A 115,343-nucleotide genomic window follows, 5' to 3' on the forward strand; every position below is an offset into this window, starting at 1 on the left:
CCACTGCTGCCTCCCGTAGGAGTCTGGACCGTGTCTCAGTTCCAGTGTGGCTGATCATCCTCTCAAACCAGCTAGGGATCGTCGCCTTGGTAAGCCGTTACCTTACCAACTAGCTAATCCCACTTGGGCCAATCTAAAGGCGAGAGCCGAAGCCCCCTTTGGTCCGTAGACATTATGCGGTATTAGCCATCGTTTCCAATGGTTGTCCCCCACCTAAAGGCATGTTCCCAAGCATTACTCACCCGTCCGCCGCTCGTCATCTTCTAGCAAGCTAGAAATGTTACCGCTCGACTTGCATGTGTTAGGCCTGCCGCCAGCGTTCAATCTGAGCCATGATCAAACTCTTCAATTAAAAGTTTTTTGAAACCGAAGTTTCGTGCTCAATGAATTCTGTATAAATTGACTATGTTAGTCACTCATAAGAAATTGAGACTCTAAATTTTTGTGCGTCATTCAGTAAAACTGAAATCCGCTGTTAGAACTCAATCTGTACGAGTGCCCACACAGATGATTGCTTCATATTTTTAAAGAACAGTGCGACTTAATGTCGCTGCGCTGTTAGCGCTGAGGGTTGTGCATTCTAATCACTTCCCGTTTTATGTCAACACTTAATTTTGATTTTTCTTTCGAAGCATTCAAAGCTAAGTTTTATTTGACTCCCAACTCGCTTGCTCGTTGCTTTTCAGCGTTGTGCCCCGTGTCGGTGGATGCGCATTATAGGGAAATCGAAACCCAGCGCAACCCCTTTTTTGAAGAAAAGTGAGAAAAACGGTGCGTTCGGACATTAATTGTACTAAATAGGTGTTTTTTACATAAAACACCACTAAATCGAGATCAATAATACGAAAAAGGCCAGTCAGGGGATTTCTGACTGGCCTTTATCAATATGCTTTAGTAGGTCATGTGTATACTTAGAACTTGTATTCTATACCGGCGCCCAAGTAATCTTCCTCTACACCATTGTCTTCATCTACGCTTGAGTAGAAAGCATAAAGCTTTGCAGCTTTGCTCAGCTTGTGGTCAATACCGACAGAGATACCATCTACTTTATCGCCTTTATCAAAGTCGATAACCTGATATTGCAGCTTCAAGGTATTTGCACCAAAACCGTATGCCGCGTTTACCATGTAACCGTCAGCTTCGTCAGACCCGTCAACTTTCTCTTGCATCTGGTACATTGCACCCAGTTTAAAGTCTGCTACCTTACCTTGTACTGAGAAACGCACTGCATCGTAGCCTTTTACTTCACTATCAGTTGCAACCGCAGCATAGAATTTAGTGTTCTTTAATTTTGCATCACCATAAGTCAGTGCTGCTGAGAACCCGTTTTCACCTTCAGTGCTGTCTTCAGCGATAAATGTACCTAATACTTTAAAACCATTAAAGCTGGCTGATTTATAAGAAATTGAATCGCCCAGACGGTTTTCACCTTTAAACAGGTTCTTAATATCCGCTTCAAGGTCGTTGAACAGGTCAAGTTTGCCTTGTGACTGTTTAAATGCAGTGTCATTACGGCCAATAACAACCTCACCGAAATTACCTTTCAGACCGACGTATTGGTTACGTGCCGTAATATTGTCATCTTCGCCTTTTGAATCTGCGTCAGAGACATCGACCTGGAACTCCAGCTTATAGATAACTTCAAGGCCAGAATCCAGCTTTTCAGAGCCTTTGAAACCAAAGCGTGATGCATTGCTTTTCACTTCTGTGAATGAGCCTTCACCTTCATCTGAACTCTGTATAGACAGGTTCGCCTTACCATATACATCAACATCAGCGTAAGCGCTCGCAGACAAAGCACCGAAAAGAGAAACAAATAATGCTGATTTGGATAATTTCATGTGTATTTCCTCAAGTATCGCAACACGTAATTTTTTAGACAGGCGCAGTCTGCCAGCGATAAGTGACAGAAATATTACACTCAAAATAAAAGTGACACTAAACTGTCAGCTAGGCATCATAAATAATTCAATAATCTGTAACCTAATCAGGTAAAGATGCCAGCAGACTGGCAATCATCTCTATTTGCTCTAGCTGTTCATTATCCTTGTGATAGGCAACATAGATCTCTCGGGCATTTTGTTCTACTGATTCAATATGAAATAGCTGCTTTTTCTCTATCGATTCGACTGCCAATGCACGGGGTATAAATGCTGATCCTCCACACTGCATAATAAGATCCAAAGCAATACGGCCGGTACTGGTTCTGAAATATGGCGGTGTGCTGCCAGTAAACTGTTTCGCATGCCACAATGAAAAGGCAGTTCCCCAATCTACGTAAACATATTGCTTATCAAAAAAGTCTTCATCTGTTGTCTGCGCCATTGTGCTTACAGGGATGATGGCCAGATGCTTAATTTGCTTTACCACCAGCTCATCAACTTTCGGTGGATCAAATAACACCGCAATGTCGAGCGTCCGCTCCAGTAATAACCGTGTACTTTCCTGCTGAGCCTTGACCTCAGCCACCAAAGAGACCCCAGGCATAGCAGTCACAATGTGGTTAATACCAAACTGCAAAAAGGCATCCCAAATATTCGGCGTACCTGCTAGCGAAAGCTGCTTGTGCATGTTGTTCGCAAGCGCAACATCGACTTTCGCACGCTGCATGCCGGTCAGGATCATATTGGCATGGGGTAATAAACGCTCCCCCGGTGCCGTCAGTTGAATATTATTGCGCTGACGAATGAATAAATTAACGCCAAGGCTTTGTTCTAACTGGCGGATCCGGAAGCTAACGGCAGACTGAGTAATGTATAAATTCTCCGCTGCGCGACCAAAGTGACGGGTCTTTACGACTTCGACAAATGTTTTTAATAGATCTATGTCCACATAGCCCCCTTACGATAAAAAAATCTCGTTTAATTATTTCCACACTATGGTCCATACTCCTGCCAAACAATGCTGAGGATTTCACCATGAGTCAAAATTTAGCGACCTTGAAAGAAGCTTTTGCTACAACAAAACACTTCTATGATGATATTAACTTTCCCCGGGGGTTTTCTCGAAGCGGACACTTTACCCTGCAAGAGTCTGATATTCTGGAAAACCATGGTGCGTTACTTAAAAGCTTATACACTAAAGCCAGTCATCCGCAAAATGAATTTCAGCAACGCTTTGTGGAGGTTATGGGAGGATTAGGGACTCCAGAAAATGCCATGGAAAAAACCTGGACCAAATACCTCAAACTGACGACCTGTAAGACTAAATTCCATACTTTGTTTGGCCGTTCTAAGGTGAGCGCAAATAAAGAAGAAGTCGAAGCCGTCGCTGTGGAAGCGGACGACGACATCTAATGAGCCTTGGGGGGCATCGACTCAATCGATGCCCCAGACTTTTAGGATGTTGCCAGACGACGCTGTGCTTTGCCCGTTCGGTAGGAGTCAAAGCTAAATAGCGCCAAAGCCGACCAGATAAACGCGAACGTTAAAACCCGCTCCGCACTGAACACTTCACCATAAAAAACCACCGCCAAAATGAACATCAGGCTTGGTCCGATGTACTGAAAGAAACCCAACGTTGAATAAGGGATCCGCTTTGCAGCTGCGGTGAAACACAATAACGGCAAGGTTGTAACCACACCCGCACTGATCAATAAAAGATTAGTGTGCCAGTCATTGAGCATCATGTTGCTGGTCTCACTGGGTGTTAACCACCACCAGTACCCAAGTGCAATGGGCAACAAAATAACGGCTTCGATTAATAATCCCGGTAAAGATTCTACCGCCATGGTCTTGCGTAACAAGCCATATATGGCGAAGGAACCGGCCAGTGAAAACGCAATAACAGGAAACGAGCCAAAACTTACCAGCTGCAACACCACCCCAACGAATGCCAGGCCAACCGCAAACTGCTGACGAGGTCGAAGACGCTCCTGCAGAAACAGCATACCTAATAGTACATTCAGTAAGGGATTAATATAGTAGCCCAGGCTCGCATCCAGCATATGACCATTGTTCACCGACCAGATAAATAAACCCCAGTTAAATCCGAGCAACAAAGCCGTAAGGATCAACATCAGCATCAGCTTAGGCTGGCGTAGCACGGTCATCACCTTTGACCAATTCAGCTTTATAGCGATGATCAGCGCAATAAAGAGTACAGACCAGACCACACGGTGGATCAGGATCTCAAGCGCATCAACCTGATCCAGTGATTTAAAATAGATAGGGGCTAGTCCCCACATTAAAAACGCTAAAACGGCAAAGGTATACCCCTGCTTAGTTTCACTACTCGCTCCCATTCACTTCTCCCAAGCACAATCAAAATTGGTATCTACTCATTCCCATAGATGCCAAGCGCGCAGTATACCGCAATCTGTACCCGCCAGTATGATTTTCCTGTGATCAAAAACAAAAGACATCTGGCGTAAAACCCACTAAAATGCGCTCGATGGAAAATCTTGCAACTCACTCAATCGACACACCGCACGGCGTACTGAAAGAAGTTTTTGGCTACAGTGACTTTCGTGACGGACAACTCGACGTCATTCAGGCGTGCCTGGACGGGCGCGATAGCTTAGTATTGCTGCCCACCGGAGGTGGTAAATCTCTGTGCTATCAGGTACCTGCTTTGTTATTGCCTGGCACCTGCATTGTGGTGTCACCGCTTATCTCTTTAATGCAAGATCAGGTTGCACAACTCAAGGCGCTGGGTATCTCCGCCGAGTTCATCAATAACAGTATTGATCGCGCGCAGCAGCAAGCTATCTATCAACGTCTGCATCACGGCGAAATCAAGCTATTGTATGTTGCGCCAGAGAAAATACTCCAGAGTGAGTTTATTGAACGTCTGAGTCACCTCAAGTTGGGGTTGTTCGCTATTGATGAAGCACACTGTGTATCGCATTGGGGGCACGACTTCAGACCGCACTACTGTCGCCTGCATGAGTTAAAGCAGCGTTTTGCCACTGTCCCTATGATGGCATTGACGGCAACCGCCGATCTGGCAACCCGCAGCGATATTGTCACGCAACTCGGTCTGATCACGCCGTTTATCCACACAGGTAGTTTTGACAGGCCGAATATTCGCTACACTATAGAAGAGAAGTTCAAACCTCTGTCACAATTGATGCGCTATCTGCGCACTCAAAAAGGGCAAAGTGGTATTGTCTACTGCTCAAGTCGTAAACGCGTGGATGACATCGCCGAAAAACTGGTCGAGGCCGGTTTTAACGCTGCGGCATATCACGCGGGTATGACCAATGAGCAACGCCAGTTCGTACAAAATGCATTTTCTCGTGACGATATTCAGATAGTGGTTGCAACCGTGGCATTTGGTATGGGTATCAACAAATCAAATGTGCGCTATGTTTTGCATTATGACATTCCCAAAAGCATTGAAGCTTACTATCAGGAAACGGGTCGAGCAGGACGTGATGGCCTGGCCGCAGAAGCCATTATGTATTTCGACCCGGCGGATATTGGTCGGGTAAAACGCTTTTTTGAAGATATTGAGGACGAGCATCGCCGTAGGGTCGAAGAGCAACGTTTCAATTCTATGGCCAGCTTTGCCTCGGCACAAACCTGTCGACGCCAGATCCTGCTCAATTATTTCAGTGAATATCAACGCGAGCCCTGTGGCAACTGTGATATCTGCCTGAATCCACCCAAGCGATTTGATGGTACTTTGGTTGCTCAGCAAGCTTTATCCTGTATTTACCGGGCTGAGCAACGTTTTGGGCTCGGTTATATTGTGGATGTACTGCGTGGCGCAAATACCGCACGGATCCGAGATAACCAGCACCATACACTGAGTACGTATGGAATTGGCAAAGAACACAGCAATGAATACTGGCTGAGTATCCTGAGACAACTGATACACCATGGGCTAGTTGCACAAGATATCACCCAGGGTGCCGCACTCAGGCTCACCGAAGGCGCGCGTTCGGTTTTGCGTGGTGAATACGCATTGCAACTTGCTCAGCCACGTCTTGAAGCCAAACATGTTTATCAGGATAAACTGGCTCAGTTCAATTACGATAAGAAACTGTTTGCAAAATTACGTAGCCTGCGTAAAGAACTCGCCGATCAGGATGACGTGCCGCCTTATGTTGTCTTTAGTGACAAAACGCTGGCGGAAATGGCGCAGCTCACCCCGACGAATGATAGTGAATTCCTGAAAGTATCCGGTGTGGGCTTTACCAAGTTGAGCAAGTATGGTGCACCTTTTATGCAACTGATCCGAAACTACCTCGATACCGATTAACCTGACTCATTGACCGGAGTAACCGTGACAACCCACATAAGCCACCAGCCAGATCAGGACTGCATTATCGTTAGCCCTGCTTCTTTGCCAGATGCAGATGAATTCGAGCTGTGGGGACAAATTTTCTTGCATCTGGATGGCATTACTTTACTTGAGTTTCATCTTGGCGCAGACCGTCACCAATGGCGTTTTAGTTATGCTGGCCACCCTTATAATCTCAATTTTGAGCACTACAGCGACAGCATCTGGATCATGCCGGAAGGCCTTGGTGCGACTGAACATTTGCCGGATCTGGTTACATTATTTCGGTTAAATTTACAACAATAATATAGACTTAGTTGAGCAGCTATGGCTAACATAGGCCATAATTAAAAGTACGTTCATTCACTACAGGCTGTTCTATGGGTTGGGTTGTTCGCGTTTCTATACTAACAATACTCGCAACGGTGGCGACGCACTCTCCAGAGGCAGCAGCCAGCACGCCGCTTAGTGCACTGGAGAGCTGTAGCAATCTCCGCCCGGACACGCCCGAAGACAACAACCTTCACCGTCAGCTGGACAGTGAAGACTCCCTGCCCGATTTAAAGAATGCCTCGGTTGTTAGCATTGACCTAAAACAACTCAACGTCTTTGATACCTCTTTGCCAGAAGAAGACAATGCTGTGTTTCGCTTTGCGAACCGAGCGCATGCCACCACTAAACCTGAGGTGATCCGTAATTTGCTGCTGTTTACTCAGGGCAGTGAATATGATCCAAAACTATTACGAGAGTCAGAACGGTTACTGCGTCAACAACCCTATATTTACGATGCAAGAATCTTCGCTGAGCAAACCTGTGACGGGGAAGTGGCTGTTACTGTCGTCACACGCGATCTTTGGACATTGTTGCCCGACATCAGTTTCAGCCGCAGTGGTGGTGACAATTCAAGCCGCCTTGGTTTTCGTGAATCTAACTTATTGGGTTATGGCAAACGTTTATCACTGACGCATATCTCCGACCCTGACCGCAGTGGATATTTGTTTGTTTACGACGATCCACAAATTCTCTCTAGCCGCTATCAGGGGCGAGTGGAATATGCGGACAATGATGATGGCAAAGTGCACTATGTTGGCATTGCCTATCCATTCTTTTCGATTTCCACCCCCTTCAGCTATGGTGTCAGTAACTTAAGTAATCGCAGGGTTGAGTCTCTTTACAATCTGGGCGAGGAGATTTCCGAATACGAGCAGCTGAGTGAAATAACCAATCTCTACATTGGTCGCGCTTTTGCACTTGACGACGACTGGACGCGACGACTTCTGTTGGGGTATCAGGATGAAAAGCAAGAGTTTGCCCCGATACGTGCAACCACCTTACCGATAGCTGAAGACCGCACTGTACGTTACCCCTATATTCAGGCACAGTGGTTTGAAGATGCCTATATCAAAGTGCGAAATTTTGATTCTATTTATCGCACCGAAGATTTGAACTTAGGTTGGAATATCAATGCCTTGATTGGCTATTCAGACAGCGGCCTCAGTGATGATGATAGTCGTTGGGTTGGAGCATTCAACGCAAGTAAGGCTCACTTTACATCTGAAGACAGCCTGCTTCGCTTCGCTTTCAATTTAAATGGTTACTGGAATAAACGCGATAATCAGGCCGAGAATTTAATGATCAGTTCACGGCTTCAGTACTACCTCAATACCAGCCTCAGACAATCCTGGTATGCACAACTGGAGGTTCAATATGGCAAACACCTGAGTGCCGATCAACAGATCACCTTAGGGGGAGAAACGGGTCTCAGAGGGTACCCAAGTAATTACCTGCAGGGAAATCGCCGAATTCTACTCAACCTTGAAAAGCGCTATTACTGGGAATACGATTTACTACATCTATTTAAAGTTGGTGGCGCGGCGTATTTTGATATTGGCCGAGTAGACGGCCGGGCTCTGCCACCCTCTTTGCACGATGACCCGGAAATATCACGCATACTGACACCACAGCAGCAGCACGCTTTGACACATCAGATCCAGGGTCAGTTTTTGAAAAATGTGGGCCTGGGGCTTCGACTTGCTCCAAGCCGTGCGAATTCGGGATTGGTTCTGCACCTGGACGTCGCCGCACCACTCGATGGACCTGACAACATTGACTCAGTGCAATGGTTGTTTACGGTCAAAAACCGCTTTTAACCTGTCAAATTTCCCTGATATCATTCAGTTTTATTTGTACATAAATGGGTATACCTCATGCCAGACACCCTTACGACGTTTTTACTCGCTGAGTATAAATTGATCGTCACTCTGCTTTTCATTTTTCTGTTTCCGTTGCTACTCAAGTTAGCAATCAAAGTGCTGCACAAAATCACTCGCGGGAAAATTGATCTGCATCGTCAACAACGAGCCGAACTGCTGTTAAAAGGTTTGGTTGGAGCGGTGTTGCTGTGTCTGTTGCTGGTGTTCTGGGGCATCGAATTGCGGGGGTTGCTGGTATTAGGCTCTTCCTTATTTGCGATGCTCGGTGTCGCGATGTTTGCTGCCTGGTCTTTACTTAGCAACCTCACAGCCTTCCTGATCATGTTTGTTCAAAATGATTACAGGCTTGGCAACTGGGTCCGGGTCATTGACGGTGCGAACTTCATTGAAGGCTGTATTGTCGAGATGGGACTAATGAATGTGGTACTGCGTCATGTTGATGGACACAAGGTCGTTTACCCCAATAACCTGTTTGTCACACGCCCTGTCTGGGTGCTCTCAGAAGCACCGGCTAAACCAAAACACATCGCCGAGCGACGGGTACTTGGTCCTAAAAAGTAATCATTGGCGCCGATTGTCATAGCCTAGTGACATGGCGCATGATATACAATAGCCGTATGCGTATAAACATAATCAATTTGAGGCATTCACGCTGTCGCTAGCGGCGATTAAAGATACCTCATTTAGAACAACTCGGGTTTTCACTGAGGTGTGCTCATCTCATGATGAGCGTTCTTTTGATGCTCATTGGTATAACTTTTAAAGTGAACAAGGAAGGAACGATGAATACACGTAAACTATGTGCAACCATTATTGCCGGTACACTGATACTCTCCGGCTGTAAGAGTTTAGTGCAGAAGGGAAACAAGTTATACGAAGCGGGCATGTATGATCAATCAGCTGAGTTTTATGAACAAGCCCTGGCTGAAGACCCCCAGGATATCGAGGCACGTCAGGGGCTGACCTTAGCACGCAATAAAATCATTGACCGTGGTCTTATAGATGTGCGCATGCTGCGTTTAGCAGGCAATCATACCGGCGCGGCGCTCAAACTTGAGGCGCTGTTGCGCAATCAGATCAGCTGGCATATTGAGCCAGTCGGCCCCATGGCCGATACACAAAGCGAAGAGCTCAGGTACGCAAATGCCTGGCTTAAACAAGAAGCCCAGCAATTGTCAGGTTCTGCCTACCCGGATCAGTTTCGTTACTTTGAAATGCGTTATGCATTTTTAATTGCCAATGCCAGACTGAGCAACAGCTTTGTACACTATCATGACCAGTTACAGGCCAACGCCGTGCGACAATGTGACAAGCTCAAAGCCGCTCAAGGCCAGGGCCGACTTTTTCTGCAGCGCTTTTATCGAAAATATTGTCAGGCCTGGAACTTAACTATCCAGCTCGATGATACTGTCACCGACAAGTCTCTGTATTCTGAGATCCGTATTGACCCGATGCTTTCTGTACAAGTACACGATACCAGCACACAAAGGCAACGCTTGCAAACTGCACTCTCCCAGCTGAATGACACTTTCAGAGACAGTCTGTGGTATCACTCGCAAGGCACAGAAACATTCACACTTAAGGTTCACGCCGCATTTAAACATACCCGCAAAACTGAGCTGGTCAACCGGCAAAAGCACTATACATTAGAGCAAGAACAACCCAATCCGAACGAACCGGGTATGCTCATGGAAGTGGAAGCTGCGAAAGTATATCAGTACCCCGTGACTGAGTTTACTGAGCATTTTAGTCTGGATATGATGTATCTGGGTTACATAGGTGGACAACATATAGAGCACAAGGTCGACGATAGTCAGGTGCATTACACGCAAAGCCACTATGCCGATTTCCCGGATCTCGACTTGTCGCCCCAGAAGGCCCGTTTTCTGGATGTCAGTTCACGCCTGGATAAGCAGCTGTCTGAGTTACGAACCCAGTTTAAGGCAGATTTAGACCAGGCCTGGCAGCAAACCTATTGCGAGAATAAACTGGCTGCCGCCAGTGGTGAAAATGTCCTGCGCTGCGCCAAACTGGCACCCCATAACGACTATGTCAACAACTGGTTTAACAAGCACTTTGGACTCAATTACCAGGCAATGTCGAGTCTCTACTCACTTTAGTCTTTATTCGTAGTCCGTTTACAGAACAAGCAGAGTGGGAACACAGCACTTGGCGAGATACCGACTTCATGCTAACTTCTCGCTCAGTTTAGACTAACAGGAAGCATTTTATGCCTAAAGCCAGTGAAATTAAAAAACACGCCGCGATTGATTATAATGGTCGCGTTATGATCGTCCGAGACATTGAGCGCTCAGTACCACAAGGCCGTGCTGGCGGCAGTTTGTACCGTATGCGTATGTACGATGTCGTCAATGGCGGTAAAGTAGATGAAACGTTTAAAGCGGAAGAAATGCTGCAACTGGCTGATTTAACTCGCCGTCCTGCTATGCTTTCTTATATTGATGGCGAAGAATATGTGTTTATGGATGAAGAGGATTACACCCCTTACCATATCCACAAAGACTCGATTGCTGAGCAGGTTCTGTTCATCAACGAAGAAACCAAAGGTCTGTTGATTGTGGTTGTTGAAGGCACGCCGGTTTCATTGGATCTACCGTCAAGCGTTGAGCTGGTGATCGAAGAAACAGCACCATCAATCAAAGGCGCATCGGCCAGTGCCCGCACTAAGCCAGCTACCCTGACAACAGGTCTGGTTGTGCAGGTACCTGAGCATATTTCCACGGGTGATAAGATTAAGATTAACACGGCAGAATCTAAGTTTATGAGCCGCGCAGACAGTTAATCTCAGTGTGCCCGCAACAGGATCGCGGGCACCTAATTTGGGTAAATAAAGTTCAGTTAATTTATATTATACAATAGCCGTTTGACGCAAAAATCGGTAACATGCTCCACAACAGCAGATTAAATTGGACAGGTTTGTGGTCATACTCGGGTGGCTCTCCACCGCGTTGATAGATGGAATTGGACACGGATGAAAACAAGTAAGCTGAGTATCAGGCTATTATGGTATATCACTCCTTTGGTGATACTGCCACTGCTATTGCTCGGTGGTTTTACGCTTACCAACGTCACCAGTTCTACTCAAAAACAGGCAAAACTCATTGTCAGCCGCTTTGTTGAACAGCAACAACAAAAAATGTTCAACTACATGGAGATCTATCAGTCCACCACCAAGTTGCTATCGACTTCACCGGTACTCAGTGATTTTTTGAGCATGCCTGAGGTAGCCAGTCAGGAAAAAACCCAGCGCTTAGGGGCACTCATGGATGTGTTTGCCAGTTACACCGAAGCCTATCCGGATATTCTCAGTATTAACCTGGTTGATGAACGTGGCCAGAGTCATGCTTTCTATGCCAGTAATCTCAACCGGGCACCTCAGTCTTATCCCTTTTTTGCTCAGGTCAGGCAAAGTAATTTGCGCCAGCAACAGTTTATGCAGGCATCAAATAATGGTGGTACACAACTGTACTTTGTGCAGCAAATCTACGGGGTGGATTTCAACCTCAACCGTCCTCAGCGAGAGGGCTATATTATCGTCCAGGTTGCCCCTTCAATTATTAGCAGCAGTATTCTTGAAGCGCCCTATGACAACACCTTAAACCTACTGGTATCCGCCTCCGGTGAGGTGTTATTTAGCTCCGACAGTCATTTTAATCAAAGCTTTCTGAGCGTTGAAGAGATGGCTCAAATCAATACCCTGGCAGATAAAGGCAAGCTGGACTCGCTGGTATTACCATCCATCGACAACCTTCGCCGTATGACCTATAGCGCACAGCTCAGTGGCGGCTATTACTATATCTCTACCATCCCAAAAACGATTTTATATCAGTCGGGTAAAGCAATCAGCCTGACAACAGCCCTGATCGTGATACTGTCTGTGATCACCCTGCCAATTTTGATCTTTATCGTAGTCAGAAACCTGCTGCTGACTCCTATCGAGCTACTTGGCGAAGCCAGCCATCGCGTTGGGGATGGGGATCTCTCTGTTGCCTTGCCCGCGCACGATGATGACGAAGTCGGGATACTGTTTGATGACTTTAATCACATGATCAAACAGATCCGGGATTTCCAGGGAGAGCTGGAGGATTACAAATTACACCTGGAAGAAAAAGTCGAAAACCGCACCCGGGCACTCGAAGAGATGAACCAACAGCTCGAAGTGGCGATTGCGGAAGCTGAGCAGGCCAGTCAGCTAAAAAGCCGCTTCTTAGCGAATATGAGCCACGAGATCCGCACCCCATTAACCGCTATCATGGGGTTCACCGAGCAGATGCTGCACTCCCCCAATGCCACTAATTCAGCTCTGCATCTGGATACCATTTTACGTAATTCACGGCACCTTCTTGAGCTTATAAATAATATCCTTGATCTGTCTAAGATAGAAGCCGAGAAACTGGCTGTTGAACGAGATCCTATCGAGTTACTTCACTTGCTCAAGGATGTGGAATCCATCATTGCGCCCATGGCAGAACAGAAGCAGCTGGACTTTTCAATGCACTATGCATTGCCACTGCCTCAGCAGCTGTTCAGTGATGAAACCCGACTCAAGCAGATTTTATTGAATATCGCAACGAATGCGGTGAAGTTTACCGAAACAGGCAGCATTGAGATCAGTGCCCGTTATCGCTCAGATACCGCCCTGTTTGAGTTTGAAGTTAAAGACAGTGGCATTGGTATGTCGCAGGGTGAAATGTCGCGGGTATTTAAACCCTTTGAGCAGGCAGACTCCACCACCACTCGCCGTTTTGGTGGTACCGGCCTGGGGCTCTGTATCTCTAAGAACCTGGCCCAGTTACTCGGTGGTGATGTCAGCGTAGAAAGCGCTCAGGGTGTTGGCAGTCGATTTATCATCACCATTGCAGCCAACCACTCGCACAGTGCGTTTGCGTGGATCGAAGACGAAGCGCAGCTGGCACATGACCACGTGGTCTCTACCTTGCAACTTGATCAGACTCAGCTTGAGGCTGACATTCTGCTTGCTGAAGACAACCCGGATAATCAGGAATTACTGACGCTGCTATTAGGGGCCTGGGGACTCAACCCGGATATAGCCAGCAATGGCGCACAAGCCGTGGAGATGGCGCTGGTGAACGATTACGATCTCATTCTGATGGACATGCAAATGCCGGTCATGGGCGGACTGGAAGCCACTGAAATGCTCCGACATGCTGCTTATGATGGTCCAATCATTGCGCTGACCGCGAATGTCATGAAACATGATATAGACACTTATCTGGCGGCAGGTTGCGATGCCACACTCGCCAAACCCATCGATCGTGAAAAGCTCGGAGCCGTGTTGCTTAAGTATTTGCAATTGGAAGAAGACAAAAGCTCGCAGTGGAACTCGTTACTGCAAAGTGAAAAATACCTGCAGATCAGCCGCAACTATGTTGAGAAGCTACCCGACCAGCTGACGCAACTGGAACACTTTTTTGGCGCTCAGGAGTGGGAATCACTCAGAGCACTGGCGCATAGCCTGAAAGGCAGTGCCGGATGTTTTGGTTTTACTAATATTCATAATGCTGCCGGCGACCTGGAAACTTGCCTGCGCGAAGATAACCCTACAAAATGGGAATATGCAATGCTGACGCTCACTCAGGCCATCAAGTACACCCTTGAACAGGAGCACGCCTGACTCTGTGCAGCGTACGGGATAGTGTGATCACCCGTCCGTCAGTTCAGGGTTAAAGAGTACTTTGCCCATCAGCACCGCGTCTTCTTTGCCTTCTGCGCTGGGGTAGTAGTTTTTGCGTACGCCCATCTCAGTGAAACCCGCCTTATGATATAAGCCAATGGCCGCTTCATTACTTACCCGTACTTCCAGAAAGATATTTTCGGCGTTATCTTGCTCGCTCCTTGTCATGAAATGCGCCAGCAACTGCCAGGCCAGACCCTGCCCCTGACAAGCAGGAGTGATACAAATATCCATCAGTGTAAAGTCAGGTCCAGCGCGCTCACCTACATAAAACCCGACTAAGCGCTCATCCAGATACAGGGCAGCATTAAAGTAACGACCGCTCAAACACGACTGCATCGTCTTGATGGTCCAGGGATGGCTATGACAGGCCTGTTCAATGTCCATGAGCTGTTGCAGTGGTACGTTGGCCAGATGATCCGACAGGATAGCAACGCTCATTGTTGTGCGCTCCAGATCTGCTGCCACAAGATGCGTTTTTGCTCACCTGTCAGCTGCGCATCCGGCACAATCAGTTGTGCTTGTTGCCCGTTACAGGCCCAATTTACAGCATCACCTTTCACGACACTTAACTCACCAACATTGGCGGCTTTGCACAGATCATGTTGCAGCTGCTCATTCAGCGAGAGCGGCTCATGTTCGACAGACACAGGGTCTGGTTTGGCTGGCTGTGGATTGGGATCAAACGCCGATTTAAGTTTAAGTGGCATTACACCAAGTAACTGAGCCTGAGCTGCATGCATGTAAAAACACCGAGAAAATTAAATGCTGAGAATTCTAGAATATGCGCGTAATGACTGCAATCTGAATTGTATTAAATATGGGAATTATCGAGAAATCGAGAAGGAAGTGGCAGGGGCGGCAGGACTCGAACCCGCAACCATCGGTTTTGGAGACCGCTGTTCTACCAATTGGAACTACGCCCCTGCAATGTCGACGCATTATAATGAGCAATTTGAAAAGGTAAAGAGAAAATATCACATTTCTGATCGTTTGCTGATTTTATCAGCAAAAAGGGCGAATAGTTACCCTATCCGCCCTTTTATTAACCAATATCAGGTGCCTGGTGAGTGATTATTCCCACTCGATCGTCGCAGGCGGTTTACCTGAGATGTCGTACACCACGCGAGAAATACCGTCGATTTCGTTGATGATGCGGTTTGAAACCTGGCCCAGGAACTCATACGGCAGGTGTGACCAGCGTGCCGTCATAAAGTCGATGGTTTCTACACAGCGTAGTGAGACAACCCAGTCGTACTTACGTGCATCACCCATCACCCCTACTGAGCGTACAGGCAGGAATACAGTGAAAGCCTGAGACACTTTGTGGTACAAATCAGCCTTGTGCAATTCTTCGATGAAGATAGCGTCGGCACGACGTAGCAGGTCGCAGTATTCTTTCTTGATCTCACCCAGTACACGAACACCCAGACCTGGACCCGGGAACGGGTGACGGTATAGCATGTCGTACGGCAGGCCGAGCTCCAGGCCAATCTTACGTACTTCGTCTTTAAACAGCTCACGCAGCGGCTCTACCAGGCCCAACTCCATGTCTTCTGGCAAACCACCTACATTGTGGTGAGACTTGATCACGTGTGCTTTACCTGTGGCTGACGCCGCAGATTCAATCACGTCCGGGTAGATGGTGCCCTGTGCCAGCCATTTGGCGTTAACACGCTTGCCCGCTTCTTCGTCGAATACTTCAATGAAGGTATGGCCAATTGCTTTACGCTTGTCTTCCGGGTCATCAATGCCTTTAAGGGCATTCAGGAAGCGGTCTTCTGCGTCCACTTTAATGATGTTCAGGCCAAACTTATCGCCGAACATGTCCATCACCTGCTGGCCTTCGTTAAGGCGTAGCAGGCCATTGTCAACGAATACACACGTAAGCTTGTCGCCGATAGCGCGGTTGATAAGCATAGCAACCACAGATGAATCAACCCCGCCCGACAGGCCCAGGATCACTTCGTCATCACCTACCTGCTCTTTAATACGTGCAACTGCATCTTCGATGATTTGGCTTGGTGTCCACAGTTTTTCACAGCCACAGATATCCGTCGCAAAGCGCTCTAGCAGACGCAGACCTTGTTGCGTGTGTGTTACTTCCGGGTGGAACTGCACGCCGTAGAAGCGTTTCTCTTCCCAGGACATAGCTGCATGCGGACAGGTTTCTGTTTTTGCAGAAGTGATGAACTGCTCAGGGATCTCGATAACCTTGTCACCGTGACTCATCCACACGTCCAGTTTGCCAATGCCATCTTCGATGTGATCTTCAATCGCTTCAAACAGGGCACAGTTACCCACTTTTTCTACTTTCGCGTAACCAAACTCTTTCTTATCTGAGCTGTGTACTTTACCACCCAGCTGTGACGCCATGGTTTGCATGCCGTAACAAATACCAAGTACAGGCACACCGGCATTGAACACATATTCAGGCGCGCGCGGGCTGCCTTCTAAAGTCGTTGACTCCGGACCACCTGACAGAATGATACCCTGCGGATTAAATTCGCGGATCTGCTCCTCGGTTACATCCCAGGCCCATAGCTCACAGTAAACGCCGATCTCACGGATCCGGCGGGCGATCAATTGAGTGTATTGAGAACCAAAATCTAAGATCAAAATACGGGAATCATGGATGTCTTTGCTCATTGATAATCTCGTTTGTTAGGAAGCGATAAAATTAGTAAAGCATAGTAAAAGTACTTTACCTAAATGACCGGGCAAGTTTGCCTGCCCAACGCATTGTGTTTGTTTGTATCCGCCTTATAAATGCAGACACTAAAATTAAGAAGGGCCGGCAACCGCCAGCCCATTTTTACCCGCCGGGATTAACCCATGCGGTAGTTTGGAGCCTCTTTGGTGATCTGTACGTCATGGACGTGCGACTCACCCATACCAGCAGAGGTCACGCGGACAAACTGCGGCTTTGTATTCAGCTCTAAAATAGTCGCGCATCCTGTCAGGCCCATGGCACTGCGGATCCCGCCCACTTGTTGGTGGATGATGGTCGCGATTGGGCCTTTATAAGCCACGCGGCCTTCAATGCCTTCCGGAACCAGTTTTTCAGCAGAGTTGCTCTTTTGGAAGTAACGATCCGATGAGCCTTCTTTTTGGTTCATCGCGCCCAGTGAGCCCATACCACGGTATGACTTGTAGTAACGACCCTGATACAGCTCAACCTCACCCGGTGCTTCTTCAGTACCAGCCAGCATAGAACCAACCATGACACACGATGCACCAGCAACCAGGGCTTTAACAATGTCACCTGAGAAGCGGATACCGCCGTCAGCAATCACCGGAATGTCACGTCCTTTCAGGCCATCAACGGCATCTGAAATTGCTGTGATTTGAGGCACTCCACACCCAGTTACGATACGTGTGGTACAGATAGAGCCAGGGCCGATACCCACTTTCACCGCATCCACACCCGCGTCAGCCAGTGCAACAGCACCTTCAGCCGTCGCCACGTTACCCGCCACAATTTGCAAGTCCGGGTACGCTTCGCGGGTTGCTTTAACACGATCAATAACGCCCTGAGAGTGACCATGCGAAGTATCGATAAGTAATACGTCAACGCCAGCAGCAACCAGCGCAGCGATTCGCTCGTCAGTACCTGCACCCACACCCACAGCTGCACCTACGCGAAGACGGCCTTGCTCGTCTTTACATGCGTTTGGTTTTTCTTGCGCTTTTTGATAATCCTTGACGGTGATCATGCCTTTCAGTTTGAACGCGTCATCAACCACTAAGATTTTCTCGATGCGGTGCTCATGCATCAAACCCAGGATCTCTTCACGTGATGCGCCTTCTTTCACCGTCACCAGATCCGCTTTTTGTGTCATTACAGATGACACAGGCTTATCCAGTTTAGTTTCGAAGCGCATATCACGGCTGGTGATGATACCTTCCAGTAGGTTGTTCTCGCCAACCACTGGGAAGCCTGAGAAACCATTTTCTTCAGCCAATGCTAACGTATCAGCAATGGTCTTGTCTGCGGTCACGGTAACCGGAAAAGAGACAATCCCCGCTTCGTACGCTTTTACTTTACGTACATTGCGCGCTTGTTCTTCAATGGTCATATTTTTATGGATAAATCCGATGCCACCTTCCTGTGCAAGTGCAATTGCAAGGCGTGCTTCAGTGACTGTATCCATAGAGGCAGAAACTAATGGCAAATTAAGTTCAATACCACGAGTCAGGCGTGTTTTTAAGTTCGCAGTGTGTGGTAGAACAGTTGAATGAGCGGGTACTAAAAGTACGTCGTCAAAGGTAAGGGCTTCTTTTGCAATTCTTAGCATGTGTGCGGCATCTCTCAAGTGAAACTGAGTATAAGGAATTGCGTGCGCATTTTATCAGCGTTCCTTATGCGAGTAAATAAAATTTAGCAAAAATATGCTAGAGTGTTCGTGAATTTTTTATGGAGCTGAGTATGTCGTTGCCACAACAAGAAAAAGTTTATTCGGTGTCGCGCCTGAATCGAGAGATCCGCAGTTTGCTGGAACAGGGGTTCGCTTCTTTACAGCTGACGGGCGAAATCTCCAACTTTGTCGCCCCGGCGTCCGGACATTGGTATTTCTCGCTCAAAGACGACAAAGCCCAGGTAAAGGCAGCCATGTGGCGTGGCAACAACCGCTACTGTCGCTACCGGCCACAAAACGGTGAGCAGGTACTGGTGCAGGCTCGGGTGTCTGTATATGAACCCCGCGGTGATTATCAGTTAATCGTCGAACATATGGCACCGGCAGGTGAAGGCCTGCTAAAACAACAGTTCGATGCACTCAAACTGCGCCTGGCCGGTGAAGGCTTGTTCAGTAGCCAGCATAAGCAACCACTGCCAGCACGAATAAACCGGGTGGGCGTCGTGACGTCTCCAACCGGGGCCGCAGTCAGAGACATTTTGTCGGTTCTGAAACGTCGTGCACCTCAGCTGGAAGTGGTGATCTACCCGACTCAAGTACAAGGCCAGGAAGCACATCATCAGATTGCCGCACAAATTGAGTTGGCGAATATTAGAGGTGAAGTAGATGTACTCATTGTTGGTCGTGGCGGTGGCTCGCTTGAAGATCTGTGGTGCTTTAACGAAGAAACCGTGGCACGGGCCGTCTTCGCCAGTCAGCTGCCAGTGATCAGCGCCGTTGGGCATGAAATCGATACCACCATCAGTGATTATGTCGCCGACTTGCGTGCCCCAACCCCTTCAGCCGCCGCTGAGCTGGTCAGCCCGGATGGGGCAGAAATTCAGGCTCAGTTAGGTCAACAGAAGCAGCGCCTGGGCAGCGCAATGCTGCGCTATCTGGCCCATCATGCTCAGCAGCTGCAAAATTCTCATCAGCGGCTGTTACTCCAACACCCGCAGGCACAGCTAATGCAACAGGCACAAAAAGTAGATGAACTGAGTAGCCGATTGCACAGGGCAATGAACCACCAGCAACACCGTGCTCAAAGTCGCGTTACCCTGGCACAACATCGCTTGGCGCAGTTTCATCCAGAGCAAAAGTTGCGATACGCACATCAACATCTGGACAGCCTGAAAGAAAAGCTCACCCGGACAATACAGGCTTCACAGCAACAACATACGCAGCAACTGGCTTTGCTCGCAGCCAGGCTCGACAGTGTCAGTCCGCTGGCCGTTTTGTCGCGAGGCTACAGTATTACTAAATCTGGCGAGAAAGTGGTGAAATCAACCCGGGATGTAACGGCAGGCGATATACTCACCACAGAATTACACGATGGTCGGTTGCAAACCCAGGTCATTGATGTCACACCGGCTGAGCCAAATAGCGAAAACAATTAATACTCAGTGGCCAGCTCACGCATGCTTTTGGTGCTAAAATGCACCAGCATACCTTGCGCCGTTTGCTGCGCAGAGCTGATCTTAAATTGCTTTATCCAGGAACTATTAAAGAGGCTGTCATTCAGGCGTTGCCACTGCATGGCATCGATATCCTCACTGCGCGGCACAAAGCTGAGCTGACAGACATGGCGCTTGCAGCCATAACTGGCGTAAGTAAAGTATGTACTGAGATCGCTGGTGTACAGAAAGTCCCCAAGCTGCAATTCCAACTCATCGGCCCAGACAGGGTCCCGCGATTCAGCTTGAAATATCTCGGCCAGCTGACGGTTAATATTGCCCGATGAAGGGGGTCGTTGTTGCTGGGCGGACTGCTCCGGCTTCGGTGATGTATGGTTTTGGACCTGTTCCAGCTCTTCTTGTAACTGAAGAATTTGCTGTTGCAGCGCTATCAGTTCGGTGCTGTTGGCCGGGTCAGAGGCACTTTCTGGTTGAGCCTGCTCCAGGAGCAAAGGAGCTGTGTGTTGGGTCGCATCGCCAGCGTTAGCCAAAACCGAAGTGGCAGGCTGTACTGGGTCATCTGATGCAAACCACCAGGTTAGAGGAGCCGCAATGGCTGCCCCCAGCAACATCCACAAACACTTTTGGCTCAGGCTATCCATAAAGCACTGCCAGCTTACTCAGTCACATGCTAGAGCATAGCACTGGTGTGTGATTCGTTACGGGCTATCAGATCTTCATCCAGAAAGTTTTGATCCATAGATTCTGCCGGGCAAGAACAGGGCGGTTTGCCAACCACTTTCGCGGGCACACCCACCACTGTGGTGTGTGGATCTACGGCTTTCAATACCACTGAGCCTGCACCTATCCGCGCGCCTTCGCCCACTTCAATGTTGCCCAGTACTTTGGCACCCGCGCCGATCAATACGCCTGCACGTATTTTGGGGTGACGATCGCCTTGCTCATTACCGGTTCCCCCTAAGGTAACCGATTGCAAAATAGAGACATTGTTCTCTATTACTGCAGTTTCACCTATGACTATACCAGTCGCATGGTCAAACATAATGCCATGGCCGACTTGACAAGCAGGATGGATATCAACACCAAATACTTCGGATGTACGGCTTTGGATAAAACGCGCGAGCTCTTTTCTGTCTTGTCGCCATAAGCAATGGGCGAGTCGGTGTGCTTGTATTGCATGAAAGCCCTTAAGGTTTGAAATAACGTTAAGATAGCTATCGGCAGCCGGGTCACGATCTTTAACCGCTTTTATATCATGTGCCACATGCGTCAGCATACGGTCGCAATCGACAAAGGCCTGGTCGAATAGTTCACGAATGGTGAATGCAGACACCACGGCGTCTGCCAGCTTGTTTGCCACAATAAAACTCAATGCCGCACCCAGACATTCATGATTTAAAATACTTGAATAAACATGGCTGGCGAGCAACGGCTCGCGATCAACTAATTCGGTGGCTTCCTGACGAAGCTTTTGCCAGATCTCGTGTCTCATAAACTGCACTTTTTCAATAATTCCAAGGCCTTTGTCTATCTTACCCTGCAATGCAGTAAATTAGCAGTGATAGTCAAATGCTTCTTGCATCAATTTGTTATTAATTATAACCCGAAATAGCGAGCAGGGGATGGGAAACCAGGCGGATACACGATCCGCCTGACAAACTCAGAGCCCGGCAGAGGGCTCTGATGGGGCGTTACTTGAAGACCGCTTCTGCGTTCATCACCTCGATGTTCGCAGCCGGAATAGCCAGTTTGTAGTTGGCAATTTGCTTATCTTCATCGATAAGTGCTTGCGGTTTTTGCGCATTATAGTGCATCGGCGACTCAGTCTGATTCACCAGACGTGCTTTCATATCAGCCGCGTCTCCTGTCACAAACACATAGTGAATGTTGTCACTTTGCAGGTTTTCGCGGATCACCCGATTCACATCTTCTACGGTCAGCGAAGCAAGTTGCGCGCGTACGTAGTTCACAAACTCATCAGTATTGTAGAACTGGCTGTCCAGCGCATACCCAAGCTGACGATCCTGACTGGCAACCATCTGAGGCACAAAGTTACTCAGGAAGTTACGGGTGGCAGAGAAATCACTCTCAGTCATGCCCTCTTTAATCAGCTTGTCTAACTCAAACTGAGCAACACGAGTGGCAAAGTGCGCGTCGTTATTAGAACGCAGCGGACGTAACCACACCTGGAAAATTTGCTCAGAGCGGCCCAGGTTGGCATCGGGCTTAGTCTGGAACATACCACGCGGGAAGTACTCAATATAAGCATAGTCACCATAGTTCATACCACGCACCTGACGGATCCGCTGGAACAGGTAAGCGTTTGAGTTACGGTGCTCACCAAAGTAAGAGCGCACCAGCCATAAGGCAGTCCAGTCTTTGCTGCTGCGGATGGTATCGATTGGGAAACCAAACGATACTGCAGTCGATTTTGCGCTCTTCTCAACGATAGTAGCATGTCGACCCTCTAATGCTGGCGCATCCGGGATCGTCAGCCGAGACTTCTCCCCTTTGGGCAGCTTAGCCAGATCAGTGAGCATACGTGCTTTAAGCTGCTCATCCAGCGCACCGGTGATCCCCACGTTCAGTTTTGCCTGAGTAAACTGGCTGTGGTAGAACGCTTTCACATCATCCAGAGTCAATGCTTCGAGATCGGACAAATCGCCCAGATTGTAACTCTCGTATGGATGGCCCTGATACAATTTATGATACAGCACCTCTTTGCCCAGCTCTTCATCATTTGATGCTTTAAGGCCCGCTTTGATGTTGTCGATCAGCTCTTTTTTCAGACGTTTAAAGTCATCTTCTCTAAAGCCTGGATTGAGTAACTGTTCACTGATCAAGGCATACCATTGTGCAGCATTGTCCTTGTGCACCCGACCACGCAGTGACAGCATTTCTTTGTCAATCTGATAATCAAAGCTACCTGCAATGGGATACAGGGCTTTTTGGATTTCTTTATAAGACTTGCTCTGCGAGCCACCATTGGCAATCATGGCAGCAGTCAGGGCGGCCACGCCTTTTTTGCCTTTAGGATCCGCGGCAGCCCCAGTGTAAAACAGTAGATTCACATCAACCAAAGGTGAAGCATTGGTTTTATCCAGTACGGTGAATTTCTGTTGTTTTGGTTGGCTTTGTTGCGACACCAGCGCATCCAGTTCAACTTCTTTGTCAAACCCAGCGACTTGGGTCAATGCCGACATCGTCACTGTGGTACGGCCACTGTCAACGAAATAACGGTTGGCGACATCGCGAATGTCTTCAGCCGTGATGGAATCACTGGTCGCATACAAGGTGTTGATCACTTCAGGATCGCGCTCGAAATGCATATATTCCGCCAACATGCTGGCAATCGCCTGCGACGAGTCCAGGCCGTTGGCAAAGCTATATTTGCGGTTCGACTTCAGTGCAGCCAGCTTATCACTGTCAACCAGCTCAGTGCGCGCGTTAGCATAAGTACGATTGATGGCATCGCGTACCACAGCTAAGTCACTTTCTTCATTAACCTTCACAAACACGTGAAGCAGACCCGGATCTTTGGTCTCCGGATTATAAGTGAACATCTGGCTGGCAATTTGCTTATCGACTACCAGCTCCTGATAAAGCTCTGAGTTTTCAGAGAAATAAAGCTGTGAGAGCAGATCCAATGCGGCACGGTCTTTCTTTGCAGGTTCCCATGCAGCCCCTTTATAGGAAACCAATAACCAGTGGCCCGGCAACCCTTCGTAGTGTTCATGCACATACCTGGCTTGTTGCTGCTTCGGCTCCACCGGAATATCGGCAACATAGTTACCACGCTGCCAGCCACCCCAGTGCTTTTTAACCATTGCCATGGTTTCCTGCGGATCGACATCACCCACAATCACGATAGACACGTATTCAGGCTTATAGAAACGCTCAAAAAAGATTTGGCCATATTCCATTTGATCCGGCATGGCTTCAATATCTTCGAAGAAGCCCATGGTGGTATGCTTGTAGGTGTGCTTATCAAATGCTTCTTTACGCACCGCACTTAACAACTTTCGGATCGGGCTGGCGTTGTTCTTCAGGTATTCACCTTTGACCGTCAGCGCTTCGGTACGGAACTGCGACTCACTGTAGCTTAGGTTTTGAAAAATATCCGCTTTGATCTCAAGGACCTTATCCAGGTGCTCTTTTGAGAAATTCAAATGGTAATTAGTATAATCGTTGGTAGTGTATGCGCGGTTGTCCACCCCGGAGTTTTTCAGAATGTCGGCATAGACATCCTGTGGAAACTTCTCAGAACCTTTAAACATCATATGCTCAAAGAAGTGAGCAAACCCGGTTCTGCCCGGCTCGACTTCGTTACGCGAGCCAACAGAGACTGGGATCTGCAGTGACACAACATCTGGGTAGTCGGTTTTCACCACCATCACACGTAAGCCATTATCCAGCTCTTCAAGAACATAGTCTTGTGCAAACACTTTATTGCTGGCCTGCGCCTCTATGCTGGTTGGCCCCTGCTGCGCCGATTGTTGCGTTGCGGTGCAGCCGGCCAGAGCCAGTGACACAGCCAGGCTGGTCGCCAGTAGTTTAAATTTCATATGCTTCCCTTAAATTTGTCGTGATTTTTATTCTTGGTCCCATTGTAATTGGGACGCATAGTTCCCAATTATGCCGCAATCCCACCTTAATTCATCTTTACACGCCCAAATAATGTAAAGAAATATGAACTAAATTTCCCTGAATAAACCGGCGGGCAAACAACAGCTTGCTCCAACATGACGAAAACACCATGAGAGAAATTCATCTGTATTGAATTTGTTTCAAGAAAAAAATCTATCTAGACGTCTAAATGGCTGCTATATTAGATCCCATACACTGAATTTTTGCCGGAATCTGGACCATGGCGTTATCACTACAAGAGAAAATCTTAGACCCGAACCAAGGGGTATATTTGATTGGTACGACTCCGCCCAAATCTGGTACGGAGCAGGATAAGGTAAAACGTATTGCAACTAAGCTTTTGGATCGACTGCATGAAATTGAATATGACGGCGTTATCGTTTACGACATTCAGGATGAAAGCAGCCGCACCGATGTGCCCCGCCCTTTTCCGTTTAAGGAAACCGTCGACCCGTGCGAGTACAGCCGTCTGGTGAAGTCGTTGTCACAACTGGACGTGATCACCTATAAAAGTGTGGCACAACGTGATAGTAGTGAATTTAACCAGTGGCTTAGCAACACCAAACAGGAATTTGGCCTGAACAATCTGGTCCTGGTTGGCTCTCCTTCATCACAGGGTAAAATTAACTTGCCACTGCCAGACGCTTATCAGGCCCTAGCTGCGCACCAGGCAGACTTTTTTCTGGGCGGTGTAACCATTGCAGAGCGTCATGCATCCAAACGCAATGAACATGAACGCCTGATTGAAAAAACCGCTCAGGGCTGTGAATTCTTTATTTCTCAGGCAGTTTATAATGCTCAGGCAACCATAGACCTGATCACCAGCTATGCCCGTACCTGCAAACAACAAGGCATTGAGCCGAAGCGGCTGATCCTGACTTTTACCCCCTGCGGGGGTGAGAAGACGCTGCAATTTATGGAATGGCTTGGGATTTCAGTACCTGAAGCGACCAAGTGGCGCATGCTGGATGCAGACAATACCCTGAGTGAATCGATCCGCATTTGTCGTGAAAATCTGGATTCTATTCTGCGTAGCTGTGCCCAACTGGATGTCCCGCTGGGACTGAACATAGAAAGTCTGACTAACCGCAAAGAAGAAATCGATGCATCGATCAATTTGTACCGTTTGCTCAAAGCCACTATGGAGCTGACGCTGGCAGAAAAACAGATCGCTTGAGCGATTCACAAAGACATAAAAAACCGAGCCTGTGTGCTCGGTTTTTTTATTCTCAGACATCCGTTTATTCCGACTTTTGCTCTCTGCCAAGCAGGGCCATCGCGGCTTCTTTGACGTCTTTTTGTTGATACAGCACCTGATAGATCTGCTCCGTGATCGGCATTTCGATACCTGTGCGCTTTGCCAGCAGGTACACTTCTTTGGTGTTGCGGTACCCTTCCACCACCTGACCAATGCTCTGCATCGCCTCTTCGACGTTTTTTCCCTGGCCCAGTGCCAGACCAAAACGTCGGTTGCGCGATTGGTTATCGGTACAGGTCAGGATCAAATCGCCCAGTCCCGCCATCCCCATAAAGGTTTCAGAACGAGCACCCAGCGATAAGCCCAGCCGGCATAACTCCGCCAACCCACGAGTGATCAAAGCGGTTCTGGCATTGGCACCAAAGCCAAAACCATCAGACATACCTGCGCCAATGGCAATCACATTCTTCACCGCGCCACCAAGCTGAATACCGATAAAGTCATCATTGCTGTACACCCGGAACGAGCGACCACAATGGAGCAACTTAGCCAGTTCACCGCGGAACGCTTCGCAACGCGACGACACTGAAATAGCAGTCGGTAACCCGGCGGCCATTTCTTTTGCAAAAGTCGGTCCAGACAATACAGCCAGCGGAACCTGCTCACCGAGTACATCCAATGCCACATCCTGCAGTAATCGGCCGGTATCCGGCTCCAACCCTTTCGTTGCCCAGGCGACTTTCGCACCCGGCAACAAATGTGGCTTAATCGCTTCCAGCGTTTGCGCAAACGCGTGGCTGGGTACCACTACCAAAACCAATTGACTGGCCTGAACGGCTTGAGTCAGGTCGGCTTCCAGTTGCAGTGACGCGGGAAAGTCAATATCCGGTAAATAACGGGCATTCTGACGCGAGCTGGCTAACTGCGCAATGGCAGTGCTGTCACGTCCCCAAAGAGTAACCTGGTGACCGTTGCGGGCAAAACAAATAGCAAGGGCGGTGCCATACGACCCCGCCCCTAATACGGTCACAGCTGATTGTGCTGTATTCATCATTTATGCGTCAGCAGGTTGCTCTTGCGCGGCACGTTGCTGCATGTACTGAGCAAATAGCGCGTCAAAATTTACTGGCGCCAGGTTTAGTTGTGGGAAGGTACCACGGTTAACCAGGCTTGCAACCGCTTCACGTGCGTAAGGGAACAGAATGTTCGGGCAGAACGCGCCTAACATATGTGCCATTTGCAGCTCTTCCAGCTCACCAATTGAGAAAATACCAGCCTGTTGGATTTCACACAGGAATGCAGTTTCTTCGCCCAATGACGCAGTGACAGTCAGTGCCAGAACAACTTCATATACACCTTCGTCCAGCTTGGCAGAACGCGTGTCCATATCCAGCTTTACTTCAGGTGTCCACTCTTTTTGGAAAATAGCCGGAGAGTTTGGCGTTTCGAACGACACATCTTTGGTGTAGATACGCTGAATGTTAAATTGTGGACCTTGTTGTTCTTCTGCAGCAGCTGCGTTGTTTTGCTCTGTCATTGTTCTTCCTAATTATTCGTCTTTATTTTAAGTGGGGTAGCACCTCGGGCCCGTAACCTGGGTGCAATAAATTTTAACTCAGTAAGGCGTCCAGCTTACCTTGTGATTCAAGCGCCATCATGTCATCGCAACCGCCAATGTGCTGCTCTTTAATGAAGATCTGTGGCACCGTGTGACCACCATTTGCTTTGCTGATCATCTCTTCACGCAGCTCGGGTTGCGCGCCGATATCGTACTCGGTATATGTGACACCTTTGCTGTCCAGCAACGCTTTTGCGCGATGACAGTAAGGACAGTAATCCTTTGTATAAATAACAACTTGGCTCATATTTACTCCTATTTACCCGAGGCTGTTGGCAGGCCAGCAGTTTGCCAGGCACCAAATCCACCCGACAACACGTACACTTGCTCAAAGCCAGCTTTGTACATATTGCTGGCAATGCCAGATGCGGTCATGCCAGTGTTACACACCAGTATAATGGGCTTAGTTTTGAACTTTTCAAGTCCTGCGAAATCATTTTGTTTGGCTTTTTCCACATTCATATGCTCGCTACCAGCGATACGTGAGCCATTGAACTCTTTCGCCGCACGCATATCAAACACCTGGCCATCCTGACGGTTTACCAAAATAGTAAGCTGCTGCGGATTGATCTGACGGATCTTGGAAAACATGCCTTTCAACCAGCTTGAGACCAACATAGCCGCCAAAACCAGCCAGATAATGCTGAGAATGGGGTTTCTACCTAAAAATTCGATGTATTGTTCCATATTGTCTTTACCAACCAGGAAAATGAAATTGCTCGCGAGTATACTTTCTTACGGGCGCTGGTACAAACATCTGTGACATAATGCCTGACTTTGCAAGCAATCGCTGGCTAACCGCTTGCAGCGCTTAGCGACAGGGTTCAACTCGGGTTTGTAACTTATATGAAATTTAAAGTGGTTGAGGATAAATCACGCCCAGAGGGCTGAATATTCATATAAAACAAGGTATCCTATGGCCAGATTTCGTGCACATTTCAGGAGCCCAAATGACTGCAAAGAAAAAACCTCTGGTATTAATGATCCTCGATGGCTGGGGATACCGCGAAGACGCCGAGAGCAATGCAATTCTGGCGGCTAACACCCCCGTTTTGGATGAGCTATGGCAAACGCGTCCACGTACGCTGATCTCGGGTTCAGGTCTGGATGTGGGACTACCGGATGGGCAGATGGGTAACTCTGAAGTCGGCCATGTCAACCTGGGCGCCGGCCGCATTGTTTATCAAGACTTTACGCGCATTACCAAAGCCATCAATGATGGTGAGTTTGAGCACAATCCGGCACTGGTTGAGAACATAGACAAGGCGGTTGCCGCCGGTAAAGCCGTCCACCTGATGGGACTGTTGAGCCCGGGTGGCGTACACAGCCATGAAGACCATATTGTTGCAGCCATCGAACTTGCCGCCAAGCGCGGTGCCAAAGCGGTTTACTTCCACGCCTTCCTGGACGGTCGTGATACGCCACCACGCAGCGCTCAGGCTTCGATTGAACGTATTGAAGCACAGTTTGCAGAACTCAAGTGTGGCCGTCTGGCGTCAATCGTAGGTCGTTATTATGCTATGGACCGTGATAATCGCTGGGAGCGTGTTGAAGCCGCTTACAATCTGATGGTGTGTGGCGAAGCTGAATATCGTAATGCTGATGGGGTCAGTGCCCTGAACGCGGCGTATGAGCGTGACGAAAACGATGAGTTTGTCAAGGCAACCATCATTGCCGCAGAAGGACAAGAAGCAGCGACCATTAACGATGGCGATACGCTGATTTTCCTCAACTTCCGTGCTGACCGTGCCCGTCAGATGACCCGCGCCTTTGTGGATGCGGATTTTGCTGGCTTCAAGAAGAAAAAAATCCCTGCACTGAGCGGCTTTGTGATGATGACGGAATACGCGGCCGATATTAACGCGCCCGTCGCCTTTGCCCCGGAAAAACTCACCAATGTACTGGGCGAATGGCTGGCAAAACACAACAAAACGCAGCTGCGTATTTCCGAGACCGAAAAGTACGCCCACGTCACCTTCTTCTTCAGCGGTGGCCGTGAAGAACTGTTCGACGGCGAAAAACGCGAATTGATCCCCTCGCCTCAGGTAGCCACGTACGACCTGCAACCTGAAATGAACTCCGCCCTACTGACCGATAAGCTAGTCGAAGCCATTCACAGTGGTGAGCACGATGTGATCATCTGTAACTATCCAAATGGTGACATGGTGGGTCACTCAGGTGTTTTTGCAGCCGCCGTGAAAGCCTGTGAAGCCGTTGATGCCTGTATCGGCCGTGTTGTAGCAGCACTGGAAGAAACTGGCGGTGAGGCGCTCATTACGGCTGACCACGGTAACGCAGAGCAAATGGTGAACAGCAAAACCGGTCAGGCCCACACAGCACACACCAGTGAGCCGGTACCATTTATTTACATTGGCCGGGATGCAGAACCACAGGCAGGCAAAACACTGAGCGATGTGGCACCGACCATGTTGCACCTGTTGGGCATGCCTCAGCCTGAGGAAATGACTGGTTCACCTGTCATGCGGCTGAAGTAAACTATGCGCCGTACGCTTGCTGTACTTTCGGTCTGTTTGCTCCTGCCCCTGACCGGACAGGCGAACGAAACCCGCACCAAAGCCGACCTGGCTGCGGTGCAGGCCGAGCTCAAAAAGAGTCAGGTCGCGTATCAGCAACAACAAGCCAGCTTTCGTGCCCTGCAGAGCACCCTGCAGTCTTTTGAACTGGAAATCGCCAAAAGTGCCAAAGCACTGGCATTGACAGAGCAAGGGATCAGCGAAAACAAGCAGCAGCAGTACACACTGAAACGCGAAGCTGAGCAGCTCAAGCAGCAAAAAAAGCGCCTCCAGCGATTGCTGGCTGCACAGCTCAAAAGTGCGTATGTGACAGGCAGTCACGATTATTCCAAAATGCTCCTGAACCAACAGCATGCTGCAGCTCTGGAGCGCACCATTAGTTACTACGACTACTTTAATCAGGCCCGCATTGCTCAGCTCGAAGCGCTTAAGTCAGTTTTTGAGAAACTGGCCCAAAACAGCGCGCAACTGGCGCGCAAAAAGAATCAACTGCACGCTTTACAAGGCCAGCAAAAAGCCCGTCAGGACGAGCTGTTGTTGGCACAAAATGCCCGCAGAACCCATCTGTCGAAACTCAACGACAAGCTCAATCAGGCAAAGGCTGCGATTGCCTACCTTGAAGAGAACGAGCAGACCCTGATCACAACCCTGGAAGCCTTGGCCTCCGAGCAGGCAGCCAGCCCTGAACACTATGTCGCGCAGCTGCAAGGGTTACAGCGCTTAAAAGGCAAACTAGCCTGGCCGCTTGATGGCCGCTTGAAGCATCGCTTTGGCCAGCGCAAACATGTCGGCATGAACTGGAAAGGCGTCGTGATCCGCGGCAGCAATGGCGATCCCGTTAATAGCGTGGCACCGGGTCAGGTGGTCTATGCCGATTGGTTGAACGGTTTCGGCTGGGTCATCGTATTAGATCACGGGGAAGGCTTTATGAGCCTGTATGGCCATGCCCAAACCCTGCTCAAAGACGTTGGCGATCAGGTCATGCCAGGCGAGCCCATTGCCTTGGTAGGGCAAAGCGGCGGACAAACCGATCCTGGTCTATACTTCGAAATACGGCATAAGGGAAGCGCTGTTGATCCAGTAAAATGGTGCAGATCCAGTTAACTGACTAACCGATGCTGCCCCCCAGTGAGGAGCAGCATATGATGACTCCATGTGTTCAACCAAATAAAAACTTCGTATGGCAATGGCTGCTGGCACTTGGCCTGATGCTCAGCTTATTGTGCCTGCCACTTAATGCCAGACAGCTTTCGAGCGAGCAAATTGATGAGATCCTGTATCATATTCATACCTACTATGTTGAAGACTTGCCGCTCAGCCATGTTAAAAAAGACAACTTTGGCGAGCTACTCACCCAGTTAGATGACTATTCAAAGTACCTTGATGAACATGAACTTGAAGCCTTATTCAGCGCAGCCAATGGTCGCTACACCGGACTTGGGATCGAAGTAGAAGAAGTCGAAGACGGCGTTGTGATTGTGGATACTCTGCCCGGCTCACCCGCGGAAGCTGCAGGTATTGAGGGGGGTGATAAACTTCTGGCCATCAACACTCATGACGTGAAAAGAAAATCTATTGCTGAAGTTTCAAAATTACTGCGTGAAGCACAGTTCTCGACGATTCAGCTCACCGTAAAGCGTGCCAATGCAGAAGTTACACTGGCCCTGAGACGACAAGAGATCACGCTTCACAGCGTGTCCAGCCAGCTGTTGTCCGGCGGCATTGGCTATATCCTGCTAAGTAGCTTTAACAATCACAGTTATCATGATTTTGCCCGGCACATCAGTATGCTTAATAGCCACCTGGGCGAGCCGCTCAAAGGACTCATTGTCGACTTAAGAGACAACCCAGGCGGTACACTGAACAGCGCCGTCGCCATTTCAGATCTGTTTTTACAAAGCGGCACTATTGTCAGTACCCGGGGTCGTTTTTACGATGCAAACCAACGCTTTTTTGCAGCCCAGGGCGATATACTCAACGGCGCGCCCATGTTGGTGCTTATCAATGAGCAGTCGGCATCGGCGGCCGAGATACTCGCCGGTGCACTGCAAGACAACAGTCGGGCACTCATACTGGGTAACCGCTCTTATGGCAAAGGCTCTGTACAGTCGCTCATTCCCATCGGTAACGGCACCACAGCACTGAAACTGACGACAGCACGTTATTTTACTCCCTCGGGCCAATCTATCGAAGGCACCGGGATCCAACCCGATGTGGTTTTTAGCAAACAAGTACTTTTAGAACTCGACAAAGACGCTATAATGGCTGGTGAAAAAAAGGTCAGACAGACCTTTATTGCCAACCTTGATAAACATTGGCAAGAAGCGGAACAACTATTACAAAACCATAATTTACAACAATAATTCAGGATAGTGCGCTTACTTATATTAGGCTTTGTGGTGCTTTTTCTCTGTGCGGCACCAAGCTATGGCAACCAGGTTGCCATCGTCATTGATGACATTGGATACCACGAACGTGATTTAGAACTGCTGGATTTGCCCGGCCAACTGAGTTACGCCATTTTACCGCATACCCCATTTTCACAACGCTTTGCTTATCAGGCCAGCCACAAGCGCCGTGAACTGTTGCTTCACATTCCTATGCAGGCTTTGGAAGACAAAGCCCTTGGGCCGGGCGCCCTGACACTGGATATGCGCAAATGGCAACTGCAAACCACGCTGGGGCATGCCCTGGCTACCCTGCCTCAGGTCAAAGGGGTGAACAATCATATGGGCTCGGCATTAACTCAGTACGTTGAGCCGATGAAATGGACCATGGAATTGCTGAAAAAACGTGGCCTGTATTTTCTGGATAGCCGCACTACAGAGCTCAGTCAGGCCCAGCATGTGGCAAACCTGTATGGCGTGGCCAATGTCGCCCGCCATGTGTTTTTAGACAATCAAACTCATCCGGATGCATTGCGCAGGCAGTTTGATCAGCTCAAGGCATTAGCCCACCAGCAAGGCTATGCCATCGGCATTGCCCACCCTTACCCGCAAACCCGGGCATTTCTTGCCACGGCACTGGGCGAGCTGGCAACCGAAGGCATTGAACTGGTTCCGCTGTCACGACTGGTTGAACACAAGTACATTCAACTGGCTGCCGTCAAACACTCAGCCCAAGCCTCAGAATAAACTTCAGAGTAAAAACCAGACAAAATTGATCTGGCACCATTCACTGACACCCAGTGTCGGCTAGACTTAAGCAAGATATTATGTTCGCTTAAGGAAGTGCTTATGTTAACCACAGTAGCCGATTTAATGACGCCCGATCCACTGGCCGTCAGTAAAACCAATACACTCAACGATGCGCACAACCTGATGCGCGAGAAGAACATTCGCCATATCCCTGTGATAGACGACGATGGCATGCTGGTTGGTATGCTGACACAGAAGATCATGATCGCAAAAGTCATGGGGATCATTGCCACCTATGGCACTAACGCACTGGAGCGCAAAGAAAAGCAACAGCAGGTTGCAGAAGTCATGGCCACCGACTTTGCCAGTGTACAGCCACAACAGAGCCTGCAAGAAGTGGTACGGTTTTTTGTTGATAATCGTCATGGCTGCATGCCGGTGACCGACGACAAGGGCAAACTACTGGGTATTTTAACCTCGTCAGACTTTGTCCGCCTGGCCGCCGCCTTGCTGTCATAAAAAAAGCCCCGTCACGGGGCTTTTTTATTGCTTACTCTGATTATCAGGCTTTCGCTTGCAGGGTACGTGCAACCGTGCGCATGCCCAATGTCGTAGCGCCTGATGCCCACTGTGAGCCGGCATTATTCTGGAATGACGCCGCCAGGTCGATGTGCACCCAGCCCTGCCCTTCGTTTGGCACAAAGCGAGACAGGAAGCCTGCCGCATTAGAGGCGCCACCAAAACCACCGCCTTTTTGCGCTCGGCTATTGGCCGTGTCTGCATATGCCGATGGACAGTTATTCTGATGCCACTTTTCTAATGGTAACGGCCAGGCCGCCTCGAACTCTTCCTGAGCAAATTGCTGTACGTCATTGACCAGCTCTTTGTCCAGGCCAAATAATGCATTGTACTCCTGCCCGACCGCAACCAGCGCCGCGCCTGTCAGTGTTGCTGCATCGATGATCAAAGGTGCACCTGTTTCGCCAGCAGCCATCAGGCCATCAGCCAGAACCAAACGTCCCTCTGCATCAGTGTTGACGATTTCAACAGTGGTGCCATTTTTATAAGTCAGAATATCACCCAGCTTGTACGCATGGCCTGAAATCAAGTTTTCAGCACAACACAGGAACAATTTGATGCGCTTGTCGATCCCACGCTGAATAGCAATGGCCAGACCCGCGGTCACTGTCGCCGCACCACCCATGTCGCATTTCATGGTCAGCATGCCCTCGCTGGGCTTAATTGAGTAACCGCCTGAGTCAAAGGTGATCCCTTTACCTACCAGAGCTGCGGAAACCGGTGCGTCTTCGTCACCCGTCGGGTTGAAATCCAGTTCCAGTAACACAGGAGGGCGTTCACTACCGCGGCCCACTTCATGGATCCCAATCCATTGATGCTCAAGCAGCGCGTTGCCCTTAATGATTTGGTAGCTCACATGCTCTGGCGCCAGAGACTGAATGAATTCAGCCGCTTTACCCGCCAGGCTTTCAGGATAGATGTCTTCAGCTGTGCCATTGATCATCTGACGGGTCCAGATAGCAGCGGTTTTCAGCGCCTGCAACTCAGCCAGGTCCGACTGTGCGTTGTCACAGAAGGTCACACCATCAAGTTGTTTCGGGCTTACAAAGCCCTGATAAAATGCCCACTGAGACTCAGTGCACCAGGCATCCCCCTGTAATTCAACAGCCAGGATCCCTTGCTGAGCCACACTGCGGCCCGCTTTTTGAATAGTCTTCAGTGTGTCGTGTTCGCTCAGATGCACCAGGGCACCATCCTGATCGTACGATAAAGTCGCATTGCCACCCCAATGTGCAGCCGGGGCCTGATCCGTCAGTCGAACAATAAATTTGTCAGCCATATATGATTTCACTCTTGCGCTTATTAGTAACTTGCAGTGTACACTAGCGGGCAAAATGCCCCAAACGAATGCGATTAATCTATGAAGTTTCACGCCCCACTGGCCAAAGCCACCTTGCTTAAACGCTACAAACGCTTTTTGGTTGACTTGCAAGACGACACACAGCGGGAGTTCACCGTACATTGTGCAAACACAGGTAAAATGACCGGCTGCGCCGATCCCGGCTTCAGCGCATATTACTCAACCAGTGACAACCCGAAACGTAAATATCCTCACTCGCTGGAACTGACGGCCAACCAGAACGGTGCACTGATCTGTGTCAATACGGCAATGGCCAATAAGGTGGCCATTGAAGCCATCGAACGTGACGGTGTTTCGGAGTTAACGGGGTATCAGACACTGCGCAGCGAAGTAAAGTACGGCACAGAAAACAGCCGCATCGACATCTTACTCCAAGATGACAACAAGCCTGACTGCTATATTGAAGTAAAATCAGTCACTTTGCTGGACAATGAACAAGGTTATTTTCCGGATGCCCAGACAGCCCGGGGACAAAAGCATCTGCGCGAGCTGATCCAGATGCGACAACAAGGCATGCGCGCAGTCTTACTATTTGTCGTCATGCACAATGGCATCCACAGTGTAAAACCGGCTGCACACATAGATAACAAGTACGCCTTACTGATTGAAGAGGCGTTGCAACAAGGGGTAGAGATTTACGCCTACCGGGCGGAGGTATCAACGCAGGAGGTCAACCTGACTCAGGCCCTCCCCTTCTGCACGGATTGAAATGAACGCCACAGTTACAGTGATCTTGGGGCATAAATAGTGCAGTATAATGAGTATTAAGCTTGAAAGTGAAAAATTTGCCTCCATATAGCTGCAAATGTCAGTGTGACCCCCGTCAATCGAGACTTTGTGATGCCGATCATACCTTCTAACCGGGAGTGGTCTTACAAGTAAAAAGTGTTTGCCAAGGGGTAAAGATTTTGCTATCTATAGCCGCCGGCGTTAGCTGGGGTTGTTTATTAAGGATTTAGGAGAATGCTATGCCAGACCAGAAAAAACTAGGGTTGTTGGCTCAAGCCGGTTTAGAACCTTATCAGGAAAAGCCGGGTGAAGAATATATGAATGACGCACAGCGTGCGCATTTCAAAAAATTACTGGAAGCGTGGCGTAGCGATCTTCGTAACGAAGTTGACCGCACCAAAAACCACATGCAAGATGAAGCGGCAAACTTCCCTGATCCAGTAGACCGTGCGGCACAGGAAGAAGAGTTCTCTTTGGAACTACGTACCCGAGACCGTGAACGTAAGCTGATCAAGAAAATTGAAAAAACACTACAACTGATCGAAGACGATGATTTCGGTTATTGTGATTCTTGTGGCATTGAAATTGGCATTCGCCGCCTGGAAGCCCGCCCAACTGCGGACTTATGTGTAGACTGTAAATCAATTGCTGAAATAAAAGAAAAACAACAAGGTCGAGGCTAACACACGCTCGTCTTAGCTATGCTACCCCAGTTTAATAGCGATTATCTGTCTGGGAGCTATCGTGGTCGATTTGCTCCCTCTCCCTCCGGTGCTCTTCATTTCGGCTCTCTGATAGCCGCCCTTGCCAGTTACCTGGACGCCAAAGTCAATCTGGGCCAATGGCTGGTAAGAATGGAAGACATAGACACACCCAGAGTTGTTCCTGGTGCCGCGGACGAGATCCTCAGAACCCTAGAAGCATATGGTTTGCATTGGGACGGCGAAGTCGTCTATCAAAGCCAGCGTCATGCGTTATATCGAGATATCTTAGCTCAGCTTAACCATGCCGGGCTCACTTACCCGTGTAGCTGTACCCGCAAAGCACTCAAGCAACGTGGTGGGTTTTATGACAATCATTGTCGGGACCGCCATATTGCACCCGACGGCAATGCCCTCAGACTAATACAGACCCAGCCAGTCTATTCATTTGACGACCTGTTGCAGGGGCAGGTCAATCTGCCGGCGTCTCTGGCCAAAGAAGACTATATTGTAAAACGTCGGGATGGCCTGTTTGCCTATCAATTGGTCGTGGTGGTTGACGACATTGAGCAGCAAATAACGCGTGTCGTACGTGGTGCCGATTTACTGGAGCCAACAGCTCGTCAGATAAGCCTGTTTAACCAGTTGGGCTACCAGGCCCCAGAATACGCACATGTGTCGTTAGCAGTAGCACAACCGGGGTTTAAACTGTCAAAACAAAACCACGCGCCCGCCATCAACACGACCAAGCCACAGCCTGCGTTGTGTGCTGCACTTGGTTTTTTGGGCCTGCCTGTTCCCAGTGAGTTACATGGTGATTCGGTGAACAATATTCTGCACTGGGCTGAACAGCATTTTTCACTGCGTGCCTTACCACGCCACCGTGAAATTCAGGTCTCGCTGCAAGCCGACGGACACTATGATTTCACTGGGTTAACGGCCTGAACTCACCCCCATCCTTTCGCGTCTGCCTTGACTGTCGATCTAATGTCGGATTTTTAATCATGAATACGTCCCCGCTCCTTCAATTTGACCCCATTTGAGTATATGATAGCGGGCCTCGTTAATTCGCCTACACTATACAAACTAAAACAAGTTCTATGGCCGTATGGTGAATATAGGTGCATTATGCACGCTTTATTGCACGCAATTTGGATTGTTCAGGGTCGTTAGGAGAGTGGTTATTATTTCCAAAATTATAAAACTTTGCCGTCAGATAGTTAAAGGCAAGGATCCGGTAGGAACCGTGACATGTAGTGCTACACCTGCGTTAATACCACGCAGTGAACATGCTATCTCGCGCAAACAATTTAGCCCCAATGCAATCAAAGTTTTGTACCGACTTAAAGATGGTGGCTATGACGCCTATCTGGTGGGTGGTTGTATTCGTGATATCTTGTTAGGCATTGAACCCAAAGATTTCGATGTTGTTACCAACGCCACACCTGAGCAAGTCAAAAAGTTATTTCGCAATTGTCGGCTAATCGGCCGCCGCTTCAGGCTCGCCCATATCGTTTTTGGTCGTGAAATCATCGAAGTGGCGACCATGCGTGGACACCACCAGGCACAGGACAACCCGGATCCAACCAGCCAGTCAAGCGATCAGGGCCAGCTGCTGCGCGACAACGTCTATGGCACCATTGAAGAAGATGCACAGCGTCGTGACTTTTCTATCAATGCACTCTACTACTCGATTAACGACTTCAGTATCCGGGACTTTGCAGGCGGTATTGCAGCCATTGAGCAACGCAAGATTGAACTGATTGGCGATCCTGAAACCCGTTATCGAGAAGATCCGGTACGTATGCTGCGTGCCGTGCGCTTCGCCACTAAGTTAGATATGACCATTGCTGGTCCAACCGAAGCGCCAATTAAAGCACTCGCACCTCTGTTGAGTAATATTCCTCCGGCACGCTTGTTTGAGGAAACGCTGAAGCTCTTTTTGGGTGGCAAAGCCGAAGCTAACTTCCTGATGCTCAGAAAATATGGCCTGTTTAAACAACTATTTCCGGCCGTTGACGCTATCTTGGATAATGCCAACAGTGAGTTTGAAAGCACATTTATCCAAAAAATGTTTGCGAATACGGACGAGCGTATTAACGCAGATAAGAAAGTCACCCCAGCCTTTATCTATGCCGCATTACTATGGTTCCCGCTACGAGACCGCAGTAACGCATTAATAGCTGAGGGCATGAATGACTATGATGCCTTTATGCAGGCCATCAGCCAGGTTCTGGCAGAAAACGCCCGTCACATTGCCGTGCCGAAACGCTTTACGCTGGGCGCGCGGGATATCTGGCATATCCAGCAACGTCTCGATAAACGCGGTGGCCAGCGCGCTTACCGTCTTAGTCTGCAACCGAGATTTAAAGCCGGTTATGACTTCTTGCTGTTGCGGGTAGAAAGTGGCGAAACCGACCAGCAGGAGCTGGCAAACTGGTGGACTGACTATTTGCAACAGGACGTCAATGGACAAAAAGAGATGGTGAAAGCGCTAGGTCAACGCTCTGGTGGCTCAGAAAGACGCCGCCGTCGTCCCAGAAATAAACCGCGTAGAAAACCAAACCCAGAATCATGAACACTGTTTATATTGGACTAGGGGCGAATCTGAACGCCCCTGAGGCACAGTTACGCAATGCGTTGGATGCGCTGAGTGCATCCTCATCACTCACGCTGGCAAGCGTATCAAGCTTTTATGCCTCAAAGCCTATGGGTCCGCAGGACCAGCCTGATTATGTCAATGCCGTTGCTAAACTTATGACAGACCTGCCCGCCATAGAAGTGCTCGATCTGCTGCAGCAGATTGAACTACAGCATGGCCGGGTCCGAAAAGCAGAGCGCTGGGGACCACGTACATTAGATTTAGATATCCTGCTATACAACGATGAACAGATAGACACACAGCGATTAATCGTGCCGCATTACGGCTTGTGTGAACGCGAGTTTGTGGTCTTTCCACTGCTAGAAATTGCACCCGAACTCACCTTACCAAATGGGCAGTTGCTGGCCAATATTGCCACTTCACTGCCACGAAATGGGCTTACAGCTGTCGCCCAATATCGCATAACCAAATCGATTGCATAGTAAGGTCTGGGCGACACAGTACGCTCAGCTTTGAATTGATCACAAAGGGGGAAATATGGCTAAAGTAACCGTTTCAACATTGGCCAAGAAAAAACGTGAAGGAACAAAAATCACAGCACTTACGGCATACGATGCCAGCTTTGCAAAGCTGTTCCATGACAGCGGCGTTGACGTCATTCTGGTAGGCGACTCTCTGGGTATGGTACTGCAAGGTGGCGAAGATACTCTGGCTGTGACCACAGCGGATATTGCATACCATACGCGCTGTGTTCGTGCCGGCAGCAAAGAGTTGTTTGTGGTGGCCGATATGCCCTTTATGAGTTATGCCAACCCGGCACAAGCATGCGAGAACGCAGCAGTGCTCATGCGTTCAGGCGCTAATATGGTCAAACTGGAAGGCGGAGAATGGTTGCTAGACTCTATTCGACTGCTGACGCAACAAGGCATTCCTGTGTGTGGTCATTTAGGTCTGACTCCGCAATCGGTGAACGTCTTTGGTGGTTTCAAGATCCAGGGTCGTGAAGAAGCTCAGGCTGAGAAAATGATCGCTGATGCCATTGCGCTGGAGCAGGCAGGCGCTCAGCTACTGGTTATCGAATGTATCCCATCAGCACTGGCCAAACGCATCAGCGAAGCACTGACTATCCCTGTGATTGGGATTGGCGCGGGTAAAGATACCGATGGTCAGATTTTGGTTATGCATGATTTAGTTGGAATTTCAGCGGGCTATATTCCAAAGTTCTCGAAAAACTTCCTCGCAGAGACAGGCAATATGCCCGCTGCGGTCGAAAAGTTCTGCACTGATGTCAAAAGCGGTGCATTTCCCTCTCAGGAACATGAGTTTAACTAATGCAATCAATTACAGAAATCAAATCTCTGCGCAGTCAAATTAAAGCCTGGCGACAACAAGGTCAAAGCATTGCATTTGTGCCCACCATGGGCAATCTGCATCAGGGACATTTTTCACTGGTAGAAAAAGCCAAGACACTGGCAGACAAAGTCGTTGTCAGTATTTTTGTCAATCCGATGCAATTTGGGGCCAATGAAGATTTGGATAAATACCCACGCACGCTGACGCAGGACAAGCAAGGGCTGGCCGAGCTGGACACCGACATTGTCTTCACGCCCAGTGTTGATGTGATCTATCCAAACGGCCTTGAAACACAAAGTTATGTGGATGTACCAGGCGTATCCGAGGGCTATTGTGGTGGTAGTCGCAGCGGTCATTTCAGAGGAGTGGCCACAGTTGTGACCAAACTCTTTAACCTGGTTCAACCTGACTTTGCCTGCTTTGGTGAAAAAGACTACCAACAGCTTCAGGTGATAAAAACCATGGTGCGCGACTTATCCATGCCCATTGAAATCATCGGAGTACCAACTCAGCGAGAGATCTCGGGTTTGGCCATGAGTTCTCGCAATGGCTACCTGTCAGAGCAAGAAAAAGACACCGCAAAAGTACTCTATCAGACTCTCAATGACACAGCTCAACAGTTGTCAGACGGAGCCCGAGACTTCGCAGCACTGGAGCAAGCCGCCAGCTCGACACTCGAAGCAGCAGGTCTGACACCCGATTACTTTTCTATCGCCCAAAGAGACAGCCTAAAACCTGCTACACTGGAAGACAGTGAGTTTGTGATCCTGGCTGCTGCTTACCTGAATCAGGTGAGACTAATCGACAATATCCAGGTCCTAACTGAAGCATAACAATGAATAGGATCCCCGGTATCACCTTGTGAACTTACGCGGGATCCTCACTTTAAATACTCTCTTGCAGGACTTGTTTCATGAAACCACAGATATCAATGATTGCCTTGTTACTGGCAGGCTGTAGCAATACGAACTCCCCTGAACTGAATCAGTGCGCACAGCAAAACTATCAATGTGAGCAAAGTTGTGAGCAACGTGCTAACCCTCAGTCTCTGGCTATGCAGGTGTGCAGCGATGGGTGCATCGAGTCCTTTAATCAATGCAAGGCACAGGCTGAGCAACTCACTCAGCAGCAGCGCAATAGCACGCTGTATTAATCATTATTTTTGTCGAAAAACAGGTATAAAAAAACCGCTCAGTGAGCGGTTTTTTCTTTCCATGCAATGCTTATAGCAGACCTAGCTTCTTAAGCTCTTTGCTTGCTAGCTGGCTTGAAAGTGGTACATATCCATCTTTCTCTACGATCTTCTGACCTTCTTTCGACAGCACCATTTTCAGGAACTCGGCTTCAATTGGAGAAAGCGGCTTGTTCGGGTGCTTGTTTACGTAAAGGTATAGGAAACGAGACAACGGGTATTTGCCCTTTGCAACATTGTCCAAAGTCGCGTCAACAAAGTTATCGCCTTTCTTCGACAGTGGTACAGTACGCACACCTGATGTCTTGTAACCAATGCCCGAGTAACCAATCGCATTCACTGATGAAGAGATTGACTGTACTACTGAGGCTGAACCTGGCTGCTCATTCACGTTGTTACGGAAGTCACCTTTACACAGGGCTTTCTTTTTAAAGTAACCGTAAGTACCTGATACTGAGTTACGACCATACAGCTGAATGTCTTTGCTGCCCCAGTCACCAGACAAGCCTAAGTCGCTCCAGCGCTCGACTTGCTCAGAAGCACCACATTTACGTGTTGATGAGAAAATCGCGTCAACCTGGTCGATACGCAGACCCTGGATTGGGTTGTCTTTATGTACAAAGACTGCCAGAGCATCGATAGCAACGCGTACTTCAGTTGGCTTGTAACCATAGCGTTTTTCAAACGCTTCGATTTCTTTAGACTTCATCTTACGGCTCATAGGGCCGAAGTTTGCTGTTGCTTCTGTCAGAGCCGGTGGCGCTGTAGAAGAACCTGCTGCCTGAATTTGAATGTTTACGTTAGGGTAAATACGTTTGTATTCTTCCGCCCAGAACGTCATCATGTTAGCCAGCGTGTCAGAGCCCACAGATGAAAAGTTACCTGAGATACCGCTGGTTTTGTTGTACTCAGGTAGGTTCTTATCAAGTGCAGAGGCTTGAGCAGATACCAGTGTTGTTACAGCCACACCCATTGCGGCAACTAAGCTTTTAAATTTCATTGGGGTCACTCCAAATGTTCTTCCCATTTAATTTCTGAGCACATTGTGCAGAAAACAAATGACAATAAAATTACTCTCAAATGACACTTTTATGACTTTCAGCATTTGTCATAAAAATACGTTTTTCTTTTTCGAAGGCAAATGAGAAACATGAGCCCTTGCCAAGTGTGCTGTCGATTTCCAGATGTGAATCATGGCGAGACAAGACATGTTTAGTGATAGCCAGACCTAGCCCTGAACCACCCGTTTTACGGCTGCGCGCCTTATCGACCCGATAGAATCGTTCAGTAAGTCGGTTAATGTGCTCAGGTGCAATACCATCGCCATTGTCGATCACAGAAAAGCGTGGCCGTTCGCCATCCAGGTACCAGTTAACCGTGATTTTGCCACCTGGTTTAGTGTAATGAATGGCATTAAACACCAGATTGGAAAAGGCACTGCGCAGTTCATCAATACATCCTTTGATATCCAGAGCCTGGTCGACACTAAACTCAATCTCATGATGCTTATCCTGATTCAGTGAATTCGCTTCGGTCTGAATTAACGTCAGCATGGCTGGCACATTCACCGCTTTGTCGTTGTCCTGGTTTCGCTGCCCTTCAATACGAGATAGTGAGAGCAGCTGATTAACCAGACTGTCCATTCGCTTACACTGCTCTATCATAGTGTGATGCGCTTTGTTCCACATTGCCGGCGGCGGCATCTGATCGCCTTCCATCATCTCCAGATAACCGGTGACCACCGTCAGAGGAGTACGCAGTTCATGGGACACGTTAGCGACAAAGTCTTTGCGCATCTGCTCGAGCTGTTTAAGTCTTGAAATATCGCGCACCACCATCATTAACTGCTCAGCGTAAGGCATAACCCGAAATTCTAAAACGCGCTCACCCCCATGCCCGGATTCCATCTCCAGGGGATCATGAAAATCATGAGCCTGCATATATTTAACGAACTTAGGATCGCGGATCAGGTTATCGAGACGCTGGCCATGATCCGTTGGCCATTGCAGACCAAGCACTTTAAGTGCAAGTTGGTTACACCAGACAATACTGAGATCCTGTTGCATCACTATCACTGCATCTGGCACCGCTTCGGCACCTTCACGGAAACGTCGGATCAATTCCGCCAGTTCATTTCGCTTTTTGCGATTGCGGTGTTGTAGTTGATAGATCCCTTCAAAGATCTGCTCCCAGGCACCCGATCCCTCAGGGGGGTTAAAGCTGCGCTGATTGATCAACCAATCGCTCAGCCGATACAGCTGCTGGTAATGCCAGATCAACAGCACCATGGCACCGATAAAGAGTAAAACAAACGGTGCGCCTAATAAGATCCCAATCAGGGTCAATGGCAGAAAATACAAAAACAGGCGTTTCAATAACGCCTGTTTATCAATCACCCTATACATACAAAATGATCCTAAAGAGAATGCGCCATGGCTAGCCTACCATAGCGCCGGATGCTTTACAGCTTACTTGAGAAGCGATAACCCGCACCACGTACTGTTTGTACCAAGCGATCGTGACCCAGTGGTGCAATCGCTTTGCGCAGACGACGGATGTGAACGTCTACCGTGCGATCTTCAACATACACATTGGTGCCCCAAACATGATCCAACAGCTGCTCACGGCTGTATACACGCTCTGGGTGTGTCATAAAGAAATGAAGTAATCTGAATTCCGTCGGCCCCATTTCCAGCTCGTTGCCGGCAGAGGTCACTCGGTGTGAAATTGGGTCAAGGCGTAAGCCATGTACTTCAATAGCTTCTTCCAGTGACGTTGGCGATACACGACGCATCACCGCTTTGATCCGTGCCATTAATTCTTTTGGAGAGAAAGGTTTAGTAACGTAGTCGTCCGCACCCACTTCCAATCCTTTGACCTTATCTTCTTCCTCACCACGTGCTGTTAGCATGATAATAGGAATTTGTCTGGTGTATTCACTTTGTTTAAACTTTTTGGCGATCTGAATGCCACTGCCACCTGGCAACATCCAGTCCAATAACACCATATCAGGATAAGGCTCAACCATAGCTGCAATTGCAGAATCATAGTCTTCAGCCTCAATGGCCTGAAAACCATTTTGTTCCAACACAAACACCAACATTTCTCTGATCGGCGCTTCGTCATCAACTACCAGTACTTTACGTGACATTCCCATTTATCTCTTACGTTACCGAAGTGGGTTTCATTATTATGACTAAGTATGACAGTTTTATGAAATACCAAGTGATAAAAGATGACAATTGGGAAAAAAATAGGGCCAACCCTTCATAAAGCTATGACACTGAAAAAGCGTAAGTTTCGTTGCAATTACACTTCAAATCAGACAATAAACAATTTAAATGCTTGTTTAGGCAGGTTTGTTTCATACAAACTGTATCGACATGTACAAATCTGCCGCTGTAAAAGTTGCGTAAGGCATAACATACAGGCCATTTAAGTTCGTTTACATTACGGCGGGACCTTGTCAGTATAAAGGCCACTAAATACAACTCATTGACCCGGTACCAGCCTTATCATTGTGACCATAGTGCCACGCACCGACGCAGCAGAACATGGCGCTTGGTACCGCTTTTTGGCTCCGCCTCATTAAATACAGAGCCAGCAAGAGACTCTAAAAGTCGTAACGCAGCGTCAACGCCATATGATCCTGATCAGAGCTGTTGTCCAGGTCTATCTTGGTATACCACAAATACATCCTGGCTTGCTTAGACAGGCTCTTCTCAACGCCGATAGACGCAGCATCACCGGAATCTTTAAGCTTGCCCGAGGCGCCATCGGAATTTTGGTACTGCGCCAGCAACTTGTAGCCATTATCAAGCTTGAGCGCTGCACTGGCCATATAACTGTCTACGGTCTCGTTACTACCAATCGCCTCGCTTTGCTGATAGCTGGCCCCCAAAGTAACTTTAGCCACTTTGCCCTGAACCGTGACACGGGTAATGTCCTGACCTGCAACTTCTTCATCCCGAGCTACACTGGCATAAATGGCGGTTTTCTTTAGCTTACTATCGCCGTAGCTTGCCGCCATGGACAGTCCGCTTTCGCCATTTTGCTTACTGTTGTCTTCTGCAATATAGCTGACAGTGAATTGCAAATGATTAAGCGATGGTGTCGTATATTGCAAGGTATCCCCGAGGCGATTTTCGCCCACAAAGAAGCTTTTAATATCCGCACTGAAATCATTCATCAGGTCAACTTTGCCCTGAGATTTCTTCATTGGCGTATCATCCCGGCCTAGTAAGAGCTGCCCAAATCGGCCTTTTACCCCAACATACTGCGAACGTGCCGTGATGTTCTCTTCTGATTTACCATCGTTGTCGTTTTCAGACATTTCTACCTGAAACTCCAGCTTATAAAAGGCGGAGATCCCAGTGTCTATATCTGCACTCCCTTTGATCCCCATTCTGGAGGCATAGCTTTCTACCGAAGTGTCTGATCCACTGCCAGTGTCACTGTTTTCCACACCCAAATGTGCGCGTCCGTATACTTTGAGTTCTTCAGCTTGTGTTTGGGCACAAACTATTAGCGCCGAGCAGCCTATAAGGGCAGCCATATAGCATTTCTTCATACTATGACCCCAATGAAAAGAATGTGAGCAAAATAGAGTATCCTTTAAAGCTAGACGCTCCAGTTCAGAGATCAAGTGACGAACCGTCGGATCAGAGTTTTTCTAAGCTGGATTGCCTGAGATCAAATTTATACCAAGCGGATCCTCTTTGGATCATTTTTTTACCAACTAAATTGACGGATCCGAACAGGCAAACCTACTAACTTATTGATTTTAGATCTGTTCCAGTGCCAGATAAACGCAGATCCCAGACGTCACTTAGTAAGATCTCGATCTCAGGATCCAGATTAGACTCCAACTTAGTCAAGATCTGATCCCAACACTGACAACTAGGTATAATCTTGATCCCAGCATGATCATAAAACGACATTGTTACGCCGTGAAGTGGATGACACGACTTGAGTGCTCCAAACTGCAGATACAAAAATGCCGCAGTCCAAAGAGCTGCGGCATTTGCTACTAACCAAATTTAAATAGTTAGTATTTATTTGATCTGAGGAGCCAGCTCGCCAGACAGGTACTTCAGATGCATATCATCTAGTGAGATAGGCTGGATACGACCGGCCTGGCCTGCTGTACCAAATGCTTCGTAACGTGCAACACAAATTTCTGTCATGGCTTTTGTTGCTTCCGCTAAGTACTTACGAGGATCAAAGTTGCTCGGGTTATGCGCCAGGTGACGACGGATTGCCCCGGTTGCAGCCAAACGTAAATCAGTATCAATATTTACCTTGCGTACGCCGTGCTTAATGCCTTCGACGATCTGCTCAACAGGCACACCATAAGTTTCCGGGATCTCACCGCCAAACTCGTTGATCACTGCCAGCCACTCCTGAGGAACCGATGAGGAACCGTGCATTACCAGGTGTGTATTCGGGATACGGGCATGAATCTCTTTGATGCGGTTGATTGCCAGAATGTCACCTGTTGGTGGACGTGTGAACTTGTACGCTCCGTGCGATGTACCACAGGCAATAGCCAGTGCGTCAACACCCGTTTTCTTAACAAAGTCAGCAGCTTCTTCTGGGTCTGTCAATAGTTGATCATGCGTGAGCTTACCAACCGCACCAATACCATCTTCCTCACCTGCTTCACCGGTTTCCAGTGAGCCCAGTACACCCAGCTCACCTTCTACTGATACACCACATGCGTGTGCCATATCAACCGTGCGGCGTGTTACATCAACGTTGTACTCATAACTTGAAGGGGTTTTGCCATCTTCCAGCAAAGAACCGTCCATCATGACAGATGAAAAGCCAAGCTGGATTGAGCGCTGACACACACCCGGAGACGTACCGTGGTCCTGGTGCATAACAACCGGAATATGTGGCCATTCTTCTACTGCGGCCAAAATCATATGGCGAATAAACGGTGCCCCTGCGTACTTACGCGCACCTGCCGAACCCTGAACAATTACCGGACTGTTGGTTTTGTCTGCCGCTTCCATGATAGCGCGCATTTGCTCTTGGTTATTTACGTTAAAGGCAGGAACGCCGTAACCATGCTCTGCGGCATGATCCAGCAATTGACGCATACTGATTAAAGCCATTGTGCTTTCTCCAATTGTTGATGAGTGAAGCTGATATTGTCGATTCAGCATTCATACTCATCGATTTGAACGGGATAGATGTTAAGTGCTACACACTCAATTTGTTTCGGGAGTTAATTGTGAGAGAGTCCCAAAACCGGACCAGTACATCGGCCCGAAAACCTGATGCTGTGGCAAAGGCCACAGCAATTTGCCTGATTAAGCTTTCGCTCTTTGTTCAAGCATAGCGACTGCTGGCAGTTTTTTCCCCTCAAGGAACTCTAAAAACGCACCACCACCGGTCGAGATATAGGAAATTTCATCGGCTACGCCATACTTATCGATAGCAGCTAATGTGTCACCACCACCAGCGATTGAGAAAGCGCCAGACTTAGCAATTGCGTTTGCAATCGCTTCAGTACCATTGCCAAACTGATCAAACTCGAACACGCCTACCGGACCATTCCAGACCACAGTACCCGCGTTTGCAATGATTTTAGCCAGAGTATTGGCAGTCTCCGGACCAATATCAAAGATCATATCTGTGTCGCGTACTTCCGCCACATCTTTGATCTCGGCCACAGCAGATTCAGAAAACTCGTCACCAACAACCACATCAGTGGGAACGGGAATATCACCGTCATTTGCACGCGCCGCTTCGCTGAGCTTATTCGCTTCGGCAATCAGGTCTGGTTCGTACAGAGATTTACCAACAGGGTTGCCTGCCGCGGCAATAAAGGTATTCGCAATACCACCACCGGTGACCAACTGATCAACCACTTTTGACAATGAATCCAGTACCGTCAGCTTAGTCGACACTTTAGAACCACCAACGATAGCAACCAAAGGACGTGCCGGATTATCAAGAGCCTTGCCCAATGCATCGAGTTCAGCGGCCAGTAACGGGCCTGCACAAGCCACTTCGGCAAATAAACCAACACCATGTGTCGATGCCTGTGCACGGTGTGCGGTACCAAATGCATCCATTACATAGACGTCACACAACGCTGCCAGCTTTTTCGACAGGGCTTCATCATTCTTTTTCTCACCCACATTGAAGCGCACGTTTTCGAATACCACAACTTCGTTATCTGCGATATCTACGCCATCCAGATAGTTATCTACCAGGCGCACGTTTTGCTCAAGCGCATCGTTTAAGTAATCTACGACGGGCTGCATTGAATACTGCGCATCGTATTCCCCTTCCGTTGGGCGACCCAGGTGAGACATCACCATGACCTTGGCACCTTTTTCAAGGGCTAGTTTGATGGTAGGTAAAGACGCTCTGATGCGGGCATCTGATGTAACCTTGCCTTCTTTCACCGGTACGTTAAGATCTTCACGGATCAGAACGCGTTTGCCGTTTAAATCTAAATCCGCCATCTTAATGACTGACATTGACATCTCCTTCAAGAACGATACTTGGTTTTTAATTAACTTGTGTCATTGCTGCTGCGGTATCGAGCATACGGTTTGCAAACCCCCACTCGTTGTCGCACCACACCAACAATTTCGCCAACCGCTTCTGGCTGACGCGTGTTTGGGTACCATCTATGATACTGGAATGTGGATCATGATTAAAATCCACCGAGACCAACGGCTCCTCAGTGTAGTCCAGTATCCCTTGCAACGGACCTCTTGCGGCCTGTTGTAATGCATTATTCACCTGCTCAATAGTCACATCACTGTTTAGCGTAACACTCAGATCCATCGCGGTGACATTAATGGTTGGCACCCGAACGGCGATCGCTTCGAAACACCCATGAAATTTTGGCAGGATCCGCTCGATCCCCCTCGCCAGCTTTGTATCCACAGGAATAATAGACTGGCTTGCCGCACGGGTACGACGAAGATCCGGATGATATGCATCGATCACCTGTTGATCATGCATTGATGCATGGATCGTCGTAATGGTGCCGGAGCCTATACCAAAAGCATCATCCAACACATTTATGACAGGGACAATACAGTTAGTTGTACAAGAGCCATTAGATACAATGGTGTGCTCAGGGAGAAGCTCTTTATCATTGATCCCATACACTATGGTTGCATCAACATCTGCGTCGGCGGGATGAGAAAACAGCACTTTCTTTGCGCCTGCACGCAAATGTGACTGAGCATGAAAACGTGAATGGAATACACCGGTGCACTCTAAAACAACGTCGACATCGAGGGCATGCCAGGGCAAATGACTAGGATCTGCTTCGCTAAACAGCTGGATTTTATCGTCGCCGACTGTCAGGTAAGGTGCGTCAAGATGAACAGGGAAAGAAAAACGCCCATGCGAAGTATCGTATTTGAGCAAATGGGCAATACCTTGCGGATCGGCAAGTTCATTTATCGCGACGATTTGAATGTCTCGCTGGCGACCAGATTCATACAAAGCCCGCACTATGTTGCGACCAATACGACCAAAACCATTTATTGCCAGTTTGATAGTCATTAAATTGAAGATCCACCTCGTTGTGAAAAATTGGGGCAATTGCGTGGCACTCCGACTTTGATGCGCGGCACACGAATAAAAATCCCAAGTCTTCCGTATTAAGATGGCGCTATTGTAATCGACCAGGCAAAAATGTGTAAGAGATATGCAAAAATAATTATGTCAGTTGTCTAACCAACGCGCCATGCGCTCCGCCAAATTGACTATTCTGTGCCAATAACAGCTCAGCCGTACTCAGCGCATCGCTCAGTGCATGATGCTCAGAAGCGTGTGGTAACCCATAACGCTGACGACAGGCGGACAGGGTTAAACAATCTGCCGTAAGCGTTTGTCCTTGTCTGAGCAATCGATCCCGCTCTATCTGCATGGTATCCAGGATTAGCTTTGGCCGCGTCTCAATGTCGTGATGTACAAACGCCCGCTTGATGAACCCCCAATCGAGCAAAGCGTTATGACAGACCAAAATACGCTGTTCAAGCAAGCTGCCCAGTTGCTGCAATAAAGCTCGTAACGTATCACCCTGCTGCAGTGCTTGTTCATCGACACCATGGATCACCGGACTTTGTCCCAACTGATGTACCTCCTTGTTCAGCACGTGCCGCGCTGAGTTCAATATAACCCGGCCTTGTCGGATCTCCACCCAGGCAGCCGAGACAATCTCATCACGTTTAGGATCCAGACCGGTTAATTCAAGATCCAGCACCACCAAATCGGCTTCTGTAAACCTCAATTGGCGATAGGTATGCCAGTTTCGCAACCGTGATAACCAGTTCACAAGCTGCCCCTGGCAAATTTAAACGCACACGCCTGCTGGGCTTGTTTGACCAATTGGAAGGCCTCTTTGAGTTGATGCCGCTCCAGTGATCCCAGATGGCCGGGGTTGATGCAGTTTTCAGGTAAACCTTCTCGATCAATCTGAGTGCGCAAACGCAGCTGAGTCAAAAATCGCCAGCAGTCCTGCAAATTGGCAATGTCTTCATCACTGAGTAGCTTGTGTCCTTTCAGCGCCTTTAAGCGCTGTAATGTATTGGCTTTGCTGATCCCAGCTTGCAACGCGTAAAGACGGACAATATCGTTGATGATCACAACACCACGCTTTTTCAGATCCAGATATTTATGCTTATACTTGTCTTGCTGAAGTTTAAACTGATGAAACAAGCCAATCGGGACAGTATTCACATTGATATCAGCGGCCATGGCGGCATAAAACAGCTGGTTTTTTGGGATGTCGTTGAGATGATGCAGGAATTGTCCGAATAGCAGATCAGAGCCCGTGATAAATCGCAGGTCAAAGTAGATTTTACAATTGAGCATGGCATGGGGTGTCGGCGCATGGATCCAGGTTGTGAATCGCTCGCACCATTCACTGAGTGTGCCCCGACACGCCGGATTACTCGCCATGATATTTCCCGGACAAGTACGGATCCCGCATTCATCCAGCTGTTGACATACAAACGATCCGAGCTGCGCAAAATATGCTCTTTGCTCGTCGGTAACGCCCTCGGGCAGCAACAGGCCATTGTCCTGATCGGAATGCAGGGTTTGCTCTTCACGAGCCTGAGAGCCAAAACAGATCCAGGCAAACGGGGTGGGTGCAGTACCATGCTGCTGCTGGTATAAGTCGATCAAACGCCCTGTCAAAGCATCACTTAGCCCACTGAGTAGCTGTCCTATCAAAGAAATATCTTCGATCTTATTGGCAAACTCACTCAACAGATCCGGGATCTCCTTCGCCAGCTGCTTCACTTCACCGTAGCTGCGTGCTTTATAGATCCGCCCAATTAACTGTACCGGATCGCTTTTTTGCTGGCGTAAAAGATCGGTACTGGTGATCATACCCATAGGGGTGCGATCTTCATTGAGCACCGGCAGGTGATGAATATTATGTTTTAGCATCAGGTGAAGTGCCGAAAAGATGCGGTTGTTCTCAAAAATATATTTAGGTTTGACCGTCATGATCTCACGGATCGCCCTAGCTGGTTCGACCCCTTCTGCCAGCACCCGGTTCCGTAAATCGCGGTCAGTCACAACCCCCACGAGCTGCTTGTTCTGCGTCACCATGATCGAAGAAACCCGATGTTTCTTCATGACTTTGGCCGCATCCTGAATACTGGCCTGCGGCTCCAATGTTACCGCCGCCCTGCTCATCAGCTCACTGACCGGACGCTCCGACCAGCTCGTCGTCGACTCTTTATAGTGATTGGATAACAAGCGTTTGGCGTGGGCACGCACAAAATACTGCTCAAAAGGTTTGTACTCTCGGCGCAGAAAATCAAACGCAGCTTGTGGCAACACATACACCAGCCCGGCTTGAACCACTTCCAGTTGATTGCTGATCGGCTCACCCGTCAACAACGAAGGGTAGCCAAAATAGTCCCCTTCGGCTAATCGGGTGATCAGCTCAGCGTTCTCGGCGCGCAGATCGAAATGACCAGAGCGTACCAGATACAGCTGAGGTAATTCGCTTTTGAACCATTGCGCCTGATTCTGCGCGCTGACATAAATGATTTCCAGATGATCAACGAAGTACTCCGTCGCGCTGTCGGCCAACTGACCAAATGGCGCCTGCTGCTGCACAAAGGTCAGCACATCCTGAACATGAGCCGTCATAATCCCTCCCAAAAATAACAACTACTCCACAGCTTTCGCCATGAAGTAGTTGGTTTCTTCGCTATCAGAAAGTATCACTGTGAGTATTAATGCGCGTGTGCTGCAGAAGAGCCCTTCGGATTACGGATCCCATCGACCATTTGCTTCACTTCAAGTGGCGTCTCGGCCGTCAGTTTCATCACTATAGCAGCAATACCAAAGTTCACTAACATACCAATAATGCCAATCCCTTCAGGCGAAATACCAAACAACCAGTTCGCAGGCGTATTCAGTTCCGGGCTGACAAACTTAAAGTAGATAATGTAAGCCGCAGTGAAACCGATACCACATACCATACCGCTGATGGCGCCCTCTTTATTCATACGTTTGGAGAAGATCCCCATAATGATCGCCGGGAAGAAGCTTGCCGCCGCCAGACCAAAGGCAAAGGCCACCACCGACGCCACGAATCCGGGCGGGTTAATACCAAAGTAGGCAGAGATTGCAATGGCCACCATCGCCGACAAACGTGCCGCCAGGAGTTCTTGCTTATCACTGATATCCGGTTTGAGGGTGCGTTTGAGTAAATCATGAGAGACCGAGGTCGAGATAACTAATAGCAGACCCGCTGTGGTCGACAGTGCCGCTGCGATACCACCTGCCGCGACCAGTGCAATCACCCAGGCTGGTAAGTCGGCAATTTCCGGGTTCGCCAGTACCATGATGTCACGGTCAATTTTCACTTCATTGCGGCTCGCCGGGTCGTCAATCTTACCTGCTGAGTAGAACATTTTGCCATCGCCATTCTTATCATTGAATACGATAAGACCCGTTCTTTCCCAGTTTTTCACCCACTGTGGCGCCTCGGCATACGCCGTACCACTGCCATCTTTACCATTGATCGTATCAATCATATTCACGCGGGCAAATGATGCAACAGCCGGTGCTGTGGTGTATACAATGGCGATAAAGACTAAGGTCCAGGCCGCAGAAATACGAGTGTCTTTTACTCTGGGTACGGTGAAGAAACGTACGATAACATGTGGCAGACCAGCCGTACCGACCATCAGCGCCGCTGTGATAGCAAACACGTCAATCATGCTCTTGGAGCCTTCGGTGTATTGCGCAAAGCCGAGTTCGGTACTGAGCCCGTCGAGTTTATCCAGCAAGTAGGTTCCGGAACCATCCGCCAGGGTGCCACCAAAGCCGGTTTGCGGCAGTAAGTGACCCGTCATCATCAAGGAGATGAAGATAGCCGGTACTAGGTAAGCGAAAACCAGCACACAGTATTGTGCAACCTGCGTGTAGGTAATGCCTTTCATACCACCGAGTACGGCGTAGAAGAAGACGATCACCATACCGATATACACACCGGTTTCGATGTCAACTTCGAGGAAGCGGGAGAACACTACGCCAACACCACGCATTTGTCCTGCGATGTAAGTAAAGCAGATAAAGATTGCACACAGAATGGCCACAACCCGTGCCACCTGTGAATAATACCGATCGCCGATAAAATCGGGCACAGTGAATTTGCCAAACTTGCGCAGATAAGGCGCCAGGCACAATGCCAGCAGTACGTAACCACCGGTCCAGCCCATCAGATAAACGCCGCCATCATAACCGGCAAATGAGATGATCCCCGCCATAGAGATGAACGACGCAGCACTCATCCAGTCCGCGGCCGTTGCCATGCCGTTGGCCACAGGCGGTACACCGCCGCCGGCAACATAGAATTCATTGGTTGAACCGGCACGGGCCCAGATGGCAATGCCGATGTAGAGGGCAAAACTGAGCCCAACAATTATAAAGGTGAGAGTTTGAACATCCATCATAGCGCTCCTTATTCATCCACGCCGTATTTTTTGTCCAGTGCATCCATTTTGAATACATAGACAAAAATCAAAGCAACGAAGGTATAAATTGCGCCCTGCTGCGAAAACCAAAAACCCAATTTAAATCCGAAGAACCGGACCTCGTTGAGTACATCAACCAGCAGAATGCCGCATCCAAAAGACACCACAAACCACACTACTAATAGCTTAAACATTAAGGCTAGATTCTCTGACCAATATGCTTTTGCTTGTTCTTCACTTTTAAAAGCCATGATAAGTCCCCTTTCACACACCTGTCGCCGATGTGCTGGTGTTAATGACCTTTTGACTGTAGCAATGGCCCGTCAAGATGAAATTGAGACCTTAGTCGTAACGGCAAGGTTACGTTTACGTAAACTGCTGAATAAAATAATTTCAACAACCATTAAAAACCTTAAATTCAATTAGTTAGGGAATTTACATGGCAGGGTTAGCAAATTCAGGGACACGTATGCAGGAGATAAGACATTAGTCTAATTAACTCAATAAAAATCGAATAATTTTTTAAAATCAGGTGATTATGTCACTTTGGATTATCCGCAAGTGATGCTACTTTAAAGGCATAAAGACAATAACAAGCATTAACACAAGGGTTCACTATGACGGCTGCCTTGATCCTCGTTGCCATCGCCTATATCGGCTTACTATTCTGGCTGGCCAACTGGGGAGATAAAACCACGCCGGCTGCAACACGGATCAGTCACCATCCTTTTGTTTACGCCTTAGCCCTCGGTATCTATTGTACCTCCTGGACCTATTATGGCTCAGTAGGAACCGCCGCAACCAGCAGCTGGCACTATCTGCCCATTTTGCTTGGTCCGGCCCTGCTTTTTATGTTTGGTCAGGGCTTTTTGCGCAAGCTGATCCTGGTCAGTAAAAAGCAGAACATCACCACTATTGCCGACTTTATTTCAGCACGCTACGGTAAGCGTCAGACTACCGCTGTTATGGTGACCATGATAGCGTTGCTGGCCACTATTCCCTATATTGCACTGCAACTCAAAGCCCTGAGCAGCAGCTTTTTGTTGCTGCAACAGGGTACCCCGATCTCAGGGGGTATGCTGGCCATGACCGGGACTTTGCTGATGGCACTGTTTGCCATCTTTTTTGGTACCCGCAAAGTCGATGTGACCGAATATCGCTCCGGATTGATGCTCGCCGTCGCATTTGAATCCTTGATTAAATTGCTGGCACTGATGGCCGTTGCCGTCATAGCCATACAGGCTTTACTGTCACAAAACAGCGCCGATATGACGTTGTTTGCACACTGGCAGGGGTTTGATTTTTCCAATTTCAACTTTATCGGCCAGACACTGATGGCCGCCGCCGCCATCATCTGCCTACCCCGACAATTCCATGTGACTGTGGTCGACAATCAGGATAGTCGTCATCTGCGTACCGCACGCTGGGCATTCCCATTGTACCTCATCCTGATAGCGGCAATGATACTGCCCATCGCAAGCGCTGCCATTCATCCTAATATTGGTCAGGCCGTGGCAGCGGATAGCTTTGTACTGGCACTGCCCATGATGCAGGGCCATCCGCTGATCACCACCTTTGTGTTTATCGGGGGGTTATCCGCCGCCACAGCCATGATAGTGGTGGCAACACTCACACTCAGTACCATGCTCTCTAACGATGTCGTGCTGCCCCTGCTGCTAAAGCGTAAGTTTAAAAAGAACCGCCTGACCAGCAACTATAAAACCCGTATCCTGCTGATCCGACGCTTTATCATTGCCGCCATTTTGGTCCTGGCGTTCCTCTATCAGCAGTGGTTTGGCCATGGTGAAGCCCTGGCAAACATGGGCCTGGTGGCTTTTTCTCTGGTGACTCAGTTACTTCCGGCCATTGTCGGCGGACTATACTGGCGCAAAGGTCATGCTTATGGCGTCTATGCCGGTCTGCTGGCGGGCTTTTTATGCTGGATGTTATTCCTGATGTTTCCGGTGATAGAAGCCGGCAGCAGCCTGGACTTTGAAACCCGTCAGACCATCATCACCCGCGGCACCTTACTGGCGCTACTGGCTAATATCAGCTGTTATATCAGCTTCTCGTTGGGTGCATATGAGCGTCTGATAGATAAAATTCAGGCGGCTGCCTTTGTCAGCCCCTGGGAACAGGCCAGCGCCGCCAAACGCCTCAACAAAGACGTCAAAGCGACGGTGTATGACTTTACCGTGCTACTGCAAACCTTTTTAGGGATCCAGCGCAGTCAGCAGTTACTTAGCCACTATGCCATCAATCACGATATTGAAGACAGCAATGCCTATCCGAGCGCGGATTTTATTGCCTTTTGTGAGCGTGCACTCACTGGCGTGCTAGGGGCTTCTTCTGCCCGTGCGTTGATCCATGCCGTTTCCTCAGGTAAACAACTAGCTTTTGAAGAAGTGGTCAACTTTTTCGATGAGACTACCCAGGCATTGCAGTTCAACCAGAACCTGCTTTTCACCTCACTGGAAAATCTCAGCCACGGAATTTCAGTGGTGGATAAAGACCTCAACCTGGTTGCCTGGAACCGTCGTTATCATGAAATGTTTGAATACCCGGATGGTTTTTTACAAGTAGGCCAGAGTATTGAGGAAGTGATCCGCTTTAACGCTGAACGCGGCGAATGTGGCCCGGGAGAGCTTGAGAAACTGGTCGAAAAACGTGTACAGCATTTGAAAAATGGCACATCGCACCATTTCATTCGACATCGCAGTAACGGGCAAGTGTTCGAAATGACGGGTAACCCGCTGCCAGAAGGTGGCTTTGTCACCAGTTTCTCTGACATCACCAGCCACATCGACACGCAGAACGCACTGGAAGAGATCAACATGGATCTCGAGAACCGCATTGAGGCAAGAACACAAGAGATCCGTCTGATAAACCAGGATCTTAAAGCCCAGATTGCCAGCCGGGAGGAGACGGAGCAAGCCCTGGTTGCCGCGAAAAAAGAGGCTGAGCGCGCCAATGACAGTAAGACCCGATTTTTGGCGCTGGCCAGCCACGATATTTTACAACCGCTGAATGCCGCTCGCCTTTACCTGGCTGCGATTAATGAGGAGAAGCTGGAAGGTAACGACCGCAGTAATCTGGAAAAGCTGGGTGCCAGCTTGGATTCGACCGTTCATCTGATGTCCGCGCTACTGGACATTGCTAAACTGGAACAGGGCGCGATGAAACCCACACCTCGTCATTTTGACATCGATGAGATCATGTCGCCCCTGGCCAGTGAATATGCCATTTTGTGTCAGGAAAAAGGTCTGGCGCTGCATGTTAGAACCAGCCACCAGGTGATCCACAGCGATATTACCTATCTTCGCCGTATCGTGCAGAATCTGGTGTCCAATGCCGTCAAATATACTGAGCATGGTCGCGTTCTGCTAGCTTGTCGCCGCCGCAGCCACAGTGTTCGCATTGAGGTCTGGGATACAGGTCCGGGTATCACCGAACACGAACAACAGAAAATATTTAACGACTTTTACCGCATTCAAAGTGGCGACAATAAAGGCGTGGGGCTGGGACTGGGCGTTGTAAAGCGGCTGTGCGAGCTGCTTAGCATGCCCCTGGAAATGCATTCAATTCCGGGCAAAGGCAGTCGCTTCAGCGTAGAAGTGCCATTGGGAGATTATCAGCAGCTCCAGCAAAAAGCTGGCAGCGTGGAACAAAAGACTACCAGTAAGACACAACTTAATCTGGTTGTGGTGGATGACGACCCCAAAAACCTGGCCGCCATGGCCAGTTTGCTGGATAAGTGGCAATTTGGGTATCAGATGTTTGACAGGGCAACCAAAGCCCGGGAATATGCTTTAGACAATCCGGCACCGGATTTTATCCTGATGGATTATCAGCTCGATAATGATGAAAATGGCGTCAGCCTAATCCAAGATTTAAGGCAGTGCTGGGATACAAGGATCCCGGCCGTTCTCATTACTGCGGTCCGCGATGACAGTTTAAAGCTACAAGCCAAACAGGCTCAGATCCACTACCTGAGTAAACCGCTGAAACCCGCTAAGCTCAAGGCGCTACTTAGTCATGGCAGTTAATAGGCAAGCTGGATCTGATCGCGGCCATTGGCCTTGGCACGATACACCGCCTGATCAGCCATTTTAAGGGCATGACTGAACGGCATACTGGGGTTTACCTCAGCGACCCCAAAGCTGGCGGTGACATGGATCAACATGTTTTCCTGGCGCACTTCCATGTCCCGGACGGCCGTGCATAGCCGGTTGGCCACCATATGCGCATCGCTGACCGAGGTTTCTGGCAGCAAGACCACAAATTCTTCACCGCCTAAGCGACAAAAACAGTCTTCCACGCGCACCACATCCAGGCAACACTGGGCAAACTTTTGCAGCACTTTATCGCCGGCATCATGGCCAAAGTCGTCATTGATGCGTTTAAATCTGTCCAGGTCCATCATGATCAAGCTCATCGGCCGCTCCGTGCGCTGATGACGGCTCATCTCACGCTTGGCATGCTCCATCAGGAAACGACGGTTGTTCAGACCCGTCAGCATGTCCTGAAACGCCATTTTGGTGAGCTTTTGCTGCATCTGATATAACTCATGTACCAACAAACGACGGCTACAGCAATCAGCAACCATTTCCGTGATGGTCACTTCCCACTCCTGCCACTGACGCACATCAGCAAGCCCTTCACAGCACACCACTCCCAGTGCAATGCCATTTTTAAAAATAGCCGTATCCAGCATAGTCGCTATGTTGTGAGGTTTGAGGTAGATATCGGTAAATTCGCAGGTACGTGGATCGGTGCATGCATCCTCAGCAGCAATAGACTGGCCGCTGATAATGGTTGCAAAATAAGTAGGGAAATCTTCAATCGTCAACACTGGCAACTGCTGCGGCACCGCCTGCCAGTCAGTATTGGCGTAATTGAGTAACTTGGTCGGCTGATGCATGTCGTCAAACAACCACACCGACACACGATCGACCTGAAGCAAGGATTTTGCCTCAAAAATGATATCTCGCAAAAAGCTCTGATGTTCGCCGGAAACATCGACCTCTTGCGAGCTGATCCGCCGCAATTTTTGCGTGCTCTGAGTTAATCGATTCAAAGGTACTACCAAGTCGCAAAGCTGATGAGTTAGGGCATCGTCTTATTGCGATGCCATACCGTTGTTATACTCTAATAATATCTCGCCTGCGACAAAATGCATTGTTTTCTTGCCCAGAGCGTATGCATCAAGACCGGATGACTGAACTAGGCCATGTATTTTGCAAGATATTTTTTAAATACCGGGTCACTCTGCGCCAGCCCCTTTTGCTCTGCCAAAATCTCTTTTAACATCTGTTTTGAGGTCAAAGGGTTCGCCAGTACCACTCGGAATACTACGGTGGGCTGATGTTGATACTGAGGCGGCGTTAAGCGGGTACGGGAAACAAACGAACGCCCCGATTCGCGCTGACGCTTCTGCATACTGGCGGTAAAGCGGTTTAACGCGGCATAAATGTCGATGCGCTCTTGCTCGTCTGCACGCTCAATTGCCTGGCGGATCTGCTTTGGTACATAGCGATAGGTCAGCAAACATAGCTCAGGGTCCGACACCAATTCAAAATCTTCTTCTTCACGGATCAGCTCTGCAAAGTACCGCGCTTTTTCGATCCCTTTATCGATCAGCATCTCATAGCCTTTGCGTCCGATAACACGTAAACAGGCATGCACCAGCATCGCCATACCTGGCCGACTGCCTTCGAGTGTATGACTGCCCAAATCTTTTGAGCCCTTACGCAGGATATATTCAGCATGATGTTCAATCACGTCTGTTGCTGTGGGGTCTTTAAACAACACTATGCCGGCGCCCATAGGCACGTACATTTGTTTATGCGCATCTATCGTGATGGAATCAGCCTGCTCAATACCGTTAAGTAAATGGCGGTAATTAGCAGACAGTAAGGTGGCACCACCCCAGGCAGCATCAACATGAAAATGACAGCCAAGCTCCTGACTGAGCGCCGCCATTTCTGGCAGCGGATCTATGTTACCCGTTTCTGTAGTACCCGCGACCCCGACAATCGCCATTACTTTGATGCCTTTTTCAGCTAGCTCCTGCGCTTTAACACGCATCGCATTAACATCCACTTTGTTATTGTCATCGGTTTTGACGGCAATAAAATTACTGCGGCCAATGCCCAGTACATCCGCGGCTTTACCCAATGAGTAATGACCACGCTCAGACACCAACACTGCCAGGCCTTTATAGCCATAATGCAGCATCGCAGCCATGATCCCTTCGCTGGCAAGACCTTTAAAGTTGCCATCCGGGCCCAGCAAACGGTTACGGGCAATCCACAGAGCCGTAATATTGGCAATGGTGCCGCCAGAGCAAAATGCCCCCAGAGCTGTCTTAGCACTGTGCATCCACTTTTCATAAAAACCGTCATTTTCACCATAGGCCAGATGGTGCATCATGCCCAGCACCTGGCGCTCCAATGGCGTGAAAGCCTTTGAAGTTTCTATTTTTACCAGGTTTTGGTTAAGCCCCACCATCAGTTTAGACAGCGGCAGAACAAAGTGTGGCAATGCGGATGTCATATGGCCAATAAAACTTGGCGACGCGGTATGAACAGAATGCGCGACCAATTGCTCCATAATATCCTGAGCATAATCAGACACAAACATCGGTTCTTCCGGGATCATTGCCGACTGAAAGTCTTTCTCTATCTCGTGCAATGGCTTTTCGATTGCGGCGATGTTTTCATTCAGAAAGCCAGCCAGATTACTGGAAATTTCCTGCTCTATCACACTTAACGTGGAGCTGGGTGCTTCTGGAACGGTAAAGATACGCATTAAGCTTTCTTCAGAAGCGACTGCACAACGCTTTGGACCCATTTTAATACCTAATCATGCGTGGGTAACTGATGTCGGGAGTTACCTTGCCAAGTTGATACGAAATGACTAACTTTACTGTAAAGCGATGGGAAAGTCTGCAATGCTGTCAAAAAAAATGAACTCTGCTTGATATTTTGATGAACCTCTGATGACACAGTAAAGAGAGTCAACCCAACCCTTTAGTACGACTCATGTAAGGATTAGGGTTCAAAACTAGCGCAAATTCGTTAAATATTTTGTCAGCAATGCGAGAAATGGATAGTATTAGGAACAATCCACGCCATCAGACTTGAAGACTCAAACGGAAACTGACATGAATAAACGGAATTTTGCCCTAAAGGCGCTATCTCTGACCTGGATAGTCATTGGTTTTGTGATTTTTGTTGCGTCTTTGTCGGCGTACGTGCTCTATACCTACCATCAGACCCGCACCACCATAGTTAAGAGCATAGATCAAAAGCTATTGATGGCCGCACGCAGTGCTCAGCTGATACTGGGCGATGATTATCATGACAGGCTCAATGAAGTCAGCAACGAAGAATACCGCCATAAAAGTGCCCAGCTGTCACAGCTGGCTCAGCACCTGGGTGTCGAATATGTCTATGCCATGATTTATGATGCCCCTTCTGTACGGTTCAGCGCCTCCAGTTATACTCAGAATGATGTTTTACAGGACAAAGTCACCCGAAAGCTGGACTTGTATGCAGAAGCCACCGCGGTAAATAAAAGCGCTTTTCGCTCAACTCAGCCTTTATACGAAGTCTCACAAGACAAATGGGGGCACTTTAAAACCATTTTTATTCCTTATGTAACGCGTGACGGACGGGTCTATCTCACCGGCGCAGACATTAAAACCTCGCATATTCAAACTGAGCTGGCCAAAAGTGTTAAAGAAGCCTTATTTACGGCTTGTTTTTTCTTTGCAATTGCTTTGCTGGTTGCCGGTATGTATTTATTAATACTCAGAAAAACGCTAACTACCGATGCGCGCACCGGGTTCCCGAACCGCCTGGCTCTGGAGCAGGATCTGGCCAAAAACCCAAATCAGCATCTGAGCCTGGCCATTATCGCAATTAAAGAGCTGGAAGAAATTGTGAGCTTTTATGGTACCGATGTTGGCGATGAGATCATGCGCAGAGTGATGACCCACTTCAGTGAGTTTACCGTGCCATTTAAAGTCTATCGCCTTGCGACCGCCAAGCTGGTGCTGCTCAGTGATGCCAATAAAGGGGAGCATTATCTGAGTAGTCTGATTAATGAGTTCCCGACCACTACCCCCATCTTGCAGGATCCACATTTATATATTCAGGTCACCGCAGGGATCGCCAGTGGCAATAAACGCCTGTTACTGGAAAATGCGTTTATCGCCTGTCGTCAGGCGCAGCAAAAGCAGCAACGCGTATGCTTGTATGGCCAGGACCCAACACAGATAAAGACCGTTCAGGAGTCGCATATTGCCATTGCAAAAACGGTGCAAAGTGCGTTTGAGCAGCACCGTATTCTTCCCTACTTCACGCCACGTATGGGCACACAGAGTAAAGTGGTTGAACAATACCACTGCACACCCAGGGTGCTGACTGAACAGGGTCTGATCTTACGGCCTGACTCCTTTTCAGACGTTATCCGCCACTCCAGATTAAGCTCGCAACTGACCAAAGTGATGTTAGAGTTGTGCACCGCACATTTTCGTAAATCGCACCATGCCTGGAGCATGCAGTTGGGCTGGCAGGATCTGGCCGATCCGCAAATGATGGAGTTGATTTTTGCTCAGCTTCGGCGCTACCCGCAACCGGCCAAAATTACCTTTGAGCTGGAAGAGCAAGAAGTGATTGAGCACTTTGCCGATATGCGGGTGTATATCAATGTACTGAAAAGCAAAGGCGTGAATATCATGGTGGCGTCGAGTAACAGTGGCTTACTGACCATCAGCAGAGTACTAAAACTCACCATAGACAGCGTAAAACTGACATCCAGTGTGATTGAACAACTGAGCGAAGATACTCAGCTTCATGAATATATTGAGCACATTGCCAAACTGTGTCATGAACGCCAAATCACCTTGCTTGTGGATGGCGTACAAAGCAAACATCAGCTTGAACAACTACTGGATTGTAATGTGAAGCTGGTTGAGGGAAGCCTGATTGGTACGCCAGGGCCACACATCAATATCACCCCTGGTAACATGGGTAAAGACATTCGGGCCAGCGCCTGATTTAGACAGCCACATCACTGGAAATAGAGACATGGCTGTATAAATTACAATTGCGCGATAAGTCGGGTACTTTGTTGTCCGCTGGCCCAGTATTTACGCTCAAACGGCGTCATAGCAGTGTCGCTTTCATAGGCACTGACCTCAGCCTTTTTGCCAGCCAGTTCCAGGCTGCGGGCAAACTCTTCAACGTAAATTGACCAGTTACTACGTAACTCAAGTCGGCCACCCAGCTCAACGATATAAGGGAACACCGCCGCCCCGTGCCAGCGTCTTTGCAGATGTTTGGCTTTCGGCCAGGGGTTGGGATAGAGCAAATAGTGATGACTTGGCTGCCACCTGGCCTCACAGGCCAAACGCCAAAAGTCGTTCAGATCCGCCTGAACCAGAATGTACTGACCAGACTCCGTCTGTTTGTATTCAATATCGTGCTTTTCAAGGCGATGTTCCGACTTGTCGATACCAATGACTAACGCATCCGGATGCCGCTTTGCCAGATTCGCCGTACTCTCGCCTACACCACAACAGGAGTCCAGAATAACGGGACCATCGAATGCCTGCACTTTTTCATTCACCTGCTCAAAAGCCTGTTGAGTATGGGCCGCAATGGGCTTTTTGAACGGTGTATTGAGGTGTTTCTGGACCACTTCGTCTAACTTTTCGTGGAGTCCGGCCTGATTACTGGTGATGCTTCTGGAGTTTGCGTCTGACATAACAGCGAATTGTGGCTCATAGTCTGAAATATAATGGGGGTATTTTATCTCAGTCCGCCTGATTTAGTAAGCAGTTGTGTGGCAGAGTCGCCTCTGCCACCTTTCAGATCAATGGCGTAAACCAACACCACGCTTGATCAGATTCAATGCCACCGCAAACAGCACGGTGATAAAGCCAATTAACACACCAAATGCCAGCGTGATATCGACATCAGAGACGCCCAGAAAACCATAGCGGAAGGCATTCACCATGTAGATGATCGGATTTATCTGAGACACGCCCTGCCAGAACTCCGGCAACAAAGTGATGGAATAAAACACCCCGCCCAGATAAGTGAGGGGCGTCAGCACAAAGGTTGGAATGATGCTGATGTCATCAAAGCTATTAGCGAAAACCGCATTGATCAAACCACCCAGCGCAAAGACGGCTGAGGTCAGCAATACTGTCAGTACTATCACCGCCAAATTGTGAATTTGAATGTCCACAAACAGCAGGCTAACCAAAGTAACTATCAAACCCACCAGCATACCACGGGCCATGCCGCCGCCCATATAACCCAGCACGATAATGTAGTTAGGCACTGGGGCCACTAACAATTCTTCAATGCTTTTCTGAAACTTAGTGGAATAGAAACTTGATGCCACATTGGAGTAAGAGTTGGTGATCACCGACATCATAATAAGACCCGGCACAATGAATTCCATGTAGCTAAACCCACCCATTTCACCAATACGTGAGCCGATCAGAGAACCAAATATCACAAAGTACAAGGTCATGGTGATGGCCGGTGGCACCAGGGTTTGTACCCAAATGCGCAAGAAACGGATACACTCTTTGATCCAGATACTTTTCAGTGCTACGCCGTAGTTTAAGATTTTCATTCGCTGCGCCCCTGTTCCAGTAACCCGACAAACAACTCTTCCAGACGGTTTGCCTTATTTCGCATACTCAGCACCGTGTTGCCCTGCTCATTGAGCTGGGTAAATACCCCGTTCAGACCCTGAGATTTAGCCACTTCGACTTCCAGTGTGTGGTCATCTGTCAGCGTATACTCATAGCCCTCTAGTTTTACCGGGTTGATGGGCGCTTTAAGGTCCAGCACAAAGGTTTCTTTGTCCAGCTTGGCCAGCAAGGCTTTAATGGTCGTGTGTTCAACGATTTTGCCCTGATCGATAATGGCGATATTGCGACACAGCAGCTCAGCTTCTTCCAGGTAATGGGTGGTCAGGATAATAGTGATCCCCTGCGCGTTGATCTCACGCAGGAAGTCCCACATAGAGCGGCGCAGTTCAATATCCACCCCGGCAGTGGGTTCATCCAAAATCAACAGCTTTGGCTCATGCATCAGCGCACGGGCAATCATTAGCCGGCGTTTCATACCGCCCGATAAGGTGCGTGCCTGCTTGTCTTTTTTATCCAGCAAGCCCAGTTGCTTCAGGTATTTTTCGGCACGCTCGTGGGCCAGCGCACGCGGCACACCATAATAGCCGGCCTGATTGACCAAAATCTGATTGAGGGTTTCAAACTGGTTAAAGTTGAACTCCTGCGGCACCAGGCCAAGGTGAGATTTGGCTGCTTCCAGGTCAGTATCTATGCTGTGGCCAAATACTTCAACCTGACCCGCCGTTTTGTTCACCAAAGATGAAATAACCCCTATGGTAGTCGACTTACCCGCACCATTTGGGCCCAGCAACGCGAAAAAGTCGCCCTGCTCCACCTGTAAATCTATCCCTTTCACGGCTTCAACGCCGTTGCTGTAGACCTTACGCAGGCCAGATATATTTAATGCCTTTGTCATCTTATTGTTTTTCCTCACATCCCCATGTTGTTGCTTTCACTTGTTTGTACCGATACGCTGTTTAACCGAGCGGCATCAATCACCATAGCCCCAGCGTTTCGCCAGCTGATGCTCGATACCTAAGTGGTCTAAAATACGCGCCACCATAAAATCGACGAGCTCCTCGATGCTTTGTGGCTGGTGATAAAACCCGGGCGCCGCAGGCATAATAGTGACCCCTAAGCGGCTCAGTTTGAGCATATTCTCCAGATGAATGGCACTGAACGGTGTTTCTCTGGGCACCAGGATCAGTTCACCGCGCTCTTTGATCACCACATCTGCCGCGCGCTCTAACAGGTTATCGGACGCGCCCATGGCAATGGCCGACACACTGCCCGCGCTGCACGGACAGACCACCATTTTCTTCGGCGCCGCAGAGCCCGACGCCACCGGACTGAACCAGTTGTCTTTGCCAAACACCTGAATTTGTCCTGCCCTGGCCTGATAGAGCTCACTGAGCTGCGCTGTGGCTTTGTCTTCGTTGCCAGATAACTTGATGTTAGATTCGGTGTCCAGCACCACTCGCGCCGCACTGGAGATCAGCACATACACCTGATAATCCAGCGCTACCAGCACTTCGAGTAAACGCAATCCGTAAGGTGCGCCCGATGCGCCGCTAAATGCCAGCGTAATGGCTGACTTAAATTGTGACATAACTTTATGACCTCTTTTCGCGCAGTGCACTTAACACTGCGGTATGGATCCCATTAAACCCACCATTGCTCATGATCAAGACATGCTCACCCGGCTTTGCTTTGGCCGCCACCGCCGCTACGATGTCATCTGTGTTGTGATAACAGTCATAGCCTGCCTGCTTAGCAGCGTCTTGTAATGACCAGCTCAAATTGGGCGGCTCAAACAGCATCACCTCATCGGCCGTCGCCAGTGAACTCATCAGGGTTTGCTGATGAACACCCATTTTCATGGTGTTGGAGCGAGGCTCCAGAATCGCGGTGATACGGGCATCGCCCACTTTGGCGCGTAACCCAGCCAAAGTGGTTTCAATGGCCGTGGGGTGATGTGCAAAATCGTCATATACACACACACCGTTTACCTCTCCCAGCAATTCCATGCGTCGCTTGGGCGAGATAAATTCACCAAGCGCCTCAATGCTGACAGACACAGGAATCCCCACATGACGGGCAGCCGCAATGGCCATCAGGGCATTTTTCACGTTATGCTCACCAATGGCCTGCCAGCTCACCGTGCCCTGACTTTCGTTGTTCAGTAACACCTCAAACTGGCTGCCATCGGCTTTACACAGACGATAATCCCAGTCACCACCCAGGGTTTCTTGCAGGCTCCAGAAGCCTTTGTCTATCACTTCGCACAGGGGTTTATCCGCTGCCGGGTAAATTGCTTTACCCTGCGCAGGTAAAGTACGAAGTAAATGGTGAAACTGGGTCTGAATGGCGGCCAGATCGGCAAAAATATCGGCGTGGTCGAATTCCAGGTTATTCATGATCAGGGTGCGCGGCAGGTAATGAACAAACTTACTGCGCTTATCAAAAAACGCTGTGTCGTATTCATCGGCCTCAATGACAAAAAACGGGGTATCACTGGTGCGCGCCGACACCCCAAAATTTTGCACTATGCCACCAATCAGAAAACCCGGGCGTAATCCTGCATATTCCAGCAACCAGGCCAGCATACTGGCGGTGGTGGTTTTACCATGGGTACCGGCCACCGCCAGTACCCAGCTGTTTTGCAGCACATGATGTTTTAGCCATTCGGGGCCTGAGGTATAAGGCAAGCCGCGCTCAAGCACATATTCCACACAGGCGTTCCCGCGGCTCATGGCATTGCCAATCACCACCATATCGGGTGCCGGGTCCAGCTGGGCTGGATCATAGCCCTGGGTTAATTCAATACCAAGCGACTCCAGCTGAGTGCTCATAGGTGGATAAACGTTTTGGTCGGATCCCGTCACCTTGTGGCCCAGCGACTTCGCAATCGCCGCAATACCACCCATAAAGGTGCCACAGATCCCAAGAATGTGAATATGCATGATTTTATTAACTAATAAGCTGACTAACCCGCTTAGGTTATCATACTCGCCTGAACCTTGGCTGGTTTTGTGAGCAGAACCACACAAAACACTTTTGCAGCTGGTACAAAGTCGCTTTTTCAGGCATGAAAAAACCGGCTTAAGTGCATCACCCAAGCCGGTTTTTAAATACGATTTTAACGGTCTACTTAATTAAGCAACACCGTACTGGTCGCGATACGCTTTAACCGCTTCCAGGTGCTCGGCCATATCACCTTGTTGCTCAAGGTAAGTAATTAAGTCAGCCAGTTTCACGATAGATACCACAGCGGTATTAAAGTCGCGCTCAACTTCCTGAATGGCAGACAGCTCACCTTTGCCTTTTTCCTGACGATCCAGGGCAATCAGCACACCCGCCAGGTCAGCACCGTTGGCAGCGATGATTTCCATCGATTCACGAATAGCCGTGCCCGCCGTGATCACATCATCCACCAGCATGATACGACCAGTCAGCTCAGAGCCTACCAGGTTGCCACCTTCACCGTGCTGCTTTTTCTCTTTACGGTTAAAACAGTATGGGACGTCTTTGTCGTAGTGATCTGCCAGTGCCACGGCAGTGGTAGTCGCAATTGGGATTCCTTTATACGCCGGGCCAAACAGCACATCGTAGGCAATGCCGGCATCTTCCAGTGCAGCGGCATAAAAACGCCCTAAACGCGCCAGGTCGCGACCGGTGTTAAACAGGCCCGCATTGAAGAAATAAGGGCTGGTACGGCCAGATTTAAGCGTAAATTCACCAAACTTAAGCACCTGCTTTTGCAAAGCAAATTCAATAAAGTCTTTTTGATACTGTTTCATACGATACCTTCTTATTTACGAATACTTATGCCAGTGCCTGTTTTTGCAGGTCAATGATCTCACGGATTGAATGCTTAGCCAGTGCCAGCAGCTCATCCAGCTCTTCAAATGAGAAAGGTTCGCCCTCGGCTGTGCCCTGTACTTCAATCAGTTTGCCGGTTTCGGTCATGATCACGTTCATGTCGGTCTCAGCTTCTGAGTCTTCCAGGTATTCCAGATCGGTAATCGCTTCGCCGTTGTAAACACCCACAGAAATAGCCGCAATCATAAACTTCAGCGGATTCGCGTTGATCATGCCCTTGGCACGCATATGTGTCAGTGCATCAACCAATGCAACACAAGCGCCGCTGATAGACGCAGTACGTGTACCACCGTCGGCCTGTAAGACATCACAGTCGATAGTAATGGTGTTTTCACCCAGCGCGCTCAAATCAACCGCGGCACGCAATGCACGCGCGATCAGACGTTGGATCTCCATAGTACGGCCGCCCTGCTTACCTTTTGCCGCTTCACGGCCATTGCGCGTGTGAGTAGAACGCGGAAGCATCCCGTATTCTGCAGTGATCCAGCCTTTGCCCTGGCCTTTCATAAAACGCGGTACCCCCGCTTCAACCGTAGCAGTACACAACACCTTAGTGTTGCCAAACTCTACCAGCACCGAGCCCTCGGCATGCATGGTATAGTTACGTGTAAAAGTTACCGGTCTGATTTGATTTGCAGTTCTTTCGCTTGGACGCATCCACCTTCCCCTATGATCAAAGTTTCGCGATATTATAAAGGGTTCCCAGGCGCTATGCCATGCGGATCGCGAATAATTCACGCCCAGCCACTAGAGCTGGCCGATGTTTCAGCTATAATGGCGGTGTTTCGTTCATGGCGATGTGTGTGTTCAGCAACGACAGCGCTGACCCTTTGGTCACCACATGCAGACACGCCACAACCTTAAATTAGATTAGGAACTTATATGATCCATAGTATGACCGCTTATGCCCGTAAAGAGATCAAGGGCGACTGGGGCACCGGTGTGTGGGAGATCCGCTCCGTAAACCAACGCTATCTTGAAACCTTTATCCGCGCACCGGAGCAATTCCGTGGCCTGGAGCCGGTTATTCGCGAGCGCCTGCGCAAACACTTACAGCGCGGTAAAGTGGAAGTATTTTTAAAGTTCACCGCCAACCCGGCGCACGTAGGTCAGCTGTCGATCAACGAAACCCTGAGCAAACAGCTAATTGAAAACGCCAAATGGGTGCAGTCGCACAGCGGTGGCGAGATTAATCCAACGGATATCCTGCGCTGGCCAGGCGTAATGGAAGCCGAAGAAGTAGATCTGGACACCGTAAACAGCGAACTACTAAAAGGCTTTGATGCCCTGGTTGAAGATTTTAAAGCTGCACGCGCCAGTGAAGGTAACAACCTGGAAACCATGATCACCACCCGCCTGGACAGTATTCTGGAGCAGGTAGCCATTGTCGAAGGCCATATGCCGGAAGTCGCTAAATGGCAGCGTGAAAAACTCACCGCTAAGCTGGAAGACCTGAAAGCCGAAATCGACGAGAACCGCCTGGAGCAGGAACTTATCTACCTGGCGCAAAAGCAGGACGTGGCAGAAGAGCTCGATCGCCTCAAGTCACACGTTAAAGAAACCCATAAGATCCTGAAAAAAGGCGGTGCCTGTGGCCGACGCCTGGACTTTATGATGCAAGAGTTCAACCGCGAGTCCAACACTCTAGCGTCGAAGTCCATCAACACCGAGATCACCAACGCCGCCGTTGAATTAAAAGTACTGATTGAGCAAATGCGCGAGCAGATCCAGAATATTGAGTGATGTAAACTAAACTCGTTTAAAAGCCCCTGCTTTTGGGGCTTTTTAGTTCAACACTCCCGCGTTTCATTTCCTCTGCCGCCCTTCGTGCAGATATAACAAAATGATTAGTATACTCTTTAATGAATGCCCAAAGTTTTAAGGGCGTGCGCAAAGCTGCGGAAATGTTCACTAAACCTGGTTGTGGGCACTCCCGCCATTAACACGCGGATCTCATAAATTTGCGCTTGCGTAGGCTGGATAAATGAACGGTTATAGTCATCCCCCCAATTCGCCAGCTCTGATTTAACCTGACCTTCATCAAATATAGAAACGACCTGTTCGTTTGACATTAGCATCAGTAAAAATACCACTCTTTCCCACTTATTGATTTGATGAGACAGCGCGACACATGCGCGTGCGGTATGCGAATGATCTGAGCCACAAATGGTATCCATCAACGCTTTCGCATTCAGGTAGACCTGTGTTTTTACAATCAGTCTTGTTGCCTCCTTACATACTGAAGGAGAGGGATCTTTTAGCCCGTTCAACAGATAAGCCTTACTATTGTGGGAGTCTAACTTCAATAAACTGTTTAGCGCCTGCTTTCTGAGAGAGGGTGCGCCATGCTGATAAAAGCATTTTATTTTGTCTAGTGCATCAACACACTTCAGATAGCCAAGCCCCCAGATAGCCGCCTTAGTACTTGAGTCTTTAGTAAGGTGCTCCCTGTAAAATGCCACAACATCATTACCGTTTTCCAGGCAGTGCTTTACAGCCAGCTCACGTACAGACGAATGGCGATCAACTAGCCCTTTTTCAGCAACCTGAGCACTGTAAGTGGCCATTAGTAGGTGCCTTAAAGAGGCTCTTCGGATTGGCATAAACTTATCATTTAATAAGCTTAGGTAGTACTTCTCCAGCACTTGCGGATAGTGAACGCCAGACCAGCGAAAGGCATGAGCTCTGACTAAGACATCTTTACTCGCAAAGGCCATAGGCAGCAGTGTTTGGGCATCAACAACCTGATGTTCAATGACTAAATTCAAGCAGAGCCTGGCCACATAACTGTTTGCGCTTTGCACAGCTGCCAACAAATGGCTTAGGTTTTTTTCTGTTAACAACAAAGTTTCAACTTGCCGAATAACATCTTGATGATTGGCTCTGTGGCAGTCCTGTAGATGATATACTTGAGGAAGGCACTGAATAAAGGCCTCAACATTTTCGTCTACCATCAACTTGCTCAGCGCTTTTACTGCCGCATCTCTAACTTGAGGCACCCAATCATTCACTCGGATAATTAGACAGGGAATAGCCACCGGGTCGCCCATCATACCTAACCTTAAAACGGCGTTTTCTCGTTTGTGACCGTCATAATCCTGACTCAATTTAATGAGCTCTTCAATGGTCGCTGCCTGCTCAGGTTGAGTATTTCTATTTAAGGTTAGTTTTTTCAACTGACTGAATAATTTCTGCAAGTCATACACATTAGTGCCTTTTTTTAAATATACCCGATTAATCTGTCGACACCAATTGAAACACAATCGGGGGACAGTTAACATCATCATGCAGTCAAATAAAAAGGAATATGGACATGACAAAAATAACATTTCTCAGCAGGCAAGCTCTCATCTCCAGTGTGGCGGTGCTTTATCTCGCGGGGTGCGGCTCATCAGACTCCAGCGCTGCACCATCAGTACAGAATACAAATGAACGTGCAGAAACAAAAACACAAGTTTGGAACATTGATGCTTACGCTCAACATTGTACTGGAGTGGCACAACAACTATGCCTCAGGGTCAAACCCTCTGATGAGGAAAGCTATTCATTGCATTATGGCTTGATTGAAGGGTTTGAATATCAATGGGGCCACCATTACCAGCTAGAGGTGACAGAGTCTGACGTAAGTAATGCGCCTGCCGACGCTTCAACCAAAAAGGTGCAACTCAAAGCCATTAGCTCGGTAAAAGAGGATAGTATTGGAACTGAATATATTCTGTCAGATGTCAATTTACAGCCAGATACACTGGAGTATGATGACAAAGAGCAAGGCTATCGTTTCTTGGGTAAACCCTTCAGCTGCACCGAATATGTAGATTGTGACCATTTATATTCTATGCGAGAAACAGGTGCCAAAGTCAATCTAACCTTCCGTTACGAAGGTAACGCCAATATCGCTCTGCTCAACTGGAATTAATCGCTGTGGCATCTACATATTCGATGCCACATTACTTTAAGCGCAGAGATCCACTTTGACTCCATTGACGTCACCAGTGCGGTTGAGGACATCTAATTGCGCGTGCAAAACGAAGATGTGCAGGCCTGTCTGGCAGAGCAAAAAGCCCAGTAAACTTGGGCTATTTTGCGCAGGCTTTATCCGTTACAGCTGAGTGACCACATCCCGGCGCCTGGCCTGTTTATACATAAAGTGGAAAAACAGCGAACTCAGCATAAATAAAATAACACTGGGCAGGCTTGCGAGCACTATCTGGCTTGCTTCGACAGGCATGCCACTGGCCAAAGGTCTGAGTAAATACATAGATCCACTGACAGGGATATAAAGGCTTAGCTCACTTTCTATTGGCACCAAAAACACCATGAGCAGGAGCAACTGAACAAAAGCTACAAAGGTACTCATCTGCTTATTTACCAGGGCGATGGCGCCTAACAGGTAAGACACCGCAAACCCAGCAACGACTACCTGCAAAAAGACCAGCAGCATCAACGGATGAAAGCGCACTTGCAGGTCAAAATACCAATTGATAAATACAAACCCAACACCCACAACCAGCAACTGATACAGCACCAGCACCACTTTGCGTGCCAGCAATACACTAAATAAGGTTGTCGCTGACGTTAAAATATGTGGCAGCGTGCCTAGCTTGGCGTCCTCAACAATCTCTTCAGCGGCGGCAGATGAAATACCAACCGTCAGTGTCCACAGGTAATACCCCAATACCAAAGATTCCATCCGCTGCAATGATAATGCCCCGCCAGACAGATAAGAGGCGCCCGAAATAACCAGGATGAGAATGACAGCAGCAAAGACAATACTGGCATAAAAGTTCAGCGGGTATCGCTTTGAAGTCACCCACTTTCGATGGAGCTCCAGCCCGAGTAAAGTCATAAAATTCATAATAAGTTTAACTCCCTGCGGATCAACCCTTCCAGACTGGCCTGATGTCTTTCAACGGTGACAATGTTAAATCGCGTGAGCAATGTCAGCATATCATTAAGACTGCTCACAGCGGTGTCAAACCTGAGTGACTGCTCAGACAATCGCTCACACTGCATAGGGAGCACCTCAGGAAGCGTATGCTGCGTTGTAATGGTGTACTGCTCACCGCTAGTGCTAGCCAGTAAGGTTTGTGTTTTGCAAAAGCGTACCACTTCCCCTTTATTAAGCAGCAATGAATAATTACCGAGTCGCTGCGCCGTATCCATCTGGTGTGTCGCTATCAGGACAATAGTGCCTGTCTCTTTGACTTGTTCAATACATGCTTCAAACTCTTTCTGACTCTCAATATCCAGCCCTAACGTGGGCTCATCAAGCAACAAAACTTTAGGGCTGGAGATCAGGGAAAGGCACAATGCGAGGCGCTGTTGCATACCTCTGGATAGCAGTTGCACCTGCTGCCGGGCTTTGTCTGATAAGTTAAACTTCAAAAGAAGTTGCTGCGCTGTGTCTTTTGCAACCCGCCGTGATAACCCTTTTAAAACGCCAAAGTAGCGAAGGTTTTCAAATGCCGTCAATTTGGGGTAAAACGCCCTGGAGGAGTCAAATACAAACCCGATATCATGCGCCTGCAACTTTTTGTCCGGGCCAAAACAGATGCTGCCATGATAGTCGTGAGATAAGCCGGCTAGTATTTTAAACAACGTGGTTTTGCCAGCGCCATTGGGGCCTAAAATGGTTAATACCGTGCCCGGCTCTACGGAAAAAGAAACCTGCTTAAGCGCGCAATGACTATCGAAATGTTTAGATAAGTTGGTGATGGTTAGCATACTTCACTCATCCCAGCGTATTTGTTCAAAGCCTGCCGAGCCAGCTTTTAAGCTTACTGCTGAAAGTATTTCTAATCGTTCATAAACGGTCTATAAAACAGGTTATTAGATGATTGTCCAGCACTTATCTTAGGTCCAGGTACGATTATGTATATCTTCATAAAAAAAGCGCTGAACGCGCTTTTTGTTTTAGCAATTAAGCTGGCTTTAGCCGCCACAGCTCTTTTTTGGAACTGGCTGAGCTACCTGAACTCTGTCTGGCAAATCAGGACTACCAACCCCTGAGCCATACACTTTTTTCAGGCTTTCGATTTGTAATTGCTTCATACTTTCTGACATCCTCCATTTGTCGTTATTTAGATGGATTGCTTACCCTCTGCATAATGACATCGATTACACTCATAAATGTTATGCTCCAAAGATATCGCCTAACTTTTTAGTAACTAGCTAACTAATAAGCCTTTTCACGCTCTACAAACTCCTCTCTGGAATTTGCCGTCATTGAGTACGCAAACAAAGCAAAACTAATCATTAAATGAAACAGCAACATCAGATTATCTCGCACATAAAGCTTGAACGGCGCTGAATCGAGTATGTAGTATTTGTAAGCTAAAACCTCAAACCACGTTATAACATTTACCACACAAGTTAAGCCGAGAAGCAATATAATCCCACATTCCTGTGCTGATAACGTCTGCAGTTTGTAAACTCGCTTGAAATAACGACTACCAGACAGAGCATATAATCTCAAAGCAAGGCTACGTCTGAATATGATCGGCAGAAGGAACATAGCATTGATCATTACATCAGCAATGTAATAGTGTGTATTCCATTGCATAGTGATTGGCAAAGTGGCGACATCAAGCACTTCAAAGAAACCGTAAGCTAATAAAAACCAACGGGCTGTGGCAACTTTCCAACTCACGACTAACCCAAGCAAAATAGCTACAAGTGGGGCATATTCCATGATGGCGTATACTTCTTTCATAACCTACTCCTTTTCTGGTTTTTCGTCGGGTGAAGGACTTTGATCTTCAAGGTCGGTTAAGTTCAGTACACCAGTCAGGTCTTTACCAAAAACCAGAAATAGCTCGAACATCTGGGCGTAACTCATATCGGTTTTGCCGGATTCATAGTTGCTGATGGTGGCCTGGTCGACACCAAGCCGCCTGGCCAGCTCTTGCTGAGACCAGCCTCTGTGATGTCTTAACTGGCGGATTGAGCGCTGTACATAGCGCCTGAAATTCTCCACTTTGTAATTGCGCTTGTCAGGACTGTTCTTCACGCGCATGCATCTCCCTATTTATTATTGTCGCTAAACTAGCAAGCAAAATTACAAAACGCAACATTTTGGAAACACAATTAACACCCAACCTGCTCTTTATGAATACTTTTATGATCTTAATCAGTTCATTCAACGAATGTGCTGCAAGGTAATTTTCTTGCATTTAAGCGAAGACAGACACGCTTAAATAGGTACTTTAAACCTCCCAATTTTTTTGCTCTCAATCATTGACCTGTCTATAACTTCATAGTTTATCGTTTTCATTCATTGACACCTGACTGGGTTTTACAGAGTCAGGCAGACAGGAGAGGCCGGATTTGATGTATCGAATTTCTGAACTGGCAGCGCAGCTGGGTTTGTCGCGATCGACTTTATTGTATTACGAAAAGCGCGGACTGCTCTGTGGCCGTCGCGCCAGTAATGGCTATCGACTATATGGCGAGCAGGATCTGCAAAAGGTGCGGCTGCTGCAACAGTTACAGGCCGGAGGGCTGACACTGAGCGAGTGCAAGCAGGCGTTGGAAGCTAAGCTAGACCGCACGGTGCTCAGCCACAGGCTGGCTGAGCTGGATGCCGAGATAGCACACAAGCAACAGGCGCATACCTTGTTATCGGCGCTGCTTGGGCACGGCTCGCTGCGCGACTGGCATGCACAGGCCGATAAGCAGGCACCCGATGCACACCGACACTGGCTTGAACAACAAGGGTTTGATGAACAGCAGGCCCTGTACTTAAAATGGTTATCAAAAGACATGAATGAACACGATTCTTATATGGCCGACTTTATGGCGGTCTTTCATCAGTTGGAACGCTGGGGACCGGGCAGCAATACCGATACGCATAAAGCGTTGACCTATGTTCCCTTTGCCCCTCAAACCGTGCTGGACATCGGCTGTGGTAAAGGCTTTGCGACTGAGTTGCTGGCAACACAAACTCAGGCACAGATCACGGCGGTGGATAATGAAACACAGGCAATCGATAGTCTGGCGCAGCGACTAAAACAACAGGGACTCGATAAGCGCGTCACGCCCCTGTGCGCCAGTATGACCGCACTGCCCTTTGCGCCCGGCAGTTTTGATCTGCTCTGGGCCGAAAGCTCGGCTTATATCATGGGCTTTGAAGCGGCACTGAATGCCTGGCGCCCGCTTCTGAGCCCGGCCGGTTGCCTGATGGTCAGTGATCTGGTGTGGTTACAGGATACGCCCTCAGAACAAGCAAGCGCCTTCTGGCAACAGGAATATCCGGATATGCAGGCCGTTGCAGCGCGTCTGGTGCAAATTGAGCAGGCAGGCTTTCGGGTGTTAGCGCACTTTACACTGAGTCATCAAGCCTGGGCAGACTATTATGAACCGCTCAAAACCGAAGTCAAAAAGCAGCTCAGCCACCAGCCTGAGTCAGCAGCACTGCTGGATATGGCCCGCGAAATTGCCATCTATGAGCAGTATCTTGGCGAGTTTGGCTATCAGATGTTTGTGCTGCAACGCACGGATTAAGCACCTCGGTGCTGGTAAGTTAAACGATATGGCTTTAAAATAACGCTTTTGGACAACCAGCGATGCGCGCACGCCCACATCGCTGTATTGCAACCCTATAGGTCTGACGTATGCCACATCAAAATCGCGGTAATTTGTTTATTCTTTCGGCGCCTTCCGGTGCCGGAAAGTCAAGTTTGATTAAAGCCCTGCTGGAAAGACAAGATAAGGTCCGGGTATCGGTGTCTCATACAACCCGTGCACCTCGTCCGGGAGAGAATAATGGCGAGCACTATCATTTTGTGTCTGTCGATGAGTTTAAAACCTTAATCAATCAGAATGATTTTTTTGAGTGGGCGCAGGTATTCGACAACTACTATGGTACCTCTAAGCAGGCAATCGAAGCACAGCTGGCTGCAGGTATCGATGTATTCCTTGACATTGACTGGCAAGGTGCGCGTCAGGTGCGTGAGCTGATGCCTGAAGTAAAAACCATCTTTATTCTGCCACCTTCAAAGCTGGCACTGGAAGAGCGTCTGAATAATCGCGGACAAGATTCTCAGGAAGTCATTGCCTCGCGGATGGAGCAGGCCAAATCTGAGTGCTCTCACTATAATGAGTTTGACTACCTGCTGGTCAATGATGACTTTGATACCGCTTTGAACGAATTGGAGCATATTGTGGTGGCTGCACGCCTGGAGCTGAAAAAACAGCAACAGAACCAACAGGCACTGATCGCTGAACTGCTAAAATAAGCGATCCCTGTGGCTGGCTGTATCGAGTTTAGGTCTGCGACCGACCAATACAACCTTAAAGCCGTAACGACCCGATATTTTTTAACCATATACTTGGCGAATCCGGTGCTTTTTAGTAGACTAGCCCTTTGCTAAATGTATTGAATTTTTTTGGAGTGCTTCGATGGCTCGCGTAACAGTAGAAGACGCAGTAGATAAAATTGGTAACCGTTTCGACCTAATTCTTGTTGCAGCGCGTCGCGCTCGTCAGATTGCAGTCGGTGGTAAAGACCCTATGGTTGATGCTGAAAATGACAAGCCAACCGTAATCGCATTGCGCGAGATCGAAAAAGGCATGGTCACCAGCGACTCACTGGACATGATCGATCGCGAAGAGCAACAAACTCAGGAAGCTGCTGAGCTTGCTGCTGTTGCTGCAATTGTGGGTGGCAATCGCTAATCCACTGCGACCTGTTATAAGATAACGCCAGCTTTTTAGCTGGCGTTATTGTTTCTGCGCCCCGGGCCAACAGCCTGTGTGTCGCCACCTCTTTATTAGACTAATAAATTTGTTAGTCGATTGGCTTCGAAGTCAATTCATCGTATATTCAGTACTTAACTTATTATTAATACCAATCAAACGTCATAGCCTTTCTTCAGGATATGCTATTGCGTAATTGGTATAACTTCGCTGGAACATTGGAGTGTGAATGTATCTGTTTGAAGGCTTAAAGAAAAAAATATCAGAGTATCTGCCACCCGAAGACGTGGAACTGGTGCAAAAAGCCTACGTGGTTGCCCGCGAAGCGCATGAAGGGCAGACCCGCTCCAGCGGCGAGCCTTATATTACCCACCCGGTTGAAGTCACGCAGATCCTGGCCAGTATGAAGCTGGACCATGAAACCCTGATGGCGGCATTGATGCATGATGTCATCGAAGACACCGATTTCAGCCAAAAAGACCTGGCCGAGATCTTCGGCGATACAGTGGCCGAGCTGGTTGCCGGCGTCAGTAAACTGGACAAACTCGACTTTAAAGATAAAAAAGAGTTTCAGGCCGAAAACTACCGCAAGATGATCATGGCCATGACTCAGGACATCCGGGTTATCTTGATCAAACTGGCTGACCGTACCCATAACATGCGTACGCTTGGCTTCCTGCGCCCGGAAAAACGCCGCAGGATAGCCCGCGAGACCCTGGAGATCTTTGCGCCGATTGCGAATCGTCTGGGTATCCATGACATCAAGAATGAACTTGAAGATTTGGGCTTTGCGGCGCTGTACCCTATGCGTCACAGAGCACTTAAATCAGAAGTTGCGAAAGCACGCGGTAACCGTAAGGAAGTGATCAGTAATATTCAGTCTGAGATTGAATCACGCCTGGAAGAAGCTGGTATTGACGCCTCAGTCAGTGGCCGCGAGAAGCACTTGTACAGCATTTACAAAAAAATGCTTAACAAAGAGCTGCTGTTCAACGAAGTGATGGATATTTATGCTTTTCGCATCAACGTCAACAGCATAGATACCTGCTATCGGGTGTTAGGTGTGGCACACAACCTGTACAAGCCCATAGAAACCCGTTTTAAAGACTATATTGCCGTACCCAAAACCAATGGCTATCAGTCGTTGCATACCTCTTTGGTTGGGCCTCATGGTATTCCGGTGGAGATCCAAATTCGTACTCATGATATGGATCATATGGCCGACAAAGGGGTTGCTGCGCACTGGATGTATAAAAAAGCCGGTGACAGCTCGGGGCACACCGCACAGCAACGTGCCAGACAGTGGATGCAGAGCCTGCTAGAGCTGCAACAAAGTGCCGGCTCGTCGTTTGAATTTGTTGAAAACGTTAAGACAGAACTGTTCCCGGAAGAGATTTATGTCTTTACGCCGGATGGGCGTATTATTGAGTTGCCAATGGGCGCAACGGCCGTCGACTTCGCTTATGCGGTACACACCGACGTGGGTAATACCTGTGTGGGCGCACGCGTCAATCGCAAACCGTACCCGCTGAGTAAAGCACTGGATACCGGTCAGACCGTTGAGATCATTACCAGCTCGGGCGCACACCCCAATGCCACCTGGCTGAACTTTATCGTAACAGGTAAAGCGCGCCTGGGCGTACGTAACTACCTCAAGAGCCAGCATCAGGAAGAGTCTATCCTGCTGGGAAGACGCTTACTTGACTCCGCGCTGGGCGAGCACAAGCTGGATGACATTCCAACCGAACAGATAGACCGGGTACTGGAAGAGCACTCGCTCAATACGGTACTGGAACTACTGGTGGAAATTGGCAATGGCAACATCATGAGTATGTTGGTTGCAAAACGCCTGTTACAAGCCGATGATGCTATTGAAAGCCTGGCACAACAAGCAAAGGCACCAATTATCGGCACAGAAGGCATGCTGGTCACTTATGCCAAGTGCTGCCGACCTGTACCAGGTGATGATATTACCGCGTATGTCAGCCAGGGTAAGGGCCTGATGGTCCACCGTCAGGAATGTAAAAACATCAAAGGCTGGCGAAATGAACGTGCCAAGTACTTTGTGGTAAAGTGGGAAGATAACCCCGAAAAAGAATACATCGCAGCACTGCGGGTTGAGATCATCAACCACCAGGGTGCGTTGGCCAAATTAACCAATGTGGTTGCAAGTACCCAAGCCAATATTGTGGAGATTGCAACCGAAGAAAAAGAGAGCAACCTGTACGTGATTGACCTGGGTGTTACCGTTAAAGACAGGATCCACGTTGCAAATATTATGCGCCGGATCCGGGTAATGCCAGATGTACAACGCGTAACCAGGAAGCGATAAAGGAAAGACAATGAATAAAGCCATTATTTCAACCGATCAGGCGCCGGCGGCAATCGGCACCTACAGTCAGGCAGTTAAAGTCGGTACGGCGGTTTACCTTTCGGGGCAGATCCCTTTGGTGCCTGAAACAATGGAAGTCATCTCTGAAGACTTTGCGGAGCAAACACAGCAGGTATTTAAAAACCTGACTGCCGTATGTGAAGAAGCAGGCGGCCAGCTGCAGGATATGGTAAAGGTAAATATCTTCCTGACCGACCTGAGCAACTTCGCCACTGTGAATGAGATCATGAGCCAGCACTTTAAAACGCCTTACCCGGCGCGTGCTGCCATTGGTGTCAAAGAGTTACCGAAAGGCGTACAAATTGAGATTGACGGCATCATGGAGCTGCCTTCAACCAACTAATACCTTAGTGTATTCGTATTGCTACTCAGCCCGCTTTATGCGGGCTTTTTCATACCTGCCCGGTGATTTTTCATAGCCTTAACTTTGATCTTAAACACTTGACCGCATACTATTAATTTAGCAATCTGGTCATACGCACATAGCAAGACCTAACTCTGTTATGGCCGTCTACAAAGGCAATTTGAGGTACTCATTATCGTAGTAAGTGATAAGCAATAAGGATAAGCCTGTGTTTAAACTCGCAAAAAATGGCAATATATTGATGGACGTCGCAGCTGCGTCGCCCCCCAGTGCAGCGTTTGTGGTTGAAGCACTTGAACGCTCACCTTATGCGGACTGCGCAATTGATCACGAGTCCATTGCAGCCTATTTTAAACAAGATACCCCCGCTGCTCAGCTGATTGTGGCTCAGCAAAAAGATGCACATATCGAAGTGGCACTCAGCGAAGATAAAATGCAGGCAATCGCCAAACTGACAACTGCTCAGGGTGGTAAAATGATCAGCCTTGAGGATGCCAAACGCGCCATCGTCAAAATCGGCGTAACACGGGGCTATAAACAGGTTTATCTCGAGAATTTACTCAAGCAACAGCTTGAATCCATGCCAGGTACTGAGGTAACCGGGGTTGTCGCACAAGGCCGGCCACCTGAAAATGGTATCCCTGCTAAGTTAATTCCCCATGTTCAGACATTGAAAGAACGCCTGAAACAGCCCAAGTTACGTGAAGATGGCACCGTGGATATGCGAGATTTTGGTGCCCTGGCCAGTGTTGCGCCTGGCACCTTACTGGTTACCCAGCGTCCGGCAACACCTGGTAAAGAGGGCTTTACTGTTACAGGCGAAAGTATTACTCCAAAACCTGGCGACACCTTTCAGCTTGTTGCCGGTGAGGGCACGGAGATATCACCTACCAATCCGCTGCAACTGGTGGCCACCATTGCGGGTTGCCCCTCTGATGTTCCAAATGGCATGCGGGTAGACGACATCTTTACCATAGCCGATGTCAATGTACGTAGCGGCCATATTGAGTTCAGTGGCAGCGTGCTGGTCACCCGCAATGTGGAGCCGGGGATGAAGATCAAGGCCCATGGCGATATTACTGTTATGGGCACTGTAGAATCGGGCGAATTGATTTCAGATGGCAATATCGAAGTCAAAGGTGGGGTCATAGGTCATCTGGATCACAGCAACGACGATCAGGGACTCACCTGTCGCCTGATAGCCAAAGGTGATGTCCAGATCACTCACGGTCAGTACACCTATCTGGAAGGCCACAATGTCTTTATCCAAAAGCAAAGCAATCACTGTGATATCAAAGCTGCAAACCTGTTGCAGGTTGGCCTGGATGAGTCGCCCAAGGGCAAACTGATCGGCGGTACCATTTTTGATGCAAAAATGCTGGTGGCCGGCGAAGTTGGCAGCAGCTCAGGGGCAACCATGGCCATCTACCTGGCGCGCAGTGGCATGGAAATCACCGAGCGAACCGATCTGTGCCTGAAAGAATTAAGTCAGACTGATGAGCAGATCAACAATCTGCAAAAAGCGGTCGAAAAAGCCGATCATGTTAAAGACGCCGAAAAGAAAAAAACCTTGCTGGCTAAGATAGGGGCAACCCAGGAACATTATTGCAAACAAGCCGAAGCACTGGAGCATCAGCTGTCTGAATTAGATCATACCTTGCACGACTTGCTCGACAACACTCAGCTGGTGGTTAATACCTCGTTGCACTCTGGCGTCGAGATCCATATTTTCGATAAGGTTTATAAAACCAACCGCAGTTATCCTCCCTGCAGCGCCAGGTTGCTCGAAGGAAAAATAGAAATTGAATTTAAGATGTAAGGGAGCCCAACCGGGCTCCCTTACTGTGTGTTGCCATCGCGTCTAAAGTAACCCAGAAACTTCAGTTTTAATTTGCTCAGGCCACACACCAACCTGGACCTGACCAATATGTTGCTTTTGCAGTAACAGCATGACCAAACGAGACTGACCAATCCCCCCGCCTATAGTCTGTGGCAGTGCGCCGGCCAGCAGGCTCTGATGCCAGTCCTGCTCTAGCCTTTGTTCATCCTGAGTCAGACTGAGCTGACGTTGCAGGCTATCCGGACACACCCGGATCCCCATGGACGAAATTTCAAAGGCATCCTCAAGAACCGGGTTCCAGACCAGGATATCTCCGTTGAGTCCCTGATATTGCTCGCAGGTAGGCGTCGACCAATCGTCGTAGTCCGGCGCTCTGACATCATGTATTTTGCCATCCCCCAGTTCGCCGCCAATACCAATCAGAAATACCGCGCCATACTCCTGAGCAATCGCTTTTTCTCTTTGCTTGGGCGTAAAATCCGGATACATACGGCGCAGCTCTTCACTATGTACAAAAGTGATGTGCTGCGGTAAAAATGGGGTCAGCCCGTAGTCAGACGCCAGTTGCTGCTCAGTTTCGCGAATTGCGCTGTACAGGGTCTGTACCGTTTCTTTGAGTTTATCCAAAGAGCGCTCTGACTGCGCGCAGATCACCTGTTCCCAGTCCCACTGATCAACGTACACAGAATGGATGGGTGACAGCTTGTCTTCGTCCGGACGTAACGCCTTCATATGCGTATAGAGTCCCTGCCCTGCGCCAAAGCCATAATCGCCAAGTGTTTTACGCTTCCACTTTGCCAGTGAATGCACGACCTCAAAGTCGCTGTCACTCAGCGTTTTCACCTTCACCTTAACGGCTTTTTCGGTGCCGCTGAGGTTGTCCTGAATCCCGTCACCTACTTTTGCCAGGATAGGTGCCTGGACTTCAATCAGGCCTAGCTTGTCAGTCAGTTGTTGTGAAAAAAGTGCTTTTGCACGAGCTATTTGCTGTTGTGTTTGCAGATACTGTTGCAACATATCGGTTTCCTCATTCCCAATGGTGTTGAATAACGGTGCAGGCTTGCTGCGTTAAATCTATCCTCAACAAAAATGAGTAAAGATTCAATACTCCATAACAAAAACACCTTTACACTATTTTTTTCGTTAAAAATTCGCTTTAATAATTATTGAATCAATAATTAGCGTGCAAAATATCCATGGAAAATTATCAAATCGATAATCTCGACCGTTCTATCCTTCATGCCTTAATGGACAATGCCAGAACCCCCTATGCTGAACTGGCCAAACGCTTTGCCGTCAGTGCAGGGACCATTCATGTGCGGGTCGAAAAGATGAAGCAAGCCGGTATTATCGTCGGCACCCGGGTCAGCATAGATGCCAAACAGCTGGGCTATGATGTCTGCTGTTTTATTGGCGTAAACCTTAAACATGCCCGGGATTACCCGGCCACCATTGAACAATTGGAAGGGTTTGAAGAAGTTGTTGAAGCCTATTACACCACGGGTAATTACAGCATTTTTATCAAGGTGATGGCACGTTCTATTGACCATCTGCAGGATGTACTGATCAACAAGATCCAGACCATTGAGGCGATCCAGTCAACCGAGACCCTGATCTCCTTGCAGGCACCAATAATGCGTGAAGTAATGCCTTAGAGAGGCGCTTTTTGTTATAATCGCGGCAATTTAGTAGTTAAGAGCTGTAATTGATGGAAGAAAACCGTTTTCAGCGCGTTAAGCGCATTTTGGATCAACGCCAGACTGATTTAACTGTGTGCCTGGACGAAGTCCACAAACACCACAATCTGTCGGCCATAGTGCGCACAGCCGATGCGGTCGGCTGCCATCATGTTCATGCGGTTTGGCCGCAGGAACAAAGACGCCTGACCAATAACACCTCAGGTGGCAGTAAAAACTGGGTAGAAACCCATATGCACGACGACATAGATCAGGCTGTTGCCGCGATCCGTGCGCAAAACCCGGGGATTCAACTGCTGGCGACTAATCTCAGTGATACCGCCGTAGATTTTCGTGAGATTGATTATACTAAACCGACTGCCGTCATCGTTGGGCAGGAGCGTTTGGGGATCTCTGACAGAGCACTGGAGCATGCCGATCAGCATATCGTGATCCCAATGGCAGGTATGGTACAGTCGTTAAATGTCTCGGTGGCCGCTGCCTTGATCTTATATGAAGCACAGCGTCAGCGTGAAGAAGCTGGGCTGTATCAGCGCAATGATATGCTCGACCCGGCAATTAAACACAAACTGTTATTTGAAGGCTGTCACCCGATCATTGCCAATCGCTGCGTAGAAAAAGGTCTGCCCTACCCGGCACTGGATGAGTTTGGAGAGATCGTCGCCGACGATGCATTCTGGAACACACTGAAATTCAGCCAAAAAGGATAATTATGTCTCGCCCCAATTTAGCCCAGTACGCCATCACCGACCTCAAGGGAGTCGGCCCTAAGGCCGCAGAGCGGCTGGCCAAATTGGGGATCCGCAGTGTTCAGGATATGCTATTTCACCTGCCATTGCGCTATGAAGACAGAGCCAGAACTTACCGCATCGCCGAGCTGATGCCACACCTTCATGTAAGTGTGGAGGGCGAAATTGAACAGGCCAACATCACCTTCGGCAAGCGCCGCATGCTGGTGTGCCAGATCAACGATGGCACCGGTCGTATTACTCTGCGCTTTTTCAACTTCAGTGCAGCGCAAAAAAATGCCATGCAAAGCGGCAAAATCATGCGCTGTTTTGGTGAAGTGCGCCGTGGCCGGGTCGGCCTGGAAATGGCTCACCCTGAATACAGTATTCGCGATGAACTGAGTGATACACCTCAAGGCGCCGATACCCTCACCCCGGTTTACCCGACCACTGAAGGGCTTAAGCAACTCAGTATTCGCGCCATTGCCGAACAGGCCGTTGCTTTACTGCACAAATACGACATTGACGATCATCTGCCGCAGCAGTTCCGCCCCAATCAGTTGAGCTTGAAAGAGGCCCTGCTGACGCTCCATCAGCCACCTCAGACTGTGGCTCTGGACCAGCTGGAACTCGGTCAGCACCCGGCACAGCAGCGTCTGGCGTTTGAAGAGTTACTGGCACAAAACCTTAGCCTGCTACAGCTCAGGCAGCAAGGTCAGGCCGTCAAGGCCGTATCTTTGCCGCCCAACAACGTGTTAGAAACCGAATTTCTGGCTCAGCTCCCCTTTAAACCCACAGCGGCACAGAGCCGGGTGGTGGCCGAGATCAAAGGCGATTTGCAACAACCCTACCCTATGATGCGCCTGGTGCAAGGTGATGTAGGCTCAGGTAAAACCCTGGTCGCGGCGCTGAGTGCACTCACGGCCATTGCCAAAGGCTATCAGGTGGCGTTGATGGCACCAACGGAGATTTTATCCGAGCAGCACAACATCAATTTCCAGAATTGGTTTGCGACGCTGGGTATTGAAGTCGTCTGGCTGGCAGGTAAAACCAAAGGGAAAGAGCGTGAACGTGTGCTTGAGCGCATCAGCTCAGGTCAGGCGCAAATGGTCGTTGGCACCCATGCGCTGTTTCAGGAGCAGGTGCAGTTTAGTAATCTGGCGCTGATCATCATTGATGAGCAACACCGCTTTGGTGTTCATCAGCGCCTCTCGTTACGTGAAAAGGGTAAGTTTAACGACTGCTATCCGCATCAGCTGGTTATGACGGCCACGCCAATCCCACGGACACTGGCAATGACTGCCTATGCCGATCTGGAAACCTCAGTGATCGATGAGCTGCCACCAGGGCGCACCCCCATCACAACCGTTGCCGTTCCTGATACGCGTCGCGAAGAAGTGATTGAACGAGTGCGACGCGCCTGTATCGAGCAACAGCGGCAGGTGTACTGGGTCTGTACTTTGATTGATGAATCAGAAGCCTTGCAATGTCAGGCGGCCGAAGACACCGCAGAGCAACTCACCAAAGCCCTGCCGGAGCTGAATATCGCCCTGGTTCATGGCCGTATGAAAGCACAGGAAAAACAGCAGATCATGCAGGACTTTAAGCAAGCGCAAAGTCATGTACTGGTTGCAACGACTGTCATTGAGGTAGGTGTCGATGTGCCCAATGCCAGCCTGATCATTATAGAAAACCCGGAACGTCTGGGCCTGGCACAGCTACACCAGTTGCGTGGCCGGGTTGGTCGTGGTGATATCGCATCGCATTGCCTGCTGCTTTATCATGCGCCTTTATCGGCAACGGCACAAAAGCGCCTGGGCGTGCTGCGCGACAGCAATGATGGCTTTGTCATTGCCGAACGGGATCTGGAGATCCGCGGCCCGGGTGAAGTACTGGGTACTCGCCAGACCGGTCTGGCCGAGCTAAAGATTGCCGATCTCAGCCGGGACAAAGTGCTACTGCCTCAGGTGCGCAGCCTGGCCTTCACCCTGCTGCAACAGCATCCACAAGCCGTTGAGCCATTGATCCAGCGCTGGCTGCCTAATCGCAGCGAATTTGCCATGGCTTAGTCACGGATTATCCATGGATTAGCCATGGCTTACTTAAACGTTTCTGAACGTTCGATCACTTCAATCTGGTAGCCGTCAGGATCGGCAACAAAGAAAAAACGTGCCACCAGCGTATCGCCGTTGTAAAACGACTTCATCTCTTTGGGCTGGTAACCCAGCGCCTGTGCCTTAGCATGCACTGGGACTAAATCATCCACCACCACAGCAATATGACCATAGCCATTACCTAACTCATAGGGCTGCTGCGTATCATGATTCCAGGTAAGTTCTAATTCAAATTCAGCCTCTTCGTTACCCAGATAAACGAGGCTAAAATCATCAAACTCAATGCGCCTGCGCTCGCCCAGTGCTAATACATCGTGATAAAATGTCAGGGATTTTTGCAAGTCCATTACCCTAACCATGCTGTGAATGAGTTTTGCCATCAAGGAGTCCTCTTATGTGTGAATTATATGCCTCGGCCAATCCAGCGAGCTATGAGGTCATACGCCGCTCAATGCGTATTCAGGGGGCCGTAACCAGCCTGGCACTGGAGCGCCAGATCTGGGATCTGTTGCAGGAGATAGCTGTCGCAGAGCAACTCAGTGTGGCTGAATTTGTCTCGACCCTTTATCAGGAAGTACTGGAACGTCAGGGCGAGGTAAAAAACCTTGCCTCTTTGCTGCGTATCACCTGCTTAACCTACCTGGCCAATCATACGCGTAGTCGCAGCTAAAGGGGTAGTATCTGGCTACTACATTAACATTAGGCTTTTGCTTATCAGTAAAAGCCGATACACTGAGACTGATTCAGTCTTGGTAATCCTTTGAATTGTGTGAACTCTTTAGGCACAAGGTATAGCGCTATCTTATGAAATCTCATTTAGGCCGCCGTGCATTTTCAAACATGGAATTGTATACCCTGTTTAACGGCTACATTTATGGTGATGAAAAACAAAAGCGTGAGCAGCCGAAGCATTGGCACTTCTGGTTGCCGGTGCTGGCTTACTACACAGGTGCCTACAGTGACGAGATTGGCAATCTAACTCGCTCAGATATCACCAAACAAGACCAGGTGCGCGGTTTCACGTTTACGACTCATGGCAAGCTCCAACCCCGATTTGTGCCCATTCATCCAGCGCTCTGGCATGCCGGATTACAGGACTATCTGCACTTCTTAGAACAACAAGGCCACACCCGGCTGATGTTTGATTTACCTGCTAAGTCAGGCCGCTTCAGTGAAAAAGTCAGGATCTGGTTTTCCGGAGAAGGTGAACGACTGGGTTACTTGCAAAAGTGTGGTCTGCCCAATGTAGACCAGCAAGGCATGAAAACGGCTATCAGTAGTCTGAGACTGAACTTTGAGCAGCAGATACACATCTCAGCTATCCAGCAGGGTAACAAAGCCGCCATGCTATATTTGCTGGGCCTGAAAAGTGATGGCCAGATCCTTGAGCAACCCAAAGCTCAACAGCTCAAACAAATACTCACACAAGTGAGGGTGGTTAATCCCAATATTCACTGGCAGCGCTTTACGGAGCGCCATGGACAATGATAGTCAGTATTAATCGCAGAGAGATAAACTTACACAGCGGTGAAATTAGCTACCAAGGTGAAGTGAGTGTGCTGGAGCCCAAAGTGCTTGCCGTGCTAAAAGCCCTGCTTGATGCTGAAGGCCAATTGCTCTCCACTGAAAAAATACTCGATACTGTCTGGGCCGATGTCGTGGTTGGGCCCAATGCGGTACAAAGGTGTATCACGCAATTAAGGAAGCACCTCGGTGATGATCGTAAAACCCTGATTAAAACCTTCCCCAAGCTTGGTTACAGACTGCAAATATCACCAACAACACGAGTTTCAAGGCAGGCAAAATATCTATATCCAATTGCTGTATTGCTAATGATGCTCGTAGTTGCAGGTATTATATGGCCCAGCGAAAAGCCACCATACCGCATCGTCCAACTACTATCCGATAGTTATGAACCGGGCAGTGAAAGTCAAAGCAATATCTATGACGAAAAGTTGGTGTATGTACGCCATGGAGAAGAGCGAAATTCCACACAACTGATGCTACGGGCAACATTACATGGTCCAGCAGAAGTCTTGCACCAGGCTCATTCATTTGTCGATACTCCAGCTTTTTCGCCAGATGGACGTGCTTTACTCGTTTCAGAACAGACTTTATACCAGCAAAGCAAATGCGCACAGTTACGACGTATCGATCTCACCACACAGACCAGTCAGGCTATACTCCCATGCCAGCAAAACAGGTTCCGTTTTGCTGGATGGCGCACTAGTCAAGAGATTATCTATGGTCAGGAGGATAATCAACGGCACATAACACTCTGGCGCCATCAGCTGGTACCAGGAGCAACGGCACAGCGCCTGCGACTTCCCAATGAAATACAACAAGTGGCCGCTTTTTCAAACCAGGCAGATCAGTTGTTTATCAGTGGCAGAGACATCAATAACACCGCTCAGCTGTGGCACATAAGATATGAAGGTACACATCCTGAACTCGTTAAACAGATAGCTTTAAGTTATGACCCCTTTGACGCTTCACAGCCTTTAGTGCTGAGTGATGAGACCTTAGTACAGAGTATTCGCGACCAACTTTACTTTTACCCTCCTGGCAACCTGCCCTACTCACTGACTTTACATGGGAGTGGACAGCTCAATCTTAGCGCCGTGACCCACACAGGTGACCTTCTGTTGTCTCGTGCCGTTCAAACGAACCAAGTTATGCGATATACCAAGCAGGGTGAAAAGTGGGCTTCAACCCCTGTCGCTCTTGGCAATCCGGCTCATAACCTGGCACTTTTTCAGCCCAATGGCGAGGCCGTGGCTTTTCTATCTTTACGCTCCGGCAAGCAACAACTTTGGGTATGGCATGACCGGACTTTAACGCAGCTCACAAAAGGCGCGGAAGTGCACTCTTTTGTCTGGCATCACGAAGGGCATTCGTTATATGTTCTCACGCAGGACGCATTGCTTAGCGTGGATCTTTCTGGTTATGTCACACCGCTAAAAACCGATATTTTACCTTCTATACTCATGCAATCAGATGAAGACGCACAGGGCCACTTTCTGCTAGCTGCAAACGACAACTCTGTCAGCTTATTCAGACCGCAACAGTCAACAAGCCACACTCTGCTCGAAGGCCCTATTCACTGGGCACAATACACTCGTCAAGGCAACTTGCTATTCGCTACCTCTGATCATCCGCACTTAATGCAATGGAGCAATGGTGCAAGCACGCCGGTGTCTGGCATACAACATATACACCTGCAGTGGCGCTTTTTCTATCATCATGACGTGCTATTGCTACCGGACAAACAAGGGGTTATCTGGCAATACGATCCTGTAACTATGGAAAGTATAAAATTAACCAAACCGAACTCTGACTTTCAGCTGCTAAGCGATGCTTTCAGTGCACCGCTCAAAGTGTTGAATTTGACAAACCAGGCGCCCCGTAGCACGTTACTCAGGCTTAAACTCGCCCAGAACAATCATTAGATAACTAGAAGTAAGTGGCCTTAAGCTGTTCCTGAATATAGCCAATGGCACGCTCATCCTGTTGAGCTTTCGCCTTAGCAAGTGCTTGCTCAAAGACCTCTTTAGACAATACACGTTTTCCATTCGCGTTAAGCGCTTGTGCATAACGGATACGATAGTGAAGCTCCTCAGGGGCCTGCTTGATAAGCTCTTCATAGACAGTCAGCGCTTGTTTACTCTGCCCCTGCTCCATATAGTAAAGTGCCAGGCCAGCCAAGCTGCCAGACACAGGAATGTCATATCCATACTTACTTTTCAATTTACGATAATAAGCCTGCAACCCACTGACTCCTTGCTCTGCAAAAGGAGTAAAGTCAGTGATTTGACGATCCGCAAATAGTGCCTCAACCCCGTGATAGAAGGCAATCTGCACTGCGCCCAGATAATTTTCTTCACTCAGATCTGAAAGCAACACGTTTTCCCGAGTTTTCAGCTTACTAATCAAGGCGTCAAAATAAGGGCGATTGTTGGCAAAGTTTCCCAAACTGAGATATAAGTAGCGCTGCTTCAGACCAACCATAAGTTTGCTCTGTATATCTTCAGACCAAATCTTGTCTTCCAGCTCCCAGGCTGGATTGATAAGAATAGCCGCCTGATATACTTCAGGAAAATGACTAAACAAATATAAAGATTGATTTGCCCAAGTTGAGAACCCCTCCAACACTCTGAAAGGCGCAGCTCTGTAATGCACTTCCAGATACGGTAACAGTTCCTGAACCAGGATATTACCTAGTATTTGGTCCATGCTGTCTTGCTGAGCCAGCTTCGGTATAGTCGCTTGAATATTCGGAATACGCAGCAGTATGACTTTCGGCATGGGGCCAAAGTCAACATGACTCAACCAGTCAATCTGGGCTCGTAGTGCTTCAATACGACTATCACCGGATGAGGTGATAATGACTGGGTAACGCTCCTGAGGGTGATCAGAATAGCCTTTTGGCAAATAGATCTCGGTCTCAACCAGCGCCTCTAAAACAGCTGAGTGAAAACTGACCGCACGCTTCTCAGATTGAATATCTTCTGCCATTAAGTTATTGGATATTATAAATAAAAGAATTATGGTTAGAAATTTTAGATAGTACATATTGGCTCCTTTGTTAGTGCTTTAAGCTAACCCAGGAGACACAATAATGCCTGAGCAAAGGTTGAAGTTTTGCTGATAAAACGCTGATCAGAGAGTAGAATACCTGGATATAAAAAACCCGGCTCTGGGCCGGGCTTAATTATCTGGGTCGTTATACCCATCTCAATTACACATAACTAACTGGAGGGATTAAACCTGCAGACAACAGTGCTTAAAATTGCTCTATTAATAACTGAATTTTAGGCATAGAGTCACAAATTTTTATCTGACTATCGCCGAGATTTTTTCATCTCGGGGGCGGCTACTATATTATTCGCAAAAGTATGCTCAGAGTGATTTCACAAACTTGCTAAATTCCTCGCCCAATTTATCATCACGCATCGCATATTCAACAATGGCTTTCAGATAGCCCATTTTGTCACCGCAATCATGTGCACGGCCACTCATATGAAAAGCTTCTACGCTCTCGCTTTCCATCAGCATGTCAATGGCATCTGTTAGCTGGATCTCGCCCCCAGCTCCAAGTGGTGTGCGCTCCAGCAAAGGCCAGATATTACGCGACAAAACGTAACGACCAACTACGGCAAGGTTTGAAGGCGCTTTATCAACCGCTGGTTTCTCAACCATGTGCTTGATGGGTGCGCTCTCACCCGGTTTGAGATCGACTCCCTGAATATCTGCGATACCATATTTGTTTACGTCTTTGCAGGGCACAGGTTCCAGCATGATCTGACTTAACTTGGTGTCTTTAAATCGGCGTACCATGGCCGCCAGGTTCTCACTCTTCTGATCCGCTGTATACTCATCCAGGATCACATCAGGCAGTAACACCACAAAGTCGTCATCACCTACTATGGGCTTGGCACACAATACAGCATGCCCCAGACCTTTTGCTTCACCTTGACGTACACTCATGATGGTGACGGTATCAGGACATATAGAGCGCACCTCATCGAGTAAGGTACGCTTGACTCGCATTTCAAGTGTCGCTTCTAATTCAAAACTAGTATCAAAGTGGTTTTCAATTGCATTTTTCGAAGAATGCGTTACCAGTACGATTTCTGAAATGCCCGCTGATGCGCATTCTTTAACGATATATTGAATGAGGGGCTTGTCGACAATAGGTAGCATTTCCTTAGGGATAGCTTTTGTCATGGGCAACATGCGAGTGCCCAAACCGGCTACCGGTATAACAGCTTTCATAGTTCATCCATTCAGGTTTAATGAGATAAGTAAGATTTCAACATCCAAGTAACTAGGTACTTTTACTCAACTAGCATAGCAGTGAAACAGCGTACTAACCAAGGGTGATATTAATCTTCACTAATAAAAAAAGCCCGTAAATTATCCATTTACGGGCTTTCTTATGTAAACTAGTGGGCTTGTACTGTGTTACAGGCCTGCACGCTTTTTGATAGCTGCAATCAGAGCTGAACCACCGTGACCATTACTTTCTGCCCACGCGATATCAGCACCATCTTCCAAAGCACTCTTTGGCAGGCTCTTGACGATAAATTCACCCGCATCTACTGCATTACTAGCAATTGCGTGGCGCAGCATATTGTTACCATTACACTGAATTGAATCGTATACATTACGGATTTTAACCCGTGAGCTCTTTAGCGTACTACGGATACGTCTTTTATCATCAGCTGCAATATACTCGCACAGAGAAACTGCTAGCTGATCGTTTGCTTTGCTCGCAAAACTCATTGTTAATGCCGAAACGCCAAGACTCACACCAATAACTAAAGGAATTACTTTCATCACCAATCACCTAGTACTTTTTTCGTAAGAACAAACGCTCAATATTGTATCAACCAATACAATTGTTAGCAACAAAGTTATATTCCTTTATTTAGAGTTACGAACTTATAACTATACAAATTTTTCTCATCTGCCTCAAAAGCTTGGCACGCTACTTCGTGCCATTCACCTACCTGAGTATGGTCCGGAAAGCGCGTATCTCCTGAGACTTCTAAGTCTATATAAGTTAGATAGAGCCGATTACTTAAGGGTAGAAACTGTTCATAAATATTTCCACCTCCAATGATCATAACTTCTTCACTTCCGTCCACTAAGGCTAACGCCTCTTGTGGTGATGAAACTACCTCAATTCCCTCAGCGCGATAATTTGAGTTGCGGCTGATCACAATATTTCGTCTGCCAGGAAGAGGGCGGCCGATTGATTCGAATGTTTTGCGCCCCATCACTACAGGTTTATTCAAGGTGATGGCTTTAAAATGTTTCAAGTCAGCCGGTAAATGCCAGGGCATAGCGTTATCATCGCCAATGATACGTCCGTTTGCCATCGCTGCAATCATTGATATTATCACAATACACTCCACTCATACTTTTATACTAAAAAAGGGCCCGAGGCCCTTTTTGTACCAATCCGATTAGTTAGACTCCAATACGAATTACGCTTATCTTTCGTAGACGACTTCCACATCGTAGTCGTCTTCGTCCCAGTCATCCCAGTCATCATCGTTGTCCTGAGTCGCCTGACGATGGTAGGTATCCCATTTGAATTCGACTTCTTCTTGCTCTTGCTCTTCGAACTTATCACGCGGCATGCTATCCAGCAGCCCCTGAATGTCGTAACACAATTGCTGGGTATTGAACTTATTCGCAGCTGAAATACGATACACATGCTCTGCATCCAGCTCTTCGGCAATTCGCTGGCACACATCTTCCAGCTCATCATCTGCAAGCAAGTCTATTTTGTTCAGTACCAACCAACGCGGTTTATTGGCTAGTTTAGGGCTGTACTGATGCAACTCATTGATGATTGCGAATGCATTGTCTACCGGATCTGTGCCATCAATTGGCATGACATCTACAACGTGCAGCAACACACGACAACGCTCAAGGTGTTTAAGGAACCGAATACCCAGACCGGCGCCATCCGATGCACCTTCAATTAACCCAGGAATATCGGCAATGACAAACGACTTGTTTGCTTCTGGACGCACGACTCCAAGGTTAGGTACTAAGGTGGTAAACGGATAATCCGCCACTTTAGGTTTTGCGGCAGATACGCTGCGAATGAAGGTAGATTTACCTGCATTTGGCAAGCCCAGCAAACCAACGTCGGCCAACAGCATAAGTTCAAGCTTTAAATTTCGTACCTCACCAGGTGTCCCCAGTGTTTTTTGTCTTGGCGCACGGTTTGTGCTCGATTTGAAGCGAGTATTACCTAACCCGTGATAACCACCTTTGGCTACCAGTAGCTTTTGTCCATGTTTTGTCAGATCGCCCAGACACTCTTGAGTGTCCACGTCCGTCACTCGTGTCCCTTCAGGCACTTTCAGGATTAAGTCGGCGCCTTTTTTACCTGTCATGTTACGACCATGACCATTGGTGCCACGCTCAGCACGGTGAAATCGTTCAAACTGGTAATCAATCAGGGTATTGAGGTTTTCGTCTGCCTCAAGGTAAACGCTACCTCCGTCTCCGCCGTCGCCACCATCCGGGCCACCGTCGGGTACAAATTTTTCGCGGCGAAATGAAACGACACCGCTTCCACCGTCTCCGGCTTCCGCGCGGATCTCTACTTCATCGACAAACTTCATGGTTACTCTCTTACTGGTTGTTCAGCACCTGCTATTATAGCAAGTTCATAGCGGCTTGATCAGCATGGGCAAATGCCTAACTACCGGTATGTGGCTCATATCTGACAGGAATAAGGTTAGAACAAATTAGAGTTCTGCTCTATAAAAACAAAAAACCCCGCCTAAGCGGGGTTTTTCAATATTCTTTTACCGATTACTCAGCAATGATGCTAACGTATTTACGGTTTAAAGGACCTTTCTGCTCAAAAACAACTTTACCGTCTGCTTTTGCGAAGATTGTGTGGTCTTTACCGATACCTGCGTTAGTACCTGCGTGGAACTTAGTACCACGTTGACGAACAATGATGTTACCCGCTAGTACAGATTCACCACCGAAACGCTTAACACCTAAGCGTTTACTTTCTGAATCGCGACCGTTACGAGTACTACCAGCTGCCTTCTTATGTGCCATCTTTCTGTACCTCTAAATTAAGCGCTAATGCCAGTGATTTTAACTTCAGTGAACCACTGACGGTGGCCCATCTGCTTACGAGAATGCTTACGACGTCTAAATTTAACGATCTTAATTTTCTCGCCACGACCGTGAGATACAACTTCAGCTGTAATCTTACCACCGTTTACGAACGGCGCACCGATCTCGATTTTTTCACCATCAGCTACAAGAAGTACTGAATCAAATTCAATTGATGCACCAGTCTCAACGTCTAGTTTCTCTAGACGAATTGTTTGACCTTCAGTCACACGGTGCTGTTTACCACCACTTTGGAAAACCGCGTACATAATTAACTCCGTCTGTGCGCCCTCAAATCGACGCAACTTAATATTCTTCAATAGGGCGCGAAGTTTACGCTAATGTGCTACTTCGCGCAAGCCCTAGATCGCAAATAAATGAATAAAAAATAGCTAACTTGAGGGCGTAATAATATTTTCATTTATTCTAACGAAAAGGTGTGATAAGCCAAGCTCTTTTTTGCTTTCTTACTCACGAATTTTGATAGGAAATGACCACAAAGAACAAAAAACAAACAAAAGCATCGATTTATTAAACTCTATCAAGGCAAGTTATCGAGTCACGGGAATTTTTAATGTACACTTGCGACTCGAACATCCCTGAATGAGGCTTTAGCTCGGAGCGTTATGGATATCAAAGCGATCCAGAGATTGATTGAGCAAGACATGCTTGCCGTTAATCAACTTATAGGCGACCAAATGCAATCTGACGTCGCACTGGTTAATCAACTTGGCTTATATATAGTCAATAGTGGTGGAAAACGCATCCGCCCTATGCTGGCACTTTTGGTTGCTAAGGCATTGGGTTATCAGGGCGATAAACACGTTACACTGGCGACCATTATCGAGTTTATCCACACAGCCACTTTGCTGCATGACGACGTCGTTGATGAATCAGCTCTGCGTCGGGGTGAACCCACTGCCAATGCCGAGTTTGGTAATGCGGCAAGCGTGTTAGTTGGCGACTTTATATACACCCGTTCCTTTCAGCTGATGGTTGGACTTGAGAATATGGAAGTCATGCAAATCCTGGCTGATGCGACCAATATTATCGCAGAGGGCGAGGTTTTACAGCTGATGAACTGTAACGACCCGGACACGACAGAGCAAAGCTATATGCAGGTAATATATAGTAAAACGGCTAAACTGTTCGAAGCCGCAACTATGCTACCCGCAGTTATCCTGAACAAATCAGATGCAACCAAAGAAGCTCTGAAACTCTATGGTATGCACCTGGGCACAGCATTTCAGTTAGTTGATGATGTGCTCGACTACAGTGCCAATGCTGAGCAGCTCGGAAAAAACATTGGTGATGACTTAGCCGAAGGCAAACCAACGCTGCCGTTAATTTACGCAATGCGTCACGGCACTGATCACCAGATTGCACAGATCCGTGATGCCATAGCAAACGGTAATGGCCTCGATAACCTGAACGAAATTCTGGCTACGCTTGAGCAGACCAACGCGCTTGAACACACTATGGAGCGCGCCCGCACAGAGTCGCAAAAAGCCATTGAGCAACTCAGTGTACTCGAGGAGTCAGAGCACAAAACAGCTCTGGTTTCATTGGCAAAACTAGCGGTAGAGCGCAGCTATTAAGCGGATAAAAGACATTAAAAAAGGCTGCTCAGGCAGCCTTTTTTAGTTGAGGTGATTACCCTTCTTTTGGACGATAACCTTCAATCTCAACGTCTTTACCTTCAAACAAAAAGCCCACCATCTGATCTTCGAGTTGCTGGCGGTGTTCAGGATCCATCATGTTCAGGTGCTTCTCATTGATCAGCATAGTTTGCTTGTGCTGCCATTGTTGCCACGCTTCTTTACTGATGTTGTTGAAGATACGTTCGCCAACTTCACCCGGATACAGTTGAAAATCCAGTCCAGGAGCTTCTTTTTGTAGCTTTTGACAAAATACGGTACGTGCCATCTCTTTACCCTTTAAGCATTCATTTAGGTTAAGTTTACCCCATTGCCTTTAAGACTTTAACCAACTTTTTAGTCGGTGCCGCTAAGCCCACCTCTGCCGGCTGTGCCAGCGCGTACCACAAGAGCGGGTTATCGTGAACACAGTCAGGAACAGCGCTTAATTCAACAACTACCGGAGTGATAGTTAATTCAAAGTGGGTAAATATGTGGACAAATGGCGACAATGTTTGTCGGCTGCCCGAAATACCCTGCTGCGCCAAAAACGTCTCAAGCTCTGTCAGCTCGCTAAACTCAAAGAAACCAAACAAACCGCCCCAGATACCGCTACTGGGGCGCTTTTCCATCAGCACTTTGTCATCCGCTCGTACTATTAAGTGATAAGTGGCTTTTTTGGGTTTGACTTTTTTCGGCTTCGAATTTGGAAATTCCTTCACCCTGCCCTGTTGGTATGCCTGGCAACGACTGACCAATGGACAAGCCTCACAATCAAAATTGCTGCGACTACATAAACTGGCCCCCAGATCCATCATTGCCTGATTATATTCAGTCACACTGTCTTTGGGTGTCAACGCATCGGTCAATGCCCAGAGGTGATTTTCAACCTTCTTAACGCCATACCAGCCTTCAACCATAAAAAAGCGGGCCAGTACACGTTTTACATTGCCATCCAGAATAGGGTGTGGCTGCCCCAGAGAAAGAGAGAGTACCGCCCCCGCCGTAGAGCGACCAATACCAGGCAGTGCCATTACTTCCTCCAGTGTTTCAGGAAATTTTCCCTGATACTCATCACGTACAATTTTTGCGGTCTTATGTAAGTTTCTTGCACGAGCGTAATACCCGAGCCCTGTCCAGTGATGTAATACTTCGTCCTCTGGTGCATTCGCTAAATCTAAGATGGTGGGAAATCGCGCCATAAAACGCTCAAAATACGGGATCACAGTCACAACCTGAGTTTGTTGTAACATTACCTCGGATACCCAAACTTTATACGGGGTCTTCTCTAGTTGCCAGGGCAGCGTTTTACGCCCATGTAACTGGTACCAGTCGACAACTTGCGTGGCAAACCACTGGGCCTGCTCATTATTTACTGTCATTGCGAGACTCTGCTTTTACTTGCTAATACACGCGCCAGTGTATGAAGCTATTTTCAAAGGTCAAGCTCTTGTACTTGGCGCTGTGAATAGCGATAATGTGCGCCCATTTTTTACACCGAAGATGAAGACCATGAACGAATCGAGTAAAACAGCTCTGGAACAAGCTGAGCAGGAAGGCAAATACATTCGCAAAGTGCGTAGCTTTGTAAAACGTGAAGGCCGCCTGACCAAAGGGCAAGCTGCTGCCATTGAGAAATGCTGGGCAACGATGGGCCTGGAGCATGCTCAGGGTCGCCTGGACTTTGCTGAGGTGTTTGGCAATGACAATGATGTTGTGGTCGAGATTGGTTTTGGTATGGGTAAATCGCTGGTAGAAATGGCGAAAAATACACCAGACCAGAATTTTATTGGCATTGAAGTGCACCGCCCTGGTGTTGGTGCCTGCCTGATGGAAGCGGATGAACAAGGTGTCACTAACCTGCGTGTATTCGAACATGATGCAGTCGAAGTACTGGCAGACTGTATTCCAGATGCCAGCCTGGCAAAACTTCAGCTGTTTTTCCCAGATCCCTGGCACAAGAAACGTCACCATAAACGTCGCATCGTTCAGACCGAATTTGTTGAGAAGCTCCGTACTAAATTGCGTATTGGCGGTGTTTTCCATATGGCGACAGACTGGGAAAACTATGCAGAGCATATGCTGGAAGTGATGCAGGCCGCGCCAGGTTTCAAAAACCAGTCCGAAACTAATGACTATGTACCTCGTCCAGATTTTCGCCCATTAACCAAGTTTGAACAACGCGGTCACCGCCTCGGTCATGGCGTCTGGGATCTGATGTTTGAGCGCACGGCCTGACTTGTCATTGCTACCGGGGCATAGCGCCCCGCCTATTCTGGATCTGAGATGCAAAAATTAACCAACCCTAGCTTGCTGTTACTGCGCAATGAAGAAGAGTTGACGGGCCAGCATATTTTGGTGATCAATCACCAGCGTGATGGTTTTCTGTCTGAACTGAAGCAATTAAACCCGCAGGCCGTCATCAGCGCATTTAGTTATGACTTTGCGGATCACCTGGCAGCCGACTCGGTCGCAAATATCAACAGCTATGTGTCACACAGCCTGCCTGTGCTCGATGATTTAGACTTAATCATATACTACTATCCAAAGTCCAAGCCTGAAGCGCAGATGATGTTCGACAATATTCGTGCACTGTGTTCTGAACAGACCCGTTTACTCGTGGTTGGTGAAAATAAAGGCGGGGTTAAGTCAGCGGAAAAGCAGCTGCAAGATAAATGCGAAACACATTACAAACTCGATAGCGCCAAGCATTGTATTTTGTACGAATTTGCTCAACTGCAAACTGAGGCACACTTTGATATTGCCAGCTATCAGCAAACCTTCGCCATTGCGGTTGCAGGGCAACAGTTTGACGCTGTCAGTGTCCCCGGTGTGTTTAATCATGGCAAGCTGGATGTCGGGACCAAACTCCTGCTTGAAAACCTCGATTTGCCAGCCCATGGTAACATGCTCGACTTTGGCTGCGGTGCAGGGATCATTGCCACCTTTGTACTCAATCAGTCACCAAGAATTCGCTTCAGCTGCCTGGATGTCAATGCATTGGCTTTATACGCCTGCGAGCAAACTGTACGCTTAAATGGCCATAAGGTTGAACTGGTACTCAGTGATGGCCTCAAGCAGTTGAAAGGCCGCTTTGATGCCATTATCAGTAACCCGCCTTTTCATACCGGTATAAAAACTGATTATGATATAGCTGAAGGGTTTATCAATAGTGCTACCATGCATATGAACAAAGGTGCCCAGCTGCATATTGTCGCGAATAGCTTCTTAAAGTACCCACCACTTATTGAGGCACGCTTTGGGCATTGCGATACGCAGATAAAAAACACCAAATTTGCTGTTTATCGTGCAATCCTGAACTGATGCAAAGCCAGTTCATGCAAAAGTTGAACTGGCTCCAATCCTATCCTATCGCCATCCCAGCCTTCTTAATACTCTATTTAAAAGAGCAAAGTGCTGAATCGTTTCGTAAAATGTGAGCTTTTTTGTGTTCTATACTGCTAAACTAAGGTGAGTGAATAGCAGGCAAGCGGGATTTGTGGTCTCCCAATGGGTAAATACGCAACAAAAACAAGTATAAGAAAAGTGCTGATCAGTGCCGTCATGCTAGTTACGGCGCTGTCTTTGTCCCTGTCTATCTCAATTTCGACCTACCTCGACGTTAAAAAGCAAAAGCAACTGATCATCAACAAGCTGGAGATGATCGCTGAAATCATTGCGTTTAATGCCCAGGTAACGCTGATTTTCGATGACAGAAAAACCGAAGAAAAGCGTCTAAAATCGTTTGATAAGGTTGATTTGGTCAAGAACATTCACATCTATGCGATTGATGACGTAACGAACAGGCCCGTGTTTTTCACCAGCTACAATGCCAGTAAAACGCCCCCAGTGCCGCTCAAGGTCAATCAAATAGAGGAACTCCGAACACCTAAGATATCTGAAGACTACATTGAGCTTATCCTGCCCGTAGAATACGAAGGTAATATAGAAGGATATGTTTATCTGCGTGGCGGCCTTGAGCACCTGGCAGAATATATAAACAGAAAAATTTTGGTTGATATCGCCTTGACCCTGTTTGTTCTTGTGTTGGTGATGTTTGTCGCCCGGGGGATCCAAAAACGGATCGCCAGCCCCATCGAATCTCTCTCAACCCTGTTGCAGGACGTTTCCAAGAATCACAACTACGCCACTCGGGCTGAGAAAAGTGACATAGAAGAAATCAATATTCTGGCGAACAACCTCAACATCATGCTTACCAGGACGCAAAACCAGCTTGAACGCCATCAGGCCGACAAGCAGGAAATAAAGCAACTCAACCAAAGCCTGGAAGAAAAAGTAAACCAGCGTACGATAGCGCTTAGAGAAGCAAATCAGGAGCTGCTTAACACCCTGGAGCGTATGCACCAGTATCAAAATCAGATTGTTGAAAATGAAAAAATGGCCTCACTTGGCCAAATGGTTGCAGGCGTTGCGCATGAAGTAAATACCCCCATTGGGCTGGGAGTAACCGGCTCAACATTGCTGCGTGATAAACTCAGCGACATAGAAGTTGCCTTCCAGCAAAAAACGCTGACCTCCAAACAGCTGGAACGGTTTATAAAAGAAGGGATCGAGAACCTGGATCTCATTTATCGTAATCTCAACAGAGCGGCCGACCTTATTTCCAGCTTTAAGAAAGTGGCTGTAAGCCAGGATATTGAGATCAATTCAGACGTCAATATCACTAAATTGCTTAACGCCGTTATGGGCGCGATGCGCACTGAGCTGGAACTCAAAGCGCCCCAGATCCATATTGACTGCCCTGAAGACCTCACCATCAGAAGCAAATCTGGCTTGCTGCAACAGGTGTTTGAACAATTGTTTTCAAACTCTCTGCTCCATGGATTTGTAAGTAACGAAAATAACGAAATTGCTATAAAAGTGAACCGTGAAGACCCGCAATTAACGATTGTATACAGCGACAATGGTGTAGGCGTGCCCAATGCGATCAAAAAGCGTATTTTTGATCCATTTGTTACAACAAGGCGGGGAGAAGGTGGCAGTGGTTTAGGTATGCACCTGGTGTATAATTTGGTCACTCAGGCACTAGGGGGAAGCATTACGCTGCAAGAAGACTATAAATCAGGTACTCAATTTGTGATTAGTCTGCCTCTGAAAGGAGGTACACAGTGAGATTAATGTACCTATTTATTTTGTGTTCACTTGCGTTGTTTTCTACATTTAGCTACGCCAAATCGCCCGAGGAAATCCGCTCAGCTTTTTTATATCAGATGGCAAAGTTCATTGATTTTCCAGAGCAAAAAAATAAGAAAACAACTCGTTTTTGTTTTTACGATATCAAAAAAGGTCCAGGTGCTGTTTTATATAGTAATCGTACCTTAAAAATACGCTTAAAGCCGATAGAAATAATCGAAGTGAAAAAGTCTGAGTCGTTGCGGGAACTTTCCCAGCGATGTGATATCACATACATTGATGAAACAATGGAAGATGATATACTCTCCGCTTGGACCGATACAATGGCCCTAAGTATGGTAACTGTGGGCGAAAGTATCGAATTTTTGGAAGGGGGTGGGATTGCGTCCTTGGTCCAGGAAGGGAGTAAGATAAGGCTGTATATAAACAAGCAAGAAGTCACTCAGCACAACTTTAAAGTGCTTTCTCGGTTGCTTGCCGTCTCCAAGTTTTATCCTAACTGATTTTACTTGTTAACAATTGAATATACTCCTATAATCGTTAACATTCGGTTTTATTATATAACGCCGAAGATTTTGTAAATACAATATTCCGAAAAGGTTAATTAATAATGCAAACGCCAGTCATTCTAATTGTTGAGGATGAAGACGTAACTCGACTGAACCTCGTTAGTTTATTTGAAGCCGAAGGTTATAAGGTAATTGAAGCCATAGATGGCGATGATATGCATGAAAAATTGACATCTAACGATGATGTCAACTGTGTAATCATGGATATTAACCTGCCAGGCAAAAATGGCCTTATCCTGGCCCGTGAGTTACGCCAGAAGAAAAACATCGGCCTAATTTTCTTAACCGGCCGTGACAACGATGTCGACCGTATTCTTGGTCTTGAAATCGGTGCCGACGACTACGTAACTAAGCCTTTCAATCCACGAGAGCTTACAATTCGCGTGCGTAACCTGATCTCTCGTACCGGCTCAAACCCGGAAGAGTCCAGCATTGATAGCAATGGCGTCATCACCTTTAACGGTTGGGAGCTGGATGAGAATAGCCGCTGTCTGACTTCTCCAACAGGTGAGTCAAAACGCTTACCTAAAGGCGAGTATCGCGCGTTGCGCCTGATGCTTGACTCACCAGGTCGTATCTTTAGCCGTGAGCAGCTTATTAAGCATATGACAGGTCGTGAGTTGCGTGCAAACGACAGAACAGTTGACGTGACTATTCGTCGTATTCGTAAGCACTTTGAAACCGACAACAACACTCCTGAACTGATCAGCACCATTCATGGTGAGGGCTACCGCTTCATTGGGAAGATCGATAGCCAGTAAGTTTGCGTTACGAGTTTTCAGCGAGTTTTGCAATTAATGAGTGAAGGGCAGTTTGCCCTTCTCTTATTTTCATTTCCAGCTCTGCCAGCCAGTCCGCACGTTGTGCCATACTTGCTTCTTCACCCTCAAGCTCCATTGTCTTTGCATGTAGCTGAACATTTTGCAGCCCAACTGAGCCTGCAGCGCCTTTTAATTTGTGAGCGACAGAGACATAAGTCTCGGTATCATCTCCCTGATTCGCTTCATCAAGCTCATTACAGTATGTCGGGTTAAGTCGCGCAAACAAGTCACAACTGCGCTTAAATGCTTCAATGCCCATAGATGAAACAAAGTCGGTGATGGTTTCAACATCGAGCAGGGCTTGCTCCTGCTCACTCAATTGCAGTGGCTCAGCTTCTGGTGAGGATTGTTTATCCTTGCTTGCTTCAATACCAAACAACTCTGCAAGCATTTTGTCCAGTTTGGTCGTATTGATGGGCTTGGCCAGCGCCCCCTGAATATTAATGCCCTGTAATTCCTGCTCTGCGCTGCGCACATTCGCTGTCAGAGCGACAATAGGCAGCTCGTCAAAGTGGCTATCGGAGCGAACCTGCCTTGCTACTTCATCACCATTAATATCTGGCAACTGCATGTCTAGCAGGATAAGGTCTAGTTCGTCTTCAGTTTCGACCATGGACAGCGCATCTTCTCCGGTTTCTGCCCAGATGACTTCATGCCCACGTTGCTCCAGCAAGTTTGTCGCTATCTCGGCGTTGAGCGGCACATCCTCAACCAACAGGATATAAAGGCTGCGCCCTGCATAGCTTTGCTCATTCGGTGCAGCACACAGCTCCAACGGCAACTCAACATCAAAGCGACTTCCCTCTCCTTGCATACTGCTTACATGAATTGTCCCTCTCATGGCGTGCACCAGAGCTTTTGTCACAGCCAAACCTATGCCCGAACCTATGGCATTATTGCCACTGGCATCAGGCGCTTTATAGTACATATCGAAAATCCGTTCCTGCTGATCAGATGGGATCCCCATGCCCGTATCAATCACACTGATCGACAACCAGGGACCGTCTTCACGGTTCTCACGGCGACACTCAAGCGTCACGCCACCCCGGTGCGTAAATTTTACTGCATTGTTGATCAGGTTCCACAACACCTGACGCAGCCGGGTTGGATCCAATAAAGCATGAATATCCAGCAAGCCTGTACGTTTAATGTTGAACTCAAGGCCCTTTTGCTCTGCAATAAGACCCGCAAAGTTCACTACATCATTGATAAAGTCCGAGACATTAATGCTGTCTGTCGCAATATCCAGTTGTTCCCTGTCTATCTTGTCCAGGTCAATAATATCATTGAAGATATTACCCAAAGTTTCAGCACTGGAAAAAACGGTGTTGCACCAGCTCTTTTGCTGCTTTGTCAACTCGGTATCGAGCAACATACGGGTCAGTCCGACAATACCATTGAGCGGTGTACGAAGCTCATGGCTCAATGTGGCAATAAATTTCCCTTTGTCTTTGTACGCTGTTTCAAGCGCCTGCTCCGCTTCTTTACGGCTGGTGATATCACGTCCAAACGCCAGCAGCCCGATATATTGCCCATCGTCATTTATGAAGGGCAGCTTACGCATCTCAAACCAACAGTTTTCATTGGCGACAGGATACTCGACATCGACATTGATAGATTGCTGGGTCTCAATAACGTGCTCATCGGTTTGCAGCACCTCAGGAATGTCTTGCTCACCAAACACCTGCTGTACCGTATGTCCGATGAGTTCTTCGCTGGTTTTACCAATGACTTGTTCGAATTTCTTGTTGCACCCGGCAAACACCCCGCGCTCGTCACGGTAGTAAAACAAATCGGGGGAAGAATCCACAATACTGCGCAACAGCATACTTTGCTGCGCCAGCTCTTGCTCAGCTTTACGGCGCTCCGAAATCTCTTTACGTAGCTCTGCAATCGCCCTGTGCTTGGCATGCAACGCCATTTTCCGCTCATCGATTTCATTATTTAGCCGGTTGATATTGTCTTTGAGGGTCTGATTGAGCAACTTTTCCTGCTGCGTGGCTGATTCGAGATACTCCTTTGAAGCATCAAGCTGGCGCATTGCATAGATGGCAACAGAAAGCAGCAATGGCGAGGTCAAGGCCGCAAACAATACAACGGACAGCACATTGACCAGTGTCACTTCACCAAGTGCGACGTAATAAAACATGCACGCCAACACCAGAGACACGATCAGCACAAATGCATAGGCGACAATACCCGCCCAACGGTCCCCGTAGTTCCTAATCAAATTTGATAAAATTCGGGCCCAGGTCCCAAATGAAGAATCAAGCATAATAAAATCACCTAGTTAACTTCTACATTATACCTGACCCAAACACAGAAGCGAGTGACCAAAAGTCGCAAGCGACATTGCACAAACCAAAATAACCCCGCCAGCTCCCGTATTCAGGGTCTTTCATCGGTGTTTAGAAAGTCGACTTAAGCGTATGATTTTTTGCACACTTGGGCGATTTTTTTACCAGATAATTTCCAATGGGCTCGGCAAGTTGTGACATTTTGGTGTAACATGCCTCCCCCTTATAGTCGTGATTAAGAGAGTTCAAATGCCAACTTCAATGCCTGACATTGCACATTCTGCTGACGCCTTACAAGAAGGTAAGCTGGACTGGGTAGGAATGGGAAATATCGAGCTGCCTTTATTGTTATCCAGCAAAGGGTTGAATGACACACCTGTGACTGCCAAAGCAGACGCATTTGTCAGCCTGGACAGGAAAGATGCCAAAGGCATTCATATGTCACGACTATTTTTGGCACTCGACGAATTGTCGTGTGAACAGAGACTTTCTCCGAGCTCTATTCGTGCGGTGCTGGACAGTTTTATCACCAGCCACGAAGGCCTGAGCCAAAGCGCCAAAGTCACCTTTAATTTCGAATTACCTTTGCGTCGTGCTTCATTACTGAGTGGTAAGCAAGGTTGGAAAAATTACCCGGTTATTATCACAGCTACCCTGCAGGACGGCCAGTTTAACCTGGAGTTAGCCGTTGATGTTACGTATTCATCCACCTGCCCCTGCTCGGCCGCTCTGGCTCGCCAGCTAATCCAAAACGCTTTTGAGCAAAAATTTGCCGGTCAGTCTCTCGACCATGCCAGTGTACATGCCTGGTTAGGTACAACCGAGGGAATTTTAGCCACACCACACTCACAACGCTCAGTGACTAACATCAAAGTAAAACTGGATGAGCACTGTCAGGAGTTTGACATACTGGGTTTAGTGGACCTGGTGGAAGATGAATTGAAAACGCCAGTTCAGGCAGCGGTTAAACGTGAAGATGAGCAGGAGTTTGCCCGCCTTAATGGCCAAAACCTGATGTTCTGTGAAGATGCTGCCAGAAAACTTAAGGCCTTGTTTGAGCAAGAAAACTATCAGGACTACTATATAAAAATAAACCATTATGAGTCGCTGCATGCACACGATGCGGTCGCTTATGCAGTAAAAGGGTTGAAGGACGGTTATCGCATCTAATCCTTCGAGATGCTTTTGGCATCATTTAAGCTCGGTGACAACCAGCCGCCGAGCACACCACCTCATTATCTTCATCAAAAATCACTTTAGGCACACTCTTTGCTTAATAATCACCAAGTCAAATTGTTGTCGTGGAGTGATTTATGGAACTAACATTACTATCTATTCTGGCGCTGGTCGTTATTGCTTCCATTGTTATTTCAAAGTATACGGATACCGGCGGTAACCCCTATCCGTTTAATCGAAAAGAGTCTGTATTTACAACAGTAGAGGCCTCGTTCCTGCAGCTGTTAGAGCGTTCAGTGGGTGACAAGTTTAAAGTTGTGAGCCGGGTCAAGCTGATCGAGATCATCGAGTGCAAACCTGGCTTGTCTAAAAAGGCGCGTCGCTCAGCCATCACCAAAGCGCAAAACAAACAGCTTGATTATGTATTGGTTGATAAAGAAACCCTGAATATTGTTGCCGCAGTTGATCTGGTTAATAACGCCAACAAAAACGGCCACAAAGCGCAGAAAGACTGGTTTGTTAGCGGGGCTCTGGAATCCGCCGGTATTCCACACATTCGTATGAAGGTCAAAAGTGGTTATAAAAGTGCAGAAGTGCGTGCTGCAATCCTGTTCAAACTGGGTAAAAAGCCAGAACCACAAAGCAAGCCGCGTAATCGTAATTACAAGCCTGCGGTACTCTCACCCTCTCAGGCCAAAGCCGCCGCCACTCAGTTAGCCGAGATATAGCCAAGCCTATTTGCTGTCACCCATTATATGGGCTGACAGCAAAACCCTTTCCCCACCTAACTCCATATTCTCAGCACCCATTTATGATATATAATGAGCAGCACTGTTAAAAAATAAGAGAAGACTATGAAAGTAGGCATTATTGGCGCCATGGAACAGGAAGTCACTATCCTGCGTGGCGCAATGAAAAACACGCAAACCGCAACCAAGGGTGGGTTTACTTTTTACCATGGTGAACTGGGTGGTCATGAAGTCACGCTGGTTCAGTCTGGTATCGGTAAAGTCGCTGCAACCGTTGCTACCACTTTGCTTATCGACAACTATACGCCGGATTGTGTGATCAACACAGGCTCTGCCGGCGGTTTCGATCCCGAACTCAATGTCGGCGATGTGGTGATCTCTTCAGAAGTAAAACACCACGATGTAGACGTTACCGCATTTGGCTATGAACTGGGTCAGGTTCCTCAAATGCCGGCAGGTTACAGCGCGCATTCGGCTCTGGTTGATGCAGCTCAGCAAAGTGTTGGCGAATTGGCAGATATTCAGACGAAAGTTGGTCTTATCTGTACTGGTGATTCCTTCATGTGCGATCCCGTACGTATCGATAAGACGCGTCAGGATTTCCCTGAAATGCTTGCCGTTGAAATGGAAGGTGCAGCAATCGCGCAAGCTTGCCATGTGTTAAACACCCCTTTTGTTGTGATCCGTTCATTGTCTGATATCGCGGGCAAAGAGTCGCCACAATCGTTCGAGGCTTACCTGGAAATTGCCTCAGTGAACTCCTCAAAGCTGGTAACAGCCCTGCTGGCTAAGCTGGATCAGGTTTCGCTCTAAGGTGTTAACTGAACAATTGCAAGCCCATACGGGCTTGCTGATATTTCTACTGGCTACACTCAGCGCAATAGGATTCAGAACCTCCAGCCTGTATCACCCCAATGTGCTTATGACCTTGTTGTTTGCGAATCTCGCACAGAAAGTCTGCCGACCAAAAGCCTCTGCGGGTTATCAATTGCTATCCGGAAGTCTCGCATTTGTACTGCCAATCCTGACCATGTTGATATTACTCGCCACACTCGGCTATTTGTCTTTCTACCCCCAGTGGCTTGGTGGCCTGGTACTGTTTCTTTGTCTTGATATCCAACATGAGCGCCGTGCAAAGCGTATTGCCATCTTAGTAAAACAACAACAAAAGGCCGCCGCGCGTCAGTTGCTGAGTGCCATGGTCAAACGGGATGTCGAGCAGCTCTCTGCCATGGGCATTTGCAAGGCTTGCCTGGATAGTCTGGCACTGCGGGGGATCAGACACTTTTATGTGGTGATTATCTTCTATCTTATTGGTGGACCTTTGCTGGCCCTGAGCTATAAACTGATGCTACTGTGTGATCAGGCCTGGCGCAGCAAGATGAGACCAGATGCGTCGTTTATGAAGCCTCTGCAAGTGTGTCTGACGGTATTTGAATGGTTACCCGTAAGGGCGTTAGTCCTAATGATGGCGCTGACACAAAACCTCAATAAAACACTCCATTACCTCAGGCATTATGGCCAGTTTTATCGACCCGGTAACTCGGGCTGGATTTTGACGTTATTCTCGGCGAGTCTGAACACACAACTGGCGGGGCCGCGCTTTTATCAGCAACAGCGCTTTGACAATATGCGCATTGGCAGCGATACCCCTCCTGAACCCGAGACCATTGCACTGATGCTGAAGTTACTGGCGACCATGCGCTGGTTTTTCCTTTGCGCCCTGTGTTTATGCTGGCTAACCGTTAATATTCTGACTCATTAAAAAAAGGCGACCAGATGGTTCGCCTTTTTCATGTTCATATTCGCTTGTTCAGCTCGTCGAATTATTCAACGCTGATTTTAGCGAATTTGCGTTTACCAACCTGATAAATCGCCGTGGAGCCTTTTTCCACACTCAGTTTAGAGTCGGTGACTTTCTCTTCACCATTAAGTTTAACCGCGCCTTGTTTGATCATCCGCATTGCTTCTGAGGTACTGGCTACCAGGCCTGCTTCTTTCAGTACATTGGTAATGAAAGTCGCTGATTCCGCGATGGTAATGGTCACTTCAGGAATATCATCTGGCAGTGCATTTTTCTGGAAGCGCTTGATAAAGTCCTGATGCGCTGCCTCGGCATCCGCTTCACTGTGGAAACGTGCAATCATTTCTTTGGCAAACTCGATTTTAATGTCTCGTGGGTTGCGACCACCAGCTACTTCTTCTTTCAAGCCTGCAATCTCTTCCAGAGATTTAGCACTGAGCAACTCATAGTAGCGCCACATCAGCTCATCAGAAATCGACATCACTTTACCAAACATATCGTTTGGTGCATCTGTGATACCAATGTAGTTACCCAAAGACTTAGACATCTTCTGCACACCATCGGTACCTTCAAGCAACGGCATCATCAGCACAGTCTGCGGCTTCTGGCCTTCTTCTTTTTGTAACTCCCTGCCCATCAGCAGGTTAAAGCGTTGATCGGTACCACCCAACTCAACATCCGCTTCAAGCGCTACCGAGTCCCACCCCTGAACCAGAGGGTAAAGAAATTCATGGATGGCGATTGACTGACCGCCGGCGTAACGCTTTTTGAAATCATCACGTTCCAGCATACGGGCAACTGTTTGACGTGCTGCAAGCTTGATCATGCCCGCACTGCCTAATTTCTCCATCCACTCGGAATTGAACGCCACAGTGGTTTTAGCTGGATCCAGGATCTTAAACACTTGCTCTTTATAGGTTTCAGCATTGGCCAGAACATCGTCACGTGTAAGTGGCTTACGCGTGACATTTTTGCCAGTCGGATCGCCAATCATGCCAGTGAAATCACCGATCAGGAAAATGACCTCATGGCCTAAGTCTTGGAAAGTTTTTAGCTTGTTGATAAGGACAGTATGGCCCAGGTGCAGATCTGGCGCTGTTGGATCAAAACCGGCTTTGATCCGCAACTTTTTACCAGACTTCAGTCTTTCTTTTAAATCTTCTTCAATCAGAATCTCTTCAGCACCACGCTTTATCTCTGCTAGTGCCGTTTCTATGTCCACAGTTGTCACGCCAACCTCACTCCAACAATTTAATCAGTTAATCGCCCGATTTTAGCTTATATTCGGGGCAGTTTAAATGTATAAAAGACTGGTATTTGCGCATTATTACGTATATGCTGCACTATTATTTGCAATAATTCTTGACAGCGGAAAAGGCACGTTATGGTACATGCAGTGCACAAACTCCCAAAAAAACACAAGTTGCTGATCCTGGGCTTGCTGTCAGCAATGGTCGCTATTGCACTCATCCCATCTGAGAAGGCAACAGCCTCCCGTGATCACGACAAAAGCGCGCTCGAAGTTGGCAAAAGATACGAACTGCCACTCAACGTCGGTGAGCAACAACCTGAACTCACCGAACTCAGTGAAGCGCCTGCCGACATAGCAGAGCCGATTGTCCCTGAAACTATCCAGTACGACTTCAAAGATCATCAGGTCCGCAACGGCGATAGTCTGGCAGTAATTTTCAAACGTGCCGGCTATTCGGCACAGACGCTTCATAACCTCGTCAATACCAACGCTGAAACACGTAAACTGACCAAGATACACCCTGGTGAGGTACTCAGTTTTGCCAGCGATGAGCAAGGTGAATTGCTGCAGCTTAAATATGTGCTCTCAAAAACAGATACTCTGTTGGTAAGTCGGACCGATGAAGGTAATTACGCTACACGCATAGAAAGCAAAGAAATTGAAACGGTTGAAAAATCAGCCGGTGGTGAGATCAAGTCCAGTTTCTGGACAGCCGGTATTACCGCTGGCTTATCGGAGCGCCAGATCATGAACTTTGCTCATATTTTCGGCTGGGATGTCGACTTCGCCAATGACATCCGCAAGGGCGACCGTTTTACATTGATATATGAATCACACTTTGTTGACGGTGAAGAAATTGGCACGGGTAAAATTATCGCTGCTGAATTCATCAATCAGGGAGAGCGATATACAGCAGTTCGTCACTCTGACGGTGACTTTTATACCCCTGAAGGGCGCAGCATGAAGAAAGCCTTCCTGCGTGCCCCGGTTGATTTCAAGTATATTAGTTCTAATTTCAACCCTCGCCGCTTGCATCCGGTAACCGGTCGCGTGTCGGCACACCGCGGAATTGATTATGCAGCCAGAACAGGCACCCCAGTAGTGTCGGCTGGTAATGGTAAAGTCATTAAATCGGGCTACAACCGCCTGAATGGTAATTATGTGTTTATTCAGCATGGCAGCCAGTATGTGACTAAGTACTTGCACTTGCATAAGCGTCACGTTAAGCAGGGTCAGAAGGTCAAACAGGGCCAGAAGATAGGTACCGTCGGTGCTACCGGCCGGGTGACTGGTGCTCACCTTCACTATGAGTTTTTGGTGAATGGCGTACATCGCAATCCACGTACGGTTAAACTGCCAAAGTCACAGCCTTTACCAGCTGCTGAACTGGCAACGTTTAAGCCTCTGGCGCAGCAAATGCTGGCAAAGCTGGAGCGTAATCGCGAACTGATGCTGGCACTGAATGACTAATACCAAACAGCTAAACAAAAAAGCCACCGTCAGGTGGCTTTTTTATTGACTGAAAGTCAGACTAAGAGCCACTTACTTTCAGGTTTAAGAATTTTTCGAGGCCCTCAGGATCCGCTGCCAGCATCTGAACTTGCTGAGAAAAAGCGTTAAAGTTCATGGCTTCATCCACAAACACCTCTACCTTCAAAGCATTTAGCCCAGTGGCAAAGCCAGTGATCCCTTGTTTGACGGCATCAGAAACCGGCACCTGAGCAAGTTGCATTGTCAGCATTTGCTGAAATTGCTCTTTCGTCAGTCCTTTGCTGGTGAGTAATTCTGTAACTAATAGTTCCAGCTTTGGTTGCCCGTCAACGGCAAAGGTCAGCTTCTGTGGCTCCAGGGATTGTATTGCAGAAAGTAGCTTACTTTGCATTTGCAATTCCTGCTCCAGGGTCATCTCTGACCCCTGTTGCTGCATCTCAAGCGATGTACTCATCAACTCAGCACTATTGCCAAGATCAAAGTTAAATTCAAGACCAACAACACCCGCAGCCTCAACCGCCGATTTAAACTGACTGTTGCCAGTTTGCTCATCGTAACGCATGGATGAAGTGAGTGCGAAGTGAGTCCCAGCCAAAGCTGTGGATTGCTGCTCAAGTTCTGCCGCAATCGCCGGGCTTAAGGTCACATTAGTCAGCTTCACTTCGGTAAAGTCACTCACTGTGTCTGCTTCATAGCCCTGCAAACTGAATTCACCTATGTTCAGCAGCGCCTGCTGATCTATCGCATCTTTGACCACCAGGGACTGCACTTTGACAGTATCAGTAAACAGGTTGTACGAAGACCCCTGATACTCGATTAGCATGTCTGACTGCTCTGCAAATTGGCTGATCTGCTGCTCAATAACAAGTTCAGCCTGCTGATTGGCATAGAGATGAGCACCAACAACAGCAGCTGACATTACACCACCGAGTGCCAGCATGATCGTAGATTTTTTCATTTTTTTGAGTTTCCTTTAAAACAAGGCTTCAAGTGCATCACTGAGGCTGGCAACGGCAACGACCTCCATACCCTCAATGGCATCCTTTGGTTTATTTGCGATGGGTACAATAGCACGTTTGAAGCCATGTTTCGCGGCTTCGCGCAGTCTTTCCTGACCACTGGGTACCGGACGGATCTCACCACCTAAACCGACTTCACCGAATACCACCATCTGGCGCTCCAGCGCATGATTCTTAAAGCTGGACACCAGCGCGGCGATTAGCGCAAGGTCGGCACTGGTTTCAGACACCTTAACCCCGCCCACCACGTTCACAAACACATCCTGATCCGCTACCTGCAGACCACCATGACGATGCAACACCGCCAGTAGCATAGCCAATCGGTTTTGCTCCAGACCGACCGTCACACGCCGCGGATTGGCCAGTTGAGAGTAATCCACCAGAGCCTGCACTTCCACCAACAATGGCCGGGTGCCTTCCCAGATCACCATCACCAGAGAGCCAGGTGTTTGTTCTTCTCCGCGATTGAGGAAAATAGCAGAAGGGTTACTGACTTCTTTTAGGCCCTGCCCTGTCATCGCAAAGACCCCGAGCTCATTCACGGCACCGAATCGGTTCTTGTTGCCACGCAGAGTTCTGAAACGACTGTCACTACTGCCTTCAAGCAAAATGGAGCAGTCTATACAGTGTTCCAATACTTTAGGTCCGGCCAGTGACCCGTCTTTGGTCACATGGCCTACCATAATAATGGCAACCTGATTTTGCTTTGCAAAGCGAGTCAGATAGGCTGCACTCTCTCGT

At 48.2% G+C, this 115,343-nt stretch carries 105 protein-coding genes, 1 tRNA gene and 1 rRNA gene (1 of these 107 running past the window's edge); 50 read left to right on the plus strand and 57 right to left on the minus strand.

Going from position 1 to position 115,343, the window contains the following annotated elements; all coding sequences use genetic code 11:
- The 3 genes from ACXAH1_RS00005 to ACXAH1_RS00015 form a co-directional block, all read right to left on the minus strand.
- Positions 1-352, minus strand: a 16S ribosomal RNA gene (locus ACXAH1_RS00005); the annotation flags it as partial.
- A 559-nt stretch (positions 353-911) separates the two neighbouring features.
- Positions 912-1,841, minus strand: a complete 930-nt coding sequence (locus tag ACXAH1_RS00010; RefSeq protein ID WP_253046965.1) for a porin — start codon at positions 1,839-1,841, stop codon at positions 912-914.
- Positions 1,842-1,983: 142 nt separating this feature from the next.
- Positions 1,984-2,832 carry a LysR family transcriptional regulator gene (locus ACXAH1_RS00015; protein ID WP_475192803.1) on the minus strand — a complete coding sequence of 283 codons (849 nt, stop codon included), beginning with the start codon at positions 2,830-2,832 and terminating at the stop codon, positions 1,984-1,986.
- An 86-nt stretch (positions 2,833-2,918) separates the two neighbouring features.
- Between ACXAH1_RS00015 and ACXAH1_RS00020 the strand changes: the two genes are divergently transcribed.
- Entirely contained in the window at positions 2,919-3,296 is a 378-nt protein-coding gene (locus tag ACXAH1_RS00020) for a MaoP family protein (RefSeq protein WP_138545421.1), read from the plus strand.
- Positions 3,297-3,337: 41 nt separating this feature from the next.
- Here ACXAH1_RS00020 and rarD read toward each other — a convergent pair whose 3' ends face one another.
- Positions 3,338-4,243: an EamA family transporter RarD gene (gene rarD, locus ACXAH1_RS00025; protein ID WP_475192806.1), complete on the minus strand. Its 906-nt coding sequence runs from the start codon at positions 4,241-4,243 to the stop codon at positions 3,338-3,340.
- 149 nt (positions 4,244-4,392) lie between these two features.
- On the opposite strand from rarD, the gene recQ reads away from it, so the two are divergent.
- The 7 genes from recQ to ACXAH1_RS00060 all read left to right on the plus strand — a co-directional run bounded on the left by recQ (position 4,393) and on the right by ACXAH1_RS00060 (position 14,097).
- Positions 4,393-6,207 (plus strand): DNA helicase RecQ, encoded by a 1,815-nt coding sequence (recQ, locus tag ACXAH1_RS00030; RefSeq protein WP_475192807.1) that lies wholly within the window; start codon positions 4,393-4,395, stop codon positions 6,205-6,207.
- 24 nt (positions 6,208-6,231) lie between these two features.
- Positions 6,232-6,534, plus strand: coding sequence for a DUF3630 family protein (locus tag ACXAH1_RS00035; protein WP_475192809.1), 303 nt, complete (start codon positions 6,232-6,234; stop codon positions 6,532-6,534).
- A gap of 74 nt (positions 6,535-6,608) precedes the next feature.
- Complete coding sequence (locus ACXAH1_RS00040) at positions 6,609-8,378, plus strand: BamA/TamA family outer membrane protein (RefSeq protein ID WP_475192811.1); 1,770 nt, start codon at positions 6,609-6,611, stop codon at positions 8,376-8,378.
- Positions 8,379-8,435: 57 nt separating this feature from the next.
- Positions 8,436-9,002 carry a mechanosensitive ion channel domain-containing protein gene (locus tag ACXAH1_RS00045; protein WP_138551371.1) on the plus strand — a complete coding sequence of 189 codons (567 nt, stop codon included), beginning with the start codon at positions 8,436-8,438 and terminating at the stop codon, positions 9,000-9,002.
- Positions 9,003-9,223: 221 nt separating this feature from the next.
- On the plus strand, positions 9,224-10,561 hold the full coding sequence (locus tag ACXAH1_RS00050) for a tetratricopeptide repeat protein (protein WP_475192812.1): 1,338 nt from the start codon (positions 9,224-9,226) through the stop codon (positions 10,559-10,561).
- 110 nt (positions 10,562-10,671) lie between these two features.
- Positions 10,672-11,244, plus strand: coding sequence for an elongation factor P-like protein EfpL (gene efpL, locus ACXAH1_RS00055; protein ID WP_054014673.1), 573 nt, complete (start codon positions 10,672-10,674; stop codon positions 11,242-11,244).
- A 189-nt stretch (positions 11,245-11,433) separates the two neighbouring features.
- On the plus strand, positions 11,434-14,097 hold the full coding sequence (locus tag ACXAH1_RS00060; RefSeq protein WP_475192815.1) for an ATP-binding protein: 2,664 nt from the start codon (positions 11,434-11,436) through the stop codon (positions 14,095-14,097).
- Positions 14,098-14,124: 27 nt separating this feature from the next.
- Here the strand turns inward: ACXAH1_RS00060 and rimI are convergent, their stop codons facing one another.
- The 5 genes from rimI to guaB form a co-directional block, all read right to left on the minus strand.
- Positions 14,125-14,598, minus strand: coding sequence for a ribosomal protein S18-alanine N-acetyltransferase (gene rimI / locus ACXAH1_RS00065; protein WP_475192816.1), 474 nt, complete (start codon positions 14,596-14,598; stop codon positions 14,125-14,127).
- Positions 14,595-14,900, minus strand: a complete 306-nt coding sequence (locus ACXAH1_RS00070; protein WP_475192818.1) for a hypothetical protein — start codon at positions 14,898-14,900, stop codon at positions 14,595-14,597. The genes rimI and ACXAH1_RS00070 overlap by 4 nt, the downstream gene beginning before the upstream one ends.
- 107 nt (positions 14,901-15,007) lie before the next feature.
- A tRNA-Trp gene (locus ACXAH1_RS00075) sits at positions 15,008-15,084 on the minus strand.
- Positions 15,085-15,231: 147 nt separating this feature from the next.
- Entirely contained in the window at positions 15,232-16,806 is a 1,575-nt protein-coding gene (gene guaA / locus ACXAH1_RS00080; RefSeq protein ID WP_046006173.1) for a glutamine-hydrolyzing GMP synthase, read from the minus strand.
- Positions 16,807-16,985: 179 nt separating this feature from the next.
- Positions 16,986-18,455: an IMP dehydrogenase gene (gene guaB / locus ACXAH1_RS00085; protein ID WP_054014677.1), complete on the minus strand. Its 1,470-nt coding sequence runs from the start codon at positions 18,453-18,455 to the stop codon at positions 16,986-16,988.
- Positions 18,456-18,586: 131 nt separating this feature from the next.
- Between guaB and xseA the strand changes: the two genes are divergently transcribed.
- On the plus strand, positions 18,587-19,951 hold the full coding sequence (gene xseA / locus ACXAH1_RS00090) for an exodeoxyribonuclease VII large subunit (RefSeq protein ID WP_475192820.1): 1,365 nt from the start codon (positions 18,587-18,589) through the stop codon (positions 19,949-19,951).
- Here xseA and ACXAH1_RS00095 read toward each other — a convergent pair.
- The 3 genes from ACXAH1_RS00095 to ACXAH1_RS00105 all read right to left on the minus strand — a co-directional run bounded on the left by ACXAH1_RS00095 (position 19,948) and on the right by ACXAH1_RS00105 (position 24,534).
- Positions 19,948-20,610, minus strand: coding sequence for a hypothetical protein (locus ACXAH1_RS00095; protein WP_475192822.1), 663 nt, complete (start codon positions 20,608-20,610; stop codon positions 19,948-19,950). The genes xseA and ACXAH1_RS00095 overlap by 4 nt on opposite strands.
- A 29-nt stretch (positions 20,611-20,639) precedes the next feature.
- On the minus strand, positions 20,640-21,461 hold the full coding sequence (cysE, locus tag ACXAH1_RS00100) for a serine O-acetyltransferase (RefSeq protein WP_253046927.1): 822 nt from the start codon (positions 21,459-21,461) through the stop codon (positions 20,640-20,642).
- A 199-nt stretch (positions 21,462-21,660) separates the two neighbouring features.
- On the minus strand, positions 21,661-24,534 hold the full coding sequence (locus ACXAH1_RS00105) for a M16 family metallopeptidase (RefSeq protein WP_475192823.1): 2,874 nt from the start codon (positions 24,532-24,534) through the stop codon (positions 21,661-21,663).
- Positions 24,535-24,836: 302 nt separating this feature from the next.
- On the opposite strand from ACXAH1_RS00105, the gene ACXAH1_RS00110 reads away from it, so the two are divergent.
- The gene (locus ACXAH1_RS00110) at positions 24,837-25,793 is read left to right on the plus strand and encodes a methylenetetrahydrofolate reductase (protein WP_253046921.1); all 957 of its coding nucleotides are present in this window, start codon (positions 24,837-24,839) and stop codon (positions 25,791-25,793) included.
- A gap of 64 nt (positions 25,794-25,857) precedes the next feature.
- Here the strand turns inward: ACXAH1_RS00110 and gpsA are convergent, their stop codons facing one another.
- The 4 genes from gpsA to ACXAH1_RS00130 all read right to left on the minus strand — a co-directional run bounded on the left by gpsA (position 25,858) and on the right by ACXAH1_RS00130 (position 28,119).
- Entirely contained in the window at positions 25,858-26,865 is a 1,008-nt protein-coding gene (gpsA, locus tag ACXAH1_RS00115) for an NAD(P)H-dependent glycerol-3-phosphate dehydrogenase (RefSeq protein WP_253046993.1), read from the minus strand.
- Positions 26,866-26,868: 3 nt separating this feature from the next.
- Entirely contained in the window at positions 26,869-27,351 is a 483-nt protein-coding gene (gene secB, locus ACXAH1_RS00120; RefSeq protein ID WP_046006181.1) for a protein-export chaperone SecB, read from the minus strand.
- Positions 27,352-27,424: 73 nt separating this feature from the next.
- Positions 27,425-27,679 (minus strand): glutaredoxin 3, encoded by a 255-nt coding sequence (gene grxC / locus ACXAH1_RS00125; protein WP_054014682.1) that lies wholly within the window; start codon positions 27,677-27,679, stop codon positions 27,425-27,427.
- 8 nt (positions 27,680-27,687) lie between these two features.
- Complete coding sequence (locus ACXAH1_RS00130) at positions 27,688-28,119, minus strand: rhodanese-like domain-containing protein (protein WP_138551383.1); 432 nt, start codon at positions 28,117-28,119, stop codon at positions 27,688-27,690.
- A 263-nt stretch (positions 28,120-28,382) separates the two neighbouring features.
- On the opposite strand from ACXAH1_RS00130, the gene gpmM reads away from it, so the two are divergent.
- The 5 genes from gpmM (at position 28,383) to ACXAH1_RS00155 (ending at position 33,622) form a co-directional block, all read left to right on the plus strand.
- A complete protein-coding gene (gene gpmM, locus ACXAH1_RS00135; protein ID WP_475192831.1) occupies positions 28,383-29,927 on the plus strand; it encodes a 2,3-bisphosphoglycerate-independent phosphoglycerate mutase in 1,545 nt (514 codons plus the stop codon).
- A gap of 3 nt (positions 29,928-29,930) precedes the next feature.
- Positions 29,931-31,070, plus strand: coding sequence for a murein hydrolase activator EnvC family protein (locus ACXAH1_RS00140; protein ID WP_475192833.1), 1,140 nt, complete (start codon positions 29,931-29,933; stop codon positions 31,068-31,070).
- A 38-nt stretch (positions 31,071-31,108) separates the two neighbouring features.
- On the plus strand, positions 31,109-32,329 hold the full coding sequence (locus ACXAH1_RS00145; protein ID WP_253046912.1) for a S41 family peptidase: 1,221 nt from the start codon (positions 31,109-31,111) through the stop codon (positions 32,327-32,329).
- A 36-nt stretch (positions 32,330-32,365) separates the two neighbouring features.
- Entirely contained in the window at positions 32,366-33,100 is a 735-nt protein-coding gene (locus ACXAH1_RS00150) for a divergent polysaccharide deacetylase family protein (RefSeq protein ID WP_475192834.1), read from the plus strand.
- A gap of 102 nt (positions 33,101-33,202) precedes the next feature.
- Positions 33,203-33,622 carry a CBS domain-containing protein gene (locus tag ACXAH1_RS00155; protein ID WP_138551388.1) on the plus strand — a complete coding sequence of 140 codons (420 nt, stop codon included), beginning with the start codon at positions 33,203-33,205 and terminating at the stop codon, positions 33,620-33,622.
- Positions 33,623-33,665: 43 nt separating this feature from the next.
- Here ACXAH1_RS00155 and pepB read toward each other — a convergent pair whose 3' ends face one another.
- Positions 33,666-34,961 (minus strand): aminopeptidase PepB, encoded by a 1,296-nt coding sequence (pepB, locus tag ACXAH1_RS00160; protein WP_475192837.1) that lies wholly within the window; start codon positions 34,959-34,961, stop codon positions 33,666-33,668.
- 81 nt (positions 34,962-35,042) lie between these two features.
- Here pepB and sfsA point away from each other — a divergent pair, with 81 nt between their 5' ends.
- The 8 genes from sfsA (at position 35,043) to ACXAH1_RS00200 (ending at position 41,580) form a co-directional block, all read left to right on the plus strand.
- Positions 35,043-35,750 (plus strand): DNA/RNA nuclease SfsA, encoded by a 708-nt coding sequence (gene sfsA / locus ACXAH1_RS00165; RefSeq protein ID WP_475192838.1) that lies wholly within the window; start codon positions 35,043-35,045, stop codon positions 35,748-35,750.
- Positions 35,751-36,010: 260 nt separating this feature from the next.
- The gene (gene dksA / locus ACXAH1_RS00170) at positions 36,011-36,454 is read left to right on the plus strand and encodes an RNA polymerase-binding protein DksA (RefSeq protein ID WP_054014689.1); all 444 of its coding nucleotides are present in this window, start codon (positions 36,011-36,013) and stop codon (positions 36,452-36,454) included.
- Between the two features lie 18 nt (positions 36,455-36,472).
- The gene (gluQRS, locus tag ACXAH1_RS00175) at positions 36,473-37,417 is read left to right on the plus strand and encodes a tRNA glutamyl-Q(34) synthetase GluQRS (RefSeq protein ID WP_475192841.1); all 945 of its coding nucleotides are present in this window, start codon (positions 36,473-36,475) and stop codon (positions 37,415-37,417) included.
- A gap of 301 nt (positions 37,418-37,718) precedes the next feature.
- Complete coding sequence (gene pcnB / locus ACXAH1_RS00180) at positions 37,719-39,050, plus strand: polynucleotide adenylyltransferase PcnB (RefSeq protein ID WP_475192843.1); 1,332 nt, start codon at positions 37,719-37,721, stop codon at positions 39,048-39,050.
- Positions 39,047-39,556 (plus strand): 2-amino-4-hydroxy-6-hydroxymethyldihydropteridine diphosphokinase, encoded by a 510-nt coding sequence (gene folK, locus ACXAH1_RS00185; protein ID WP_475192844.1) that lies wholly within the window; start codon positions 39,047-39,049, stop codon positions 39,554-39,556. The genes pcnB and folK overlap by 4 nt, the downstream gene beginning before the upstream one ends.
- A 55-nt stretch (positions 39,557-39,611) precedes the next feature.
- Entirely contained in the window at positions 39,612-40,406 is a 795-nt protein-coding gene (gene panB, locus ACXAH1_RS00190) for a 3-methyl-2-oxobutanoate hydroxymethyltransferase (RefSeq protein WP_253046895.1), read from the plus strand.
- Positions 40,406-41,260 carry a pantoate--beta-alanine ligase gene (gene panC / locus ACXAH1_RS00195; RefSeq protein WP_475192847.1) on the plus strand — a complete coding sequence of 285 codons (855 nt, stop codon included), beginning with the start codon at positions 40,406-40,408 and terminating at the stop codon, positions 41,258-41,260. Before panB ends, panC begins: the two co-directional genes overlap by 1 nt.
- Before the next feature lie 80 nt (positions 41,261-41,340).
- Positions 41,341-41,580, plus strand: coding sequence for a hypothetical protein (locus ACXAH1_RS00200; protein ID WP_138551396.1), 240 nt, complete (start codon positions 41,341-41,343; stop codon positions 41,578-41,580).
- 70 nt (positions 41,581-41,650) lie between these two features.
- Here the strand turns inward: ACXAH1_RS00200 and ACXAH1_RS00205 are convergent, their stop codons facing one another.
- The 11 genes from ACXAH1_RS00205 to ACXAH1_RS00255 all read right to left on the minus strand — a co-directional run bounded on the left by ACXAH1_RS00205 (position 41,651) and on the right by ACXAH1_RS00255 (position 54,856).
- Positions 41,651-42,619, minus strand: coding sequence for a PstS family phosphate ABC transporter substrate-binding protein (locus ACXAH1_RS00205; RefSeq protein WP_010383461.1), 969 nt, complete (start codon positions 42,617-42,619; stop codon positions 41,651-41,653).
- Positions 42,620-42,695: 76 nt separating this feature from the next.
- Positions 42,696-44,024: a phosphate regulon sensor histidine kinase PhoR gene (gene phoR, locus ACXAH1_RS00210; RefSeq protein ID WP_253046885.1), complete on the minus strand. Its 1,329-nt coding sequence runs from the start codon at positions 44,022-44,024 to the stop codon at positions 42,696-42,698.
- Positions 44,025-44,080: 56 nt separating this feature from the next.
- The gene (gene phoB, locus ACXAH1_RS00215) at positions 44,081-44,770 is read right to left on the minus strand and encodes a phosphate regulon transcriptional regulator PhoB (protein ID WP_010383464.1); all 690 of its coding nucleotides are present in this window, start codon (positions 44,768-44,770) and stop codon (positions 44,081-44,083) included.
- Positions 44,771-45,232: 462 nt separating this feature from the next.
- A complete protein-coding gene (locus ACXAH1_RS00220) occupies positions 45,233-46,174 on the minus strand; it encodes a porin (protein WP_475192850.1) in 942 nt (313 codons plus the stop codon).
- Positions 46,175-46,673: 499 nt separating this feature from the next.
- Positions 46,674-47,738 (minus strand): class II fructose-bisphosphate aldolase, encoded by a 1,065-nt coding sequence (gene fba / locus ACXAH1_RS00225; RefSeq protein ID WP_054014697.1) that lies wholly within the window; start codon positions 47,736-47,738, stop codon positions 46,674-46,676.
- A gap of 198 nt (positions 47,739-47,936) precedes the next feature.
- Positions 47,937-49,115 (minus strand): phosphoglycerate kinase, encoded by a 1,179-nt coding sequence (locus ACXAH1_RS00230; protein ID WP_253046880.1) that lies wholly within the window; start codon positions 49,113-49,115, stop codon positions 47,937-47,939.
- 31 nt (positions 49,116-49,146) lie between these two features.
- Complete coding sequence (epd, locus tag ACXAH1_RS00235) at positions 49,147-50,160, minus strand: erythrose-4-phosphate dehydrogenase (RefSeq protein WP_253046878.1); 1,014 nt, start codon at positions 50,158-50,160, stop codon at positions 49,147-49,149.
- Between the two features lie 157 nt (positions 50,161-50,317).
- Complete coding sequence (locus tag ACXAH1_RS00240) at positions 50,318-50,935, minus strand: 3'-5' exonuclease (RefSeq protein ID WP_253046875.1); 618 nt, start codon at positions 50,933-50,935, stop codon at positions 50,318-50,320.
- A complete protein-coding gene (locus ACXAH1_RS00245; protein WP_475192854.1) occupies positions 50,932-52,770 on the minus strand; it encodes a DUF294 nucleotidyltransferase-like domain-containing protein in 1,839 nt (612 codons plus the stop codon). The genes ACXAH1_RS00240 and ACXAH1_RS00245 overlap by 4 nt, the downstream gene beginning before the upstream one ends.
- A gap of 86 nt (positions 52,771-52,856) precedes the next feature.
- Positions 52,857-54,581: a sodium:solute symporter family protein gene (locus tag ACXAH1_RS00250; protein WP_475193287.1), complete on the minus strand. Its 1,725-nt coding sequence runs from the start codon at positions 54,579-54,581 to the stop codon at positions 52,857-52,859.
- A gap of 11 nt (positions 54,582-54,592) precedes the next feature.
- Positions 54,593-54,856, minus strand: coding sequence for a DUF4212 domain-containing protein (locus tag ACXAH1_RS00255; protein ID WP_010383473.1), 264 nt, complete (start codon positions 54,854-54,856; stop codon positions 54,593-54,595).
- A 366-nt stretch (positions 54,857-55,222) separates the two neighbouring features.
- Here ACXAH1_RS00255 and ACXAH1_RS00260 point away from each other — a divergent pair, with 366 nt between their 5' ends.
- Positions 55,223-58,651 (plus strand): PAS domain-containing hybrid sensor histidine kinase/response regulator, encoded by a 3,429-nt coding sequence (locus tag ACXAH1_RS00260; protein WP_475192856.1) that lies wholly within the window; start codon positions 55,223-55,225, stop codon positions 58,649-58,651.
- Here ACXAH1_RS00260 and ACXAH1_RS00265 read toward each other — a convergent pair.
- Both ACXAH1_RS00265 and panP read right to left on the minus strand, forming a co-directional pair.
- Positions 58,648-59,682 (minus strand): sensor domain-containing diguanylate cyclase, encoded by a 1,035-nt coding sequence (locus ACXAH1_RS00265; RefSeq protein WP_138550654.1) that lies wholly within the window; start codon positions 59,680-59,682, stop codon positions 58,648-58,650. The genes ACXAH1_RS00260 and ACXAH1_RS00265 overlap by 4 nt on opposite strands.
- A gap of 146 nt (positions 59,683-59,828) precedes the next feature.
- Positions 59,829-61,457, minus strand: coding sequence for a pyridoxal-dependent aspartate 1-decarboxylase PanP (panP, locus tag ACXAH1_RS00270; RefSeq protein ID WP_475192859.1), 1,629 nt, complete (start codon positions 61,455-61,457; stop codon positions 59,829-59,831).
- Between the two features lie 313 nt (positions 61,458-61,770).
- Here panP and ACXAH1_RS00275 point away from each other — a divergent pair, with 313 nt between their 5' ends.
- The gene (locus ACXAH1_RS00275) at positions 61,771-63,669 is read left to right on the plus strand and encodes an EAL domain-containing protein (protein WP_475192860.1); all 1,899 of its coding nucleotides are present in this window, start codon (positions 61,771-61,773) and stop codon (positions 63,667-63,669) included.
- Positions 63,670-63,713: 44 nt separating this feature from the next.
- On the opposite strand, the gene trmB (ACXAH1_RS00280) is transcribed toward ACXAH1_RS00275, so the two are convergent.
- The 7 genes from trmB (ACXAH1_RS00280) to rph all read right to left on the minus strand — a co-directional run bounded on the left by trmB (ACXAH1_RS00280) (position 63,714) and on the right by rph (position 69,801).
- The gene (gene trmB, locus ACXAH1_RS00280; protein WP_138550657.1) at positions 63,714-64,379 is read right to left on the minus strand and encodes a tRNA (guanine(46)-N(7))-methyltransferase TrmB; all 666 of its coding nucleotides are present in this window, start codon (positions 64,377-64,379) and stop codon (positions 63,714-63,716) included.
- A 108-nt stretch (positions 64,380-64,487) separates the two neighbouring features.
- A complete protein-coding gene (locus ACXAH1_RS00285; RefSeq protein ID WP_475193290.1) occupies positions 64,488-65,255 on the minus strand; it encodes an ABC transporter permease in 768 nt (255 codons plus the stop codon).
- A gap of 2 nt (positions 65,256-65,257) precedes the next feature.
- Positions 65,258-66,178, minus strand: a complete 921-nt coding sequence (locus tag ACXAH1_RS00290; protein ID WP_054014708.1) for an ABC transporter ATP-binding protein — start codon at positions 66,176-66,178, stop codon at positions 65,258-65,260.
- A gap of 75 nt (positions 66,179-66,253) precedes the next feature.
- Positions 66,254-66,871 (minus strand): flavin prenyltransferase UbiX, encoded by a 618-nt coding sequence (locus ACXAH1_RS00295; RefSeq protein WP_054014709.1) that lies wholly within the window; start codon positions 66,869-66,871, stop codon positions 66,254-66,256.
- A 4-nt stretch (positions 66,872-66,875) separates the two neighbouring features.
- Complete coding sequence (mpl, locus tag ACXAH1_RS00300; protein WP_475192863.1) at positions 66,876-68,225, minus strand: UDP-N-acetylmuramate:L-alanyl-gamma-D-glutamyl-meso-diaminopimelate ligase; 1,350 nt, start codon at positions 68,223-68,225, stop codon at positions 66,876-66,878.
- A 192-nt stretch (positions 68,226-68,417) separates the two neighbouring features.
- Positions 68,418-69,062: an orotate phosphoribosyltransferase gene (gene pyrE / locus ACXAH1_RS00305; RefSeq protein WP_253046851.1), complete on the minus strand. Its 645-nt coding sequence runs from the start codon at positions 69,060-69,062 to the stop codon at positions 68,418-68,420.
- 25 nt (positions 69,063-69,087) lie between these two features.
- Positions 69,088-69,801, minus strand: coding sequence for a ribonuclease PH (gene rph / locus ACXAH1_RS00310; protein WP_010383487.1), 714 nt, complete (start codon positions 69,799-69,801; stop codon positions 69,088-69,090).
- A gap of 225 nt (positions 69,802-70,026) precedes the next feature.
- Here rph and ACXAH1_RS00315 point away from each other — a divergent pair, with 225 nt between their 5' ends.
- Positions 70,027-70,887 (plus strand): YicC/YloC family endoribonuclease, encoded by an 861-nt coding sequence (locus tag ACXAH1_RS00315; RefSeq protein WP_130244905.1) that lies wholly within the window; start codon positions 70,027-70,029, stop codon positions 70,885-70,887.
- Between the two features lie 116 nt (positions 70,888-71,003).
- Here ACXAH1_RS00315 and ACXAH1_RS00320 read toward each other — a convergent pair whose 3' ends face one another.
- On the minus strand, positions 71,004-72,341 hold the full coding sequence (locus ACXAH1_RS00320) for a HEAT repeat domain-containing protein (RefSeq protein WP_475192865.1): 1,338 nt from the start codon (positions 72,339-72,341) through the stop codon (positions 71,004-71,006).
- Between the two features lie 116 nt (positions 72,342-72,457).
- Between ACXAH1_RS00320 and ACXAH1_RS00325 the strand changes: the two genes are divergently transcribed.
- Positions 72,458-73,060, plus strand: a complete 603-nt coding sequence (locus ACXAH1_RS00325) for a DUF4377 domain-containing protein (RefSeq protein WP_475192868.1) — start codon at positions 72,458-72,460, stop codon at positions 73,058-73,060.
- 183 nt (positions 73,061-73,243) lie between these two features.
- Here ACXAH1_RS00325 and ACXAH1_RS00330 read toward each other — a convergent pair whose 3' ends face one another.
- The 4 genes from ACXAH1_RS00330 to ACXAH1_RS00345 form a co-directional block, all read right to left on the minus strand.
- Positions 73,244-73,999 carry a hypothetical protein gene (locus tag ACXAH1_RS00330; RefSeq protein ID WP_475192869.1) on the minus strand — a complete coding sequence of 252 codons (756 nt, stop codon included), beginning with the start codon at positions 73,997-73,999 and terminating at the stop codon, positions 73,244-73,246.
- Entirely contained in the window at positions 73,996-74,868 is an 873-nt protein-coding gene (locus tag ACXAH1_RS00335; protein ID WP_475192872.1) for an ABC transporter ATP-binding protein, read from the minus strand. The genes ACXAH1_RS00330 and ACXAH1_RS00335 overlap by 4 nt, the downstream gene beginning before the upstream one ends.
- Positions 74,869-75,319: 451 nt before the next feature.
- The gene (locus ACXAH1_RS00340; protein ID WP_054014717.1) at positions 75,320-75,856 is read right to left on the minus strand and encodes a hypothetical protein; all 537 of its coding nucleotides are present in this window, start codon (positions 75,854-75,856) and stop codon (positions 75,320-75,322) included.
- Positions 75,857-75,859: 3 nt separating this feature from the next.
- On the minus strand, positions 75,860-76,159 hold the full coding sequence (locus ACXAH1_RS00345) for a helix-turn-helix transcriptional regulator (RefSeq protein ID WP_138550669.1): 300 nt from the start codon (positions 76,157-76,159) through the stop codon (positions 75,860-75,862).
- Positions 76,160-76,473: 314 nt separating this feature from the next.
- Between ACXAH1_RS00345 and ACXAH1_RS00350 the strand changes: the two genes are divergently transcribed.
- The 6 genes from ACXAH1_RS00350 (at position 76,474) to ACXAH1_RS00375 (ending at position 83,415) form a co-directional block, all read left to right on the plus strand.
- Positions 76,474-77,646, plus strand: coding sequence for a MerR family transcriptional regulator (locus ACXAH1_RS00350; RefSeq protein ID WP_475192874.1), 1,173 nt, complete (start codon positions 76,474-76,476; stop codon positions 77,644-77,646).
- A gap of 110 nt (positions 77,647-77,756) precedes the next feature.
- A complete protein-coding gene (gene gmk, locus ACXAH1_RS00355) occupies positions 77,757-78,380 on the plus strand; it encodes a guanylate kinase (RefSeq protein WP_475192875.1) in 624 nt (207 codons plus the stop codon).
- A gap of 163 nt (positions 78,381-78,543) precedes the next feature.
- The gene (rpoZ, locus tag ACXAH1_RS00360) at positions 78,544-78,819 is read left to right on the plus strand and encodes a DNA-directed RNA polymerase subunit omega (protein ID WP_054014719.1); all 276 of its coding nucleotides are present in this window, start codon (positions 78,544-78,546) and stop codon (positions 78,817-78,819) included.
- 250 nt (positions 78,820-79,069) lie between these two features.
- On the plus strand, positions 79,070-81,172 hold the full coding sequence (spoT, locus tag ACXAH1_RS00365; protein WP_253046835.1) for a bifunctional GTP diphosphokinase/guanosine-3',5'-bis pyrophosphate 3'-pyrophosphohydrolase: 2,103 nt from the start codon (positions 79,070-79,072) through the stop codon (positions 81,170-81,172).
- Between the two features lie 10 nt (positions 81,173-81,182).
- Positions 81,183-81,575, plus strand: coding sequence for a RidA family protein (locus ACXAH1_RS00370; protein WP_010383501.1), 393 nt, complete (start codon positions 81,183-81,185; stop codon positions 81,573-81,575).
- A 229-nt stretch (positions 81,576-81,804) separates the two neighbouring features.
- On the plus strand, positions 81,805-83,415 hold the full coding sequence (locus ACXAH1_RS00375) for a DUF342 domain-containing protein (protein ID WP_253046832.1): 1,611 nt from the start codon (positions 81,805-81,807) through the stop codon (positions 83,413-83,415).
- A gap of 42 nt (positions 83,416-83,457) precedes the next feature.
- On the opposite strand, the gene asnA is transcribed toward ACXAH1_RS00375, so the two are convergent.
- Entirely contained in the window at positions 83,458-84,453 is a 996-nt protein-coding gene (gene asnA / locus ACXAH1_RS00380) for an aspartate--ammonia ligase (RefSeq protein ID WP_054014721.1), read from the minus strand.
- Between the two features lie 179 nt (positions 84,454-84,632).
- Here asnA and asnC point away from each other — a divergent pair, with 179 nt between their 5' ends.
- From asnC to recG, 3 genes are read left to right on the plus strand one after another with little or no spacing between them, the layout of a single operon-like run.
- Complete coding sequence (gene asnC, locus ACXAH1_RS00385) at positions 84,633-85,091, plus strand: transcriptional regulator AsnC (RefSeq protein ID WP_010383506.1); 459 nt, start codon at positions 84,633-84,635, stop codon at positions 85,089-85,091.
- A gap of 53 nt (positions 85,092-85,144) precedes the next feature.
- Positions 85,145-85,843 carry a tRNA (guanosine(18)-2'-O)-methyltransferase TrmH gene (gene trmH / locus ACXAH1_RS00390; RefSeq protein ID WP_475192885.1) on the plus strand — a complete coding sequence of 233 codons (699 nt, stop codon included), beginning with the start codon at positions 85,145-85,147 and terminating at the stop codon, positions 85,841-85,843.
- Between the two features lie 2 nt (positions 85,844-85,845).
- A complete protein-coding gene (gene recG, locus ACXAH1_RS00395) occupies positions 85,846-87,930 on the plus strand; it encodes an ATP-dependent DNA helicase RecG (RefSeq protein WP_475192887.1) in 2,085 nt (694 codons plus the stop codon).
- Positions 87,931-87,959: 29 nt separating this feature from the next.
- On the opposite strand, the gene ACXAH1_RS00400 is transcribed toward recG, so the two are convergent.
- Positions 87,960-88,355 (minus strand): VOC family protein, encoded by a 396-nt coding sequence (locus ACXAH1_RS00400; RefSeq protein WP_475192888.1) that lies wholly within the window; start codon positions 88,353-88,355, stop codon positions 87,960-87,962.
- 14 nt (positions 88,356-88,369) lie between these two features.
- Here ACXAH1_RS00400 and ACXAH1_RS00405 point away from each other — a divergent pair, with 14 nt between their 5' ends.
- The 3 genes from ACXAH1_RS00405 to ACXAH1_RS00415 all read left to right on the plus strand — a co-directional run bounded on the left by ACXAH1_RS00405 (position 88,370) and on the right by ACXAH1_RS00415 (position 91,424).
- Positions 88,370-88,645 (plus strand): ribbon-helix-helix domain-containing protein, encoded by a 276-nt coding sequence (locus ACXAH1_RS00405; protein WP_138550678.1) that lies wholly within the window; start codon positions 88,370-88,372, stop codon positions 88,643-88,645.
- A gap of 134 nt (positions 88,646-88,779) precedes the next feature.
- Complete coding sequence (locus tag ACXAH1_RS00410; RefSeq protein ID WP_475192891.1) at positions 88,780-89,463, plus strand: site-specific integrase; 684 nt, start codon at positions 88,780-88,782, stop codon at positions 89,461-89,463.
- Positions 89,460-91,424 carry a winged helix-turn-helix domain-containing protein gene (locus ACXAH1_RS00415; RefSeq protein ID WP_475192895.1) on the plus strand — a complete coding sequence of 655 codons (1,965 nt, stop codon included), beginning with the start codon at positions 89,460-89,462 and terminating at the stop codon, positions 91,422-91,424. Before ACXAH1_RS00410 ends, ACXAH1_RS00415 begins: the two co-directional genes overlap by 4 nt.
- A gap of 4 nt (positions 91,425-91,428) precedes the next feature.
- Here ACXAH1_RS00415 and ACXAH1_RS00420 read toward each other — a convergent pair whose 3' ends face one another.
- From ACXAH1_RS00420 to rplU, 7 genes are all read right to left on the minus strand, one after another.
- The gene (locus ACXAH1_RS00420) at positions 91,429-92,547 is read right to left on the minus strand and encodes an alpha/beta hydrolase-fold protein (RefSeq protein WP_475192898.1); all 1,119 of its coding nucleotides are present in this window, start codon (positions 92,545-92,547) and stop codon (positions 91,429-91,431) included.
- A 327-nt stretch (positions 92,548-92,874) separates the two neighbouring features.
- Positions 92,875-93,750 carry a UTP--glucose-1-phosphate uridylyltransferase GalU gene (gene galU / locus ACXAH1_RS00425; RefSeq protein WP_475192900.1) on the minus strand — a complete coding sequence of 292 codons (876 nt, stop codon included), beginning with the start codon at positions 93,748-93,750 and terminating at the stop codon, positions 92,875-92,877.
- A 189-nt stretch (positions 93,751-93,939) separates the two neighbouring features.
- Positions 93,940-94,260, minus strand: coding sequence for a DUF3718 domain-containing protein (locus ACXAH1_RS00430; protein ID WP_432760819.1), 321 nt, complete (start codon positions 94,258-94,260; stop codon positions 93,940-93,942).
- Positions 94,261-94,391: 131 nt separating this feature from the next.
- Positions 94,392-94,883, minus strand: coding sequence for a type 3 dihydrofolate reductase (gene folA, locus ACXAH1_RS00435; protein WP_475192901.1), 492 nt, complete (start codon positions 94,881-94,883; stop codon positions 94,392-94,394).
- A 90-nt stretch (positions 94,884-94,973) separates the two neighbouring features.
- A complete protein-coding gene (cgtA, locus tag ACXAH1_RS00440; RefSeq protein ID WP_475192904.1) occupies positions 94,974-96,122 on the minus strand; it encodes an Obg family GTPase CgtA in 1,149 nt (382 codons plus the stop codon).
- 193 nt (positions 96,123-96,315) lie between these two features.
- Complete coding sequence (gene rpmA, locus ACXAH1_RS00445) at positions 96,316-96,573, minus strand: 50S ribosomal protein L27 (protein WP_010383519.1); 258 nt, start codon at positions 96,571-96,573, stop codon at positions 96,316-96,318.
- Positions 96,574-96,590: 17 nt separating this feature from the next.
- Positions 96,591-96,902, minus strand: a complete 312-nt coding sequence (gene rplU, locus ACXAH1_RS00450) for a 50S ribosomal protein L21 (protein ID WP_010383520.1) — start codon at positions 96,900-96,902, stop codon at positions 96,591-96,593.
- Positions 96,903-97,259: 357 nt separating this feature from the next.
- On the opposite strand from rplU, the gene ispB reads away from it, so the two are divergent.
- Positions 97,260-98,231 carry an octaprenyl diphosphate synthase gene (gene ispB / locus ACXAH1_RS00455; RefSeq protein ID WP_475192905.1) on the plus strand — a complete coding sequence of 324 codons (972 nt, stop codon included), beginning with the start codon at positions 97,260-97,262 and terminating at the stop codon, positions 98,229-98,231.
- 55 nt (positions 98,232-98,286) lie between these two features.
- Here ispB and ACXAH1_RS00460 read toward each other — a convergent pair whose 3' ends face one another.
- Both ACXAH1_RS00460 and mutY read right to left on the minus strand, forming a co-directional pair.
- Positions 98,287-98,559 (minus strand): oxidative damage protection protein, encoded by a 273-nt coding sequence (locus ACXAH1_RS00460; RefSeq protein WP_054014731.1) that lies wholly within the window; start codon positions 98,557-98,559, stop codon positions 98,287-98,289.
- A 34-nt stretch (positions 98,560-98,593) separates the two neighbouring features.
- Positions 98,594-99,652 carry an A/G-specific adenine glycosylase gene (gene mutY / locus ACXAH1_RS00465; RefSeq protein ID WP_475192907.1) on the minus strand — a complete coding sequence of 353 codons (1,059 nt, stop codon included), beginning with the start codon at positions 99,650-99,652 and terminating at the stop codon, positions 98,594-98,596.
- Between the two features lie 130 nt (positions 99,653-99,782).
- On the opposite strand from mutY, the gene trmB (ACXAH1_RS00470) reads away from it, so the two are divergent.
- The 5 genes from trmB (ACXAH1_RS00470) to arcA all read left to right on the plus strand — a co-directional run bounded on the left by trmB (ACXAH1_RS00470) (position 99,783) and on the right by arcA (position 104,754).
- On the plus strand, positions 99,783-100,508 hold the full coding sequence (trmB, locus tag ACXAH1_RS00470) for a tRNA (guanosine(46)-N7)-methyltransferase TrmB (RefSeq protein WP_475192909.1): 726 nt from the start codon (positions 99,783-99,785) through the stop codon (positions 100,506-100,508).
- A gap of 48 nt (positions 100,509-100,556) precedes the next feature.
- A complete protein-coding gene (locus ACXAH1_RS00475; protein WP_475192912.1) occupies positions 100,557-101,594 on the plus strand; it encodes a methyltransferase in 1,038 nt (345 codons plus the stop codon).
- Positions 101,595-101,780: 186 nt separating this feature from the next.
- A complete protein-coding gene (locus tag ACXAH1_RS00480; protein WP_475192913.1) occupies positions 101,781-103,403 on the plus strand; it encodes a sensor histidine kinase in 1,623 nt (540 codons plus the stop codon).
- A gap of 5 nt (positions 103,404-103,408) precedes the next feature.
- Positions 103,409-103,927 (plus strand): YfiR family protein, encoded by a 519-nt coding sequence (locus ACXAH1_RS00485; protein ID WP_253046981.1) that lies wholly within the window; start codon positions 103,409-103,411, stop codon positions 103,925-103,927.
- Positions 103,928-104,034: 107 nt separating this feature from the next.
- Positions 104,035-104,754, plus strand: a complete 720-nt coding sequence (arcA, locus tag ACXAH1_RS00490) for a two-component system response regulator ArcA (protein WP_253046787.1) — start codon at positions 104,035-104,037, stop codon at positions 104,752-104,754.
- Positions 104,755-104,761: 7 nt separating this feature from the next.
- On the opposite strand, the gene arcB is transcribed toward arcA, so the two are convergent.
- Complete coding sequence (gene arcB, locus ACXAH1_RS00495; RefSeq protein ID WP_475192917.1) at positions 104,762-107,089, minus strand: aerobic respiration two-component sensor histidine kinase ArcB; 2,328 nt, start codon at positions 107,087-107,089, stop codon at positions 104,762-104,764.
- A gap of 271 nt (positions 107,090-107,360) precedes the next feature.
- Between arcB and folE2 the strand changes: the two genes are divergently transcribed.
- From folE2 to ACXAH1_RS00515, 4 genes are all read left to right on the plus strand, one after another.
- Positions 107,361-108,281 carry a GTP cyclohydrolase FolE2 gene (folE2, locus tag ACXAH1_RS00500; protein ID WP_475192919.1) on the plus strand — a complete coding sequence of 307 codons (921 nt, stop codon included), beginning with the start codon at positions 107,361-107,363 and terminating at the stop codon, positions 108,279-108,281.
- A gap of 143 nt (positions 108,282-108,424) precedes the next feature.
- Positions 108,425-109,015 (plus strand): DUF2726 domain-containing protein, encoded by a 591-nt coding sequence (locus tag ACXAH1_RS00505; RefSeq protein WP_054014739.1) that lies wholly within the window; start codon positions 108,425-108,427, stop codon positions 109,013-109,015.
- 126 nt (positions 109,016-109,141) lie between these two features.
- Entirely contained in the window at positions 109,142-109,849 is a 708-nt protein-coding gene (gene mtnN, locus ACXAH1_RS00510) for a 5'-methylthioadenosine/S-adenosylhomocysteine nucleosidase (protein ID WP_138545356.1), read from the plus strand.
- Between the two features lies 1 nt (position 109,850).
- The gene (locus ACXAH1_RS00515; protein WP_475192921.1) at positions 109,851-110,801 is read left to right on the plus strand and encodes a cobalamin biosynthesis protein CobD/CbiB; all 951 of its coding nucleotides are present in this window, start codon (positions 109,851-109,853) and stop codon (positions 110,799-110,801) included.
- Positions 110,802-110,862: 61 nt separating this feature from the next.
- Here the strand turns inward: ACXAH1_RS00515 and tyrS are convergent, their stop codons facing one another.
- Positions 110,863-112,062 (minus strand): tyrosine--tRNA ligase, encoded by a 1,200-nt coding sequence (tyrS, locus tag ACXAH1_RS00520; RefSeq protein WP_054014985.1) that lies wholly within the window; start codon positions 112,060-112,062, stop codon positions 110,863-110,865.
- Positions 112,063-112,224: 162 nt separating this feature from the next.
- Between tyrS and ACXAH1_RS00525 the strand changes: the two genes are divergently transcribed.
- Positions 112,225-113,562: a peptidoglycan DD-metalloendopeptidase family protein gene (locus tag ACXAH1_RS00525; protein ID WP_475192923.1), complete on the plus strand. Its 1,338-nt coding sequence runs from the start codon at positions 112,225-112,227 to the stop codon at positions 113,560-113,562.
- A 61-nt stretch (positions 113,563-113,623) separates the two neighbouring features.
- On the opposite strand, the gene ACXAH1_RS00530 is transcribed toward ACXAH1_RS00525, so the two are convergent.
- Positions 113,624-114,541, minus strand: coding sequence for a hypothetical protein (locus tag ACXAH1_RS00530; protein WP_475192925.1), 918 nt, complete (start codon positions 114,539-114,541; stop codon positions 113,624-113,626).
- A 15-nt stretch (positions 114,542-114,556) separates the two neighbouring features.
- Positions 114,557-115,343, minus strand: the 3' portion of a protein-coding gene (gene radA / locus ACXAH1_RS00535) for a DNA repair protein RadA (protein ID WP_054014744.1). Its footprint extends 584 nt past the window's final position; 787 of the gene's 1,371 nt are visible here — the last part of the coding sequence; the start codon falls outside the window, past its right edge; its stop codon occupies positions 114,557-114,559.

The organism is Pseudoalteromonas sp. AWH4_217, from assembly GCF_056161105.1.

Coding starts and splice junctions, on each gene's coding strand:
- ACXAH1_RS00460 (WP_054014731.1), bottom strand. CDS start 98,559: ATGGCACGTACCGTATTTTGTCAAAAGCTACAAAAAGAAGCTCCTGGA.
- cysE (WP_253046927.1), bottom strand. CDS start 21,461: ATGAGACACGAGATCTGGCAAAAGCTTCGTCAGGAAGCCACCGAATTA.
- rpmA (WP_010383519.1), bottom strand. CDS start 96,573: ATGGCACATAAGAAGGCAGCTGGTAGTACTCGTAACGGTCGCGATTCA.
- ACXAH1_RS00230 (WP_253046880.1), bottom strand. CDS start 49,115: ATGTCAGTCATTAAGATGGCGGATTTAGATTTAAACGGCAAACGCGTT.
- galU (WP_475192900.1), bottom strand. CDS start 93,750: ATGAAAGCTGTTATACCGGTAGCCGGTTTGGGCACTCGCATGTTGCCC.
- ACXAH1_RS00485 (WP_253046981.1), top strand. CDS start 103,409: ATGTACCTATTTATTTTGTGTTCACTTGCGTTGTTTTCTACATTTAGC.
- cgtA (WP_475192904.1), bottom strand. CDS start 96,122: ATGAAGTTTGTCGATGAAGTAGAGATCCGCGCGGAAGCCGGAGACGGT.
- ACXAH1_RS00410 (WP_475192891.1), top strand. CDS start 88,780: ATGAAATCTCATTTAGGCCGCCGTGCATTTTCAAACATGGAATTGTAT.
- rplU (WP_010383520.1), bottom strand. CDS start 96,902: ATGTACGCGGTTTTCCAAAGTGGTGGTAAACAGCACCGTGTGACTGAA.
- ACXAH1_RS00145 (WP_253046912.1), top strand. CDS start 31,109: ATGATGACTCCATGTGTTCAACCAAATAAAAACTTCGTATGGCAATGG.
- pepB (WP_475192837.1), bottom strand. CDS start 34,961: ATGGCTGACAAATTTATTGTTCGACTGACGGATCAGGCCCCGGCTGCA.
- dksA (WP_054014689.1), top strand. CDS start 36,011: ATGCCAGACCAGAAAAAACTAGGGTTGTTGGCTCAAGCCGGTTTAGAA.
- arcB (WP_475192917.1), bottom strand. CDS start 107,089: ATGCTTGATTCTTCATTTGGGACCTGGGCCCGAATTTTATCAAATTTG.
- ACXAH1_RS00200 (WP_138551396.1), top strand. CDS start 41,341: ATGAAACCACAGATATCAATGATTGCCTTGTTACTGGCAGGCTGTAGC.
- xseA (WP_475192820.1), top strand. CDS start 18,587: ATGTCGTTGCCACAACAAGAAAAAGTTTATTCGGTGTCGCGCCTGAAT.
- ACXAH1_RS00205 (WP_010383461.1), bottom strand. CDS start 42,619: ATGAAATTTAAAAGCTTAGTTGCCGCAATGGGTGTGGCTGTAACAACA.
- folE2 (WP_475192919.1), top strand. CDS start 107,361: ATGCCAACTTCAATGCCTGACATTGCACATTCTGCTGACGCCTTACAA.
- ACXAH1_RS00220 (WP_475192850.1), bottom strand. CDS start 46,174: ATGGCTGCCCTTATAGGCTGCTCGGCGCTAATAGTTTGTGCCCAAACA.
- ACXAH1_RS00530 (WP_475192925.1), bottom strand. CDS start 114,541: ATGAAAAAATCTACGATCATGCTGGCACTCGGTGGTGTAATGTCAGCT.
- mpl (WP_475192863.1), bottom strand. CDS start 68,225: ATGCATATTCACATTCTTGGGATCTGTGGCACCTTTATGGGTGGTATT.
- ACXAH1_RS00345 (WP_138550669.1), bottom strand. CDS start 76,159: ATGCGCGTGAAGAACAGTCCTGACAAGCGCAATTACAAAGTGGAGAAT.
- mutY (WP_475192907.1), bottom strand. CDS start 99,652: ATGACAGTAAATAATGAGCAGGCCCAGTGGTTTGCCACGCAAGTTGTC.
- mtnN (WP_138545356.1), top strand. CDS start 109,142: ATGAAAGTAGGCATTATTGGCGCCATGGAACAGGAAGTCACTATCCTG.
- ACXAH1_RS00105 (WP_475192823.1), bottom strand. CDS start 24,534: ATGAAATTTAAACTACTGGCGACCAGCCTGGCTGTGTCACTGGCTCTG.
- panB (WP_253046895.1), top strand. CDS start 39,612: ATGGCTAAAGTAACCGTTTCAACATTGGCCAAGAAAAAACGTGAAGGA.
- asnC (WP_010383506.1), top strand. CDS start 84,633: ATGGAAAATTATCAAATCGATAATCTCGACCGTTCTATCCTTCATGCC.
- ACXAH1_RS00295 (WP_054014709.1), bottom strand. CDS start 66,871: ATGTCACAATTTAAGTCAGCCATTACGCTGGCATTTAGCGGCGCATCG.
- folK (WP_475192844.1), top strand. CDS start 39,047: ATGAACACTGTTTATATTGGACTAGGGGCGAATCTGAACGCCCCTGAG.
- spoT (WP_253046835.1), top strand. CDS start 79,070: ATGTATCTGTTTGAAGGCTTAAAGAAAAAAATATCAGAGTATCTGCCA.
- sfsA (WP_475192838.1), top strand. CDS start 35,043: ATGAAGTTTCACGCCCCACTGGCCAAAGCCACCTTGCTTAAACGCTAC.
- trmB (WP_475192909.1), top strand. CDS start 99,783: ATGAACGAATCGAGTAAAACAGCTCTGGAACAAGCTGAGCAGGAAGGC.
- secB (WP_046006181.1), bottom strand. CDS start 27,351: ATGACAGAGCAAAACAACGCAGCTGCTGCAGAAGAACAACAAGGTCCA.
- ACXAH1_RS00415 (WP_475192895.1), top strand. CDS start 89,460: ATGATAGTCAGTATTAATCGCAGAGAGATAAACTTACACAGCGGTGAA.
- ACXAH1_RS00350 (WP_475192874.1), top strand. CDS start 76,474: ATGTATCGAATTTCTGAACTGGCAGCGCAGCTGGGTTTGTCGCGATCG.
- ACXAH1_RS00475 (WP_475192912.1), top strand. CDS start 100,557: ATGCAAAAATTAACCAACCCTAGCTTGCTGTTACTGCGCAATGAAGAA.
- ACXAH1_RS00325 (WP_475192868.1), top strand. CDS start 72,458: ATGACAAAAATAACATTTCTCAGCAGGCAAGCTCTCATCTCCAGTGTG.
- ACXAH1_RS00010 (WP_253046965.1), bottom strand. CDS start 1,841: ATGAAATTATCCAAATCAGCATTATTTGTTTCTCTTTTCGGTGCTTTG.
- panP (WP_475192859.1), bottom strand. CDS start 61,457: ATGGGTCCAAAGCGTTGTGCAGTCGCTTCTGAAGAAAGCTTAATGCGT.
- ACXAH1_RS00130 (WP_138551383.1), bottom strand. CDS start 28,119: ATGGAACAATACATCGAATTTTTAGGTAGAAACCCCATTCTCAGCATT.
- fba (WP_054014697.1), bottom strand. CDS start 47,738: ATGGCTTTAATCAGTATGCGTCAATTGCTGGATCATGCCGCAGAGCAT.
- rimI (WP_475192816.1), bottom strand. CDS start 14,598: ATGAGCGTTGCTATCCTGTCGGATCATCTGGCCAACGTACCACTGCAA.
- ACXAH1_RS00420 (WP_475192898.1), bottom strand. CDS start 92,547: ATGTACTATCTAAAATTTCTAACCATAATTCTTTTATTTATAATATCC.
- ACXAH1_RS00275 (WP_475192860.1), top strand. CDS start 61,771: ATGAATAAACGGAATTTTGCCCTAAAGGCGCTATCTCTGACCTGGATA.
- rarD (WP_475192806.1), bottom strand. CDS start 4,243: ATGGGAGCGAGTAGTGAAACTAAGCAGGGGTATACCTTTGCCGTTTTA.
- panC (WP_475192847.1), top strand. CDS start 40,406: ATGCAATCAATTACAGAAATCAAATCTCTGCGCAGTCAAATTAAAGCC.
- ACXAH1_RS00340 (WP_054014717.1), bottom strand. CDS start 75,856: ATGAAAGAAGTATACGCCATCATGGAATATGCCCCACTTGTAGCTATT.
- phoB (WP_010383464.1), bottom strand. CDS start 44,770: ATGTCACGTAAAGTACTGGTAGTTGATGACGAAGCGCCGATCAGAGAA.
- ACXAH1_RS00260 (WP_475192856.1), top strand. CDS start 55,223: ATGACGGCTGCCTTGATCCTCGTTGCCATCGCCTATATCGGCTTACTA.
- efpL (WP_054014673.1), top strand. CDS start 10,672: ATGCCTAAAGCCAGTGAAATTAAAAAACACGCCGCGATTGATTATAAT.
- ACXAH1_RS00255 (WP_010383473.1), bottom strand. CDS start 54,856: ATGGCTTTTAAAAGTGAAGAACAAGCAAAAGCATATTGGTCAGAGAAT.
- rpoZ (WP_054014719.1), top strand. CDS start 78,544: ATGGCTCGCGTAACAGTAGAAGACGCAGTAGATAAAATTGGTAACCGT.
- ACXAH1_RS00525 (WP_475192923.1), top strand. CDS start 112,225: ATGGTACATGCAGTGCACAAACTCCCAAAAAAACACAAGTTGCTGATC.
- phoR (WP_253046885.1), bottom strand. CDS start 44,024: ATGTATAGGGTGATTGATAAACAGGCGTTATTGAAACGCCTGTTTTTG.
- epd (WP_253046878.1), bottom strand. CDS start 50,160: ATGACTATCAAACTGGCAATAAATGGTTTTGGTCGTATTGGTCGCAAC.
- ACXAH1_RS00245 (WP_475192854.1), bottom strand. CDS start 52,770: ATGACGGCTCATGTTCAGGATGTGCTGACCTTTGTGCAGCAGCAGGCG.
- pyrE (WP_253046851.1), bottom strand. CDS start 69,062: ATGAAACAGTATCAAAAAGACTTTATTGAATTTGCTTTGCAAAAGCAG.
- ACXAH1_RS00505 (WP_054014739.1), top strand. CDS start 108,425: ATGGAACTAACATTACTATCTATTCTGGCGCTGGTCGTTATTGCTTCC.
- ispB (WP_475192905.1), top strand. CDS start 97,260: ATGGATATCAAAGCGATCCAGAGATTGATTGAGCAAGACATGCTTGCC.
- gluQRS (WP_475192841.1), top strand. CDS start 36,473: ATGCTACCCCAGTTTAATAGCGATTATCTGTCTGGGAGCTATCGTGGT.
- ACXAH1_RS00070 (WP_475192818.1), bottom strand. CDS start 14,900: ATGCATGCAGCTCAGGCTCAGTTACTTGGTGTAATGCCACTTAAACTT.
- recQ (WP_475192807.1), top strand. CDS start 4,393: ATGGAAAATCTTGCAACTCACTCAATCGACACACCGCACGGCGTACTG.
- grxC (WP_054014682.1), bottom strand. CDS start 27,679: ATGAGCCAAGTTGTTATTTATACAAAGGATTACTGTCCTTACTGTCAT.
- recG (WP_475192887.1), top strand. CDS start 85,846: ATGTCTCGCCCCAATTTAGCCCAGTACGCCATCACCGACCTCAAGGGA.
- trmH (WP_475192885.1), top strand. CDS start 85,145: ATGGAAGAAAACCGTTTTCAGCGCGTTAAGCGCATTTTGGATCAACGC.
- ACXAH1_RS00330 (WP_475192869.1), bottom strand. CDS start 73,999: ATGAATTTTATGACTTTACTCGGGCTGGAGCTCCATCGAAAGTGGGTG.
- ACXAH1_RS00110 (WP_253046921.1), top strand. CDS start 24,837: ATGGCGTTATCACTACAAGAGAAAATCTTAGACCCGAACCAAGGGGTA.
- rph (WP_010383487.1), bottom strand. CDS start 69,801: ATGCGTCCAAGCGAAAGAACTGCAAATCAAATCAGACCGGTAACTTTT.
- gpsA (WP_253046993.1), bottom strand. CDS start 26,865: ATGAATACAGCACAATCAGCTGTGACCGTATTAGGGGCGGGGTCGTAT.
- ACXAH1_RS00250 (WP_475193287.1), bottom strand. CDS start 54,581: ATGGATGTTCAAACTCTCACCTTTATAATTGTTGGGCTCAGTTTTGCC.
- ACXAH1_RS00405 (WP_138550678.1), top strand. CDS start 88,370: ATGTGTGAATTATATGCCTCGGCCAATCCAGCGAGCTATGAGGTCATA.
- ACXAH1_RS00480 (WP_475192913.1), top strand. CDS start 101,781: ATGGGTAAATACGCAACAAAAACAAGTATAAGAAAAGTGCTGATCAGT.
- ACXAH1_RS00095 (WP_475192822.1), bottom strand. CDS start 20,610: ATGGATAGCCTGAGCCAAAAGTGTTTGTGGATGTTGCTGGGGGCAGCC.
- arcA (WP_253046787.1), top strand. CDS start 104,035: ATGCAAACGCCAGTCATTCTAATTGTTGAGGATGAAGACGTAACTCGA.
- ACXAH1_RS00040 (WP_475192811.1), top strand. CDS start 6,609: ATGGGTTGGGTTGTTCGCGTTTCTATACTAACAATACTCGCAACGGTG.
- ACXAH1_RS00020 (WP_138545421.1), top strand. CDS start 2,919: ATGAGTCAAAATTTAGCGACCTTGAAAGAAGCTTTTGCTACAACAAAA.
- guaB (WP_054014677.1), bottom strand. CDS start 18,455: ATGCTAAGAATTGCAAAAGAAGCCCTTACCTTTGACGACGTACTTTTA.
- gpmM (WP_475192831.1), top strand. CDS start 28,383: ATGACTGCAAAGAAAAAACCTCTGGTATTAATGATCCTCGATGGCTGG.
- ACXAH1_RS00155 (WP_138551388.1), top strand. CDS start 33,203: ATGTTAACCACAGTAGCCGATTTAATGACGCCCGATCCACTGGCCGTC.
- ACXAH1_RS00335 (WP_475192872.1), bottom strand. CDS start 74,868: ATGCTAACCATCACCAACTTATCTAAACATTTCGATAGTCATTGCGCG.
- ACXAH1_RS00400 (WP_475192888.1), bottom strand. CDS start 88,355: ATGGCAAAACTCATTCACAGCATGGTTAGGGTAATGGACTTGCAAAAA.
- asnA (WP_054014721.1), bottom strand. CDS start 84,453: ATGTTGCAACAGTATCTGCAAACACAACAGCAAATAGCTCGTGCAAAA.
- ACXAH1_RS00050 (WP_475192812.1), top strand. CDS start 9,224: ATGAATACACGTAAACTATGTGCAACCATTATTGCCGGTACACTGATA.
- ACXAH1_RS00315 (WP_130244905.1), top strand. CDS start 70,027: ATGATCCATAGTATGACCGCTTATGCCCGTAAAGAGATCAAGGGCGAC.
- ACXAH1_RS00370 (WP_010383501.1), top strand. CDS start 81,183: ATGAATAAAGCCATTATTTCAACCGATCAGGCGCCGGCGGCAATCGGC.
- ACXAH1_RS00045 (WP_138551371.1), top strand. CDS start 8,436: ATGCCAGACACCCTTACGACGTTTTTACTCGCTGAGTATAAATTGATC.
- ACXAH1_RS00060 (WP_475192815.1), top strand. CDS start 11,434: ATGAAAACAAGTAAGCTGAGTATCAGGCTATTATGGTATATCACTCCT.
- ACXAH1_RS00430 (WP_432760819.1), bottom strand. CDS start 94,260: ATGAGTTTTGCGAGCAAAGCAAACGATCAGCTAGCAGTTTCTCTGTGC.
- ACXAH1_RS00290 (WP_054014708.1), bottom strand. CDS start 66,178: ATGACAAAGGCATTAAATATATCTGGCCTGCGTAAGGTCTACAGCAAC.
- guaA (WP_046006173.1), bottom strand. CDS start 16,806: ATGAGCAAAGACATCCATGATTCCCGTATTTTGATCTTAGATTTTGGT.
- gmk (WP_475192875.1), top strand. CDS start 77,757: ATGCCACATCAAAATCGCGGTAATTTGTTTATTCTTTCGGCGCCTTCC.
- ACXAH1_RS00140 (WP_475192833.1), top strand. CDS start 29,931: ATGCGCCGTACGCTTGCTGTACTTTCGGTCTGTTTGCTCCTGCCCCTG.
- trmB (WP_138550657.1), bottom strand. CDS start 64,379: ATGTCAGACGCAAACTCCAGAAGCATCACCAGTAATCAGGCCGGACTC.